This window comes from Mycolicibacterium nivoides (assembly GCF_003855255.1).
Taxonomy (GTDB): domain Bacteria; phylum Actinomycetota; class Actinomycetes; order Mycobacteriales; family Mycobacteriaceae; genus Mycobacterium; species Mycobacterium nivoides.
Genome location: NZ_CP034072.1, coordinates 5297705 through 5408694 on the forward strand (window position 1 = coordinate 5297705; position 110990 = coordinate 5408694).

The 110990-nt window shown below is 66.7% G+C and carries 125 protein-coding genes (1 of these 125 cut by a window edge); 44 read left to right on the top strand and 81 right to left on the bottom strand.

Translation table 11 applies throughout. From position 1 onward, the window contains the following. Both EH231_RS34445 and EH231_RS25905 read left to right on the top strand, forming a co-directional pair. The coding region (locus EH231_RS34445) for a DUF732 domain-containing protein (RefSeq protein ID WP_241177808.1) at positions 1-198 on the top strand (198 nt) is incomplete at its 5' end. Between the two features lie 16 nt (positions 199-214). Beyond that, the gene (locus tag EH231_RS25905) at positions 215-703 is read left to right on the top strand and encodes a DUF5078 domain-containing protein (RefSeq protein WP_164481016.1); all 489 of its coding nucleotides are present in this window, start codon (positions 215-217) and stop codon (positions 701-703) included. A 24-nt stretch (positions 704-727) separates the two neighbouring features. Here the strand turns inward: EH231_RS25905 and EH231_RS25910 are convergent, their stop codons facing one another. The 3 genes from EH231_RS25910 to EH231_RS34450 are packed head-to-tail and all read right to left on the bottom strand — an operon-like array spanning position 728 to position 2985. After that, complete coding sequence (locus tag EH231_RS25910; RefSeq protein ID WP_090424380.1) at positions 728-1855, bottom strand: NAD(P)H-dependent flavin oxidoreductase; 1128 nt, start codon at positions 1853-1855, stop codon at positions 728-730. A 59-nt stretch (positions 1856-1914) separates the two neighbouring features. Next, positions 1915-2691 (bottom strand): S-methyl-5'-thioadenosine phosphorylase, encoded by a 777-nt coding sequence (locus tag EH231_RS25915; RefSeq protein WP_124713586.1) that lies wholly within the window; start codon positions 2689-2691, stop codon positions 1915-1917. Positions 2692-2697: 6 nt separating this feature from the next. Then, positions 2698-2985: a hypothetical protein gene (locus tag EH231_RS34450; protein WP_234941109.1), complete on the bottom strand. Its 288-nt coding sequence runs from the start codon at positions 2983-2985 to the stop codon at positions 2698-2700. 59 nt (positions 2986-3044) lie between these two features. Between EH231_RS34450 and EH231_RS25925 the strand changes: the two genes are divergently transcribed. The 4 genes from EH231_RS25925 to EH231_RS25940 all read left to right on the top strand — a co-directional run bounded on the left by EH231_RS25925 (position 3045) and on the right by EH231_RS25940 (position 7167). Continuing rightward, complete coding sequence (locus tag EH231_RS25925; protein WP_124713587.1) at positions 3045-3917, top strand: 1,4-dihydroxy-2-naphthoate polyprenyltransferase; 873 nt, start codon at positions 3045-3047, stop codon at positions 3915-3917. A gap of 214 nt (positions 3918-4131) precedes the next feature. Further along, positions 4132-4947 (top strand): type IV toxin-antitoxin system AbiEi family antitoxin domain-containing protein, encoded by an 816-nt coding sequence (locus tag EH231_RS25930; RefSeq protein ID WP_234927533.1) that lies wholly within the window; start codon positions 4132-4134, stop codon positions 4945-4947. 132 nt (positions 4948-5079) lie between these two features. Continuing rightward, on the top strand, positions 5080-6429 hold the full coding sequence (locus tag EH231_RS25935) for an MFS transporter (RefSeq protein ID WP_124713589.1): 1350 nt from the start codon (positions 5080-5082) through the stop codon (positions 6427-6429). A gap of 84 nt (positions 6430-6513) precedes the next feature. After that, positions 6514-7167 (top strand): response regulator, encoded by a 654-nt coding sequence (locus EH231_RS25940; RefSeq protein WP_090424377.1) that lies wholly within the window; start codon positions 6514-6516, stop codon positions 7165-7167. A 56-nt stretch (positions 7168-7223) separates the two neighbouring features. Here the strand turns inward: EH231_RS25940 and EH231_RS25945 are convergent, their stop codons facing one another. Further along, positions 7224-7943, bottom strand: a complete 720-nt coding sequence (locus tag EH231_RS25945; RefSeq protein ID WP_124713590.1) for an SDR family NAD(P)-dependent oxidoreductase — start codon at positions 7941-7943, stop codon at positions 7224-7226. Between the two features lie 51 nt (positions 7944-7994). Here EH231_RS25945 and EH231_RS25950 point away from each other — a divergent pair, with 51 nt between their 5' ends. Beyond that, a complete protein-coding gene (locus tag EH231_RS25950; protein WP_090424375.1) occupies positions 7995-8555 on the top strand; it encodes a MarR family winged helix-turn-helix transcriptional regulator in 561 nt (186 codons plus the stop codon). A gap of 49 nt (positions 8556-8604) precedes the next feature. Here EH231_RS25950 and EH231_RS25955 read toward each other — a convergent pair whose 3' ends face one another. After that, positions 8605-8967 (bottom strand): LytR/AlgR family response regulator transcription factor, encoded by a 363-nt coding sequence (locus tag EH231_RS25955; RefSeq protein WP_124713591.1) that lies wholly within the window; start codon positions 8965-8967, stop codon positions 8605-8607. A gap of 125 nt (positions 8968-9092) precedes the next feature. Between EH231_RS25955 and EH231_RS25960 the strand changes: the two genes are divergently transcribed. Further along, entirely contained in the window at positions 9093-10658 is a 1566-nt protein-coding gene (locus EH231_RS25960; RefSeq protein ID WP_234927417.1) for a GAF domain-containing sensor histidine kinase, read from the top strand. Here EH231_RS25960 and EH231_RS25965 read toward each other — a convergent pair. Together EH231_RS25965 and EH231_RS25970 are read right to left on the bottom strand one after the other, a co-directional pair. After that, on the bottom strand, positions 10652-10882 hold the full coding sequence (locus tag EH231_RS25965; RefSeq protein ID WP_090424373.1) for a hypothetical protein: 231 nt from the start codon (positions 10880-10882) through the stop codon (positions 10652-10654). The genes EH231_RS25960 and EH231_RS25965 overlap by 7 nt on opposite strands. A gap of 148 nt (positions 10883-11030) precedes the next feature. Then, positions 11031-11312 (bottom strand): DUF4229 domain-containing protein, encoded by a 282-nt coding sequence (locus tag EH231_RS25970; RefSeq protein ID WP_090424372.1) that lies wholly within the window; start codon positions 11310-11312, stop codon positions 11031-11033. A gap of 75 nt (positions 11313-11387) precedes the next feature. Between EH231_RS25970 and EH231_RS33985 the strand changes: the two genes are divergently transcribed. Next, positions 11388-11549 (top strand): hypothetical protein, encoded by a 162-nt coding sequence (locus EH231_RS33985; RefSeq protein ID WP_090424371.1) that lies wholly within the window; start codon positions 11388-11390, stop codon positions 11547-11549. A 6-nt stretch (positions 11550-11555) separates the two neighbouring features. Here the strand turns inward: EH231_RS33985 and EH231_RS25975 are convergent, their stop codons facing one another. The 8 genes from EH231_RS25975 to EH231_RS26010 all read right to left on the bottom strand — a co-directional run bounded on the left by EH231_RS25975 (position 11556) and on the right by EH231_RS26010 (position 19478). Beyond that, entirely contained in the window at positions 11556-12830 is a 1275-nt protein-coding gene (locus EH231_RS25975) for a MinD/ParA family ATP-binding protein (protein WP_241178199.1), read from the bottom strand. A 280-nt stretch (positions 12831-13110) separates the two neighbouring features. After that, positions 13111-14085: a c-type cytochrome biogenesis protein CcsB gene (gene ccsB, locus EH231_RS25980; RefSeq protein ID WP_090424370.1), complete on the bottom strand. Its 975-nt coding sequence runs from the start codon at positions 14083-14085 to the stop codon at positions 13111-13113. After that, a complete protein-coding gene (gene resB / locus EH231_RS25985) occupies positions 14082-15692 on the bottom strand; it encodes a cytochrome c biogenesis protein ResB (protein WP_124713592.1) in 1611 nt (536 codons plus the stop codon). The genes ccsB and resB overlap by 4 nt, the downstream gene beginning before the upstream one ends. Next, positions 15689-16480: a cytochrome c biogenesis CcdA family protein gene (locus EH231_RS25990; RefSeq protein WP_090424368.1), complete on the bottom strand. Its 792-nt coding sequence runs from the start codon at positions 16478-16480 to the stop codon at positions 15689-15691. Before EH231_RS25990 ends, resB begins: the two co-directional genes overlap by 4 nt. Continuing rightward, positions 16477-17085 (bottom strand): TlpA disulfide reductase family protein, encoded by a 609-nt coding sequence (locus EH231_RS25995; RefSeq protein WP_124713593.1) that lies wholly within the window; start codon positions 17083-17085, stop codon positions 16477-16479. Before EH231_RS25995 ends, EH231_RS25990 begins: the two co-directional genes overlap by 4 nt. After that, a complete protein-coding gene (locus EH231_RS26000) occupies positions 17086-17673 on the bottom strand; it encodes a histidine phosphatase family protein (RefSeq protein WP_090424845.1) in 588 nt (195 codons plus the stop codon). It abuts the gene before it with no gap. A 23-nt stretch (positions 17674-17696) separates the two neighbouring features. Next, entirely contained in the window at positions 17697-19034 is a 1338-nt protein-coding gene (gene hemL, locus EH231_RS26005) for a glutamate-1-semialdehyde 2,1-aminomutase (RefSeq protein WP_164481017.1), read from the bottom strand. A 57-nt stretch (positions 19035-19091) separates the two neighbouring features. Then, positions 19092-19478 carry a nitroreductase/quinone reductase family protein gene (locus tag EH231_RS26010; RefSeq protein ID WP_124713594.1) on the bottom strand — a complete coding sequence of 129 codons (387 nt, stop codon included), beginning with the start codon at positions 19476-19478 and terminating at the stop codon, positions 19092-19094. Positions 19479-19501: 23 nt separating this feature from the next. Here EH231_RS26010 and EH231_RS26015 point away from each other — a divergent pair, with 23 nt between their 5' ends. Beyond that, positions 19502-19882, top strand: coding sequence for a nitroreductase family deazaflavin-dependent oxidoreductase (locus tag EH231_RS26015; RefSeq protein WP_090424844.1), 381 nt, complete (start codon positions 19502-19504; stop codon positions 19880-19882). On the opposite strand, the gene EH231_RS33990 is transcribed toward EH231_RS26015, so the two are convergent. Then, the gene (locus EH231_RS33990) at positions 19869-20012 is read right to left on the bottom strand and encodes a hypothetical protein (RefSeq protein ID WP_164481018.1); all 144 of its coding nucleotides are present in this window, start codon (positions 20010-20012) and stop codon (positions 19869-19871) included. The two genes, EH231_RS26015 and EH231_RS33990, sit on opposite strands and share 14 nt — an antisense overlap. A gap of 257 nt (positions 20013-20269) precedes the next feature. Here EH231_RS33990 and EH231_RS26020 point away from each other — a divergent pair, with 257 nt between their 5' ends. Further along, positions 20270-20551, top strand: coding sequence for a WhiB family transcriptional regulator (locus EH231_RS26020; RefSeq protein ID WP_234941107.1), 282 nt, complete (start codon positions 20270-20272; stop codon positions 20549-20551). 116 nt (positions 20552-20667) lie between these two features. Further along, on the top strand, positions 20668-21438 hold the full coding sequence (gene mddA, locus EH231_RS26025) for a methanethiol S-methyltransferase (RefSeq protein WP_124713596.1): 771 nt from the start codon (positions 20668-20670) through the stop codon (positions 21436-21438). Between the two features lie 60 nt (positions 21439-21498). Here the strand turns inward: mddA and EH231_RS26030 are convergent, their stop codons facing one another. Then, positions 21499-22629, bottom strand: coding sequence for a hypothetical protein (locus EH231_RS26030; RefSeq protein ID WP_124713597.1), 1131 nt, complete (start codon positions 22627-22629; stop codon positions 21499-21501). Between the two features lie 387 nt (positions 22630-23016). Between EH231_RS26030 and EH231_RS34645 the strand changes: the two genes are divergently transcribed. Further along, positions 23017-23151: a hypothetical protein gene (locus EH231_RS34645; protein ID WP_090424360.1), complete on the top strand. Its 135-nt coding sequence runs from the start codon at positions 23017-23019 to the stop codon at positions 23149-23151. A 208-nt stretch (positions 23152-23359) separates the two neighbouring features. Here the strand turns inward: EH231_RS34645 and EH231_RS26035 are convergent, their stop codons facing one another. The 4 genes from EH231_RS26035 to EH231_RS26050 form a co-directional block, all read right to left on the bottom strand. After that, on the bottom strand, positions 23360-23803 hold the full coding sequence (locus tag EH231_RS26035; protein WP_124714378.1) for a pyridoxamine 5'-phosphate oxidase family protein: 444 nt from the start codon (positions 23801-23803) through the stop codon (positions 23360-23362). A gap of 93 nt (positions 23804-23896) precedes the next feature. Further along, entirely contained in the window at positions 23897-24091 is a 195-nt protein-coding gene (locus EH231_RS26040; protein ID WP_124713598.1) for a hypothetical protein, read from the bottom strand. Positions 24092-24155: 64 nt separating this feature from the next. After that, positions 24156-24749, bottom strand: coding sequence for a TetR/AcrR family transcriptional regulator (locus EH231_RS26045; RefSeq protein WP_090424358.1), 594 nt, complete (start codon positions 24747-24749; stop codon positions 24156-24158). Beyond that, positions 24736-25590 (bottom strand): oxygenase MpaB family protein, encoded by an 855-nt coding sequence (locus EH231_RS26050; RefSeq protein WP_090424357.1) that lies wholly within the window; start codon positions 25588-25590, stop codon positions 24736-24738. The genes EH231_RS26045 and EH231_RS26050 overlap by 14 nt, the downstream gene beginning before the upstream one ends. Positions 25591-25735: 145 nt before the next feature. Here EH231_RS26050 and EH231_RS26055 point away from each other — a divergent pair, with 145 nt between their 5' ends. Next, positions 25736-26584 (top strand): alpha/beta hydrolase, encoded by an 849-nt coding sequence (locus EH231_RS26055; protein WP_124713599.1) that lies wholly within the window; start codon positions 25736-25738, stop codon positions 26582-26584. A 16-nt stretch (positions 26585-26600) separates the two neighbouring features. Here EH231_RS26055 and EH231_RS26060 read toward each other — a convergent pair whose 3' ends face one another. From EH231_RS26060 to EH231_RS26105, 10 genes are all read right to left on the bottom strand, one after another. Further along, on the bottom strand, positions 26601-27365 hold the full coding sequence (locus tag EH231_RS26060) for an APH(3'') family aminoglycoside O-phosphotransferase (RefSeq protein WP_090424355.1): 765 nt from the start codon (positions 27363-27365) through the stop codon (positions 26601-26603). 4 nt (positions 27366-27369) lie between these two features. Next, positions 27370-27597 (bottom strand): hypothetical protein, encoded by a 228-nt coding sequence (locus tag EH231_RS26065; RefSeq protein WP_124713600.1) that lies wholly within the window; start codon positions 27595-27597, stop codon positions 27370-27372. Then, entirely contained in the window at positions 27594-28079 is a 486-nt protein-coding gene (locus EH231_RS26070; protein ID WP_090424353.1) for a transport-regulating membrane protein Mce1N, read from the bottom strand. The genes EH231_RS26065 and EH231_RS26070 overlap by 4 nt, the downstream gene beginning before the upstream one ends. Then, the gene (locus tag EH231_RS26075) at positions 28069-28452 is read right to left on the bottom strand and encodes a hypothetical protein (RefSeq protein WP_124713601.1); all 384 of its coding nucleotides are present in this window, start codon (positions 28450-28452) and stop codon (positions 28069-28071) included. The genes EH231_RS26070 and EH231_RS26075 overlap by 11 nt, the downstream gene beginning before the upstream one ends. A gap of 20 nt (positions 28453-28472) precedes the next feature. Continuing rightward, positions 28473-28907: a hypothetical protein gene (locus tag EH231_RS26080; protein ID WP_090424351.1), complete on the bottom strand. Its 435-nt coding sequence runs from the start codon at positions 28905-28907 to the stop codon at positions 28473-28475. Continuing rightward, positions 28904-29884: a porphobilinogen synthase gene (gene hemB / locus EH231_RS26085; RefSeq protein ID WP_090424350.1), complete on the bottom strand. Its 981-nt coding sequence runs from the start codon at positions 29882-29884 to the stop codon at positions 28904-28906. Before hemB ends, EH231_RS26080 begins: the two co-directional genes overlap by 4 nt. A 92-nt stretch (positions 29885-29976) precedes the next feature. After that, positions 29977-31665 (bottom strand): bifunctional uroporphyrinogen-III C-methyltransferase/uroporphyrinogen-III synthase, encoded by a 1689-nt coding sequence (locus EH231_RS26090; RefSeq protein ID WP_090424349.1) that lies wholly within the window; start codon positions 31663-31665, stop codon positions 29977-29979. Then, positions 31662-32597 carry a hydroxymethylbilane synthase gene (gene hemC / locus EH231_RS26095; RefSeq protein ID WP_164481019.1) on the bottom strand — a complete coding sequence of 312 codons (936 nt, stop codon included), beginning with the start codon at positions 32595-32597 and terminating at the stop codon, positions 31662-31664. Before hemC ends, EH231_RS26090 begins: the two co-directional genes overlap by 4 nt. Positions 32598-32621: 24 nt before the next feature. Continuing rightward, positions 32622-33977: a glutamyl-tRNA reductase gene (locus tag EH231_RS26100; protein WP_090424347.1), complete on the bottom strand. Its 1356-nt coding sequence runs from the start codon at positions 33975-33977 to the stop codon at positions 32622-32624. Between the two features lie 52 nt (positions 33978-34029). Then, positions 34030-34314 (bottom strand): glutaredoxin family protein, encoded by a 285-nt coding sequence (locus EH231_RS26105; RefSeq protein ID WP_234927412.1) that lies wholly within the window; start codon positions 34312-34314, stop codon positions 34030-34032. A 38-nt stretch (positions 34315-34352) separates the two neighbouring features. Between EH231_RS26105 and EH231_RS26110 the strand changes: the two genes are divergently transcribed. Then, on the top strand, positions 34353-35252 hold the full coding sequence (locus EH231_RS26110) for an HAD family hydrolase (RefSeq protein ID WP_090424346.1): 900 nt from the start codon (positions 34353-34355) through the stop codon (positions 35250-35252). A gap of 108 nt (positions 35253-35360) precedes the next feature. Then, positions 35361-35894 carry an FAS1-like dehydratase domain-containing protein gene (locus tag EH231_RS26115; RefSeq protein WP_090424345.1) on the top strand — a complete coding sequence of 178 codons (534 nt, stop codon included), beginning with the start codon at positions 35361-35363 and terminating at the stop codon, positions 35892-35894. Between the two features lie 81 nt (positions 35895-35975). On the opposite strand, the gene EH231_RS26120 is transcribed toward EH231_RS26115, so the two are convergent. From EH231_RS26120 to EH231_RS26160, 9 genes are all read right to left on the bottom strand, one after another. After that, positions 35976-37043: a lysophospholipid acyltransferase family protein gene (locus tag EH231_RS26120; protein ID WP_090424344.1), complete on the bottom strand. Its 1068-nt coding sequence runs from the start codon at positions 37041-37043 to the stop codon at positions 35976-35978. Between the two features lie 35 nt (positions 37044-37078). Then, positions 37079-38215 carry an SDR family oxidoreductase gene (locus EH231_RS26125; RefSeq protein WP_164481020.1) on the bottom strand — a complete coding sequence of 379 codons (1137 nt, stop codon included), beginning with the start codon at positions 38213-38215 and terminating at the stop codon, positions 37079-37081. A gap of 29 nt (positions 38216-38244) precedes the next feature. Continuing rightward, positions 38245-38346, bottom strand: coding sequence for a 30S ribosomal protein bS22 (locus EH231_RS26130; protein WP_003402602.1), 102 nt, complete (start codon positions 38344-38346; stop codon positions 38245-38247). Between the two features lie 116 nt (positions 38347-38462). Then, positions 38463-38690 carry a cell division/environmental response transcriptional regulator gene (locus EH231_RS26135; protein WP_029110679.1) on the bottom strand — a complete coding sequence of 76 codons (228 nt, stop codon included), beginning with the start codon at positions 38688-38690 and terminating at the stop codon, positions 38463-38465. A 138-nt stretch (positions 38691-38828) separates the two neighbouring features. Beyond that, a complete protein-coding gene (gene proC, locus EH231_RS26140) occupies positions 38829-39689 on the bottom strand; it encodes a pyrroline-5-carboxylate reductase (protein WP_090424841.1) in 861 nt (286 codons plus the stop codon). Positions 39690-39742: 53 nt separating this feature from the next. Continuing rightward, positions 39743-40555, bottom strand: coding sequence for a thioesterase family protein (locus EH231_RS26145; RefSeq protein ID WP_124713603.1), 813 nt, complete (start codon positions 40553-40555; stop codon positions 39743-39745). A 35-nt stretch (positions 40556-40590) separates the two neighbouring features. Then, positions 40591-41436, bottom strand: a complete 846-nt coding sequence (locus EH231_RS26150; protein ID WP_124713604.1) for a sugar phosphate isomerase/epimerase family protein — start codon at positions 41434-41436, stop codon at positions 40591-40593. Between the two features lie 48 nt (positions 41437-41484). After that, on the bottom strand, positions 41485-42630 hold the full coding sequence (locus tag EH231_RS26155) for an Rv0497 family membrane protein (RefSeq protein WP_124713605.1): 1146 nt from the start codon (positions 42628-42630) through the stop codon (positions 41485-41487). A gap of 30 nt (positions 42631-42660) precedes the next feature. Then, the gene (locus EH231_RS26160; protein WP_038565358.1) at positions 42661-43632 is read right to left on the bottom strand and encodes a Ppx/GppA family phosphatase; all 972 of its coding nucleotides are present in this window, start codon (positions 43630-43632) and stop codon (positions 42661-42663) included. 149 nt (positions 43633-43781) lie between these two features. On the opposite strand from EH231_RS26160, the gene EH231_RS26165 reads away from it, so the two are divergent. Further along, positions 43782-44603: a DUF3109 family protein gene (locus tag EH231_RS26165; protein ID WP_090424338.1), complete on the top strand. Its 822-nt coding sequence runs from the start codon at positions 43782-43784 to the stop codon at positions 44601-44603. Here EH231_RS26165 and regX read toward each other — a convergent pair. The 6 genes from regX to EH231_RS26195 form a co-directional block, all read right to left on the bottom strand. Then, positions 44585-45271 (bottom strand): two-component sensory transduction protein RegX, encoded by a 687-nt coding sequence (gene regX, locus EH231_RS26170; protein ID WP_090424337.1) that lies wholly within the window; start codon positions 45269-45271, stop codon positions 44585-44587. The genes EH231_RS26165 and regX overlap by 19 nt on opposite strands. 8 nt (positions 45272-45279) lie before the next feature. Next, positions 45280-46467, bottom strand: coding sequence for a sensor histidine kinase (locus EH231_RS26175; RefSeq protein ID WP_164481022.1), 1188 nt, complete (start codon positions 46465-46467; stop codon positions 45280-45282). Between the two features lie 143 nt (positions 46468-46610). Next, positions 46611-47354: a phosphoglyceromutase gene (locus EH231_RS26180; RefSeq protein WP_124713606.1), complete on the bottom strand. Its 744-nt coding sequence runs from the start codon at positions 47352-47354 to the stop codon at positions 46611-46613. Between the two features lie 50 nt (positions 47355-47404). Next, on the bottom strand, positions 47405-47905 hold the full coding sequence (locus EH231_RS26185; protein ID WP_090424335.1) for a type III secretion system chaperone family protein: 501 nt from the start codon (positions 47903-47905) through the stop codon (positions 47405-47407). Positions 47906-47907: 2 nt separating this feature from the next. Next, positions 47908-49209, bottom strand: coding sequence for a D-inositol-3-phosphate glycosyltransferase (gene mshA / locus EH231_RS26190; protein ID WP_124713607.1), 1302 nt, complete (start codon positions 49207-49209; stop codon positions 47908-47910). Between the two features lie 10 nt (positions 49210-49219). Continuing rightward, the gene (locus tag EH231_RS26195) at positions 49220-50566 is read right to left on the bottom strand and encodes an ROK family protein (RefSeq protein WP_164481023.1); all 1347 of its coding nucleotides are present in this window, start codon (positions 50564-50566) and stop codon (positions 49220-49222) included. A gap of 190 nt (positions 50567-50756) precedes the next feature. Here EH231_RS26195 and EH231_RS26205 point away from each other — a divergent pair, with 190 nt between their 5' ends. After that, positions 50757-51503, top strand: coding sequence for an SDR family oxidoreductase (locus EH231_RS26205; protein WP_090424333.1), 747 nt, complete (start codon positions 50757-50759; stop codon positions 51501-51503). 70 nt (positions 51504-51573) lie between these two features. On the opposite strand, the gene EH231_RS26210 is transcribed toward EH231_RS26205, so the two are convergent. Both EH231_RS26210 and EH231_RS26215 read right to left on the bottom strand, forming a co-directional pair. Beyond that, entirely contained in the window at positions 51574-52902 is a 1329-nt protein-coding gene (locus tag EH231_RS26210; RefSeq protein ID WP_090424332.1) for a L,D-transpeptidase, read from the bottom strand. 6 nt (positions 52903-52908) lie between these two features. Then, entirely contained in the window at positions 52909-54003 is a 1095-nt protein-coding gene (locus EH231_RS26215) for a UDP-N-acetylmuramate dehydrogenase (RefSeq protein ID WP_124713608.1), read from the bottom strand. A gap of 26 nt (positions 54004-54029) precedes the next feature. Here EH231_RS26215 and EH231_RS26220 point away from each other — a divergent pair, with 26 nt between their 5' ends. Genes EH231_RS26220 through EH231_RS26240 form a run of 5 tightly spaced genes read left to right on the top strand, consistent with a single transcriptional unit; the run spans position 54030 to position 57561 of the window. Then, a complete protein-coding gene (locus EH231_RS26220) occupies positions 54030-54536 on the top strand; it encodes a DUF2505 domain-containing protein (protein ID WP_124713609.1) in 507 nt (168 codons plus the stop codon). Between the two features lie 23 nt (positions 54537-54559). Then, positions 54560-55072, top strand: coding sequence for a DUF2505 domain-containing protein (locus tag EH231_RS26225; RefSeq protein ID WP_090424329.1), 513 nt, complete (start codon positions 54560-54562; stop codon positions 55070-55072). Continuing rightward, positions 55047-55853, top strand: coding sequence for a class I SAM-dependent methyltransferase (locus EH231_RS26230; RefSeq protein WP_124713610.1), 807 nt, complete (start codon positions 55047-55049; stop codon positions 55851-55853). Before EH231_RS26225 ends, EH231_RS26230 begins: the two co-directional genes overlap by 26 nt. A 5-nt stretch (positions 55854-55858) precedes the next feature. Beyond that, positions 55859-56674, top strand: a complete 816-nt coding sequence (locus EH231_RS26235; RefSeq protein WP_090424327.1) for a carbon-nitrogen hydrolase family protein — start codon at positions 55859-55861, stop codon at positions 56672-56674. Further along, a complete protein-coding gene (locus EH231_RS26240; RefSeq protein ID WP_090424326.1) occupies positions 56671-57561 on the top strand; it encodes an LmeA family phospholipid-binding protein in 891 nt (296 codons plus the stop codon). Before EH231_RS26235 ends, EH231_RS26240 begins: the two co-directional genes overlap by 4 nt. 15 nt (positions 57562-57576) lie before the next feature. On the opposite strand, the gene deoC is transcribed toward EH231_RS26240, so the two are convergent. The 6 genes from deoC to EH231_RS26270 form a co-directional block, all read right to left on the bottom strand. Next, positions 57577-58257, bottom strand: coding sequence for a deoxyribose-phosphate aldolase (deoC, locus tag EH231_RS26245; RefSeq protein ID WP_124713611.1), 681 nt, complete (start codon positions 58255-58257; stop codon positions 57577-57579). After that, positions 58257-58679: a DUF2599 domain-containing protein gene (locus tag EH231_RS26250; RefSeq protein ID WP_090424324.1), complete on the bottom strand. Its 423-nt coding sequence runs from the start codon at positions 58677-58679 to the stop codon at positions 58257-58259. The genes deoC and EH231_RS26250 overlap by 1 nt, the downstream gene beginning before the upstream one ends. Positions 58680-58683: 4 nt before the next feature. After that, entirely contained in the window at positions 58684-58968 is a 285-nt protein-coding gene (locus EH231_RS26255) for a DUF2516 family protein (protein WP_090424323.1), read from the bottom strand. A gap of 81 nt (positions 58969-59049) precedes the next feature. Then, the gene (locus tag EH231_RS26260) at positions 59050-59703 is read right to left on the bottom strand and encodes a heparin-binding hemagglutinin (protein ID WP_090424322.1); all 654 of its coding nucleotides are present in this window, start codon (positions 59701-59703) and stop codon (positions 59050-59052) included. 61 nt (positions 59704-59764) lie between these two features. Next, positions 59765-60160 carry a helix-turn-helix domain-containing protein gene (locus EH231_RS26265; RefSeq protein WP_044515636.1) on the bottom strand — a complete coding sequence of 132 codons (396 nt, stop codon included), beginning with the start codon at positions 60158-60160 and terminating at the stop codon, positions 59765-59767. Positions 60161-60250: 90 nt separating this feature from the next. Beyond that, positions 60251-61579: a DUF445 domain-containing protein gene (locus tag EH231_RS26270; RefSeq protein ID WP_164481024.1), complete on the bottom strand. Its 1329-nt coding sequence runs from the start codon at positions 61577-61579 to the stop codon at positions 60251-60253. A gap of 106 nt (positions 61580-61685) precedes the next feature. Between EH231_RS26270 and EH231_RS26275 the strand changes: the two genes are divergently transcribed. The 3 genes from EH231_RS26275 to EH231_RS26285 all read left to right on the top strand — a co-directional run bounded on the left by EH231_RS26275 (position 61686) and on the right by EH231_RS26285 (position 64242). Then, positions 61686-62390: a TetR/AcrR family transcriptional regulator gene (locus EH231_RS26275; protein ID WP_044515633.1), complete on the top strand. Its 705-nt coding sequence runs from the start codon at positions 61686-61688 to the stop codon at positions 62388-62390. Between the two features lie 4 nt (positions 62391-62394). Beyond that, positions 62395-63261 (top strand): polyphosphate kinase 2 family protein, encoded by an 867-nt coding sequence (locus EH231_RS26280; RefSeq protein ID WP_164481025.1) that lies wholly within the window; start codon positions 62395-62397, stop codon positions 63259-63261. A gap of 117 nt (positions 63262-63378) precedes the next feature. Then, positions 63379-64242, top strand: a complete 864-nt coding sequence (locus tag EH231_RS26285; RefSeq protein ID WP_124713612.1) for an endonuclease domain-containing protein — start codon at positions 63379-63381, stop codon at positions 64240-64242. Between the two features lie 58 nt (positions 64243-64300). Here the strand turns inward: EH231_RS26285 and EH231_RS26290 are convergent, their stop codons facing one another. The 4 genes from EH231_RS26290 to EH231_RS26305 all read right to left on the bottom strand — a co-directional run bounded on the left by EH231_RS26290 (position 64301) and on the right by EH231_RS26305 (position 68677). Next, complete coding sequence (locus tag EH231_RS26290; RefSeq protein WP_090424318.1) at positions 64301-65176, bottom strand: cyclopropane mycolic acid synthase family methyltransferase; 876 nt, start codon at positions 65174-65176, stop codon at positions 64301-64303. Between the two features lie 152 nt (positions 65177-65328). Further along, complete coding sequence (locus EH231_RS26295; protein WP_084621827.1) at positions 65329-66189, bottom strand: 3-hydroxybutyryl-CoA dehydrogenase; 861 nt, start codon at positions 66187-66189, stop codon at positions 65329-65331. Positions 66190-66290: 101 nt separating this feature from the next. Then, a complete protein-coding gene (gene aceA / locus EH231_RS26300) occupies positions 66291-67577 on the bottom strand; it encodes an isocitrate lyase (protein ID WP_090424317.1) in 1287 nt (428 codons plus the stop codon). A 278-nt stretch (positions 67578-67855) separates the two neighbouring features. Next, a complete protein-coding gene (locus tag EH231_RS26305) occupies positions 67856-68677 on the bottom strand; it encodes an acyl-[acyl-carrier-protein] thioesterase (RefSeq protein ID WP_124713613.1) in 822 nt (273 codons plus the stop codon). Positions 68678-68795: 118 nt separating this feature from the next. On the opposite strand from EH231_RS26305, the gene ramB reads away from it, so the two are divergent. Together ramB and EH231_RS26315 are read left to right on the top strand one after the other, a co-directional pair. Then, positions 68796-70211, top strand: a complete 1416-nt coding sequence (gene ramB, locus EH231_RS26310) for an acetate metabolism transcriptional regulator RamB (protein WP_090424316.1) — start codon at positions 68796-68798, stop codon at positions 70209-70211. A 71-nt stretch (positions 70212-70282) separates the two neighbouring features. Beyond that, positions 70283-70834 (top strand): carboxymuconolactone decarboxylase family protein, encoded by a 552-nt coding sequence (locus EH231_RS26315; RefSeq protein WP_090424837.1) that lies wholly within the window; start codon positions 70283-70285, stop codon positions 70832-70834. Positions 70835-70843: 9 nt separating this feature from the next. Here the strand turns inward: EH231_RS26315 and EH231_RS26320 are convergent, their stop codons facing one another. From EH231_RS26320 to EH231_RS26345, 6 genes are all read right to left on the bottom strand, one after another. Beyond that, positions 70844-72193, bottom strand: coding sequence for an MFS transporter (locus EH231_RS26320; RefSeq protein WP_090424315.1), 1350 nt, complete (start codon positions 72191-72193; stop codon positions 70844-70846). A 134-nt stretch (positions 72194-72327) separates the two neighbouring features. Then, a complete protein-coding gene (locus EH231_RS26325) occupies positions 72328-72597 on the bottom strand; it encodes a flagellar basal body-associated FliL family protein (RefSeq protein WP_090424314.1) in 270 nt (89 codons plus the stop codon). Next, positions 72594-73994 (bottom strand): dihydrolipoyl dehydrogenase, encoded by a 1401-nt coding sequence (gene lpdA / locus EH231_RS26330; RefSeq protein ID WP_090424313.1) that lies wholly within the window; start codon positions 73992-73994, stop codon positions 72594-72596. The genes EH231_RS26325 and lpdA overlap by 4 nt, the downstream gene beginning before the upstream one ends. A 30-nt stretch (positions 73995-74024) precedes the next feature. Continuing rightward, the gene (locus tag EH231_RS26335) at positions 74025-74534 is read right to left on the bottom strand and encodes a hypothetical protein (protein WP_241177810.1); all 510 of its coding nucleotides are present in this window, start codon (positions 74532-74534) and stop codon (positions 74025-74027) included. After that, positions 74527-74805: a putative holin gene (locus tag EH231_RS26340; RefSeq protein WP_090424312.1), complete on the bottom strand. Its 279-nt coding sequence runs from the start codon at positions 74803-74805 to the stop codon at positions 74527-74529. Before EH231_RS26340 ends, EH231_RS26335 begins: the two co-directional genes overlap by 8 nt. Positions 74806-74840: 35 nt before the next feature. After that, positions 74841-75338 (bottom strand): DUF779 domain-containing protein, encoded by a 498-nt coding sequence (locus EH231_RS26345; protein ID WP_090424311.1) that lies wholly within the window; start codon positions 75336-75338, stop codon positions 74841-74843. A gap of 69 nt (positions 75339-75407) precedes the next feature. Here EH231_RS26345 and EH231_RS26350 point away from each other — a divergent pair, with 69 nt between their 5' ends. Further along, a complete protein-coding gene (locus EH231_RS26350; protein WP_164481026.1) occupies positions 75408-77402 on the top strand; it encodes a prolyl oligopeptidase family serine peptidase in 1995 nt (664 codons plus the stop codon). On the opposite strand, the gene EH231_RS26355 is transcribed toward EH231_RS26350, so the two are convergent. The 7 genes from EH231_RS26355 to EH231_RS26385 all read right to left on the bottom strand — a co-directional run bounded on the left by EH231_RS26355 (position 77399) and on the right by EH231_RS26385 (position 83462). Further along, positions 77399-78448, bottom strand: coding sequence for an NAD(P)H-dependent amine dehydrogenase family protein (locus tag EH231_RS26355; RefSeq protein WP_090424309.1), 1050 nt, complete (start codon positions 78446-78448; stop codon positions 77399-77401). The two genes, EH231_RS26350 and EH231_RS26355, sit on opposite strands and share 4 nt — an antisense overlap. A 119-nt stretch (positions 78449-78567) precedes the next feature. Then, positions 78568-79413: a hypothetical protein gene (locus EH231_RS26360; protein ID WP_090424308.1), complete on the bottom strand. Its 846-nt coding sequence runs from the start codon at positions 79411-79413 to the stop codon at positions 78568-78570. A gap of 36 nt (positions 79414-79449) precedes the next feature. Beyond that, the gene (gene ppk2 / locus EH231_RS26365) at positions 79450-80307 is read right to left on the bottom strand and encodes a polyphosphate kinase 2 (RefSeq protein WP_090424307.1); all 858 of its coding nucleotides are present in this window, start codon (positions 80305-80307) and stop codon (positions 79450-79452) included. A 63-nt stretch (positions 80308-80370) separates the two neighbouring features. Continuing rightward, on the bottom strand, positions 80371-81900 hold the full coding sequence (locus EH231_RS26370; protein ID WP_090424306.1) for an aldehyde dehydrogenase family protein: 1530 nt from the start codon (positions 81898-81900) through the stop codon (positions 80371-80373). 134 nt (positions 81901-82034) lie between these two features. After that, a complete protein-coding gene (locus tag EH231_RS26375; protein WP_124713614.1) occupies positions 82035-82238 on the bottom strand; it encodes a hypothetical protein in 204 nt (67 codons plus the stop codon). Positions 82239-82374: 136 nt separating this feature from the next. Then, positions 82375-82947: a phosphatase PAP2 family protein gene (locus tag EH231_RS26380; RefSeq protein ID WP_090424304.1), complete on the bottom strand. Its 573-nt coding sequence runs from the start codon at positions 82945-82947 to the stop codon at positions 82375-82377. After that, a complete protein-coding gene (locus tag EH231_RS26385) occupies positions 82944-83462 on the bottom strand; it encodes a mycothiol transferase (RefSeq protein WP_090424835.1) in 519 nt (172 codons plus the stop codon). Before EH231_RS26385 ends, EH231_RS26380 begins: the two co-directional genes overlap by 4 nt. A 55-nt stretch (positions 83463-83517) precedes the next feature. Here EH231_RS26385 and EH231_RS26390 point away from each other — a divergent pair, with 55 nt between their 5' ends. Continuing rightward, on the top strand, positions 83518-85029 hold the full coding sequence (locus EH231_RS26390) for a serine/threonine-protein kinase (protein WP_124713615.1): 1512 nt from the start codon (positions 83518-83520) through the stop codon (positions 85027-85029). Next, a complete protein-coding gene (locus EH231_RS26395; RefSeq protein ID WP_124713616.1) occupies positions 85029-85520 on the top strand; it encodes a hypothetical protein in 492 nt (163 codons plus the stop codon). Before EH231_RS26390 ends, EH231_RS26395 begins: the two co-directional genes overlap by 1 nt. A gap of 3 nt (positions 85521-85523) precedes the next feature. Here EH231_RS26395 and EH231_RS26400 read toward each other — a convergent pair whose 3' ends face one another. Continuing rightward, positions 85524-85910, bottom strand: coding sequence for a VOC family protein (locus EH231_RS26400; RefSeq protein WP_090424301.1), 387 nt, complete (start codon positions 85908-85910; stop codon positions 85524-85526). Positions 85911-86008: 98 nt separating this feature from the next. On the opposite strand from EH231_RS26400, the gene EH231_RS26405 reads away from it, so the two are divergent. Beyond that, positions 86009-87730, top strand: a complete 1722-nt coding sequence (locus tag EH231_RS26405; protein WP_090424300.1) for an N-acyl-D-amino-acid deacylase family protein — start codon at positions 86009-86011, stop codon at positions 87728-87730. 43 nt (positions 87731-87773) lie between these two features. Then, positions 87774-88154 carry a pyridoxamine 5'-phosphate oxidase family protein gene (locus tag EH231_RS26410; RefSeq protein WP_124713617.1) on the top strand — a complete coding sequence of 127 codons (381 nt, stop codon included), beginning with the start codon at positions 87774-87776 and terminating at the stop codon, positions 88152-88154. Between the two features lie 76 nt (positions 88155-88230). On the opposite strand, the gene EH231_RS26415 is transcribed toward EH231_RS26410, so the two are convergent. The 5 genes from EH231_RS26415 to EH231_RS26440 form a co-directional block, all read right to left on the bottom strand. Continuing rightward, a complete protein-coding gene (locus EH231_RS26415; protein WP_124713618.1) occupies positions 88231-89064 on the bottom strand; it encodes an endonuclease domain-containing protein in 834 nt (277 codons plus the stop codon). Positions 89065-89205: 141 nt separating this feature from the next. After that, positions 89206-90828, bottom strand: coding sequence for a chaperonin GroEL (groL, locus tag EH231_RS26420; protein WP_090424298.1), 1623 nt, complete (start codon positions 90826-90828; stop codon positions 89206-89208). 238 nt (positions 90829-91066) lie between these two features. Next, positions 91067-91861, bottom strand: a complete 795-nt coding sequence (locus tag EH231_RS26430; protein ID WP_124713619.1) for a polysaccharide deacetylase family protein — start codon at positions 91859-91861, stop codon at positions 91067-91069. A gap of 77 nt (positions 91862-91938) precedes the next feature. Further along, positions 91939-92778: an LLM class F420-dependent oxidoreductase gene (locus tag EH231_RS26435; protein ID WP_090424296.1), complete on the bottom strand. Its 840-nt coding sequence runs from the start codon at positions 92776-92778 to the stop codon at positions 91939-91941. A gap of 34 nt (positions 92779-92812) precedes the next feature. Next, positions 92813-93364 (bottom strand): TetR/AcrR family transcriptional regulator, encoded by a 552-nt coding sequence (locus EH231_RS26440; protein WP_090424295.1) that lies wholly within the window; start codon positions 93362-93364, stop codon positions 92813-92815. A 116-nt stretch (positions 93365-93480) separates the two neighbouring features. Between EH231_RS26440 and EH231_RS26445 the strand changes: the two genes are divergently transcribed. From EH231_RS26445 to EH231_RS26465, 5 genes are all read left to right on the top strand, one after another. After that, positions 93481-94404 (top strand): SDR family NAD(P)-dependent oxidoreductase, encoded by a 924-nt coding sequence (locus EH231_RS26445; RefSeq protein ID WP_124713620.1) that lies wholly within the window; start codon positions 93481-93483, stop codon positions 94402-94404. Between the two features lie 34 nt (positions 94405-94438). Continuing rightward, positions 94439-94945, top strand: a complete 507-nt coding sequence (locus EH231_RS26450) for a cupin domain-containing protein (protein ID WP_090424293.1) — start codon at positions 94439-94441, stop codon at positions 94943-94945. Positions 94946-95029: 84 nt separating this feature from the next. Next, positions 95030-96736: a DEAD/DEAH box helicase gene (locus EH231_RS26455; RefSeq protein ID WP_090424292.1), complete on the top strand. Its 1707-nt coding sequence runs from the start codon at positions 95030-95032 to the stop codon at positions 96734-96736. Positions 96737-96854: 118 nt separating this feature from the next. Then, a complete protein-coding gene (locus EH231_RS26460; protein WP_124713621.1) occupies positions 96855-99092 on the top strand; it encodes a DUF1214 domain-containing protein in 2238 nt (745 codons plus the stop codon). A gap of 39 nt (positions 99093-99131) precedes the next feature. Further along, on the top strand, positions 99132-100529 hold the full coding sequence (locus EH231_RS26465) for a DUF2252 domain-containing protein (RefSeq protein ID WP_124713622.1): 1398 nt from the start codon (positions 99132-99134) through the stop codon (positions 100527-100529). Positions 100530-100537: 8 nt separating this feature from the next. Here the strand turns inward: EH231_RS26465 and EH231_RS26470 are convergent, their stop codons facing one another. Genes EH231_RS26470 through EH231_RS26480 form a run of 3 tightly spaced genes read right to left on the bottom strand, consistent with a single transcriptional unit; the run spans position 100538 to position 103725 of the window. Next, positions 100538-101353, bottom strand: coding sequence for an HAD-IIA family hydrolase (locus tag EH231_RS26470; RefSeq protein WP_090424289.1), 816 nt, complete (start codon positions 101351-101353; stop codon positions 100538-100540). Positions 101354-101378: 25 nt separating this feature from the next. After that, the gene (locus tag EH231_RS26475; protein ID WP_164481027.1) at positions 101379-102608 is read right to left on the bottom strand and encodes an amidohydrolase family protein; all 1230 of its coding nucleotides are present in this window, start codon (positions 102606-102608) and stop codon (positions 101379-101381) included. 40 nt (positions 102609-102648) lie between these two features. Next, a complete protein-coding gene (locus EH231_RS26480; protein WP_164481028.1) occupies positions 102649-103725 on the bottom strand; it encodes a diaminopropionate ammonia-lyase in 1077 nt (358 codons plus the stop codon). Between the two features lie 177 nt (positions 103726-103902). Between EH231_RS26480 and EH231_RS26485 the strand changes: the two genes are divergently transcribed. From EH231_RS26485 to EH231_RS26495, 3 genes are all read left to right on the top strand, one after another. Next, positions 103903-104550: a GntR family transcriptional regulator gene (locus tag EH231_RS26485; protein ID WP_124713625.1), complete on the top strand. Its 648-nt coding sequence runs from the start codon at positions 103903-103905 to the stop codon at positions 104548-104550. A gap of 92 nt (positions 104551-104642) precedes the next feature. Next, positions 104643-105686: a histidinol-phosphate transaminase gene (hisC, locus tag EH231_RS26490; protein WP_241177811.1), complete on the top strand. Its 1044-nt coding sequence runs from the start codon at positions 104643-104645 to the stop codon at positions 105684-105686. 70 nt (positions 105687-105756) lie between these two features. Then, positions 105757-106875 carry a pyridoxal phosphate-dependent aminotransferase gene (locus EH231_RS26495; RefSeq protein WP_205868394.1) on the top strand — a complete coding sequence of 373 codons (1119 nt, stop codon included), beginning with the start codon at positions 105757-105759 and terminating at the stop codon, positions 106873-106875. Positions 106876-106899: 24 nt separating this feature from the next. Here EH231_RS26495 and EH231_RS26500 read toward each other — a convergent pair whose 3' ends face one another. Beyond that, entirely contained in the window at positions 106900-107952 is a 1053-nt protein-coding gene (locus tag EH231_RS26500) for an alpha/beta hydrolase family protein (RefSeq protein WP_164481030.1), read from the bottom strand. Between EH231_RS26500 and EH231_RS26505 the strand changes: the two genes are divergently transcribed. The 3 genes in view from EH231_RS26505 to EH231_RS26515 are tightly spaced (at most 2 nt apart) and all read left to right on the top strand, a layout consistent with a single transcriptional unit that may run on beyond the window. After that, entirely contained in the window at positions 107912-109678 is a 1767-nt protein-coding gene (locus EH231_RS26505; protein ID WP_164481031.1) for a peptide ABC transporter substrate-binding protein, read from the top strand. The two genes, EH231_RS26500 and EH231_RS26505, sit on opposite strands and share 41 nt — an antisense overlap. 2 nt (positions 109679-109680) lie before the next feature. After that, entirely contained in the window at positions 109681-110604 is a 924-nt protein-coding gene (locus EH231_RS26510; RefSeq protein ID WP_124713630.1) for an ABC transporter permease, read from the top strand. Beyond that, on the top strand, positions 110597-110990 hold the 5' portion of the coding sequence (locus EH231_RS26515; RefSeq protein ID WP_124713631.1) for an ABC transporter permease. It continues 494 nt past the right edge of the window; only the first 394 of its 888 coding nucleotides appear in the window; its start codon is at positions 110597-110599; its stop codon lies beyond the right edge, outside the window. Before EH231_RS26510 ends, EH231_RS26515 begins: the two co-directional genes overlap by 8 nt.

Consider the following 110990-nt stretch of genomic DNA (forward strand, 5'->3'; position numbering starts at 1 on the left):
TACAACGCCTGGATCGGCAAGATCATGTGCAAGCGATTGCACAACGGCGTCGACCACAATGCCCAGGACTCGGTCGGTTTCGTGAAAAAGCAACTGGCCAAGGACAGCACCGACGCTCAGTCGTGGCAGTTCCTGGGCACCGCCATCAATTACTACTGCCCCGATCAGCGCTTCGTCTACGAACAAGCCGCGCACTGAACGACTTTGGAGCGAGATGTTGAACCGCAAGAGTGTCAGTAACCTGATCCGCACCGGGGTGGCCGCCTGCGCGATCGCCGGCAGCCTGGCCGGGGCGGGCATCGCCACCGGCCTAGGGGTCGGCACCGCCTCCGCCGACGCCACCGACGACTACCCGATCCCCAACCGGATCCTGCGGACCCCCTGCACGGCCGAGCAGATCATGGCAGCGGCACGCGACGTCGAGCCGGTGTACTACGAGCGCTACATGATCGACTACAACAACAAGCCGGTCGCCGATCAGCAGGGCGCCCAGGACCGGATCCACTGGTTCTTCTCCATGGACTACGCCGGTCGCCGCCAGTACTCCGAGAACACGGCCACCAACGCGTTCTTCGAGAACATGTCCTGGCGCTGGCCCAACTGGGCCAAGCTGTTCTTCAACAACAAGGGCGTCGCGGCCAACACCACCGACGTCTGCCAGAACTACCCGCCCAACGACATGTCCGTCTGGGACTGGCACTGACGACGGGCGCAGGACGGTCCTGACTCAGTCCGGCAGTGAGTTGCTCAACCGCTCGGTGGCGGCGAGGTAGTCCTCGATGAACTCGCGCACCACCTCGCGGGCCGGCTTGACCTTGTTCATCAAACCCACGCCCTGCCCGACGAAGTAGGTGGCCAGTGCTTGCGCGCCCGGATGCCCCTGGGCGGCAAGCACATCCACGCGACGGATGATCGGCTCGGCCAGCATGTTCTGCAGCGGCAGCGGCAGGGTCTGGTGGCCTCCGGGATTCGGCTGCCAGGCGTCAGTCCATTCCGACTTGAGCTGGCGGGCCGGCTTGCCGGTCCGCCCGGTCGAGCGCACGGTGTCCCGCGAGGTGGCCGCCAGCATCTTCTGCACGGTGTGCGGTGCGGTCTCGGCCTCTTCGGTGGTCAGCCACACCGAGCCCGTCCAGGCACCGGCCGCACCCATCGCGACGGCAGCGGCCATCTGCCGGCCGGTGACGATGCCGCCGGCCGCCAGCACCGGGATGTCGCTGCCGGCAGCCTCGAGCGCTTCGATCACCTCGGGGATGAGCACCATCGTCGTCACCTCACCGCAGTGCCCACCGGCCTCGGTCCCCTGCGCGACGATCAGGTCCACCCCGGCCTGCACCTGTTTGACGGCGTGCTCGCGGGCACCCACCAGAGCCGCGACCGGGACGCCGCGCTCGCGGCCGGCGTCGATCATGTAATCCGGCGGCACCCCGAGCGCATTCGCGATCAGCTTGATCGGATGACTCATCGCGACGTCCAGCAACTCGCGGCCGGTGTCACCGGACAACGAGGACCCGCCCAGACGCTGCTTGGCCTCGGGCTCGATGCCGTGATCGGCCAGCAGTCGCGCGACGAACTCGCGATATTCGGCGGGGATGCGATCTGTGAGCTGCCCCCGCGACAGGTTCTCGCCCTTACCTTCGAACTTCGCCGGCACGATGATGTCGGCGCCGTAGGGCTTGCCGCCGACCTGCTCGTCGATCCAGGACAGCTCCTGGTCCAGCTGCTCGGGCGTGTAGGCCGTGGCGCCCAGCACGCCGAAGCCGCCGGCGTTGGTCACCGCGGCCACCACGTCACGGCAGTGACTGAAGGCGAAGAGCGGAAAGTCGATACCGAACTGCTCACAGATCGCGGGTTTCACCCCGTCAGTATTGGCACCCCTACTTGACGGGTGTCAAGAGGGTGCCCGATCTGAGGCCGTCATGGCAGTTCGAACGGCAACTTCACCCCGTCGTGGGCCAGACAGTGCGTGCAGGCGCGCTCAGTGTCGACGGCTTCCAGGGCCTCGTGCACGAGCTTCTTGAACGGCACCAGGTTGCGCTCGAATTCGGCGAAGACATCCACCGTCGTCACCCCGGAACCAGCCTCGATACCGGCATCCAGATCGGTCACCAAAGCGATTGCCGCATAACACATCTCAAGCTCGCGAGCCAGAACCGCCTCGGGGTAGCCGGTCATGTTGACCAGAGTGAAACCCTGGTCGGCGAACCACCGGCTCTCGGCCCTGGTGGAAAACCTCGGCCCCTGGATCACCACCATGGTGCCGCCGTCGACCACCCCGGGCAGCCCGGCCGCAGTCGCCCGCAATGCCGGGCAGTAGGGATCGGCGAAACCGACATGGATGCCGCCGGAATCGAAGTACGTGTCGGCACGCGCGCGGGTGCGGTCCACCAACTGATCCGGAACCACGATCGAACCCGGCCCCAGCTGCGCGGTCAGACTGCCCACCGCGCACGGACCGAAGATCCGCCGCACCCCCAGCGTGCGCAGCGCCCACATGTTGGCCCGGTACGGCACCGTGTGCGGCGAGAACTCGTGGCCGGTCCCGTGCCGGGGCAGAAAGGCCACCTCGTGCCCGCCCACGGCCCCGACCGTGATCGGTGCGCTGGGCGCACCGTACGGGGTGTCCACGGTGACGGTGCGGGCCTCGGGCCCGAAGAACGAATAGAAACCGCTACCGCCGATGACGCCGAGCATGCAGTGCTATTCGGCCTCGTCGGGTTTCTTGACGGGGTCGACCGGGCCATCGTCGAGATCCGTGTCGACGGCCGCGCCGAGGTCGTCGTCGAAGTCGTCGAAATCCTCATTCGCCTTGCGGGCGCCGTCGGCGATCTCGAAGACATCGGTGGCCAGGCCACCGATGGCGGTCGCGACGTCCTTGACGGCCGTGGTGATGATCGAGGTGACCTGCCCGACCGTGGAGGCCACTGCCTCGACGGATTCCTGCAGCACGTCCTTGCCGATCTCGGTCTTGCTGAGCTGCTCCTTCATGAGGCTCAGTGTAAGAGTCCGCGCGGGGTGGCACCGGGTCAGCTCATACGATGGCCGTCGTGGCCAGTTTCGCGCAATGGATCGAAGGCGCCCGTCCCCGCACCCTGCCCAACGCTGTCGCCCCGGTGCTCGCCGGTACCGGCGCCGCCGCCTGGGTGGGCTCCGCCGTGTGGTGGAAAGCGTTGCTGGCGCTGGCCGTATCACTCGCACTGATCATCGGGGTGAACTACGCCAACGACTACTCCGACGGCATCCGCGGCACCGACGACGTGCGGTCCGGCCCGCTGCGCCTGGTGGGTTCCAAGCTGGCCTCCCCGCGGGCGGTGCTGACCGCGGCGCTGGTGAGCCTGGCCGTCGGCGCGGTGGCCGGGCTGGCGCTGGCGGCGGTGAGCGCGCCGTGGCTGATCGCGGTCGGCGCCGTGTGCATCGCCGGGGCCTGGCTGTACACCGGCGGCAAGAAGCCCTACGGCTACCTCGGCCTGGGCGAGGTAGCCGTGTTCGTCTTCTTCGGCCTGGTCGCGGTGCTGGGCACGCAGTACACCCAGGCCCTGCGCATCGACTGGGTCGGCCTGGTCGCCGCGGTGGCGATAGGCTCGCTGTCGTCGGCCGTGCTGGTGGCCAACAATCTGCGTGACATCCCCACCGACAGCCAGTCCGGGAAGATCACCCTCGCGGTGCGCCTCGGCGATGCACGTACCCGGCTGCTGTATCAACTGCTGGTCGGCGTGGCCCTGCTGCTGCCCTTGGTGCTGATCCTGGCCACTCCGTGGTGCGCGGTGGGCCTGGCCGCGGTCGCGCCGGCGGTGCGGGCACTGCGGCCGGTGCGCAACGGCAGTACCGGCGCCCAGCTCATCCCGGTTCTGCGCGATACCGGGCTGACCATGCTGGTGTGGGCGGTTGCGGTGTCCGCAGCCCTGTTCCTGGCGGCCTGATTCCTCCCCCGCGAGCAGACGTGAAAGTACCCTCCAGACATCGTTTTCGGGTACTTCCGCGTCTGCTCGGCAGCGGCGACCGCAAGGTTATCCACAGGTCGTAATCGGCACCTTCCTCTCGGAGACGCCGGCAGCCACGATCGTGAACGTGAGCGTCGAAGCGATCTTTGCCGCCAACGGCGGAGTTGCCACCGCTGCACAGTTGACCACCGTGATGACTCGCAAGATGGTCGCGTCGCTGGTGCGGTCGGGCGCAATCGTGCGCGTACGACGAGGTGTTTATGCCCCAAGCCGACCCGATATCGCCGGCCGACTGGCCGCCCTCGACCTGCTCAACGCCACCCCCATCGCCGTGTGCATGAGCACAGCTGCCGCGATGTACGGCTTCGACACCGAAAACGACGCCCGCATCCACATCCTCGATCCCGGGGTCCGTATCCGGCCCGATGCCCACGTCATGGTGCATCAACGCCTCGGCGCACCGCTGCGGCGTGTGTCCGGGCGGCTCGCGACAACACCCGCCTGGACGGCAATCGAAATCGCCCGCACGCTGCGCAGACCACGGGCACTGGCCACACTCGACGCTGCACTGCGAGTCAACGCGTGTACCGCTGCGGAGTTGGAGGCTGTGATGGCCGAACAGAAGGGGCGCCGTGGCATCGTCGCGGTACGCGACCTACTGCCCCACGCCGACGGCAGAGCCGAATCTCCGATGGAAAGCGAGATGCGCCTTGTCTTCATCGACTGGTCGGTGCCGCCTCCGGAGCTTCAGTACGAGATCGTTGACCGCAGTGGTCAAACGTGGCGCGTCGACTTCGCCTGGCCCCACGCCAAACTGGCCGCCGAATACGACAGCATCGAGTGGCACGCCAATCCTGCCGCATTCACCCATGATCGGATCAAGACGGCGCGGCTGCAGGAATGCGGCTGGACCACGATCCCGGCAGTGGTAGATGACATCCGCAAGCATCCCGAGCACTTGGTCCGCCAAGTGCTGTGGCGGTTGAACTATCCCGCACTTGTCGGCTGACCGCCGAGCTTCCCGGACAATTCCCGGCGAGCAGACGCTCAGGTACCCGACACGCGCGATATTGGGGTACCGCAGCGTCTGCTCGCCGGGAAGACTGTGGGCACTGCAACGCCGACCACCTGGGGGATGCGCATGACCATTTCGACCGAGGCGCATCAGCCCGCACCGTCGGGCCGCGCCGAAACCCGGCGGGCCATCTGGAACACCATCCGGGGTTCGTCGGGCAACCTCGTCGAGTGGTACGACGTCTACGTCTACACGGTGTTCGCCACGTACTTCGAAGCCCAGTTCTTCGACAAGGCCGACAAGAACGCGACGGTCTACGTGTACGCGATCTTCGCGGTCACGTTCCTCACCCGCCCGATCGGATCGTGGTTCTTCGGCCGGTTCGCCGACCGGCGCGGCCGCCGTGCCGCGCTGACCTTCAGCGTCTCGCTGATGGCGCTGTGCTCACTGGTGATCGCAGTCGTGCCGTCGCGCGAAACCATCGGTGTCGCAGCGCCGATCATCCTCATCCTGTGCCGGCTGGTGCAGGGCTTCGCGACCGGCGGTGAGTACGGCACCTCGGCGACCTACATGTCCGAGGCCGCCACCCGGGAACGGCGCGGCTTCTTCTCCTCGTTCCAGTACGTGACACTGGTCGGCGGTCACGTCCTGGCGCAGTTCACCCTGCTGATCATCCTCACCACGCTCAGCACCGAGCAGGTCCACGAATTCGGTTGGCGCATCGGCTTCGCCATCGGCGGCGTGGCCGCGGTCGTGGTGTTCTGGCTGCGCCGCACCATGGACGAATCGCTGTCCGCCGAACAACTCGAAGCGATCCGCGAAGGCAAGGACAAGAGCTCGGGCTCGTTGAGCGAACTGCTCACCCGCTACTGGAGGCCACTGCTGCTGTGCTTCCTGATCACCATGGGCGGCACCCTGGCGTTCTACGCCTACAGCGTCAACGCCCCGGCGATCGTCAAGACCACCTACAAGGACCAGGCGATGACCGCCACCTGGATCAACCTGATCGGGCTGATCTTCCTGATGGCGATCCAACCCATCGGCGGGATGATCAGCGACAAGATGGGCCGCAAGCCGCTGCTGCTGTGGTTCGGCATCGGCGGGGTGATCTACACCTACTTCCTGTTCACCTATCTGCCCCAGACACATTCACCGCTGATGTCCTTCCTGCTGGTCGCCGTCGCATACGTGATCCTGACCGGATACACCTCGATCAACGCCCTGGTGAAATCCGAGCTCTTCCCCTCGCACGTGCGCGCTCTCGGGGTGGGAATCGGCTACGCACTGGCCAATTCGATGTTCGGCGGCACCGCACCGGTGATCTACCAGGCACTCAAGGACCGGGATCTGGTGCCGTGGTTCATCGCCTACGTCACGGTGTGCATCGCCCTGTCCCTGCTGGTGTATCTGTTCTTCCTCAAGAACAAGGCCGAAACCTACCTGGACCAGGAGAAGGGTTCGGCTTTCATCCGGTAGCGCCAGCGCCGACGGAACGGGGACCCAACCGGTACGTTCAGCGGTGGCCCCCATTACCGGATATGCCGGGCCGGAAGGAACGTGATGAGTGCGCTGCGGGTGGTCGTCGCCGACGATGACGTGCTTCTGCGTGAGGGATTGGCCAGCCTGCTCGACCGGTCCGGATTCGACGTCGTCGGGCAGGCCGCCGACGCAACGGAATTGCTTGCCCTGGTTCGGGATCAGGCACCGCAATTGGCCGTGGTCGACATCCGGATGCCACCCACTCACACCACCGAGGGCCTGGACGCCGCGAAGGTGATCCGTACCGAGTCCCCCGAGACCGGCATCCTGGTGCTGTCCGCACACGTCGACGTCGAGCACGCGACCGAGCTGCTCGCCAGCGGTCACGGCATCGGCTACCTGCTCAAGACCCGGGTGACCGACGTCAACGATTTCGTCGAGACCCTGCAACGGATCGCCAAGGGAGCCTCGGTGGTCGACCCGGCGCTGGTGTCCGAGTTGGTCTCCGCCCGCCGCCGCGACGACCCGCTGGCCGCCCTCAGCGCCCGCGAGCGCGAAGTCCTGATGCTGATGGCCGAGGGCCGGTCCAACGCCGGCATCGCCCGCCGGCTCTGGGTCACCGAGGGCACCGTGGAAAAACACGTCCGCAGCATCCTGACCAAACTGAACCTCCCCGAGACCGGCGACGACCACCGCCGGGTCCGCGCCGTCATCACCTATTTGGAAGCGCGGTAGCCGTTGCGGATCAGCACGTCGCTGACAACGACAGAAAGCGTCGGACCTCCGGCGGCCTAACGAGTCGTCCATTCGCCTCCATTGACGGCGATGGTCTGTCCAGTGATCTGGCGTGCACCGGGCGAGGCGAGAAACCGCACGGTGGCGGCAATATCGGCGGGCGTCCCCGCACGATTGGTCATCGCTGCTTCGACCAGAGAATCTCTGCGTTCGTCGGTGAGCTTGTCTCGGAAGAACTCCGTATCAGCGATGTAGCCAGGTGAGACGATATTGGCGGTGATGCCTCGGTCACCGATCTGTCGAGCCAGGTCGACGTTCCACGACGCGACGGCCGCTTTGGCGGCTCCGTATGAGCCAGCACCTTTGTCCGCGGCGATGGAACCGATGGTGATCACGGCCGAACCACGCGGCATCGCAGGCAGCAGCGCCGTCGTCATCAGCACCGCGGTCATCAGGTTGCTGTCCAAGTTCTGGCGCCACGCATCGGCAATGTCACCTAGATGACGGGGCTCCTCCCTGTCGAAATCGGTGTTGCCGCCCGCATTGTTGACCAGCACGTCGACGGCACCGATCTCCCGCGCCACCGCAGCAGTCTGTTCGGGGTCGGTCCCGTCAACTGTGACTGCCCGGACCGACCCCCCGATCTCGTCCACTGCCTTCTTGAGTACATCCGCACGACGGCCTGTGATTACTACATTGCAAGCTTCCGAGGCGAATTGTGCGGCGACCTCACGGCCGATCCCAGTGCCCCCACCGGTCACCACGACAGTGCGCATTCCAGTACCTCCTGTTATGTTTAGACCTAAACGAGAGTAACAGGAGGGCCGGTGACCGACGCAACGTCAAGTGACTCCATCGACGCGATCGCCGAGGCGTGGAAGCGTGAATTACCGGGCGTCCCAGTGCAATCCATCGGAATCGTGACCCGGGTATGGCACATCGCGAAGCTACTCGGCGATGACCGGGCGCGGCTGTTGCGCTCCCGTCATGCCGACATGGCCACCCTCGACCTGTTGTCCACGTTGCGTCGCCATGGCAGGCCCTATCGGATGACGACCCGCGAGTTGGCGGCCGCTTCGCTCATCACCGCGGGGGCGATCACCCAACGCGTGGACCGGGCAGAGGCACAAGGACTCGTGAAACGATCCGGTCGCCGCGATTCACGGACCGTCGACATCGAACTCACCCCGCTCGGCCACGCGACAGTCGACGATCTCGTTGCCGCGGTGCTGACGCGGGAATGCCAGTTGCTCGACGGGCTGTCCAAAGACCAGCAAGATCACCTCGAGCACACCCTGAGACTGCTTCTCCAGCATCTTTCAGGCCTGCTGGGCGTCGAACAGCGGCCCGGCCACGTCGGGCACCCCGCTACCGGAGAAGGTGCTTGACGGTCCATCGAAACGCTCCGCCATCCACCGAAGACCGGCGTCCCCAACGTCACGGCCTCGGGCAGCTGGCCAGCAACTCGCGGATCGCGTCCACCGACAACGCGTATTTCGACACGAAGCCCAGCGCCGGGCTGGCCGCGATCACCTCGACCAGATCCTGTTCGGAGTAGGTCGAGGTGAGGATCACCAGCGGCCGGTGCGCGCTGCGGTGCAACTGCTCGGCCACGTCGAACCCGCTCTCGGCACCGAGCATCACATCGAGAAGAACCACGTCGGGCCGCATTTCGTCGCACATCTTCAGGGCCTGCTCGCCGTCGGCCGCCGCGCCGACGACCTCGACCCCGCCGCCGCCCAACAGCCGGGTCGCGGCACTGCGGAATCCGGCGCTGTCATCGACGATGAGGCAGCGCACCGGGCCTCCACATCCGAGTCATGAACTCAGCGTCTCAGCCCCGCATCGCGGTTGCATTACCGCTAGCCGGAAAATCGCCGCACAGCCGGCATGAACCCTGGCGGCGTAGCGTTCGTACTGTTCAGATGACTGTCGCCCGTGCTGTCCCGACTCTCGCCGACCGGCCCTGGCGGTCGGTGCGCACCCGGCTGCTGGGGATGCTGCTGCGGCCGAAGGCGCCGCCACTGGCCGCCGGGATCGTCGTTGCCATCGTCTTCATCGCCGCCGAGACCCTGGTCGTCACCCAGTTGCGCCGGACGGCACCCGAAAGCTCGTTCGGCGCGGTGTTCCTACTCGGGGTCCTGGTGGTCTCGGCCGGCTGGGGAATATGGCTCGCGGTGGCCACGTCCTTGGTCAGCGCCGTGGTCTACGTGCATTTCCACATGGAGACCAACGGCGCGCTGCTGCCGGTCCACGACCAGGACATCACCGCCATCCTGGTCTTCCTGCCGGTCGCGCTGCTGACCAATCTGCTGGTCGGGCAGGCCCGGCTGCGGGCCGCCGATGCCGCGGCGCTGGCGGGACAGCAGGCGGCGCTGCGCCACGTGGCCACCCTGGTGGCCCGCGGATCGCATCCCGACGAGGTCTACCCGGTGGCCGTCGCGGAGTTGGCCGGCGGGCTGGGCATGGACCACGTCGGGCTGCTGCTCTATCAGGACGACGGGACCGCGGCGGTGCTGGCCTCGCGCGACCCACACGGTGCGACCAAGCTGCACATCGGCGAACGATTGCCGCTGGAGCGCGGGTCGCTGCTGACCGCGATTGCCGAGACCGCCGAACCGGCCCGCATCGAGGACTACGCCAGGGAGACCGGCGTCACCGCGTCGCGCATTCGGGGCATCGGGATTCGCTCGGCGGTCGGCGCCCCCATCACCGTCGACGGTCGGGTTCGCGGCCTGTTGGTGGTCGGCTCGGCCCGGCCGGGTGCCTTCGACCCGGGAACCGAAGCCCGGGTCGGCGACTTCGCGGACCTGGTCGCCACCGCGATCGCCAACTCCGAAACCCGTGCCGCCCTGACCGCCTCGCGGGCCCGGATCGTGACGGCCGCCGACCAGGCCCGGCGGCAGTTCGAACGCGACCTGCACGACGGCGCCCAGCAGCGGGTCGTCTCACTGAGCCTGGCGCTGCGGGCCACCCAGGCATCGATACCGGCCGATCGGACAGAACTGATCGATCAACTCGACAGCCTCGTGGCGGGGCTGTCCGCGCTGTCGACCGAACTGCAAGAGCTTTCCCGCGGAATGCATCCGGCCGTGCTGTCCCGGAGCGGACTGGGCGCCGCGATCCGCTCCCTGGCCCGCCGCTCACCGATCCCGGTCGACGTCGAGGTCGACCTGAACGACCCGATCCCCGAATCGGTGGGTGTGGCCGCGTACTACGTGCTCGCCGAGGCTTTGACCAACGCGGCCAAGCATTCCGGGGCCACGGCCGTGGAAGTGACGGCCTCCGTCAGCGACCACACCCTGCACCTCTCGGTGCGCGACGACGGTGTCGGCGGTGCCGTCACCGGGGCCGGGTCCGGATTGATCGGTCTGGCCGACCGCGCCGAGGCACTGTCCGGTCAGCTCAGTGTCACCAGCCCACCGGGAACCGGGACCACCATCCGCGCCTCGATCCCGCTCAATTGCGGTCAGCCGCAGCCTCGTCAGTGATGGAACAGCAGCCCGTACGGCCCGAAGAACGGGTACTGGGCCTGGTAGTCCACAGCCGGCGGGGTCGCGACGATCTGCGCATTGCCGTCGGATCGGCACACGGTCGAGGTCGCCCCGGCGGTGGTACAGGTCTGTGCGGCGGGGTCTGCCTGGGCGACGGGTGCCAGCGCTATTGCGGCGGCGGACGCGGTCAGGAGCATCAAAAAACGTATCGAGTTACTCATGGTGGCGGTACTCCTTTGTCAGCCAACTCAATTCGAGTACCTCAAGCGTCGCCGACAGTGGCGCCGAAAACGACGGCGCTGACCCCCAACTCCTGTTACCGGCTATCCCCCACAAAACTGATCACGTTCTGGGAGTAAAGATTTGCTGCTACTTGGATTTCGGCGGCTCGTCGCCGCGCAACCGCGCCTGCAGCTGCTCGCGATCCTTGCGCCGCCGCTCGTCGACCACCGCGATGGAGGCCGTCGCCCGCTCACGCAACGGCCGGAACAGCCAGATCCCCAGCGGCAGTGCGATCACGATCGCGAACAGCAACGCCACCACCACCGGGAAATCCCCGGTCACCAGATACCCCAGACCGTAGATCGCCGCAGTCAGCACAGCGACCAGCACAAGCCGGGCAATGAGGTAAACCACGACGTCGGTGACCATGCGGGAGGTCGAACCACTTCCTGACACGCTCCGAGCCTACCGACGGCGCGTATATTCGGATAAAGGAGGTTTCGAGTGGCGTATCTACTCCTGCTCATTGCCGCAGCAAGCCTGGTGTACATCGGCTGGCGGCTGGCGCGGGTTTCCGGCAGTCAATCCAAGACCCGCGTGATCGGTCCCGATGACGACCCGGAGTTCCTGCGCCGGCTCGGGCACGGCGACAATCCCCGCGGCTAACCCGCGTCAGGCGCGCGAGTTCGTCGACCGGCGTGCCCCGGCGAAGTCGGATGCCACTACCGCCGCCAGCTCGATCAGCGCCTCACGGGTACCGGGCTTGAGACGATCCAGGCTGATCTCGGCACCTTCCTCCAGATGCGGATCGAACGGCACCAGCCGCACCGCACGGCACCGCCGCGAGAAGTGGTCCACCACCTTGGACAGATCGACCTTGCCCGAGCGTGGCCGCACCGCGTTGATCACCGCGATGGAATTGCGCACCAGATCCTGATGGCCGTGGGCGTCGAGCCAGTCCAGCGTGGCCGACGCGCTGCGCGCCCCGTCCACCGAACCCGAGCTGATCACGACCAGCACGTCGGCCTTGGACAGCACCGCCGACATCGCCGAGTGCATCAACCCCGTCCCACAGTCGGTGAGCACGAGGCTGTAGAACCGCTCCAGCACCTCCAGCGCGCGCAGATAGTCGTCGGAGCTGAATGCCTCCGACACCGCCGGGTCGCTCTCGGAGGCCAGCACCTCCAGCCGGCTCGGCCCCTGTGAGGTGTAGGCCCGCACGTCGCTGTAGCGCTCGATGCCTTCGGCGTCCCGCAGCAGGTGCCGCACCGTCGCAGCCGTCTCCAACGGCACCTTCTGGCTCAGCGTGCCCCGGTCGGGGTTGGCATCCACCGCGACCACCCGATCTCCGCGGATCGAGGCGAACGTGGCGCCAAGCGTCGCGGTGATGGTGGTCTTGCCCACGCCGCCCTTCAGGGACATCAACGCGATCCGGTAGCAGCCCTGCAGCGGCTGGCTGACCTCGCCGACCAGGTTGTTGCGGTGCGTGGTCTTGGGGCTCTCACCGACGTTGACCTGCTTGAACGACGCGACGTAGAGGGCCTTGCGCCAGCCCGAGGTGGGCGGGTTCTTGCGTTGGCCCAACAGTGCGGCGGTGGAGAGGTCCCGGTAGGGCGTCGCGAAGTCTGCAGCGGCGGGCCGCTCAGTAGATCCAGCGGCGGGCCGCTCAGTAGATCCAGCGGCGGGCCCGACAGGTCCAGCGGCGGGTCCGACAGGTCCACCGGCGGGCCGCTCGAAGATTCCCGCTGCCGGCGCCGGGAAGTTCGCGGCGACCGGCCCCGGAAAGTGGCCGGGCACCGGCGGTGCGGTGATCACCGGGATGCCTTGCGGCGGCGTCGGTGCGGTCCACTCCGCGGGCAGCGGCGTGGAAACACCGGGCTCGGTGGGGTTGCTGAATCGCTGCTGACCGCGGAAGCCTGGCACCGGAGCGAACACCGACGGGACCAGCGGAGGCTCGGCGACCGGGGGTGGCGCGAGTGCCGGGGAAGCCGGGGGCGGTGCGTCGGCGGCAGGTGCTGCCGGGCGGGCCACGGTCGGCTCGTCGAGCGCGGTGTCTGTTGACGGTTCACTGTTGTCCTGTGGGGCGGACTCTTGCGTTTCGGACGGCTCGGACACTGACTCAGGCACTGGCTCGGACACGAATTCCCCTCTTTTCCACACGCTTCCGACCGGACCGCGGCTGCGCCACAACCTCAGAGCGCGCGGTCACTCACCAACCCGACGGTGCCTAGCCGACCCCCGCATACGAATGCAGACCCACGGTCACCAGATTGATGAAGAACAAGTTGAACACCATCGCGACGAAACCCACGACGTTGATCCAGGCCGCCTTGCGGTCCCGCCAACCCGCGGTAGAGCGCGCATGCAGGTACGCCGCGTACACCACCCACGCGATGAACGACACCGTCTCCTTGGGGTCCCAGCCCCAGTACCGGCCCCAGGCCTCCTCGGCCCAGATGGCACCGAAGATCACGCCGAAGCCGAAGATCGGGAACGCGAAGATCGTGGTGCGGTAGGCAATCCGGTCCAGGGTCTGCGCGTCGGGCAGCCGGGCGATGATCCGCGCGACGGTCCCTTCGCGGCCCGGCTCGCCCAGCGGCGACATCTTCAGCAGGAACAGGATGCTGGCCACACCGGCCACCAGGAACACCCCGGAGCCGAGGCTGACCACCGAGACGTGGATGGGCAGCCAGTAGGACTGCAGCGCGGGCATCACCGGGGCGGCATTGGAGTACAGCCAGCGTCCCGACACCGTCAGCAGGATCAGCACCGGAACCAGCACGAACACCCACAGCGCGCGGTACTGCGGCTTGCGCAACACCACGGCCGCCGCGATCAGACCGCAGAAACTGGTCAGGTTGATGAACTCGTACATGTTGCCCCACGGCACCCGTGAGGTGGCCAGACCGCGCAACACGATGCAGATGAACAGCATGCCGATGCCGACGTAGGTCAGCGCCAGCCCGGTCTTGCCGACCCGCTCGTCGAACGGCCGCCGGGGTTCCTCGGCGACGACGCCCGGGGTGGCGCTGTCGGCGCCGACGGTGGCGCCGACCAGTTCACGGGTTTCGACACGACGTCCGCGGCTGTAAGCCAGTTCGACGGCGAGCAGGATCAGCGCGCCGACCAGAATCACCACCGACGACGTGAACGCCCAGTCGGAGTACCTGGCCAGTCCGATGTCGATGTGCTCGGTATTCACTGCTCCGCCTTCTCTTCTTCCGCCGGCGCGTCGTCGTACCCCTCCAACAGCCGCGCGGTCAGCTTTTCGAACTCATCGCCCCAACCGGAGTTGTCGGTACGGGCCAGCCCGCCCAGCTCGACGTTCACCGTACCCGCAGTAGCGGGTTGGATCCGAACCCAGATCCGGCGCCGCCGCACCACCAACGACACCAGCAACCCGGCCATCATCGACATCGCGAACACCAGCACCCAGACCTGGGCCGGATCGTGGGAGACCTGCAGGTTGACGAACGGCACCGCGCCGTCGAACCGAACCTTGGTGCCGTCGTCGAGCCGGGTGTCCTGACCTTCGACCAGGTTGACGCGGGCTACCTTGGTCAGCTGCTTGCGATCGATCAACCGGGGATCGAGCGAGAACAGTGACTGCGGCCGGCCGGTGTCCAGGCCGGTGTCACCGCGGTAGATGTCGATGGCGACGGCCGGATCGTTGAGTGCCGGGAAGCTCGACGACAGCAGCGTGCCCTCGAGTTGCTTGGTGGGCGCGAACAGGCCCTGGATCGCGATCTGGTGCTTGCGGCGCTCGTCGGCGTCGGGATACGTGCCGGCGGGCGGGTCGATGCGGACGACACCCGAGGACAACAACGTCAGCTGTTCTTCTGGGCGCCACTGGATGGTCTGACTGCGTTGCTGACCGTCGGGGAAGGTCACCGTGAACGACGGCGCGTAGCCGTGCCCCTGCAGATACACGCGGTCGCCGCCGATGCGCAGCGGGTGGTTGACCTCGAGGCGGTACGACCGCCAGGTGTCGGCGGCCAGATCCTCACCGGACTGGTAGTCGATGTCGGCGGCGAACGACAACGCCTGCCCGGTGGGCAGATAGTGGGCATCGAAGTCGTTGACCCGCAGACAGATCGGGCTCAGCGAGGTGCCGTCGACGGTGTTGCCTGCCCGGAACGAGTCGAAGGCGGCCGGCGAGGCGGTGCAGAATCCGGGGCCGCCGTCGGCGATGACGATGACGTTGCCCTCGTACCCGAACAGCTTGCCCGCTGCCACCGCCGCCAGCAGGCCGAGCAGCGAGAAGTGGAAGACGATGTTGCCGAACTCCCGCAGATAGCCCTTCTCCGCGGATATCTCGGTGCCGGCGTCGGTCTGCCGGGTGACCTTGCGCCAGCCCTTCAGTCGCCGCGTCACGGTCTGGGCGATCTCGTCGGCGTCGGCGTTCACCTGCTCGGCATGGTGTTTGGGCAGCCGGCCCAGGTTGCGCGGCGCCGACACCGGCACTGCCCGCAGGTTGCGGAAATGCTCGATCATCCGGGGTGTCAGACAGCCCACCAGCGAGATGAACAGCAGCACGTAGATGGCGGTGAACCAGAAGCTGGAGAACACGTCGAAGGCCTGCACGCGGTCCAGCCACGGCCCGAGAGTGGGATGGGCGACCAGGTACTCGTCGACCTTGGACTCGTTGAGGCTGCGTTGCGGCAGCAACGCACCCGGGATCGCGGCGAGCGCCAGCAGGAACAGCAGCACCAGCGCGGTGCCCATCGAGGTCAGGGTCCGCCAGGTGTTGCGCACCAGCGCGATCAGACGTGAGAACACTCCAGGGCGCCGAGTTTCGGCGTCGGTCATATCGGCAGCCTCACGTCACTGACGAACGCGTCGCGCACCCACGACACGAAGTCGTTCCACAGACCCGTCACGAGTGCGGTGCCCACCAGGATCAGCAGCACACCGCCGAGAATCTGAATGGTCCGGGTGTGCCTGCGCAACCAGCCCAGCCCGGTCACCGCCCGCGCCGAACCCAGTGCCAGCAGCACGAACGGGATGCCCAGGCCCAGGCAGTAGGCCAGCACCAGCACCACCCCGCGGGCCACGGTGGCGCCGTCGGTGGCCGAGGCCACCGCGATCACCCCGGTCAGCGTCGGGCCCAGGCACGGCGTCCAGCCCAGCGCGAACACCGCGCCCAGCAATGGGGCGCCGGCCATCGTGGACCACTGCCGGGGCGCGAACCGGGCCTGGCGTTGCAGCGCCGGGATGAAGCCGACGAACACCAGGCCCATCACGATCGTCACGACACCGCCGATACGTTGCAGCAGAACCTGATTGGCGATCAAAGTGGTGGTCATCCCCAGCACCGCGACGGCACCGAGCAGAAACACCACGGTGAAACCCGCGACGAACAGCGCGGCCGCACCGGCCACCCGCAGCCGCGCGGTCCGGGTCGCCTGTTTCGTCAATCCGGCCTCGGCGGCCACCGGGGCTTCCTGAACCCCGACGACGGCGGCCAGATAGGACAGATAGCCCGGCACCAGCGGCACCACGCACGGCGAGGCGAACGACACCAGCCCGGCCAGCACACTGATCCCCAGCGCCAGCAGCACCGGCCCGGCCGCGGCGATCTCGGCGAACCCGGTCATTTCTGCGGTCCCGGTTCGGCCGCCAACCGCTCCACGACCGGTTGCAGATCCTCGGCCAGCAGCTCACGCAGGAACACCGCGGCCACCCGGTGCTGACGGTCCAGCACCACGGTCGACGGGATCACCGTGGTCGGGTATTTCCCGCCGAACGCGATCATCGTCCGCATCGCCGGGTCGTAGATGGACGGGAAGGTGACCTTGCGGTCGGTGACGAAATCGACTGCGGCATCACGGTTGTTGTCCCGCACGTCGATGCCGAGGAACTGAACGCCGTCGCGACGGGTCGCTTCGTACACCTTCTGCAACTGACCGATCTCGGCCCGGCACGGGCCACACCACTGGCCCCACACATTGATCACCACGACCTTGCCGGCGAAATCTTCCAGCGAGATGGTCTTGCTCGGGTCGACGAGGTCGGGACCGCTCAATTTGCCTGGGGTGCCGCGCTTTTCGGGCGGGTCGTAGAAGATGTCGGTCTTGCCGCCGGGTGCGACGAACTCGAAGGTGCCACCCTGGGCCACCGCGTCGTCACCCGTCGAGCATCCGGTGAGCAGCACCAGCCCTGCCAGCACCGCCGCACTCACCCGGGCGACCAACGACCTCATTCAGATTCCCCAGGGCTCCGTGTAGCCCCACCGGATCAGCTTGTCGCCGTCGAAAGTGAACGACGTGATCGAAGACAGGTTGCACAGCCGGCTGTGCGGCAACGGCAGGTGGGCCAGCTTGCGTCCGGTCATCGCCCGGCGCAGCGTCTCGACCGGAAGCTGGTGGCTGACGCAGACCGCCTCGTGCCCGGCCGCCTTCTCCCGGGCGCGGTGCATGGCCGCCATCATCCTCGGCGCGATCTCGTCGTAGGGCTCACCCCAGGACGGTTTCATCGGGTTGCGCAGCCGCGGCCAGTTCCTCGGGTCACGCAGCGCACCGTCCCCCGGGGCCACCCGCTCCCCCTCGAACATGTTCCACGATTCGATCAGATCGCCGTCCGTGGCGATCGGCAGCCCATGGCTTTCTGCGATCGGCGTGGCCGTTTCCTGAGCCCGCTCCAACGGTGAGGCCACCACGTAGACGATGTCCTTGCCGGCCAGCCAGTCGGCAGCAGCCTGCGCCTGGGCCCGCCCGCGGTCGGACAGGTGGTAGCCGGGCAACCGGCCGTAGAGCACCTTCTCCGGATTGAACACCTCGCCGTGGCGCATCACGTGCACGGTCGTTCTGGTGGTCACTGCTTGGCCTCCGCTGCGGCACGGGCCGCACCGGGCAGCGCATCGGCGATGCGGGAGAACGCCTCGTCATCCAAAGCCGCTGAGACGAACCAGGTTTCGAAGGCACTACACGGCGGGTACACCCCGGCCTCGAGCAGCGCGTGGAAGAACGGCGGGAAGCGCCAGGTTTCGGTGGCCTTGGCCGCGGCGAAGTCGTTGACCTGCTCGTCGGTGAAGAACACGCTGAGCATGTTGCCCGCGCGCTGCACGCGGTGGACCACGCCGGCGTCGGTGAGCGCACCGCTGAGCAGACCGGCCAACCGGTCGGCATTGGCATCCAGCCGGGCGTAGGCGGCGGCGTCGGCGTTGCGCAACGTGGCCAGCCCGGCGGCCATCGCCACCGGGTTACCGGAGAGGGTCCCGGCCTGATAGACCGGCCCCAGCGGGGCCAACCGCCCCATCACCTCGGCACTGCCGCCGAAGGCCGCGGCCGGCAGGCCGCCGCTCATCACCTTTCCGAAGGTGAACAGGTCGGCGGCGACAGGATCGAGCCCGTACCAGCCGGCCCGGCTCACCCGGAAGCCCGTCATGACCTCGTCGAGGATCAGCAGCGCGCCGTGGGCCGCGGTGATCCGGCGCAGCGCCGCGTTGAAACCGGGCAACGGGGCGACCGTGCCCATGTTGCCCGGGCTGGCCTCGCTGATGACGCAGGCGATCTCATCCCCGAACCGGCCGAAGATCTCTTCCACCGCGGCGACGTTGTTGTACGGCAGCACGATGGTGTCGGCGGCCGCCGCACCGGTGACACCGGGCGAGGACGGCAGACCCAGGGTGGCCACACCCGAGCCGGCGTCGGCCAGCAGCGCGTCACTATGACCGTGATAGCAGCCGGAGAACTTGATGATCTTGGCGCGGCCGGTGTAGCCGCGGGCCAGCCGGATCGCGCTCATGGTGGCCTCGGTGCCCGAGTTGACCAGCCGCAGCCGCTCGACGGGGGCGACCCGGTCGATGATCTCGGCGGCCAGTTCGGTCTCCGACGGGGTCGGGGCGCCGAAGCTCAGTCCGTCGACCGCCGCCTTCTGCACGGCCTCCACGACCGCGGGGTGCGCGTGGCCGAGCAGCATCGGGCCCCATGAGCAGACCAGGTCGACGTAGCGGTTGTCATCCGCATCGGTCAGCCAGTAGCCCTTGGCCGAGGTGATGAACCGGGGGGTGCCGCCGACCGAGCTGAAGGCACGCACCGGGGAGTTCACTCCACCGGGGATAACTGCGCAGGCATCGGCGAACAGCTGGGCCGATCGCTGAGGCTCGGATATCCGGTGCTCCTCGCGTCCGCCTTGTTGCTCAACACGCATGGCCACCAGTGTCCCAGTCGGCGCAACTGCGTCAACTACAGGGTGTAGTGGTCGCGGTCACCCAGCCGGCGTCAGCGCGAACACCGGATGGTCCGCGTCGTCGGGCAGGTCGCGGAAGTAGCCCTTCGCCACCTTGCCGGCCAGCGGCCGGTAGGCCGCGATGATGGGCGCCCGCTGCTCCACCGGAACCTCGGCCGCGAGGTAGCTGGACTTGCCCAGCGTGACGCGCGGATTGGCCCGGATGTTGCGCACCCATTCGGACTCACCACGGGTGGAGACCAGGTATCGGACGCCGTCGACCACAGGAACCACGACGGGGATCTGCTGTGACTGTTTGCTGACCCGGGTGGTGACGGTCAGGGTCTCGCTGTGGCCGATGCCGGTGGCCATCGCGATCCGGTTGAACACTGCCCGAACAAACCAAGGGGGCTTGAGGTAGGCCATAACTCACGAGTTTGATGGTGACCATGCAGTTACCGCAATCGCTGGCCCGGTTCAACCGCCATGTGACCAACCCCATCCAGCGTCTGTGGGCGGGCTGGGCGCCGACGTTCGGAATCCTGGAACACGTCGGCCGGAAATCCGGCAAGACCTACCGGACGCCGTTGAGCGTCTTCAGCACCGACGACGGCGTGGCCATCATGCTGACCTACGGTCCGGATCGGGACTGGCTGAAGAACATCACCTCAGCTGGTCACGCGCGGATTCGCCGCCACGGTAAGACCATCGAGGTCAGTGGGCCGCGGGTGGTGTCCAAGGCCGAAGCGGCCGAGCACGTGACCGGCGCGATGCGTCGCCCGTTCGCGCGACTGCCCTTCGAACAGGCCGTGCTACTCAAAAAGGTCTAGTGGTCACCAGCGGGACCGGGGACGCCTGCGAATCCAGTCGCCGGTTCTGGCGGATCACCACCCGGCGTAAGCCCAGCAATATCGCGGCCGGCGCCGCCATCAGCGCGATGATCTGGAACATCTCACTCATCGCGGGTACCGCCTCGGGCGCCCAGGCGGAATCAGTACGACGGCGGCGGCGGGAAGTTCGGTCGGTGCTTGGTCTCGCATATCTGCCGGTCTACGCCGGTCCCAGGCACTCGGCGTCGATCTCAACGGTTTCTTGACGGCCGACGATCGAATCCTTACATGCCGCGTGATCGTGCACGTCAAGAGACTGTGCAGAATCTCGTTGCACCCGTAAAGAAGTCGTGAACGATCCGGCCGGCGGGCCTGCGAGCCGCTGGGATGGCATGCATGGCACATGACGACGCGGACAGATGGCACTGGCAACTGCACGCGAGGTGTCGAGGCATGGACGCTTCGGTGTTCTTCTCCCCCGAAGGAGAACGCGGGCGCGCTCGATCGAATCGCGAACAACGGGCCAAAGCGCTGTGCCGGGATTGCCCGGTACTCACGCAATGCCGAACGCATGCGCTCACGATCGCCGAACCGTTCGGCGTCTGGGGCGGGCTGTCGGAGGCGGACCGATACGGCCTGATAGATCCGAAACGGACTGCAACCGGCTGATTCAGCAAACTGGCGAACCCTTGTTCACCTGGGAATTCAAGGTCTACCGTAGATAAGTCACTACTGCGGTCGGCAGCAGGGCGCGGCATCTGTCCAATCGGTGGCAGGAGGTCACCATGAAGCGCCTGTTCATCATCGGTTACGGGATCGCGAGCTATCTGGCCTTCCTCGTCGCCTTCCTCTACGCGATCGCCTTCGTCGGCAACTTCGCGGTGCCGCGCACGATCGATTCCGGTATCGCCGCACCGACCAGTGAGGCGGTGCTCGTCAACGTGCTGCTGCTGTCGGTGTTCGCCGTTCAGCACAGCGTGATGGCCCGAATCTGGTTCAAACGCTTGTGGACGCGGATCGTTCCGCAAGTCATCGAGCGAAGCACCTATGTGCTCTTGTCGAGCCTGGCACTGTTCCTGCTGTACTGGCAGTGGCGCACCATGCCCGCAGTGGTGTGGAACGTGGAATCCACTGCGGGACGGGTGATTCTGTGGGTGTTGTTCTGGGCCGGCTGGGCAACCGTTCTCGCCTCGACGTTCATGATCAACCATTTCGACCTGTTCGGGCTGCGGCAGGTGTGGCTGAACTGGCGCGGCCGGCCGTACAGCGAGCTGGGCTTCCGCACCGTGATGTTCTACCGGGTGATCCGGCACCCGATCATGGCCGGGTTCATCGTGGCGTTCTGGGCCACCCCGACGATGACCGCGGGCCATCTGCTGTTCGCGGCTGTCAGCACCGCCTACATCCTGGTGGCGATCCAGCTCGAAGAACACGACATGATGGCGATGATGGGCGATCAGTACCGCGACTACAGGCACCGCGTCGGGATGCTGGCCCCGGGTCTGCACCTCGGCCACGACAGCCCCACCCCGAAAGTCAGGCATCGGGCGGCGTAGCGGACACCCCGTGGAGGCCGGGTGTGGCGAGCGGCTCCGCCGAACCACACCCGGCAACCGCTACTCTTCGCCGCCACCTGCACTCCCCGAGGACTCGTTGTCCCCGGGAGCCTTGGCCGGTTTGTTCAGTTCCGACTTCACCTTCTTCACAAAGGATTTCACCGACGCTGGCGCCGGCGACTCAGTCTTGGCCGGGGCCGGCGTATCGGTACCATCGGTCTCCGCACCGCCGGAGCTCGCCACGGTCTGCCCTGGCCGAACCTTGTTGCCCTTGCCGAAGATCGAGCGCAGATTCGGACGGGCATGCGTGGTCGACGCCGGGGAGTCGACCGTCGCCGCCACCCGGGACGTGAGCGCGACATCCTGATCGTCGCCTGCACCGGCATCGGTGGGAGTAACGGATTCGACACGCCGCTCCAGTGCCAGATTCGTTGTCGCGGGCTGGGTTTGGAGCGCGGTCTTGACCGCCTGCCGGGTGTCGTGGACAACCGCCCCAGTGGCATTGGCCAGATCGATCGTGCGCATGGCGACGTCTTTCACCCCGTGCTGGAGCGCGTTGATGGTGGCGCCCGGGTCAAGAGTGGTCGCCGCATTCAGCACCTCACCAATCGAGAAAACCGCCTGGTCGATGAGCGGCTTCACATAGCTGATGCCGAGGTAGATCGGTATCGAGATCGCACTCTCCACCACCACGGGGACCAACGCCTGGGCTACGGCCAGCGGGCGTTGCAGCAGGTACTCCACCGACGGGACCGACTGGATCACGTACTGGATGATCGACGTTCCGATCGCATTGAGAATCTCGATGGATGCCTGCGCGGGGTCACCGTGCACGATTGCGTCGGCCGCCGCCGAGAGACCGGCAGGAAGCCCGGTGACGACGTCCACGGCGGTCTTGATGCCGTCGACCACGATCGCTCCTGTCGCGTTGACCGTGGCGATCTGGTTCATCAGAAGCTGATTGAGAATCGGGGCCGGGTCACTGAGTTCAGCGGCGATGAGTCCGGCGATGACTTCCTGCGAGAACTGGAAAACCGGGGCGAACACCTCGGCCGGGTTCTCCACCGCGGCTGCGAGTTGCACACCGCCGGAATGGATTTGCGGTGGCGGGTTGACCGAGGCCGTGGCGATGACGCCGGCCCCGACGAGGGCGATTCCGGCACTGAGATAGGGCCGAACACCTGCGTGCATGTGATCCCTTTCATCCGAGTTGGCATTCCGGACGGGGCTCGACGCACCGCACGCAGCCAACGTCGAGAGAACGTACCGACGCAGCTATAACGTGTTTCACTTTCTTCAGAAGTGGGGCAATTCTCATTTGCGCGAGCAACTTTTAGCAATGAGAATGATGGCTATCTAGCTGGCATTTCTTCAATATAGCTACTTACCGTAGCGTAAATACTCGTCGCGACTACTTGCTAGTAGTATTCACAAACTGCATCCCGGCGCGGCGCGGCACCACACCCCCCCAGCCGACGCTCGCGGCCCGCGGACGACCGAAAAATTGCCGGCTGGCTTTTATTTTTTTCTGATGTATGGTCGGGCCCAGTGATTGTTTGCGAATAAAAAGGAGCAACGATGGCTGATAAATCCCAAGGTCGTCTGCCCAAAAAACCGGCGATGACCATCAAGGAACGGCGAGCGGCAAAGCGTACCAAGGCCGCCGAGGCCGCAGAGACCATTCCCAAGAGGAAGCGGCCGGACCGCGTTTAGCAGTCCGAGCTGTAGGTTTATCGGACCCTACGTTCATCACGCCGTACCCGCAGAGGCGCATTCGCGGCGAATTCAACCAATATTTTGCGACGCTGAAACTAACACGCGATTCGCATTTTCAATTTCGCGATCGCCGTGGATGAATTGTGCAGAATAATGGTCGGCCGGAGCGTGACAATATAAATGAGCGACAGGAACTGGCGGGCATTCAGGTCCGCCAGTTCAACACTTCACCAGATCCCGCTGTCATGACCGTGCCCGGCATCACTCGCAGCCGATAGGGGGTCAGCCTCAGCGCCGCGAATTGATCCGAGGTCGGCCCGGCATTCCATTGCGGAATGATGTACGGGTCGTAGCCCACCGGGGCGGGCCCGTTGGCGAAGCGGTCCCAGACCTGCGTGCAGGTCTCGTCATCGGTGTACCACTCCACCAGGCAGTCCGCGGCGCAGGTGTCGTGATTGGTGGTCCAGTAACTGACCGAGACATACGGATGCACCGCAAGGTGGGCGCGCTTGACCGCGGTGGGAACGGTGGCGACCCAGCCGAACAGATCGGTACCGTCCCACTCCCAGATCGGATGCAGGATGCGACTGCGGGGCTGACCGTCGGCGTCGACGGTGGCCACTGAGGCCCACACGATCTCGTGGGCCATGGTCACGAAGGCAGGGGCGATCCGGTCCAGCGGGGTAGCAGTCACATCAGCCACAGTAGGCAAGGGATGTCCTGCGACGGCGCAGGTTCGCGGTTACGGCTCCGGGTCCGCGTCACCGTAGATGGGGTTGCCGTCCTCGTCGATCCAGTCGTTGACGGCGGTGCCCGACACCGTGCCATGACTGCCCGGCAGGGTGACGGTGGGGCGGGTGTCGTCATAGGACCTCAGGACGCGCTTGGCTTCTCTGCGGTTCTCTTCGCTGACGGGTGGCGGATTCTCGGTGCTCATACCTGTGGCTGCCCGAAAGTGTGAGCCACCAAACACTTAGACCCGGGGGGTGCGCCGGAGCGGATCAGGCCGAGACGGTACGAAGCGAGGCCGGCAGGCTGGGCAGGAAATGCCGGGTGGCGAAGGCCCGGAGATCCTCGGGGGTGTCGAGGGGTTCGACGCTGGGCAGCAACAGCACCATCCCCGCATAGCGCAGGATGGTGTCCGCGAGGTCGTTGACCGCCTGCTCACCGATCCGCTCGGCGAACCCGGCCGGGAAGATCACCTTGAGCGCCGCAGCCATCCGCTCGATCGCCGCGCCGTAGTGGGTGTGCAGCATCTCCATCACCAGAGCCGGTTCATCGGCGATCATCTGGTTGAGCACGTGGTGGCGACGGAACTTCAGGATCGACAGCGTGAACGCCTCAACATAGTAGTTCGATTGCGGCCCTGCGTTTTTCAGCTCGTTGGCAATGTCGGAGAACAACGCGACGTTCTCCCGCTCGATCACCGCCGCGACCAGCTCGTCGCGGTTGGCGAACCTGCGGTAGATCGTGGTGCGACTGACCCCGGCCCGGCGCGCGACGTCGTCGAGCGCGACCCGGCGCAGGCCGTGCCGCTCGAACTCGACGAGGGCCGCGTCCAGGATCGTCGCGGTTACCGAATCAGCTCCGGGCATAGCCCGTTTGTGCAAACTTGTTGTAGCGCACGCTCATCGGTAGATGATCCCACACCCAGTTCACCGGGCGGGTGCGCCAGAACGCCGCAAACCGCTGGTAGTTACGTTCCTTGCGATCACTCCACGGCAGGTTCAGCAGGGCGCGGGCACGTGGCGGCATCCCGCCGGTGGTGATGAACGCGGCGACCGGATTGAACACCGGCGCGATCAGCTTCCAGGCCAGCGGCGACACTGCCTTGGGCCGCGGGAATCCCTTGGTGACGTATCCGACGCCGTACTGCGCAGTCTTGTGGGCGACGACGATCTCGTTCATCATCCGGTCCCAGTACTGTTCGAACTCGGCATATGTGGCCGGCATCGCGCGGTCGCTGACGCCGTAGCGCCGGTACCAGGTCTTGGACTCCAGGTAGATCTGTTCCTTCTCGGCGTCGCTGAGTCGCTTGACGAAGGTGTCGGCGAAATACAGCACCTGCTCGACGAAGGTGGCGTGCGCCCAGAAGTACGTCTCGGGGTCCAGGGCGTGATAGCGCGCGCCGTCGGGCATCTCACCCTTGATGTCGCGGTGGAAGTCACGCACCTGCTGTCCGCGGTTGTCGCCGTCGGTGCCGTAGACGGTCATGAAGATCGGAGGCAACGACCGCTTGACCCGGGCAGCGGTGTCGGAGAAGAACACCGAATGGTCCAGCACACCCTGGCCCAGCTCGGCCAGCATGTTCTGGAGGACAGCGGGCCGCGGCCCGATCAGGTACATCCGGTTGTCGCCGAAGTACTTCCAGACCAGCGATTGCGGCCCCAGTGGCAGGGCGTCGGTCTGCTGCGGCTGTTCGGCCAATTCCGTCATGGACACAGTGTTACAGATTTCGCACTTTGTACCAAGGTGGATGTGACCAGGGTCACCGAAGCGTGTGAGCGGCGTTATCGGGCTGTTGCCGGACCGTGTCGCGTGCTGAGACCCATAACGCACTCGGGGTTGGAATGATGCGCAGGTGAACTCGCTGACCCGCCGCGACGCGCTGCGTCTAGGTGTCACCGGCGCGGGTGCCGCGGGACTGATGGCATTGGGCAGCCTGCTCGATCCGCCGATGCCCCGTGCGTCTCCTGGCCCCAACCAACCGGCCTCCGCGGGCGACTCGTCACCGACCCGCGATTCGGGGTCGTTCATCTCCGCGGCCCGCGGCGGCGTCGAAACCAATTGGATCATCGCCCGCCCGCCGGGCCAGCACGGCCCACTACGTCCGGTGATCGCCCTGCACGGGATGGACAACGACGCCGCCGGGGTGATGAGCCTGGGCATCCCTGAAGCGCTGGCCCAGCTGACCGCGGCCGGCCGACCGCCGTTCGCAGTGGTCAGTGTGGATGGTGGCAACTCGTTCTGGCGCCGTCGAGCCTCTGGTGGAGACTCCGGGGCGATGGTGCTCAACGAACTGATCCCGATGTTGGCCACCAAGGGCATCGACACCTCGCGAGTGGCCTTCATGGGCTGGTCGATGGGCGGTTACGGCGCCATGCTGTTGGGTGCCAGACTGGGCGCCGCGCGTACCGCGGCGGTCTGCGCGATCAGCCCGGCGCTGTACCTCACGTACTGGGGCGCGCCGCCCGACGCCTTCGACAGCCTCGAAGACTGGCAGCAGAACTCAGCGCTGAGACTGCTACCGGCGCTGGGGTCGATCCCGCTGCGCATCGACTGCGGCACCGGGGACGGGTTTTACGCCGCAACCAGAATGTTCGTCAACCAACTGCCCAGGACCCCGGCCGTCGGCTTCTACCCCGGCGGCCACGATCAGGACTTCTGGCGCGCGCACCTGTCCGACGAGCTGGCCTGGCTCGATTCCTGAACCGCGCCTTGGGCTCTCACCCCCAGGTGAGCGGATCCAATGCCAGGTAGAACCGCAGCCGGTCTTCATCTATCGCCGCCGGATAGCCCGCGGCCAGACCTGCCGATGCGTCCTCGGCGAAGCCGGGAAAGGTGTCGGCGGTGTTGGCGAGCACCAACGCGAGGTCGGCGTGCCGGTCGGCGAGACCCAGGCGGCCCAGGTCGATGAAGCCCTCGACGGCGAGCCGGTCGGGGTCGATCAGGATGTTGGGCAGGCACAGGTCGCCGTGACACACCACGCGATCGACGGCCTCCTGGCGGCGGCGCGGGGCGGCCTCCCGTTCGACGCGCATCAGCAGCTCGGCGGGCGGGACGTCCCGGTCCTCGTCGCGCAGAAAGTCGGGGTTCACCGCGCCCGCGGCGACGACGGACCGGGCCCGGGACAGCATGTCGTCGAGGTCGCGCCGGTAGGGACAGTCGTCGATCGGGATGCCGTGCAGGTCGCGGACGGCCCGCACGACCGAGGGCCACGCCGTCCGTAGGTCCGCTTCCGCGAGCTGATCGGCCGCGACGCCACCGACGGCACTGGTGACCAGGAACGCGCCATCGTCCTCGGTGGCGCCCCAGTCGATCACCGCGGGTGCCGGCACGCCGCGATCGTGCGCCCAGGACACCCGGTCGCGCTCGGCAGCCAGATCGGTCACGGCCGTGGGGCCGACCACCTTGGCGTACCGGGAACCGTCCGCGCTACGGAACACCCCGGCGCCGGATTCACCGCGTGTTACGGGATGCCAGTCGGTCACGGGATCAGCGGCGCAACCGGGCAACGCCGAGCACGGTCAGCACGCCGGCCAGACCCGCGAGCACCAGCGCCAGCACCAGCAGCGGCGCCGAATAGCTGACCGCGGTGGTGGGCGGCTCACCGTCGAGCACAGGCGCCACCTCGATCGTCGTTGCCGCGGCGATCCAGCTCAGTACACAGCCCACCGCCGCGACAGCGGCCACCACCAGCTCCAACACGGCCCTGCGTTTCACGGAGTGCGCTCCTCGACCAGGGGCGTCAGCGCTTCCCGCAGCTTCCGGTGCTTGCGCGCCCAGGCCTGGGCGGTACGCGCGCCGGTGAGCTTGAGCCCGATCCCGGTGCGGCCCCGCGGCACGCCGGACAGTTCCCCGAGGGCACGGGCGGACTGCCATTTCGGCGCCTCCGAACCCGAGGCCTCGGGGTAGATCAGCACGATCTCATCGATCTTCAGGATCTCGGCGCCCTGGCGCAGGGCGTCGGCGGTCAACTCGACCGAGGTGTGGATGCGGGCGGCCTTGATCTGGATGGCCACGAACCCCGACACCAGCACCAGGAACAGGATCGGAATCCAGAGGTCGTACCCGTATCCGCCGGTCATCTGAAGAATCGCCATGCCGACGCCGGCGAACGGCCCCAACAGGAGCCAGGCCCAGCTGGCGCCCTGCTCGTAGAACAGCACCTCGGAGGCAACTTTGTTCACTGGTTCACTCTCCATCGTCGCCCCTCCGCCCCGGCACTGCGCTGAGGCCCGTACCCGCGATCAGCAGGAGTAACGCCAACAGCGTCAGGATGTGGACCGGGGCCAGGCTGAACGCCGCGATCAACGCGATCACCACAACGATTGCCATGGACAGCGCGATCGCGGCCCGGCGGTACCGGGCATCGCCGGAGCGACTGCGGCCGGCCAGGAACGCCATCCCGGCGCCGGCCAGGGCCGTGAGCACGCCCACGCTGCGGAACAGTGCGCTCTCGGCGCTCGGCCAGGACGCCGAGGCCGCGATCAGGCCGCCGACGATCAACAACACGGCGCCGACCAGCCAGCAACTGAACGCGATGGTCGCGCGCCGCGACGCTGATGATGAAGGCATTGTCGCCAAAGCCTAGCGAATCAGCGGGTGAAGAAACCGTCGGCGTCCTTGCGGTACAGCAGGTACAGCCCGCCGGCGATCAACACCGATCCGACGATCGCGGTGACCGCGTACCCCACCGCCGCCGCGTCTTGGCGTTCGCCGGTCAGCAGGCCGCTGATCGCGTGCAGGACCGTGACGATTCCCCCACTGGTCAGCAGGGTTCTGGCCCAGCGATATCCCTGGCGCATCAGCACCAGGAATGCCGCCACGATCGAGGACAGCACCACCAGGAACATCACCGAGAAGACGACAGTCACCGACCGTTGTACGCCGCCGCCGGACCCGGTGAGGGCGTCGATCAGGTACCCGATCACCATGAGCACGAGCGCGGCGGTCCACAACCAGAACCCGGTGTCGACGTCCTCGGGACGCCCGGTCGGGCTCTTCTGCTGCTCGGTCACCTGTCCGGTCACGCGAGCCAGCCGGCCACATCGGCCGCCCAGTAGGTCAGCACGATGTCGGCGCCGGCCCGCCGGATTCCGGTCAGCGACTCCAGCGCGGCCGCCTGCAGGTCGATCCACCCGTTGGCCGCGGCGGCACAGATCATCGAGTACTCACCTGAAATCTGGTATGCCGCAACGGGTACCGGTGAAATATCGGCGGCGGCGCGCACCACGTCCAGGTAGCTCATCGCGGGCTTGACCATCACGATGTCGGCACCCTCGTCGATGTCGAGCTCGACCTCGTGCACGGCTTCCCGGATGTTGCCCGGATCCTGTTGATAGGTGCGCCGATCCCCCACCAGACTGGACGACACCGCTTCACGGAACGGGCCGTAGAACGCCGAGGCGAACTTGGCCGCGTAAGCCAGGATGGCCACGTCGGTGTGCCCGGCCGCGTCCAGTCCGTCACGGATGGCGGCCACCTGGCCATCCATCATGCCGCTGGGGCCCACCACGTGTGCGCCCGATTCCGCTTGTGCCACAGCAAGTTCCACGTACCGCAGGTTGGTCGCGTCGTTGTCGACCCGGCCTGCGGCGTCCAGCACACCACAGTGCCCGTGGTCGGTGAACTCATCGAGGCAGGTGTCGGCCATCAGTACGGTGGCGTCGCCGAGGTCCTTGGCCAGATCCCGCAGCGCCACGTTGAGGATGCCGTCCGGATCGATGCCCACGGCACCGGTCGGATCCTTGTCCTCGTCGCGAGGCACGCCGAAGAGCATCAGCCCACCCACGCCGGCTGCCACGGCATCGGCGGCCGCCTGACGCAACGAATCCCGGGTGTGTTGCACCACGCCGGGCATCGAGGAGATCGGGCGAGGTTCGTCGATACCGTCGGCGACGAACATCGGCAGCACGAGATGGCGTGGTTCCAAAGAGGTTTGGGCCACCAGCCGACGCATCGCCGGCGTGGACCGCAGCCGACGTGGACGATGCCTCGGGTAACCCATGGCAAAGACTCCTTCTGCGCGTCTCCGCGAAACTGTATTCCAGAAGGAAGAGTTCGACAGCGGCCCTGCTGGAATACCGTTTCGGCGGGTGTTTACCTGCGGCGGCTCTTCTTGCGCGGCGGGGGCAGTGCCCCTTCGGCGCGCAAGCGGGCAGCGTGCTCGGCGAGCGCGTCGACCAGGGGTCCCACCGCGGCCGACTCGGGCTGGACGTCCACCCGCAGGCCGAATTCCGCAGCGGTCTCAGCGGTCTTCGGTCCGATGCAGGCCACGATGGTCCGGGCGTGCGGCTTGCCGGCGATACCGACCAGGTTGCGCACCGTCGAGCTCGAGGTGAAGCAGACCGCGTCGAAACCGCCGGTCTTGATCATCTCGCGGGTCTGCGCCGGCGGCGGAGCCGCACGCACGGTGCGGTAGGCGGTCACGTCCTCGATCTCCCAGCCGCGCTCGCGCAGGCCCTCGGCCAGTGTCTCGGTGGCGATGTCGGCACGCGGCAGCAGCACGCGGTTCACCGGATCGAATACCTCGTCGAACGGCGGGAACTCGTCGAGCAGGCCGAGGGAGGACTGCTCCCCCGACGGCACCAGCTCGGGATTGATGCCGAACGCCCGCACCTTGTCGGCGGTGGCCTGTCCGACACACGCGATCTTCACGCCCGAGAACGCCCGGGCGTCCAGGCCGAACTCGTTGAACTTCTCCCACACCGCACGCACGGCGTTGGTCGAGGTGAACACCACCCACTGGAACCGGCCGTCGACCAGACCCTTGACCGCGCGCTCCATCTGCGCGGGGCTGCGCGGCGGCTCGACGGCGATGGTCGGCACCTCGATCGGCAGGGCACCGTGGCCCACCAACCGGTCGCTCATCTCGCCGGCCTGGTCCTTGGTGCGGGGCACCAGCACGGTCCAGCCGTACAGGGCGCGGCTCTCCCACCAGTTCAGCTTGGCCCGGTTGGCCACGGTCTTGCCGATGGTGACGACCAGCGGCCCGACCAGCGGCCCCGCCAGCTCGCTTCCGGCCGGCTTCTCCAGCACGCCCTTGTCGGTCAGCCCACCGAGGGTGGCCTCCACCGAACGCTGCTGGCAGGTGGTGCCGCTCGCGGTCACTACCGCGGGGGTGCCCTCGGCCAGACCGAACTCGATCAGGGTGCGCGCGGCGTCCGGCAGGTGCGACGCGGTCGCGTGCAGGATCAGCGGGCCAGGCGCGGCGGCCAGGGCCGCCCAGTCCACGTCACCGCGGACATCGGCCACGGTGTGCGACGAACCCAGCGGCAGGCCGGCGTAGGTGGGCACCGCGCTGGTGGCGGGCAGCCCGGGGACGATCTCGAAGTTCACGTGGGCCTTGGCCAGCGCGCCGATCTCGGTGATGACGGCGTCCACCGACAGCGGGTCACCCGAGACCAGGCGCACCACGTCGTAGCCGTGGCGGGCCTCGGCGACCAGCGTCTTGGCCACCTCGGCAGGATCGCCGAGAGCGGGCCGGACCTCGGGCCCACCGGCGATGACGGCGGCTTGCGCGGCGTCGGGGGTTCCGGAGGCCCCAGGACTTCCGGCATCCGCGGCGGCGTCGGCCTTGGCCGGCTCAGCCGGGGCCGGACCGGACGCCGGCGGCAGTTCGGTGCCTATCAAGGCCAGCACGGCCTCGGGGACGTCGGGATCGGTGAACACCAACTCGGCGTGCGCCAGCACGGTTTGTGCCCGTGCCGTCAGCAGCCCCGGATCACCCGGGCCTGAGCCCACAAATGTGATGCGGCCGGGCTTCGCCTTGCGACCTCGCATGGTCATTCTTCACTCCCGCGCTCTACCAACAGCTCGCGTGCACCCAGCTCGAAAAGCTCCGCGGCCACCGAGACACCCAAGTCAGCGGCCCGATCGGGAGTTCCGATGCCGGACGCACGAATCACGTCGGATCCGTCCAGCGTCGCTACGCAGCCGCGCAACGACAGCTCCTCGAAGACATTGCCGTCCTCATCGATCGACTCGACCACTTCTGCGATCGCGCCTACCGGTGCGGAACAGCCCGCCTCCAGTTCGGCGAGCAGGATCCGTTCGGCGGTGACCGCGGCGCGCGTGTCGGTGTCATCCAACTCCGACAGCACCGAAATCAGCTCGGTGTCGCCGGCGCGGCATTCCACCGCGAGCGCACCCTGAGCCGGCGCTGGCAACATCTGCACCGGCTCGAGCGACTCGGTGACTGCATCGAGGCGTCCGATACGGGCGAGACCCGCGCGGGCGACCACGATGGCGTCGAGATCACCGCTCGTAACCCTGTTCAACCTGGTATCTAGGTTGCCTCGTAGGGGGCGGATTTCCAAACCGAGACCCAGTGCTCTAAGCTGCGCGGCCCGTCGCGCACTCGATGTGCCGATCACGGAACCTGCCGGCAACTCACCGAGCACCATTCCGTCGCGTGCCACCAGCGCGTCACGGGGGTCCTCACGCGGCGGGACGGCGGCGATCACGAACCGGTCGTCACGAGCGGTGGGCAAATCTTTGTAGGAGTGCACGGCCATGTCCACCCGGCCGTCGTGGATCGCCTCCCGGAGCGCCGCGGTGAAGACCCCGACGCCGATTTCGGCGATGGGGCCCTGGTTGCGGTCACCCTCGGTCGAAATGATCACCAGCTCGCAGGCGTGGCCGGCGGCCAGCAAAGCGTCCCTGATGGTGCCGGCCTGCGTGGTCGCCAGCAGGCTACCCCGGGTGCCGATCCGGATCACCGTATCGCGCGTTTCTACCAAGACCTACTCAGACTTATCGAGATCTGTTGTCATGAAGGGCAATTCGCTGGCCGCCACAGCTTCGACGGCCTGCGGATCGAGTTCGAACAGCTCACGCAGGGCCTCTGCGTAGCTGTCCCCGCCAGGAGCGCTGGCGAGTTGTTTCACCCGCACCGTGGGCGCGTGCAAAAGCTTGTCGACGACTCGGCGGACCGTCTTGGCCACCTCGTCGCGGTGGGTCGCCTCCAACTCGGGCAGCCGGTTGTCCAGGCGCAGCAGCTCGGCCTCGACCACGTCGGCGGCCCGCTGGCGCAGCGCGGTGACGGTCGGGGTGACCTCGGCCATCCGCTGACCGGCCAGGTAGTTGGCAACCTCGGTGGCAACGATCGTGCGGGCCGCGTCGGCGTCGGTGGCCGCGGCCCGCGCCGACGGTTCCCGCTGGATCCGGTCCATGTCGACCACCCAGACACCGGGCAGCCCGGCGACCGCTGGATCCACGTCGCGCGGCATACCGAGATCGCAGATCACCAGCTGCCGGTCGCCGTCGGCGGCGTTGCGCTGCGCGAGTGCGTGGTGCACGTCTGCCAGGGAGACCACGGGGCGTACCGCGCCGGTGCTGCTGACCACAACGTCGACGTCGGCCAGGGCCTCGGCAAGATGGTCCAGGGAGAAGGCCTGCGCCTGGACACCCTGCTCGGTGAGGTTCGCGGCGAGACGCTGGGCCCGCGGCAGCGAGCGGTTCACCACATGGACCCGCTCAATTCCGGCCCGTACCAGGTGTGCGCCGGCCAGGGCCCCCATCGAGCCCGCGCCGATCACGGCCGCGGTGCGGCCGGCAAGGCCGCCGCTGAGCTTGGTCTCGGCCATGCCGAGGGCGACCGACACCACGGATGCGCCGGCGGCGTCGATCCCGGTCTCGGAGTGCACCCGCTTGCCGACGTTCAGGGCGCGCTGAGCCAGCTCGTGCAGCGTGCGCCCGACGGTCTGGTGTTCCTCGGCGGACGCATAAGCGCGACGCACCTGCCCCAGCACCTGGGCTTCACCGATGACGGCCGAGTCCAGGCCGCTGGTCACCGCGAACAGATGCTCGACGGCGGCCTCGGCGTAGCGCACGTAGGCGTATTTGGTGAGATCGTTCAGCGACATGCCGGAGTGGTCGGAGAGCACCTGCCCGATGATCGACAGGCCTCCGTGGAAGGCCTCGACCACGGCGTATATCTCGACGCGGTTGCAGGTGGACAGGACCATTGCCTCGGTGACCAACGAGGATCGAAGCACCTCGTCGATGATCTTGGCCTGATCCGACTCATCAGTGCTCAACTGCTCGAGAACTGACACCGGCGCGCTGCGGTGCGAAACCCCGAATAGCAGCACACTCACGGCTTGATCACCACGTCACCAAGGTAATCGTTTCCCGCCCGCCCACCAAATTTCATCTGGCGGGGATGTCAGCCCGAAGCGCCTGCTCGTCGACATCCCAGTAGCTGTGTTCGGTCCCGTTCAGCAAAATCACCGGCAACAGGTCGCCGTACCGGGCCCGCAGCGAGGCGTCACCGGCCGCGACGGCCTCATCCACGTCCGTGGTCACCAGCTCGAAGTCCAGTTCCTCGCGCAGTGCGGCCAGCTGCTGGGCCGCCCGTTCGCACATGCTGCACCCGGCCCGGGTCAGCAACGTCACAGCGGCTCGACCGCCGGTACCCGCCTGCTCGCGCTCCACACCGCCAGTATCCCGGCGCCGTGACCTAGGGTGAATTCGTGTCCGAATCCGGTAGTGCCGATGCGCTCGAACAGGAGCTTGCCGCCGAGGCGAGCGCCGAACTCGCTGTCACCGAGCTCGAGTCCGACACCGACGACGACACCGCCGGGGCGCCGGCGCCGCCGCCCGATCTGACGGCCGCGGCGTTCTTCGACGTCGACAACACCCTGGTGCACGGATCGTCGCTGGTGCACTTCGCCCGTGGCCTGGCCGCCCGCAAGTACTTCACCTATCGCGACATCCTCGGCATCGCCTACGCGCAGGCCAAGTTCCAGTTCACCGGCAAGGAGAACAGCGACGATGTCGCCGAGGGCAAGCAGAAGGCCCTGGCGTTCATCGAAGGCCGTTCCACCGCCGAGCTCGTCGAACTCGGCGAGGAGATCTACGACGAGATCATCGCCGACAAGATCTGGCCGGGAACCCGGGCGCTGGCCCAGATGCACCTGGACGCCGGGCAGCAGGTGTGGCTGGTCACCGCGACGCCATATGAGCTGGCCGCCACGATCGCCCGGCGGCTGGGCCTGACCGGTGCGCTGGGCACGGTCGCCGAGTCGGTCGACGGGGTGTTCACCGGCCGGCTGGTCGGCGACATCCTGCACGGCACCGGCAAGGCCCACGCGGTGCGGTCGCTGGCCATCCGGGAAGGGCTCAACCTGCGCCGGTGCACCGCCTATTCGGACAGCTTCAACGACGTGCCGATGTTGTCACTGGTCGGTACCGCGGTGGCGATCAACCCCGACGCCGCGCTGCGCGATGTGGCCAGGGAACGGGGCTGGGAGATCCGCGATTTCCGCACCGCACGCAAGGCGGCGCGCATCGGCGTGCCGTCGGCCCTGGCCCTCGGTGCACTGGGCGGCGCGCTCGCGGCTGCGGCCTCCCGCCGCCACGACACTCGCTGAGCAGGCCACCCTCGCTGATAAACTGCCGCGGCGGGTCGCGTCATGTGGCCCCGCAGTCATGCACGTTTGTGCGCACCCGCGCACCGCATACCGAACAGCGCAGGGAACATGAGCATCGCCGCAAACATCATCGGGACTCACTACCGGTATCCCGACTACTTCGAGGTCGGCCGGGAGAAGGTCCGCGAGTTCGCCCGCGCGGTCAAAGACGAGCATCCGGCGCTCTATGACGCCGAGGCCGCCAAGGAGTACGGCCACAACTCGGTCGTCGCGTCGGTGACGTTCCTGGCAGTGGCCGGCCGACGGGTCCAGCTGGAGCTGTTCGACAAGTTCGACATCCCGATCAACCTGGAGCGCGTGTTGCACCGCGACCAGAAGCTGATCTTCCACCGGCCGATCCTGGTCGGCGACAAGCTGTGGTTCGACTCGTACCTGGACTCGGTCATCGAGTCGCACGGCACCGTGATCGCCGAGGTCCGGGCCGAGGTCACCGACGACGACGGCAACCCGGTTGCCACCAGCATCGTCACCATGCTGGGCGAGGCCGCCATCGACGAGGCCGACGAGATCAGTTCACAGATCGCTGCGGCACGCGATGCCGCGATCGCCAAGATGGTTGCTGGGCAAAAGTCCGGCGCCTGATTTTTCTTTGCGCGAGCAGACATAAAACTGCCCATTTCCATGTGGAAATGGGCAGTTTTGTGTCTGGTCGCGGTGAAAAGTTCAGCCGAAGAACATGTTTCGACGGCCCGCCAGCAGCTGATAGAGCGTGTGCTGGATGGTCTCGCGAACCTGATCGGTGAGTTCGAACGTGATCATCGGATCGTCGGCGGCGCTCTCGTCGTAGTCGGTCGTCTCGATCGGCTCGCCGAACTGGATGTGCCACTTCGACGGCAACGGCACCAGCCCGAGCGGGCCGGCCAACGGGAACAGCGGCGTCACCGGGAAGTACGGCAGACCGAGCAGCCTGGCCAGCAGCTTGACGTCGGCCATCATCGGGTAGATCTCCTCGGAGCCGACGATCGAGCACGGCACGATCGGGGCCTGCGCCCGCAGAGCTGCCGAAACGAAGCCTCCGCGGCCGAACCGCTGCAACTTGTAGCGGTCTTTGAAGTTCTTGCCCAGCCCCTTGAAGCCCTCCGGGAACACGGCGGTGAGCTCACCGTTGGCGAGCAGCCGGTGCGCATCGGTGGCGCAGGCCACGGTGTGCCCGGCCTTGCGCGCGGCCTGTCCGACCATCGGTAGATCGAAGACCAGATCGGCGGCCAGCAGACGCAGATCACGGTGCAGGGGGTGGTGATCGTGCACGGCCACCTGAGTCATCAGCCCGTCGAAGGGCAGCACCCCGGCGTGGTTGGCCACCACAAGCGCCGCGCCGCTCTCGGGCAGGTTCTCGATGCCCGACACCTCAACCCGGAACCAGGACCTGAAAAATGTTCTCAGCAAAGGCAAGAAGATTGCGTTGGTGATGTGCGGGTCGAACCCGAACTCGTCCACCGAGTAGGCACCGGCCATCCGGGTGCGGATGAATTCCGAGACCGCCGCAATGCCCTTGACGAGTTCGCTGGGACCGTCGTCAGCGGCCGACTGGCCCGAGACGTTGCTGCGCCGCTGATCGATCTCCCGAACCACCGCGGCGATCTGCTCGGCCGAGGCCCGGCTACCCGGGTCGGCCAGGACAGAGGGATGTCGGCGGGCGCTGTCAGACCGGGCCGCAGCCCGGCGCGCAGCAGAGGAACGACTCGAGTTCCCATGTAGCGGAATAACTTTCGCTTTGGATTCACCCGCCACGTCGATACCTTCTCCCACCCCGGATAGAGCCAGTTCTAATATCCCAAACGCTGCGCCATCCCCACGGCGCGACTCTCCATTGAGCGTACCCATCGCGGATCGAGTATCGGTGTCAATCCACGACCACGGACGTAATCGTCGAACGCCTCGGCGGTCGTCCACTTGGGACTGTAGCCCAGATCCCTGTGCATACGCGTGGTGTCCATGACCCGGCCGTAGCTCAGATAGTTCATCTGATCGCGGTCGATTTCGGTGTAACGCGTTGCGCGACTGAGTGAATTGATCGCCGACAACGCCCCGCGCGGGACCGGGAGCCGGAGGCGACCCGACCTCCGGATCGCCTGGCTCATCATGATGATGCCCGAGGCGCCGATGTTGAACGTGCCTGGCCTGCCGGCCACCGTTGCCCGCTCGAGGGCGCCGAGGGCGTCCTGTTCGTGGAGCAACTGCAGCCGTGCGTCGTGCCCGACCACCGACGGGACCACCGGCCCGGCCAGATACCGCGACAGCGCGGTGTCCATCGCCGGCCCGATCATGTTGGCCAGCCGAAGGATGGTCAGGCCGATGTCCGGACGGCGCCGGGCCAGGCCGCGCGCGTAGCCCTCGATGTCCATGCTGTCGCGGGCGAACCCGTCACCCGGAGGACGGCGAGCACTGCTCTCCTCGCTGAACATCACCGGGTCACGCGGGCTCGCGCCGTAGACCTCCGAGGTGGACTTGAGTACCACCCGACGGACCGACGGCGCCTTCTGGCAGGCCGCGAACAGCTGGATCGCGCCCATCACGTTGAGTTCCTTCAACGTGGCCCGGCCTCCGGACCTCGGCGCGTAGGACGCCGCCGCGGCATGCACGACGGTGTCCACATTCCCGTTTCGGATCACCTTAGCGATAAACGGGTTGCGGATGTCGGCACGGACGAATTCGGCCCGCCCCATCCGACGCATGAGGTCCTTGCTCGGCACCACCGCATCTACGGCGATGACATGCTCGATCAACGGGTTCTGCGCCAGCCTGGCGGTCAGATAACCACCCAGGAACCGGCACGCACCCGTGACCAGGACCACTTTCGGATAGGGGGGCGCGTCGGCGGATTGCGATCCACCGGACGAATCCGCGCCAGAGGGCCCGGGGACTCCCGTCGGGCGTCCCCCCGAACGACCATCAGAATCCATCGGCTCAGCCTAGCGGCTGGGGCGGAAAGCTACTTGCCGAGCTTTCTACGCTGCACCCGAGTACGGCGAAGCAGCTTGCGGTGCTTCTTCTTCGACATACGCTTGCGCCGCTTCTTGATGACTGAGCCCATAAACCCTGGTGTCTCCGCTACTTAGCCGATGGTTGACCCGGTTACTTTACCCGGGCCGACCACCGAAACGGAAAACGCCAGCCTGCTCAACCCGCCCAGCCCGCTACGGCGTGTGCCTAGCCGGCGTCGAAGTACGAGGACTCCAGCAGATCGTGGACTGCCTTGGCGTGGACCCGGAACGATCGGCCCACACGAACAGCAGGCAGTTCACCGTTGTGCACCAACCGGTACACCGTCATCTTCGAGACCCTCATCAAGTTCGCCACTTCGGCGACCGTCAGAAATTGAGCTCGAGGCTGACCGTCGCCAGCATCCCGCGCCGATGGCCCGTTCATAGACGTCATCGCAACCCAATCAATCAGGCACAGGCAGTTCCAGCGGCTTCCCCACCGCTGGCACCGACCCGCGCATACAAAGGGAGAATAGCGTGGCGGGTGGGGTTACTGCGACGGGTGTGGGCTAATCAGTTGGAATTAATCTAATTACTCAGATGTAATTCCGAGCTGCTCAGAGCGCGTTTTCGCGGCCTGAACGGCGTTGGAGACCGCGGCCCGCAGTCCCCCGCGCTCGAGTTCCCGCAGCCCAGCGGCGGTGGTCCCGGCCGGCGAGGTCACCATCGCCCGCAATTGGGCCGGTGTGGTGTCCAGCGCGGCGCCTCCGGCCGCGTTCACCTCATCGAGGCGTTCCAGCAGCATCGCGGCCGAACCGGCCATCGTCTGGACCGCCAGATCGGTGGCCACCGCACGCGACAGCCCCGATTCCACGCCCGCATCCACCAGGGCCTCGACCATCAGGAAGAAGTACGCGGGCCCCGAGCCGGAAACCGCGGTCACCGCGTCCAGCTGCGATTCGCTGACGGTGATCACGCCGCCGACCGCATCGAAGATCGCCGAGACGTCCTTGAGCTGGTCGGCAGTGGCGAACCGGCCCGGCGCCAGTGCGCTCACCCCGCCGCCGACCACGATCGGGGAGTTGGGCATGACGCGGATCACCGGCGACCCGGCCGGAAGCTTGTTCTCGTAGTACGACGTGGCCACACCCGCCGCGATGGAGACGAACACCTGCTCTGCGGTGTCGCTGTCGGCGCGGACCGCCGCATCGGCGATCTCGTCGATCACTTTCTCGACGTCGGCCGGTTTCACCGCGATGACCACGTAGGTGGCGCTCTGGGCGGCGGCGGCGACCGAGGTCACCTGCACCGAGTACTTCTCCGACAGGAACTTGGCCCGGTCACCGAACTTCTCCGCGACCACCATGTCCTTGACTTGCCTGCCAGCCCGTAACAGCCCCGACAGCAGCGCCTCGCCCATGCTTCCGCCGCCGATTATCGCGATTCTCGACATGGGCGACAGCATTGCACGACTGGTGACCCCCGACGGTATCGACGCCTCCGGCGTCAGCTCGGCGCGGGGACCATCGCCAACTGCCGCGACTGCACGATGATCCGGCCCTCGCAGTCGACCACGATGTGGTCCTCGTCGAACCAGTCCTGGCCGATCTGAACCGAGGTGCACATCACCCGCAGCCAGCCATCGGCCGGCAATGCCCGCAGATAGGCCGTCAGCTGGACCGTGGGCGCCCAACCGGTGCGTTCCACGGCAAAGGTCACCGGAGCCGACACATCGCCGCACAGAAGCGCGAACAGGACGTCGGGAGCGACGCCCTTGGGTCGCACCCAGTACTCGAAGACGGGCGGCCCACCGTCGGTACGCGGTCCCATCGTGTGCAGCGCCGGCCGGATATCGCAGCCGTGCGCCAGGTGCACGACATGCTCCATCGGATGCCCGGGTCCGATGGGTTCCAGCCCGGGCGGCGGTTCCGGCGTCATCAACGGCACCACCGGGTTGAACGACAGCAGCGGCGGCACGTGATGCTCGGGTTCGCCCAGGGTCACCGACACCGTGACCGCGACGCGGTCCCCCTGCCGGAGTTCCACGTCCACCAGGCCGATCCGGCGGCCGCGCTTGCGCACCGTGGTGACCACCTGCATCGCACCGGGATCGGGTGCCCACAGGTAGTTGCCCGACACCGCCAGGGGCTGCGCGGAGGTCCCCAGCTCGGCACGGGCGGCGTTGGCGCACAGCGCGAGCATCGCGCCGCCGTGCACCTTGGGCCCGATCGTCCAATGCTCGTTGAGCTCACCGTGATAGACACCGTCGCCGGCCGGCGTCAGTGCCATGGCATCGGTGAACAGGGTGGAGCCAGTCATGTGCGGTCCTCTGCGGGGGGTTCGGCGGGATCGGTTCAGCGCAACAGGTGCGTGCGGGCGAACTGCAACGACTCGGTCAGCAGTTCCTCGCGCTCGGCGGCCGTCTTGGCCGCCGAGGTGGTGACCTCCAGGACGACGTGACCGGAGAAGTCGCTCGCCGCGAGCATCTGGCACACCTCGGCGGTGGGCTGGCTGCCGCGGCCGGGAACCAGGTGTTCGTCGGTGGAGGCCCCGTTACCGTCGCACAGGTGGAGGTGGACGAGGCCCTCGCCCATCCGCCGGGCCATGTCCAAGGCGTCGGTGCCCGCCGTCGCGGTATGGCTCAGATCGAGCGTGTAGTGCGCGTGGTTGCCGTCCAGCGGGTCGTAGGACGGTGCGAACGCCGAGATGCCGGGGCCGGGCCCGCCGCCGCGTTTGCGCATCCGCTCGATGGACGTGCCGCTCGCCCCGAAGAACCGGTCGGCCCGGAACGGGAACATGTTCTCCACCGCCACCAGGACCTCGCTGTCGGCCTCCAGCCGGGCGACCTGGTCGCTGAATCCCTCGGCGTAGCGGCGCTGCCAGCGGAACGGCGGATGCACGACGACGGTCTGCGCGCCCAGCTGTTCGGCGGCGCGCACGCTGCGCTCCAACTTCGGGATCGGGTTGGCGCCCCACACTCGCTGCGAGATCAGCAGACAGGGTGCGTGCACCGACAACACCGGCACGCCGTAGCGAGAGGACAACGCGGCTACGGCTTCCACGGACTGGCTGACCGACTCCGCCCACACCATCAGCTCGACGCCGTCGTAGCCGAGGCGGGCGGCGTACTCGAACGCGGCCTCTGTCCTCAGCGGGTAGACCGAAGCGGTGGACAGGCCGATCTTGATGGCTGGGCGCACGACCCAATTGTGTACTGAGGCTGTTTCGCTCCTCGCGTGCGTGGCGGCCTAACTGGCCTGCAGCAGAGCCAACGGTCCGAAGGTGACCAGCGCGCCGACCGCCACCGCGGTCAGTGTGCTGCCGATGTCCTCGGTCTTGCGAACCACGCGCACGCCACCGGCCAGGCCGAGGATCACCAGTACGCCGAGCACCAGCGCGACGATGGTGTTCCACTTCCACAGCTGGTCGAAGGCGATGAACAGACCCGCACCGAAGGCCACCGCGATCACGCACTGGCCGACGATCCACAACGCGCGGACCAGCGGGGAGCTGGGCTGCTGTTCCTCGTCGAATTCGTCGTGCTCGTCGAAGGCGTCGGCCTCGCGGGTGTCCTCGGACAGGTCTTCGTCGAGCTCGTCGAGGTCGTCGACACCGCCGCGGCCACGGGGGCGACGGGCCATGTCGTCGGCGACGGACTCGCCGCCGAACAGCGGGCCGAGCGAGGAGTAGGAACCTTCCCCGTACTCGTCGTCGTAGTCGTCGTACGCGGTGTCGTCGGTGTCCGCGCCGTGGATGTCCTGGACCTCGTGGACGTCGGCTTCGACCAGCGCGTCGGCGGGCTCCTCCGCGGCGCCCTCGTCGAGGTCGTAGAGGGGATCAGGGCTCATCCGCTCGGCGCCGGTGCCCGAAGGCTGGTAATCGCGCGCCGGGCGCTTGTACGGCGCGCGACGCGGGCGCGGCCGGAATTCGACCGGTTCCGGATCGGCATCGCGCGCAGCCAGGTGCGCGTCGTAGTCGTCCTCGGCGTCGGTGCGCACGTCCTCGGGTTCGGCCGGCCGGGGGGCCGGCTTGACCCGTTGGGGCCGCGGGCCGCCGTTGCGTCCCCCGTTGCGGACCCGCGACTCGTCGCGCGGTTGCGGTTGCTCTCGCGACTCACGGGGTTCGCGCGGCTCGTCCACGATGGGGGCCACGACGGCGGTGTCGACCAGCGGGTCTGGGGCGGGAACCGGTTCATCGAGCGGTTCGAGCTCGATGTCGTCGGTGATGATCGGGATCTCGCCGGTGAGTTCGGCGACGGTCACCGCGTCACTGTTACCGCGACGGCGCCGACGGCGACCGCCGACCGGGGGTGCCCCGATGGTCCCGTTCTTCGCCAGCAGCTCCGCTACCGAGATCGGTCGGGTGCCGGGTGGGGTGTTCTCTGGTCCTGTCATACCTATGTTGCCTTTGGGGCTAGCTTTTCCTTAACGTCCGGCATCCCGCGCCGACGTCTCTACCAAGGCTGTGCCGTCGGCCTCGCTGTCGAGTTTCCGCAGAATCAACCCCTCCCGCAACGCCCAGGGGCAAATGTCGACGGAATCGATCTCCAGTGCTCGCATACTAGCTTCAGCTACCAAAGCACCGGCCACGATCTGTGGTGCCCGCTCGGCACTCACCCCTTCCAGTTCGGCACGGTCAGCCGCTGTCATCCTAGAGATGAAAGCTATGAGCTGTCTTAATCCAGCAGCGGTGAGGGTCCGCTTGACCCGTGGGCCTGCGCCCGAGGGCGCCGCACCGGTGAGTCGGGCCAGCGACCGGAAGGTCTTCGACGTCGCCACCGCCAGGTCCGGGTTCCCCGATCGGCGCATGGTGGCACCGGCGTCGGCGAGTTCGGTGGCCAGCCAGTCCCGCAGCATGGCGACCCGGCGCCGCCCAGGTGGGTCTTCGGCCAGCCATTCCCTGGTCAGCCGGCCGGCACCCAGTGGCAGCGAGAGCGCCACCTCGGGCTCCTCGTCGACCCCGCTGGACAGTTCCAGCGAGCCGCCGCCGATGTCGATGTTGATGATGCGGCCCGCACTCCAGCCGTACCAGCGGCGCACCGCCAGGAAGGTCAGCCGGGATTCGTCGACGCCGCTGAGCACACCGAGGGACACCCCGGTCTCGGCCCGCACCCTGGCCAGCACTTCCTCGGAGTTGGTGGCATCGCGCACCGCCGAGGTGGCAAACGCCATCAATTCGGCGCATCCCGAGCTGGTGGCGATCTTGGCGAACTCGTCGACGGTGGCCACCAGGCTGTCGGCGCCCTTTCGGGTCAGCTTGCCCGAGTTGTCGATGGCCTCGGCGAGCCGCAGGGCCGCCTTGGTGGAGCTCATCGGGGTCGGGTGTCCGCCACGGCGCGCATCCACCACGAGGAGATGAACCGTGTTACTACCGACATCGAGCACGCCTAACCGCACTGCACCAACCTAACCGCAGTCGAGAGGCGCTTCGTGGCCGGACCTCCCGGAACCCGCGGGACGCGCACGCCCGGGTTGTGCCGCATCCCACCACGCCTCACAGCCCGGTTGGGAAATGCGTTCAGGCATATGGGAGTACCGTTTGCGCCGTGACAGAGGTGCATCCCGGCGAAGTCGAACTGGACTTTGCCCGCGAATGGGTGGAGTTCTATGACCCGGAGGACGCGACGCATCTGATCGCGGCCGATATGACGTGGTTGTTGTCCCGTTGGACGTGTGTGTTCGGCACACCGGCCTGCAAGGGCACCGTCGAGGGCCGCCCGGACGACGGCTGCTGCTCGCATGGCGCGTTCCTTTCTGATGACGACGACCGGGCCCGGCTCGACGACGCGGTCAAACAGCTGACCGACGAGGACTGGCAGTTCCGGGAGAAGGGCCTCGGCCGCAAGGGCTACCTGGAAGACGACGAGTACGACGGCAAGCCCAACCTCCGCACCCGGAAGTACAAGGGGGCGTGCATCTTTCTGAACCGGCCGGACTTCCCCGGCGGAATCGGGTGCGCACTGCACAGCAAGGCCCTGAAACTCGGTGTCGAGCCGCTCACGATGAAGCCCGACGTGTGCTGGCAGCTGCCGATCCGGCGGAGCCAGGAATGGATCACCCGGCCCGACGACACCCAGGTCCTGCGGACCGTCATCACCGAATACGACCGGCGCGGCTGGGGCGAGGGCGGTGCGGACCTGCACTGGTACTGCACCGGTGATCCCAACGCCCATGTCGGCGCCCGCCCGGTGTTCGAGTCCTACGCCCCCGAACTCACCGAGGTGCTCGGCGAGAAGGCCTACGCCGAGCTGGCCGCGATGTGCCGGCGGCGCAGCGCCCTCGGGCTGGTCGCCGTGCATCCGGCGACCCGCGTCGCCGAGAATCGAGCGACCCCGGCCTCCAACGGGGTTCAGCCCTCCAGCTTGTAACCGAGGCCGCGCACGGTGACCAGGTGCACCGGGTTGGCCGGATCCGCCTCGATCTTGGAGCGCAGCCGCTTGACATGCACGTCAAGGGTTTTGGTGTCACCCACATAGTCGGCGCCCCACACCCGGTCGATGAGCTGGCCCCGGGTCAGCACCCGGCCGCTGTTGCGCATCAGGTACTCCAGGAGGTCGAACTCCTTGAGCGGCAACGTGATCTGCTCCCCGTTGACGCTCACGACGTGCCGTTCGACGTCCATCCGCACCGGGCCGGCCTCGAGCACGCCGTCGCCGATCGCACCGTCGTCGGTGTCCGCGCCGCGGCGCAGCACGGCCCGGATCCGCGCGATCAGCTCGCGGGCCGAATACGGCTTGGTGACATAGTCATCGGCGCCCAACTCGAGGCCGACGACCTTGTCGATCTCGCTGTCGCGTGCGGTGACCATGATCACCGGCACGCTGGAGCGGGCACGCAGTTGCTTACAGACATCGGTACCGCTCATCCCCGGCAGCATCAGGTCCAGCAGGACGATATCGGCGCCGGAGCGCTCGAACTCGGCCAGTGCGGAGGGACCATCGGCCACCACGGTGGCCTCGAAGCCTTCCTTGCGGAGCAGGAATGCCAGGGGATCGGCCAGCGACTCCTCGTCCTCAACGATCAACACGCTGGTCATCGGTCTCGCTAATCCTCTCGGTCGTCTGAGTCACCTGTCGACTCATCGGTTTCGGGATAGGCCGGGATCGACAACGTGAATGTCGACCCGGTGCCCGGCTGACTCCACAGCCGGATGGTTCCGTTGTGGTTGGCGGCCACATGTTTGACGATCGCCAGGCCCAGTCCGGTGCCCCCGGTGGCTCGGGAACGGGCCTTGTCGACCCGGAAGAACCGCTCGAAGACCCGTTCCTGATCGGCCTTGGCGATTCCGATACCGCGGTCGGTGACCGCGATCTCGACACTGCCGCCCCGCCGGCGCCGGCTGATGGAGATGCCGGATCCGTTGGGCGAGTAGGCAATTGCATTGGACACCAGATTGGCGATGGCCGTCACGAGCAGGGTCTGGTCCCCCAGCACCCGGTACCCGGTCGGCGCGTCGGTGGTGATCGCGATGTCGGCCTTGTCGGCGGCCACCTTGTGCCGCGACAGCGCTTCGGACACCACGGTGTCGACGTCGACGGCGCCCAGGTCGGGCAGCCGCTCGGCGCCCTGCAGCCGGGACAGCTCGATCAGCTCGCCGACCATGTCGGCCAGGCGTAGCGATTCGGCCACCATCTTGTCCGAGAAGCGGCGCACCATGTCCGGATCGTCGGCAGAGGCCTGCAGCGCTTCGGCCAGCACCCGCATGGCGCCGACCGGGGTCTTGAGCTCATGGCTGACATTGGCGACGAAATCACGCCGGGTCGCTTCCATCCTGGCGTGCTCGGACTGGTCGTCGGCGTAGACGACGGCGAAACGGCGGTCTTCGGCGGACAGCAGCCGCACCCAGCCGCGCACCGAGATACCCGACCGTCCGGGGTGTGGAAGCTTGCGCGGCGACAGGTCGACATCGATGGCCTGGCCGGTGGCGAACACCTGCTCAGCTGCCCGCCAGGCTCGGTCGTCGAGGAGCCGGTCGCGCACCACGCCGAGTTCGGAGGCCCGGTCGTTGGCGTAGACCACGTCGTTGAAGGTGTCGACGACGACGATGCCGTTGGGTGATGCGGACACGATGTGCTGCAGCATCTGCGACACCGTCAGGCCAGCCTGATCGGCCTCGCGACGCCGCCGGTTGGCCACGATGCGGGGTGCGACTACCGACGCCACACCCGCACCGACGATCAGCGCGAGCAACGACACGACCGTCGTCAGCAGTAACGCCGACACCAAGCTCACGCGAAAATCGTACGCATCCGGTGAACGTCATCCCAGCAGCGTGCGGCCAAAACGGGACAAGTCACACCGACAAACACAGGAGTTCGGCTGTCGTTAACCCCCGGTAACCTGCTGTTTGCCCGCAGGCCCGAGTGTCCAGCGAACTATTTCTTGGCGCCCTGCGCGGCGACCGCGGCGGCCCCGGCAGCGGCGGCCTCGGGGTCCAGGTACTCACCGCCGGCGACCAGCGGCTTGAGGTTGTCGTCGAGCTCGTAGCGCAGCGGGATGCCGGTCGGGATGTTCAGGCCGACGACGTCCTCGTCGGACATTCCGTCGAGGTATTTGACCAGCGCACGCAGCGAATTTCCGTGGGCGGCGATCAGCACGGTCTTGCCGGCCAACAGGTCGGGCACGATCGTGTCCTCGTAGTACGGCACGAACCGCGTCACCACGTCCTTGAGGCATTCGGTCAGCGGGCCGCCACCGATGTCCGCGTAGCGCGGGTCGGCGTCCTGGCTGAACTCGCTGCCCTTCTCGATCGGCGGCGGCGGGGTGTCGTAGCTGCGCCGCCACGCCATGAACTGCTCTTCGCCGTACTTCTCCTTGGTGGCGGCCTTGTCCAGGCCCTGCAGGGCGCCGTAGTGACGCTCGTTGAGCCGCCAGTCGCGGTGTACGGGGATCCAGTGCCGGTCGGCGGCGTCCAGGGCGAGGTTCGCGGTGGTGATCGCGCGGCGCAGCAGCGACGTGTAGACCACGTCGGGCAGCACGCCCTCCTCGACGAGCAGCTTGCCACCGCGGACCGCCTCGGTGCGGCCCTTCTCGGTGAGGTCGACGTCGACCCATCCGGTGAACAGGTTCTTCTGGTTCCAGTCGCTCTCACCGTGGCGGAGCAGGATCAGCGTCGGCATCGGTAGTTTGTCCTCCTCGCGTGCGGGAACAACGATCTTCTCACGAGCGCTCAGTCGTCGATGAGGTGCTCAAACGCTTCGAGGTTCTTCAGCGACTCACCGCGCGAAACCCGCCACTCCCATTCCTTCTGGATCGATGAGCGGAACCCCAGCTCCAGCAAGGTGTTGAAGTCGGAGTCGACGGCTTCGAGCACCTGGCCGAGCACGCGGTCGATCTCCTCGGCGGTGACCGAGTGCAGGGCCATCCGGCCGACGAGATAGATGTCGCCGACGTTGTCGAGGGTGTAGGCGACCCCGTAGAGCCTGCGGTTGCGCTTGAGCAGGAACCGGTAGACGCCTTCGAAGTTCTCGTCGGGCTTGCGGCACACGAACGCCTCGACCCGTACCGAGTGCTCGCCGATACTCAGGATGGTGTTGGTCTTGAGCTTCCGTTCCCCGGGCAGCTCGACGACGATGCCGGGCAGGCCGCCGTGCGCGCCCTCGTGCCGGTGGTAGACCAGCTCGTGCTCGTCGAGGGTGGCGGTGATGATCTGTTCGACGCTGGTGCCCATGGTTACGCCCGCACCCCCCGACGCAGCGCGAACCGCCGCCCGGAACGGCGGCCGGCCCTGCGGTGCCGGGATCGGTAGTCGCTCATCGCATGGGCGTAGCTGCTCAGCAGGGCATCGACGGTGTGCCCCCAGGAGAACTGCGCGGCGTGGGCCGTGGCGGCCACGCTCAGCGGACCCGGATCGCGCTGCAGCACGCTGTCGATCGCGGCGGCCCAGTCGTCGACGTCGTGGCCTTCGACGAGCGCTCCGCTGACACCGTCGGCCACCGCGACCGGCAGACCGCCGACCGCGGCTGCCACCACCGGGGTACCGCAGGCCTGGGCCTCGATGGCGACCAGGCCGAAGGATTCGGAGTAACTGGGCACGGCGACCAGATCGGCGGCGCGGTACACGTTGACCAGCTCTTCACGGGACTGCGGGGGCAGGAACGTCACGCGGTCGGTGATACCCAGCTCGTCGGCCAGCCGAATCAGGGTGTCGGGCTCGGCCAGGCCGCTGCCGGAGGGTCCGCCGGCGACCAGCACCCGCACCCCGGGCAGTTTCGCGGCGGCGCGCAACAGCACGTCAGGCGCCTTGAGCGGCTGGATCCGGCCCACGAACGCGACCACCTGCTCGTCGGGCGCGATCCCCAGGATCGCCCGGGCGGCGTCGCGATCCCCCGGCGTGAAGGCATCCAGGTCGACCCCCGGATGCACCACATCGATCCGCTCCGGATCGGCATGATGCAGTGAAACCAGTTGCTGTGCTTCATGTTCGGTGTTGACGATGAGACGGTCGGCCTCGTCGACCACCTGCTGCTCCCCCACCGCGCGCAACGGCGGCTCGGGTGAATCACCGGCGGCCAGCGCGGCGTTCTTCACCGCGGCCAGGGTGTGCGCGGTGTGCACCAGCGGCACCGCCCAGCGGTCCCGGGCCAGCCAGCCGACCTGGCCCGACAGCCAGTAGTGCGAGTGAACGACGTCGTAATAGCCGGGCTCGTGGGTCGCCTCGGCGCGCAACACCCCCGCGGTGAACGCACACAACTGGGTGGGCAGGTCGTATTTGTCCAGGCCCTCGAACGGGCCGGCCACCACGTTGCGCACCAGCACGCCCGGCGCCACCGGCACCACAGGGGCGTCCGACGACGAGGTCGCCCTGGTGAAAACCTCCACCTCGACACCGCGACGGGCCAGCTGCAACGCCGTCTGCAGCACGTAGACATTCATCCCGCCGGCGTCACCGGTGCCCGGCTGCGCCAGCGGCGAAGTATGTACGGATAACACCGCAACGCGGCGGGGAATCTCGAGGTCCGAGGCTAGACGCACACAGACATGTCTACACCGCGGCGGATCGGCGGGTTTGAGCGCGCCGCATGGCACCGATCGGATCGGCGTACAGACCGCCCAGCGAAACGATGCCCGCACTGGCCTCCTGCACCCGGTTTCCGAACGCCGTCAGCCGGATATCGCGGGGCCCCAGCACCGAACGCCGCGCGACGGCGTCCTCGACGACGGACATGCCCTCGGGGTATTCGGTGAAGGCCTGGCCGCCGAGCACCAGATCGTCGGGGTTGAGCAGATCGCGCAGGAGCGCGACGGCCTCGCCGAGCACCCGGGCCCGGTCGGCCAGCAGCTCGACCGCCTTCTCGTTGCCCTGCCGGGCCGCGCGCAGCACCGCCGACAAGGTCGAGGACGGGCCTTCGGCCGGGACGATCCGCAGCTTGCGCGCCGCGTTGAGCACCGCTTCGTCACTCACGGTGGACTCCAATTGTCCTGAGCCGCCCAGCAATTCGGACTGCGCAGGCAGGCCCGCGATGGTGCCGGGCCCACTGGCCGGTGAGTGCACGCGACCGTCGATGGACAACGCGTAGCCGACGGTCTCGCGGGCGTACACGTAGAGGCTGGTCCGGGCCGGGGAACCGACGGTTTCGGGCGACGAACGCCGTCCACCCAGCAGCAGCTCGGCACCGGCCATCGCGTCCACGTGCGAGGCCACCGAAACCGGCAACGCCAGGGCTTCGGCGAGCACCGGGCCCACCGGAGCATCGGCCCAACCGAGCCGGGGGTGATCGAGATATCCGGTGGCACTGTCGACGACGCCACCGGCGGCGACACCGACCCACAGCGGGCGGCGGCGGTGCCAGCGGCTCAAGTAACGGCGGGCGCTGGAGGCCAACGTGGCCAGCGCCGCGGACTGCGATCCCGACGGGGTCGGAGTCTCGACCACGTCCAGGGTGCGGCCGAACAGGTCGGTGGCCACGATGCTGGTGGTACGCGCACCGATGTGGATGCCGAGCGTGAGGTAGGGCTCGTGGTTGACCTCGACGGGAACACGGGGCCGACCGATGGCTCCCGAAACCGCGAGATCGGCACGCTCACGCAGGATTCCGGCTTCGAGCAGTGCGGTGACCTGGCGGTTGACGGTCGCGATGCTCAGCTGGGTGAGCTGGGCGATGGCGTCCCGGGCGATGGGGCCGCGGGTGCGGACCGCGCTGAACACCGAGGCCGAGGCGGCGTCGGGCACCTTCAGCGACGGGGCGACGATGTGCAGGAGCCGCGACTGCGGATAGCGCGAGGCGGCGGCCAGCGACCGGGCAGGCCGCGCGGGGTTGCCCGACGCGGAGGACGAGACGGAGGCGGTACTGGTGCGCTTCCGAAGGGGGGCGGCGATGGCTGTGGTCACGTGAATTGTCCTTACTGGTTGTCGGCTGGTGGGGGGAGACCACACCTGGCGACTCAGCAGGACGGGAAAACGGTGTCCGGGTTCAGTCAGGCGCGGCGGGGTGCGCAACAACAACACGCACGCCGCACGAAGCGGGACTGGAGCTTTCCGGACACACGAAGAACTTAGCACGCCATCTAATGTTGGTCAGGTGACGACATCACAGTCAGAAAAAAGGGTGGCAGTGGTTACCGGCGCCAGCGCCGGGATCGGTGCCGCGACCGCCAAATCCCTTGCCGCCCAGGGCTTTCACGTCATCTGTGCGGCCCGCCGGAAAGACCGGATCGAGGCGCTGGCCGAGCAGATCGGCGGCACCGCGATTGTGGCGGACGTCACTGACCAGGCCGCGGTCGACGCCATGGCGGCCCAGTTGGACCGGGTGGACGTGCTGGTGAACAACGCCGGCGGGGCCCGGGGGCTGGAGCCCGTTCTGGACGCTGACCTGGACCATTGGCGGTGGATGTGGGAAACCAACGTGCTGGGCACCCTCCGGGTCTCCCGGGCGCTGCTACCCAAGCTCATCGCCTCCGGCGACGGCCTGATCGTCACGGTCACCTCGATCGCGGCGTTCGAGACATACGACGGCGGCTCGGGATACACCGCGGCCAAGCACGCCCAGGGTGCGCTGCACCGCACACTGCGCGGTGAGCTGCTCGGAAAACCGGTGCGGCTCAGCGAGATTGCGCCGGGCGCGGTGGAGACCGATTTCTCGCTGGTGCGCTTCGACGGCGATCAGGAGCGCGCCGACAACGTGTACCGGGGCATCACCCCGCTGGTCGCCGAAGATGTCGCCGAGGTGATCGGGTTCGTCGCGTCGCGGCCCTCACACGTGAACCTCGACCAGATTGTGATCCGGCCGCGCGACCAGGCGCCGCACGGTCGGTTCAACCGGAAATAGCCACCCGATCAACGCAGTGGTCGTTCGGCCATACAGCAGACGACCATTGCGTTGCTCTCAGCGCAGGGTCCTAGCCCCCGGGTGTGGGCTTGGGGGGCGTGGTGGTCGTCGGCGTGCCGGACAGCGTGGGCGCGTCCGTGGGCGTCGCCGGAGCACTGGCAGGCAGGTTCGCCGGCGAATCCTCCGTGGACAGCGCCGACATGGACTTCCACTCGCTCCAGTCCACCGCCCAGTCCCAGAGGTCGCCGTCGGCGTAGGACAGGTCGATGCGGGTGCCGGTCACCTCGACAGGGTCGCCGTACATCGCGCTGTTGAAGTACTGCTGCGAGTTCTCCAGGTTCAGGTTGATGCAGCCGTTGGTGACGTTGGTGTTGCCCTGCGAACCGATGCTGTTGGGGTTGCAGTGGATGAACTCGCCGTTGTTGGAGATCCGCACCGCGAAGCGTTCGTGCACGTTGGAGTACCCGGCAGCCGGGTTGGTCATCCAGAAGTCCTCGTACTTCTCGGTGACCACATGGACGCCGCTACGCGTGACGTTGCGGTCCAGGTCGCCTTCGCCGTAGCTGCACGGGAAGTCCATGATCACCGCGCCGGAGCCGTCGAGCACCTGGATGCGGTGGCTGGACGCCTCGGCCTTGACCACCTGGCGCCGCCCGATCTCGAAGTCGAGCGTGGAGTCGGCCGCACCGTAGGCGCCGTCGCCGAAGCTGACCCCGTACAGCGGTGCCTTGACACTGACCTTCGTGCCGGCCGGGTAGTACTCCCGGGTCCGCCAGTGCACACGTGAGCCCCCGGCTTCGTCGGGCAGCCAGGCCCAGCTGCCCTCGACAGCGGGCGTGGTGGTGACCTGGAGGGCCTTTTCGATGGCCCCGCGGTACTTGTCGTCGATCGCGGCGTCGAACTGCAGGATGATCGGCGCAGCCACGCCGACGACCTGGCCGTCGGCGAGCTGGAACTGACCGTTGACCTGTTTCTGCGGGGCGACGGTGGTGAACTTGCCCTGCACGGGTGCGGCCTTGCCGTCCTTGCCCACCACGGAGCCGGCCCACGTGTAGGCGGATTCGTAGCCGAGGGGTTCGGTGACAGTGAACGCCGTGCGGTCACTGTTGAATTTGCCGGCGACCACTTTGCCGTTGGCATTGGTCAGGCTCACGCGCTGGAACGTGCCGTTCTCGACCTTTACGCCGACGGGCGCGGTCGGCAGCACATCCTCGGAATCAGCGGCAGGCTCGTAGGTCACCGTCGGCGCCGCCGGCTCCTCGGCCTGAGGCGAGGAGATGGGAGATTCTCCCGAGCACGCGGCCAGCAACCCGGCTCCCACTCCGACGGTCAACACCGTCAGGGCACGCCGCCGATTGAACAACGGCGCATCGGCCTCTATATCACCGGCAGGGCTCACGTGGATCTAGGGTACTGATAGTTCGCACCCAAACAGAATCGGCTCGGGCTGCAGAGTGATCCCGAAGCGGTCCCGAACACCCGCCTGAACCGCTCTGGCCAGGGCAATCACATCGGAAGTGTTCGCCTCGCCACGATTGGTCAAAGCCAGCGCATGTTTGGTGGAAAGCCGCGCGGGGGCCCCGTCACCGGGGTAACCCTTCCCGAAGCCGGCGTGCTCGACGAGCCAGCCTGCGGCCAGCTTGACCCCGTCAGGTGCGGGGTAGTGCGGCACCCGTCCGGCCTCCGCCGACCCGGCGTCGGCCCGGAAGATGGCCTGCACCCGCTCGAACTCGGCCTGTGACACCACCGGGTTGGTGAAGAACGACCCGACACTCCACGTGTCGTGGTCGTGTTCGTCGAGCACCATGCCTTTGCCCGCACGCAACTGCAGCACGGTCTGGCGAACTCGCATCGGTTCGGCGCGCTCCCCCGGCTCGACGCCCAGCGCGTTGGCCAGTTCGCGGTAGCGCAGCGGTGCGCTTCTGCCCGCCTCGTCGAGCGCGAACTCCACCTCGAGCACGATGACGGCATCGGAGTGTTTGAGGCTGCTGGTGCGGTACCCGAACTTGAGTTCTTCCGGTGCGGCCCAACGGTCTTCGCCCGTACGCCGGTCTAGGAGTCGCACCCGGCTGATGGTGTCGGCAACCTCCGCCCCGTAGGCGCCCACGTTCTGCACCGGGGTGGCCCCGGCCGACCCCGGTATGCCGGACAGGCATTCGAGCCCGCCCAGGCCGTGCTGCAGTGAGGCGACCACGACGTCGTCGAACACGGCGCCGGCCTCGGCGCGCAGCAGGTTGCCCTCGACCATGATGGCGGTGTTGGCCACGCGCACCACGGTGAGGTCGGGCATCGTGTCGGCCAGGTCGTCGGCCAGCACCACGTTCGATCCGCCGGCCAGCACCAGGATCGGGTCGCTCACCGCCCGCAGCACATCGATGAGCTGATCGGTGCTGGTGCAGGTCAGCACCCGGTGCGCCACGGGTCCGACCCGCAGCGTCGTCAGCGGGGCCAGCGCGACCGCCTCCGCGACCGCGACACCGGCAACATACGAACTGACCACGGGCCGTAACGGTAGCCTGACCAGCTATGCCGCGATCATTCGACATGGCCACCGACTACGAAGCCAGCGTCGAACAGGTCCACCGGGCATTCGCCGACGAACGGTATTGGCTGGCCCGGCTCGCCGATTCGGGGGCCGACGAAACCACGCTGGACGCCTTGACCGTGACCGGCGACGGCGGTATCGAGGCGATCACCACGCAGATCCTGCGCGCGGACCGGTTGCCCGGACTGGTGTCGCAGTTTCACCGCGGCGATCTGAGGATCCGACGCGAGGAGCACTGGCAGCCGATCCGGGACGGCTCGTCCCATGGCACGGTCCAGGGCTCGATCGCCGGAGCGCCGGTGTCCCTGTCCGGAACCGCGACACTCACCGCGACAGCCGGCGGATCCCGCTTGTCGGTGCACATCTCGGTCGAGGTGAGGGTGCCGCTGGTCGGCGGCAAGATCGAGAGTTTCATCGGCTCGCAGCTGACCGACCTGTTGAAAGCCGAGCAGCGCTTCACCTCGGTGTGGATCGCCGACCGCGGCTGAGCCCGGCGGTACCGTCGTTAGCCATGAGCCGGAGCCAGCAGTCCACGATGGCGTTCGACGCACCCGCCGAAACGGTCTACGCCGCGTACGCGAGCGGCGAGTACTGGCAGGCCCTGATGGACCGGTACGACGAGCTGACGCCGGGCAAGTCCGACATCACGGAATTCAGCTCCGGCGAGCGCGGGATCGAGATCGAGTTCCGGCAGGTGCTGCCACGCGCGGAGCTGCCCGCGATCCTGCGGCCGGTGATCCCGCTCGACCTGGCCATCACCCGCAGGCATTTTTTCGGCCCGTTCGACCAGAGCGGCGTGAACGGGCACTACTCAGCGTCGGTTTCACACGCCCCGGGCCGGCTCGACGGCAGCTACGTGCTGGCCAAGGCCGCGACCGGCAGCCGGCTGCACGTCGACAGCAGGTGCAAGGTGTCGATGCCCCTGCTCGGCGGCAAGCTCGAAGACATGGTCCTGCAGTCCGTCAAAGACGTGTTCACCATCGAGGGGGCGTTCACCGCTGACTGGATCTCCGAACACGTCTAGACCCGTCGGGGCCGTCACCAGAGGCACCACCGGCTACAACCGGCTGCGCCGCAGCGACCGCTGGCTGGTGCACTCGCCGCGGGTGCGCACCGCCTTGCGGGCCGCCGCCGATCCGCTGGTGGTCGACCTCGGGTACGGTGCGCTGCCGGTCACCACCCTGGAACTGGCCTCGAGGCTGCGGGCCGTGCGCACCGACGTCCGTGTCGTCGGTCTGGAGATCCATCCCGAACGGGTGACCACAGCGCGTGCGGTGGCCGGCGCCACCGATGTGCAGTTCGCGCTCGGCGGGTTCGAGTTGGCCGGCCTGCGCCCGGTGCTGGTGCGGGCGTTCAACGTGTTGCGTCAGTACCCGGTCGAGGCGGTGCCGGAGGCCTGGGCCACCATGTCGCGCCGGCTTGCGCCCGGTGGGCTGATCATCGACGGAACCTGCGACGAGCTGGGCCGCAGATGCTGCTGGGTGCTGCTGGACGAGGGCGGGCCGGTGAGCCTGACGCTGGCCTGTGACCCGTTCAGCATCGAGCGTCCCTCGGATCTGGCCGAACGGCTGCCGAAGGTGCTGATCCACCACAACATCGAAGGCCAGCCGATCCATGCGTTGCTCGGCGCTGCCGACCGGGCCTGGGCCAGCGCGGCCGGGCACGGCGTGTTCGGGCCACGGGTGCGCTGGCGGGCCATGGTGGAGCTGCTGCGCGCGGAGGGTTACCCGGTCGCGGCGCCGCGCCGGCGGATGCGGGACGGTGTGCTCACCGTCCCGTGGACGACCATCGCGCCACTAAGCTGAAGCACATGCGAATTGCCCTGGCGCAGATCGCCGCCGGCGCCGACACCTCGTCGAATCTGAAGCTGGTCGACGAGTTCACCCGGCGCGCCGCCGATGACGGCGCCCGGTTGGTGTTGTTCCCCGAGGCCACGATGTGCCGGTTCGGCGTGCCGCTGGCCCCGGTCGCCGAGGGCCTGGACGGGCCGTGGGCGACGGGGGTGCGCGAGATCGCGGCACGCGCCGGGGTGGTCGTGGTGGCCGGAATGTTCGTCCCCAGCGACGACGGGCGGGTCACCAACACCCTGATCGCGACGGGCCCCGGCGTCGACGCGCACTACCACAAGATCCACCTCTACGACGCCTTCGGTTTCACCGAATCGCGAACTGTCGCACCGGGTTTCGATCCCGTGACGATCACCGTCGACGGGATCACCGTCGGCCTGACCACCTGTTACGACGTCCGGTTCCCGGAGCTCTACGTGGAGTTGGCCCGTCGCGGCGCCCAGCTGATCACCGTGCATGCCTCGTGGGGATCGGGGCCCGGCAAGCTGGAGCAGTGGACCCTGCTGGCCCGGGCCCGAGCGCTGGACACGACCGGTTTCATCGCCGCGGTGGACCAGGCCTACCCGGGCGACGAGATCGCCAAGGTCGGGCCGACGGGTGTCGGCGGCAGCCTGGTGGCCTCCCCCACCGGCGAAGTTCTCGCCGCGGCCGGCGCCGACCCTCAGTTGCTGGTCTTCGACGCCGACCTCGATGCCGCCAACCAGGTCCGGGACACCATCGCGGTGCTGCAGAACCGCTCACAGTTCGCTCAGTTCGGTAAGGCACAATCGCTGGGGTGACCGATCCCTGGGCTCGCCCAACCGACCAGTCCCCGCCGGCGCCTACCCAGGCGCTGCCTCCGCAACCGCCGGCGGATCAGCCGGGTCAGGTCGACGGACAGACACCCGCCGCTCCCCAGCCGCAGGACTCCTCGGCACTGGCGAAGGTCAAGAAGCTGTTCTCGGATCCGCTCTCGGTGGTGCTGGTCTTCGTGATCGTGGTCGCCCTGATCGCCGCCGGGGTGCTGGGCGGCGAGTTGTACGCCCGCAGCCGTGCCGACAAGATCGTCGCCTCGATCGTGGAATGCACCGTGCAGGACGGGGCGAAGGCCTCGTTCGATCCGCTGCCGCCGTTCCTGCTGCAGCACGTGACCGGGCACTACACCAACATCAACATCGAGACCGCCGGCAACCAGATCCGCGATGCCAAGGGCATGAAGGTGAAGCTGGACATCAGGGATGTGCGGATCCAGGAGACCGCTGACGCCAGCGGCACCGTGGGCTCGCTGGTCGCCGACATCTCCTGGAGCACCGACGGCATCCGTCAGACCGTGGCCGACCTGGTGCAGCTGCCGTTCATTGGCTCGGCCATCTCGGACGTGAAGACCAACCCGTCCAACGGGACCATCGAACTCAAGGGCCTGCTCGGCACCATCACCGCCAAGCCCACGGTGGTCAACAAGGGCATCTCGATGCAGATCGTCGACCTGAGCGCGATCGGCCTGTCCTGGCCGCGGGAGACCCTGCAGCCGATCCTGGACAAGTTCACCGCCCAGCTCACCGAGAACTACCCGATGGGGATCCACGCGGACAGCGTGCAGGTCACCGACAAAGGGGTGGAGGCGAAGTTCTCCACCACGAACGCGTCGATGCCGAGGGCCGAAGAGGACCCCTGCTTCAAGCTCTAGGTTTTCCGCGCCGGCCTAACCGGTGAGGCCGTCGAGCACCGCACGGGTGCCCGACAGGCCGAGCCGGGTGGCCCCGGCGTCGAGCATCGCCACGGCCGCCTCGGCGGTCAGGATGCCGCCGCTGGCCTTGACCCCCACGCCGTCTCCCACCGCGCGGGCCATCAGTTCGACGGCCCGGATGGAGGCACCGCCGCTGGGATGGAAGCCGGTGGAGGTCTTGACGAAGTCGGCCCCGGCGCTGACGGCCACCCGGCAGACGTCCTGCAACAACTCCTCGCCTGCGAATTCCAGCAGCGCCGCGGACTCGACGATCACCTTGAGCGTGGCACTGGGTACGGCGGCCCGCACCGCGGCGATCTCGGCCGCGGTCGCGCCCAGATCCTTGGTCAGCGCGGTTCCGACGTCGATCACCATGTCGATCTCGCCGGCACCTGCCGCCACGGCCAATTGCGATTCCCGGGCCTTGATCTCGGCCAGGTGCTTGCCCGACGGGAAGCCGGACACCGCCGCCACCGCCAGTTGGGGCGGCGCCGCCGCGGCCGCGGTGGCCACCAGCGACGGCGACACGCATACCGAGAAAACGCCGAGGTCGGCGGCCTCGGCCACCAGTTTCTCGACGTCGGCCACGGTGGCCTCGGGTTTGAGCAGGGTGTGGTCGACCAGCGCCGCCACCTGGGCGCGCGTGTAGCCGCCCATCAGAACGGTTCCTCGCTGCCGCCGGGATTGCATCCGCTGGCCAGCATCACCTCGGGGGCGACCTCGGGTCGCCACGGCTCCAGGTTCCAGCTGGTCTTGCCGGGCTCGGCGAGTTCGGCGAACGTCCAGTGGCACAGGAACTGCTCATGCATCCCGGGCAGGTCGGCGTCCGGGGACTGGCTCAGCACCTCAGCCCACGCCTGATCGGCCTGGGCTGCGCTGCCGGGCTGGTGGGTCAATGCGCGGGCGGCATCGGTGGGATACACGCGCAGGCTCGACAGGTCGCCCCATTTGGCCCATTGGACGTGGTCGACGTACACGTGGTCGCCAGAGCCGGGATCGGCGGCCGCGGTGGGGGCCCAGATAAGTACCGCGCCCAGCGCGATACCCGCCGCGCCGAGCGCGGCCAGTGGTGAGCGCATCGGGTCAGCGTGACTTTCCCTGGATGTCCAGCAGTTTTGGCCGCACGTCGACGAGGTAGATCCCGGCGGCGCAGGCACAGATGGCGGCGCCGAAAGCATCGCGCAGCAGCAGGGCCAGCAGCAGGCTCACCCCGAGGATCGCCAGCCATACCGGCTTCGTGAGCTTGCCCGTCGCCGTATAGGCATCCGGGCGCTGCACGGCGGCGTGCACGAACGCATAGACGCCCACGCAGAAGACGACGACGACCAGTACAAAGACAATGACGCCCGCAAGGTTGGCAAGTTGCACCTCACCAGCCTATGCGGGCGTCATCACTGACGTCGACCGACAGGGCTCAGGTCCCCGTAGACATCACGGTCGACACCGGTACTACTTCTGGGTGACCTTCTTGGCCGGGGCGGCCGTGGTCTTCTTGGCAGCCGGAGCGGCCTTCTTGGCCGGAGCGGCCGGGGCGGCCTTCTTGGCAGCCGGAGCGGCCTTCTTGGCCGGGGCAGCAGCCTTCGCGGCGGCGGTCTCGGTGGCCTTCTCGACCTTCTTCGGCAGTTCCACGCCGACCAGCTTGGCGGCGCGCTCGCCGACCGCGCGGGTCTGCGAGGCCACGGTGCCCAGCGCATCCTGGGTCAGCTCGGTGACCTGGTCGGTGTAGCCCTCGACCCGGCTGGCGGCTTCCTCGATGGCCGGCTGGTTGCGCAGGCGCTCCAGCGCCGCCTCGCCGCGCTCGACGAGCTTGTTGTAGGTGGCGGTGGCCTGATCGGCGTAGCCCTCGGCGGCCTTGCGCAGCTCGTCAGAGGAGAGCTTGTCGCGCAGCTCGTCGAACTGGGCCGGCAGGTCTTCCTGCAGCTTGGTCAGGCGGGCGCGGCCTTCCTCGACACGAGCCTCGGCGTCGGTACGCGCACCCTCGGCACGCTCGCGCAGGCTGGCGACGATCTCGTTGACCGTGGCCAGGGCCAGGTCAGCGGCACCGACGGCGGCAAGCAGCGGGGCCTTGAGGTCTTCGATGGTGGGCTGAGTCTTCTCGGTCATGCGAATTCCTTTCTCAGGATGGGCTTTTCGTGCGAATGGTTATCGGGTAGCTGGTGAGGAGTCAGTCAGTGGTCGGCTCCTCACCTGCTTCGGCTTCGTTCTGCTGCCGGAACGATGTGTAGATATCGAGCAGCACCTGCTTCTGCCGCTCGGTGATCCCCACGTCGTTGACGATGGCGTCGCGGACCTCGCTGGGCTCGCTGGGCTCCAAGATCCCGGCGCGCACATAGAGGACTTCCGCAGACACCCGCAGCGCCTTCGCGATCTGGTTGAGCACGTCGGCGGAGGGTTTCCGCAATCCCCGTTCGATCTGGCTCAGATAGGGATTGCTGACGCCGGCCTTCTCGGCCAACTGCCGTACCGATACCTGCGCCGCCTCACGCTGGGCCCGGATGAAACTTCCGATGTCCTGCGCAGCGTTGGAGACGACAGCCGCGAGATTTTCGTCTTGCGCCATGTCATTCCCCCTCGTAGGCCGTGTATCCGTTAACGACGAAATTCACGCTACGACGGGGTGCTAACTTTTGCAAGCACTAGTTAGCGCAGGTCAGAAGAGTAGTTGGGCTATCGAATAGATGATCAGACCGGCCAGCGAGCCCACCACCGTGCCGTTGATCCGGATGAACTGCAGGTCACGGCCCACATGGAGCTCGATCCGACGGCTCGCCTCGTCCGCATCCCAGCGTTCGATGGTCTCGGTGATGATTGCTGTGATCTCGGTCCCATACTCGGCGACCAGGTGTTTTGCCCCCCGAATGATCCAACTGTCGACCTTGTCGCGTAGCTCGGAGTCGTCACGCAACGACTCACCGATGCGCATCACCGAGTCGGCGATCCGGGTCCGCAGCGCCGAGGACGGGTCGTCCACCGACTCAAGGATGATCCGCTTGGCCGCCGCCCACGCGGTCTCGGCCGCCCGGGCCACCTCGTCGCGGCCCATGAGCTGCTCCTTGACGTTCTCCGCTCGCTGAATCGTCGCCTCGTCGTGCTGCAGGTCGTCGGCGAACTCGAACAGGAACCTCGTGGCCGAACGCCGCAGCTCGTGGTCGGGGTTGCGGCGCACCTTGTCGGTGAAGTCCATCAACTCGCGGTGGATCCGGTCCCCCACCAGGTGGTCCACCCAGCGCGGCGACCAGGTCGGCGAATCGCGCTCGATGACGCGCTCGATGACCTCGCCGGAGTTCAGCGACCATTGGAACGCGCGGTCGCACAGCAGCTGGATCAGCGCTTCCTGACGGCCCTCCTGCAGCAGCGTCGACAACACCCGGCCGATCGGCGGGCCCCACTTCGGTTCGGCGATGCGCTTGACGATCATCCGGTCCAGCACGTGCTGGACGTCCTCGTCGCGCAGCATCTCCACGCCGACGCGCAGCACGGTCGACGCCTCGGCGGCCACCCGCTCGGCATGCGAACGGTCGGACAGCCACTTACCGAACCGGCCCGCCACCTGGGCATCGTGCAGCTTGTTCGCGATCACCTCGGGAGACATGAAGTTCTCCCGGACGAACGTGCCGAGACCCTCGCCCAGCTGGTCCTTCTTGCGTTTGATGATCGCGGTGTGCGGGATGGGCACCCCGAGCGGGTGCTTGAACAGGGCGGTCACCGCGAACCAGTCGGCAAGCGCGCCGACCATGCCGGCCTCGGCGGCAGCCCGCACGTAACCCACCCAACCGGCGGCGCCCCGCGATTGCGCCCAGGTGCACAACAGGAAGATCACCGTGGCGCCGACCAGGAAGCCCAGCGCAACCAGCTTCATCCTCCGCAAACCCCGCAGGCGCTCGGCGTCGGCAGCGCTGTCCGCACCGGCCAGTGTCTCGGCAAAACTTGGCCGCGGGCCCACAAGCGTGCGGGCTCCGGCGTCGGTTCGATGTGCCACCTTTCCATCTTGCGCTATCGCCGCGACTGACGGTCTGACCCACGGACCGGTATCCGCAGATTCGCCGTAGTATCAAGTGGAACTAGGGAATGGGACTACTGCGACTGTGGCACAGCAGACTCCGCCGGTGACGGTGAAGACCGATGGACGCAAGCGGCGCTGGCACCAGCACAAGGTGGAGCGGCGCAATGAGTTGGTCGACGGCACCCTCGAAGCGATCCGACGCCAGGGCAGCAACGTCAGCATGGATGAGATCGCCGCTGAGATCGGTGTGTCCAAGACTGTGCTGTACCGCTACTTCGTCGACAAGAACGACCTCACCACCGCAGTGATGATGCGGTTCGCCCAGACCACCCTGATCCCCAATATGGCTGCGGCGCTGTCCTCCAACCTCGACGGTTTCGCCCTCACCCGCGAGATCATCAAGGTGTACGTGGAAACGGTTGCGGCTGAACCGGAGATCTATCCGTTCGTGATGGCGAACAACTCGGCGAGCAAGAGCAAAGCCGTCGCCGATTCCGAGCAGATCATCGCCCGCATGCTGGCCGTCATGCTGCGCCGCCGGATGGCCCAGGTCGGCATGGACACCCGGGGCGCGGAAGCGTGGGCGTTTCACACCGTCGGCGGCGTCCAGTTGGCCACCCACTCCTGGATGTCGAATCCGCGGATGACCGCCGACGAACTGATCGACTACCTGACCATGCTGTCCTGGAACGCGCTCTGCGGCATCGTCGAAGTGGGCGGCTCACTGGAAAAGTTCAACTCACTGCCGCACCCGTCGCCGGTTTTGCCGCCACAACTGCTTGACTGAGCGGGTGAGCGACAGAGATCTGCCTGCCCTGTGGACCCACGAACCACATGACCAGCTGGCTTTCCGCCCGGGCGACGAGGTCGCGCGAATCGACACCAACAGCACGCCGGGATTCCGCGGGAACAAGAGCGATGCGCCCACCCTGCAGACCGAACGGAATCTGCGGCTCGCTTCGCTGCAGGAAATGCTCTACGCCCGCAGCAAGAGTGGCGACGACAACCGCTCGGTGCTGCTGATCCTGCAGGGCATGGACACCGCCGGCAAGGGTGGAATCGTCAAACATGTTGTGGGAGCGGCAAACCCACAGGGAATCCGGTACACCAGCTTCGGCAAGCCGACCGAGGAGGAGCGAGCCCACCACTACCTGTGGCGGATTCGCAACGCGCTCCCGCCGGCCGGACACATCGGGGTGTTCGACCGCTCGCACTACGAGGACGTTCTCATCGTCCGCGTGCACAACCTGGTGCCGCCGGACGTCTGGGGCGCGCGCTACGACGAGATCAACGCGTTCGAACGCGAATTGGTCGATGCCGGCACCACGCTCGTGAAGGTCGCCATGTTCGTCTCACTGGCCGAGCAGAAGGCGCGCCTGTCCGAACGGCTGGAGCGGCCCGACAAGTACTGGAAGTACAACCCGGCCGACATCGACGAGCGGCTGCTGTGGCCCAAGTACCAGGAGGCCTACCAGGCCATGCTGGAGAAGACGTCGACCGATTACGCGCCGTGGCACATCGTGCCGTGCGACAGGAAGTGGTACAGCCGCCTGGCCATCACCGAGTTGCTCATCGAGGCGCTCAAGGGCCTCAACATGTCGTGGCCGCCGCCGGACTTCGACGTCGAGGCGGAGAAGAAGCGGCTGGCTGACGCCTGAGTCCTCCCCGTATTGCGCCGACACTACGGTTTGTGACGGATTTCGCCGCGATTCCGTCATAACCCGTAGTCTCGGCGGGCGCGGGAACCAGCTGCGCGCACCCCACGTCGAATATCCGTGGGGCAGATCATCGTGGGCAGCGAGGCGATGGCGGCGGGGTCCGCTACCCGCCAGACATTGCGGTCCAAATATGTCATGGTGCACCAGAATGTCTATGCGCCAACAGGTTTGCTGCTGACCGCACATGACCGGGCGATGGCCGCGTGGCTGTGGTCGGGCCGCAACGCCACGCTTGCCGGGTATTCCGCCGCGGCAGTGCTGGGTAGCAAATGGCTCCCCGACGACTCGCCGGCCGAATTGGCCCGCACCCGCCAGCCCTCGCCGCCCGGGATCCTGATCCACACCGGCGTCATCGCCGACGACGAGCTTCAACTCGTCGGCGAGACGACCTGCACCAGCGTCGCCCGCACCTGCTACGACATCGGCCGACGCCAGCCGCTCGACACGGCGATCATCCGCATCGATGCCCTGCTGAACGTCACACACGTCGGCGTCGACCGGGTCGTGGATATCGCGGAGCGCTATCCCGGCGCCCGCGGTATCCGGCGACTGCGCAAGGCACTCGACCTCGCCGACGCGGGAGCCGAATCCCCGCAGGAGACGCGGCTTCGCCTGGTGCTCATCAGGGGTGGACTGCCCCGCCCTGCCACGCAGATTCCGGTTGCCGACGAGTGGGGCCGGGTACGACGGCGGATCGACATGGGTTGGCCCGATTGGATGGTCGGCGTCGAGTACGACGGAGACCAGCACTGGAGTAGCCCGGAGGACCATGAGAACGACATCGTCCGGCTGGAATTCCTGGCATCCCGCGGCTGGACGATAGTGCGGGTCAGTGCCCGTCAACTGCGGTGCCGGCAGCCTGAGATCGTCGCTCGGGTGCACAACGCCTTAAAGCACTCACGCCGAAACTACGGGTTGTGACAGATTCCAAGCGAAATCCATCAAAAACCGTAGTTTCGGCGTGAGAGGAGAAGCGAAACTACTTGACCAGCGTGAACTGGCCGATGTTGGTGATGCCACGACGGAAGAAGTCGGCGCAACCGGTCAGGTACTTCATGAACCGGTCGTACACTTCCTGGCCCTGCAGGGCGATGGCCTCGTCCTTGGCCGCCTCCAGGTTGGCCGCCCACATGTCCAGCGTGCGCGCGTAGTGCGGACGCAGCAGGTGGATGCGCTCCAGCTTGAAGCCCGAGCCGTCGGCCAGCTTCTCGATGTCCTCGACCGCAGGCAGCTGCCCACCGGGGAAGATCTCCTCACCGATGAACTTCATGAACTTCAGGTCGCTGATCGTCAGCTTGATGTTGTTCTCACGGAAGAACTGCTGGGTGTGCGCCAGGATCGTGTGCAGCAGCATCCGGCCGCCGTTGTCCGGCAAGATGCTGTAGGCGCGCTCGAAGAAGATCGGGTAGCGCTCCTGCTTGAAGGCTTCGAACGCGCCGATCGAGACGATGCGGTCGACGGGCTCGTTGAACTCCTCCCAGCCCTGCAGCCGGATCTCGATGTTGCGGTTGGTGTCGATCTTGGCCAGCCGCTTGCGGGCGTATTCCGACTGCTCCTTGCTCAGCGTGATACCGATGACGTTGACGTCGTGGTTGATCAACGCGCGCTCCAGGCAGCCGCCCCAGCCGCAGCCGATGTCGAGCAGCGTCATACCCGGCTTGAGGTCGAGCTTGCCCAGCGCGAGGTCGAACTTGGCGTTCTGCGACTCCTCGAGGTTCATGTCCTCGCGCTCGTAGTAACCGCAGGTGTAACCCATGGTCGGCCCGAGGAAGAGTGCATAGAACTCGTTCGAGATGTCGTAGATCGACTGCGACTCCTCGTAGTACGGAGCAAGATCGGACTCGACGTTAGACATGCGAAAAATTACCTCTTTGCGTTTTCTGCTGCTGACGACCGACGGTTGGGGGCCGACGCGTGTTTCTACATGCAGACTCTATAGAGCGAGCCGGCAGGCCCTACTGTGGGTAGACTAGCTAAGCCTCGGCCATAGTGCCAGCGCGGGTCGATTCAGTACTTGTAGAAGCCCTGGCCCGATTTCTTGCCCAGTTGTCCCGCCTCCACCATGCGCAGCAGAAGCGGCGGCGCGGCGTACAAAGGCTCTTTGAACTCGTCAAACATCTTGTCAGCGATGAGCTTTAGGGTGTCCAAACCGACCAGATCGGACAGCCGCAGCGGTCCCATGGGGTGGGACAGTCCGGCCACCACAGCCTTGTCGACATCGTCAATTGTGGCAAAGCCACCCTCGACCATTCGGACCGCCGCCAAGAGGTATGGAACCAGCAACGCGTTGACCACGAAACCGGACCGGTCAGCACAACGGACAACCTGTTTTCCGAGAACCGTGCTGGCGAATTCCTCGACGCGCGCAGCGGCGGCCTCGTCGGTGGTCAGGGCGCTGATCAATTCGACCAGCGGCAACACCGGAACCGGGTTGAAGAAGTGCAGACCGAGAACCCTGGCAGGATTCTGGGTAGCTGCTGCGAGTTTCATGATCGGGATGCTGGACGTGTTCGACGCCAGCACGGCGTCCGGGTCGGTGACGATGCGATCCAGGTCGGCGAAGATCTTGGTCTTGACGGCCTCGTCCTCGATCACGGCCTCGATGACCAGCTGCCGATCAGCCAGATCGGCGAGTGTGGTGGTGAACTTCAGCTTGCCCAGCGCGGCGTCCTTCTCCCCCTCGGTGATCTTGCCCGCACTGACTCCGCGCTCGAGGGACTTGGTGATCCGGTTGCGTCCGGCGGTCACGAAGGCGTCGGCGGTGTCGAACACCAGCACGTCCACGCCCGCGCGCGCGGACACCTCGGCGATCCCGCCACCCATCTGGCCGGCGCCGATCACACCTACTCGTTCAATTTGATTGCTCACTACTTCACTTTCGTCTCAATATGCGGGCACGCGACAGGCCCCGCCCAAGAATTCTGAGCGGGGCCTGCGCTGTCAACCCTGCGGGTCCAGAGGTCCCAGACTTAGTGGAACTGACCCTCTTCGGTGGAACCGGCCAGCGCGGTGGTCGAGCTGTTGGGGTCCACGGTGGTGGCAATCCGGTCGAAGTAGCCGGCGCCAACCTCGCGCTGGTGCTTGGTGGCGGTGTAACCGCGCTCCTCGGCGGCGAACTCGCGCTCCTGCAGCTCGACGTAGGCCTTCATCTGCTCGCGGGCGTAGCCGTGGGCCAGGTCGAACATCGAGTAGTTGAGGGCGTGGAAGCCGGCCAGCGTGATGAACTGGAACTTGAAGCCCATCGCGCCCAGCTCGCGCTGGAACTTGGCGATGGTGTCGTCGTCCAGGTGCTGCTTCCAGTTGAAGGACGGCGAGCAGTTGTAGGACAGCATCTGGTCCGGGAACTCGCTCTTGACGCCTTCGGCGAACTTCTTGGCCAGCTCCAGGTCCGGGGTGCCGGTCTCCATCCAGATCAGGTCGGCGTACGGCGCGTAGGCCTTGGCGCGGGCGATGCACGGCTCCAGGCCGTTCTGCACCCGGTAGAAGCCCTCGTTGGTGCGCTCGCCGGTGATGAACGGGCGGTCGCGCTCGTCCACATCGGAGGTGATCAGGGTGGCAGCCTCGGCGTCGGTGCGCGCGATGACCAGGGTGGGCACGTCGGCGACGTCAGCGGCCAGGCGGGCCGAGGTCAGGGTGCGGATGTGCTGCTGGGTGGGGATCAGCACCTTGCCACCGAGGTGGCCGCACTTCTTCTCCGAGGCCAGCTGGTCTTCCCAGTGCGAGCCGGCGACACCGGCGGCGATCATGGCCTTCTGGAGCTCGTAGACGTTGAGCGCACCACCGAAGCCGGCCTCACCGTCGGCGACGATCGGGGCGAGCCAGTTCTCGACCGAGGTGTCGCCCTCGACCTTGGCGATCTGGTCGGCGCGCAGCAGCGCGTTGTTGATGCGGCGGACGACCTGCGGCACCGAGTTGGCCGGGTAGAGGCTCTGGTCGGGGTAGGTGTGGCCGGACAGGTTGGCGTCACCGGCGACCTGCCACCCGGACAGGTAGATGGCCTTGAGGCCGGCGCGGACCTGCTGCACGGCCTGGTTACCGGTCAGCGCGCCCAGCGCGTTGACGAAGTCCATGTCGTGGAGCTGCTCCCACAGCACCTCGGCGCCGCGACGGGCGAGGGTGTTCTCCTCGACGACGGAGCCCTGCAGGGCAACCACGTCGGCCGGGGTGTAGGTACGGGTGATGCCCTTCCAGCGGGGGTTGTGATCCCAATCGTGCTGGATCTGCTCCGGTGACTTGGGGGTGCCCACGGTCGACATAGGACTGCTCCTTCGGGTTGTTTCAGTCGCCTTGCTCCGCCGCCGTGCCGTTCGCCTTGTTAATTGCTAACGCCGTGGCAGCTTCACTGATGTGCTAACCCGACGATGGCACAGCACATATCCGCAGGTCCACCCGTTTCAGTTGCCAAGTTTCGCCAAAGCGCTTAGTTAACTTGCAAAGGTTGCGAAGAAATATGATGGCTGTACCGGTTCAGAAGCTACCGACGAGTAGGCCAAAGGTGCAGGTCAGTACGCTCGTACTGTTAAACCGGGAGGGGTCAGAGCGAGAACAGTGATGCGATCGCTTTTGTCTCGTCGCCGACGGCATATGTGAGCGTTCTAACAGTGCGATCGGAGAGCTCTTCGCCGAATTTGTCGGTCGATCCGGCCGGGTGAACATGCGACAGGATCTCGAGCTTCTCGCCGAGGGCCACCGCGGCGTCGTGCTCGATGGTCACCCGCAGCGGCTTCTCCAGCAGCTCGGGATGCGAGTACAGGTAGTCCTCGACCACCGTCCAGTAGACCGAGTTGTTCATGTGATCGAACAGGTCGATGTCGGACACCCGCACCGGGTACTCGCGGATCTCGGCCGCGTCCTCACGACTGCCGGCCTTCAGGTAGGACTTCCAGCGCAGACGGGATTCGTCGGTGGTGCGGCGCAGGCCCGACAGGAAGTCGTCGGAGATCCGGGAGGGCCCCTGCGTCTCCCGGTTGATGTGGATCCAGAACGCCTCGGACTCCATCAACCCACCCTTGCGGCCGTCGATACGCACCCGCATCTCGCACCACCGGTTGGACGTCCCCGAACACCACCGCCGCATCCGCAGGATGTCGCCGCCCTCGATGGGCCGGATCAGATCGATCATCGTGCGGCGGACGATCCATGCGGGGTGGACGTCCTCGTAGCCCATCTCCCGCAGCTGATCCTGGCCGATGTCCTGAATGTGCCGGCACGCGCCGTCGAACCGCAGTCGGCCGGCGCGGTCGACGTCGGCCATCCGCAGCGGCCATTCCCGGTCGAAGACATCGGGATGGGGATCGGGCACCGGCATCATCACCTTGTTGAGCCCGGTGGTCGAATTCTGCGCGGTTCCCGTCATGGTCATCTCCAGTCGCTGTCGTCTGAGCCGATCATGCCAGGCAGCCCGACACTGTCAGTAGTGACCGAACTGCCAAGAATGCAAAGGCAGCCTTCGCACCCTTGTTAGGCTGTTTGACGTGGCAAAAACGTTCGTGGGGTCGCGGGTGCGGCAACTACGGAGCGAGCGTGGTTTCAGCCAGGCGGCGCTGGCCCAGATGCTGGAGATCTCCCCCAGTTACCTGAACCAGATCGAGCATGACGTACGCCCGCTGACCGTGGCGGTGCTGCTGCGCATCACCGAGGTGTTCGGGGTGGACGCGACGTTCTTCGCCTCCCACGACGACACCCGGCTGGTCGCCGAGATGCGCGAGGTCACGATGGACCGCGACCTCGGTGCGGACATGGACGTCGCCGAAGTCGCCGACATGGTCGCGGCATACCCGAACTTCGCCCGCGCGATGGTCAACCTGCACCGTCGTTACCGGCTGACCACCACGCAACTGGCGGCCGCCACCGAGGACCGCTATTCCGACGGCAGCGGCAGCGGTTCGATCACCATGCCGCACGAGGAAGTGCGCGACTACTTCTACCAACGGCAGAACTATCTGCACGAACTCGACACCGCCGCCGAGGATCTGACCGCCAAGATCCGCATGCACCGCGGCGATCTGGCCGGGGAGCTGGCCAACCGGATGACCACGGTGCACGGCGTCCGGATCGTGCGGCGCATCGACCTGGGCGACACCGTGCTGCACCGCTACGACCCGGCCACCAAGACCCTGGAGATGGGCAACCATCTCTCCAGCGGCCAGCAGGTCTTCAAGATGGCGGCCGAACTGGCCTTCCTGGAGTTCGGCGACCTCATCGCCAAGATGGTCGACGAGGGCATGTTCACCAGCGACGAATCCCGCACCCTGGCCCGTCTCGGGCTGGCCAACTACTTCGCCGCGGCCACGGTGCTGCCCTATCGCCAGTTCCACGATGTGACGGAGAATTTCCGCTACGACGTGGAGCGGCTGTCGGCGTTCTACTCGGTGAGCTACGAGACCATCGCGCACCGGCTGTCCACCCTGCAGCGCCCGTCGATGCGCGGTGTGCCGTTCTCCTTCGTCCGGGTCGACCGCGCGGGCAACATGTCAAAGCGCCAGTCCGCCACCGGCTTTCACTTCTCCTCATCGGGTGGCACCTGCCCGTTGTGGAACGTCTACGAGACCTTCGGCAATCCCGGCAAGATCGGCGTGCAGATCGCCCAGATGCCCGACGGCCGCAACTACATGTGGGTGGCCCGCACCGTGGAGCGACGCGCGTCGCGCTACGGGCAGCCCGGCAAGACCTTTGCCATCGGCCTCGGATGCGAACTGCGCCATGCCCATCGGCTGGTGTACTCCGAAGGGCTGGACCTCTCCGGCGAGGTGGCCACACCCATCGGCTCGGGCTGCCGCGTGTGCGAACGCGACAATTGCCCGCAACGCGCGTTCCCGGCGCTCGGCAAGGCGCTCGACCTCAACGAGCACCGCTCGACGGTGTCGCCGTACTTGGTGCGACAGCCGTAGCCGCTGATATCCCGCTGTTTCTGCGCAGTGGCCGCTCGATGAAGCCCACCACCTGTGCCAGACTCGGCTGGGTGAGTGCACTCGAGCCGGCCCGTATCGCACCCGGCGGATTCCGTGAGCTGGGCCCGGTCAACTGGGCCATCGCCAAGCTGGGCGCCAGGGCCATCCGGGCACCCCGTTTCACCTTGATGAACGTGCTGGGCCAGCACAAGCTGCTGTTCCTGGCCTGGCTGCCGTATTCCGGGTTGCTGCTCGGCCCGCTGGGCAAGTTGCCGCGTCAGGACGCCGAGCTCGTCATCCTCCGGGTAGGCCATCTGCGCGATTGCGAATACGAGTTGCAGCAGCACCGCCGGCTGGCCCGCAGCCGCGGCGTGGACGCCGAGACCCAGGCCCGCATCTTCGAGGGCCCCGACGCCGAGGGCCTGACCGACCGGCAGCGGGTTCTGGTCACCGCGACCGACGAGTTCGTCGTCACCCGGTCCATCTCGGCGGAGACCTGGGCCGCGCTCTCCGCGATTCTCACGAAGCAGCAGATCATCGAATTCTGCATGCTGGCAAGCCAATACGATGGCCTGGCCGCCACGATGACGACGCTGCGGATCCCGCTGGACTTCCCGGACTAGCAGTCGCCGCTAGCCAGACCGCACGGTTTCCCGGCCGGACGTGGTCGTGGCATTGCAGGCCTCGCTCAACGAGCGGCCGGCAGTTTCCACACCCCACGCCACGGTGACGGCCAGCCCGACGAATGAGATGACCGCCCCTGCCAGCAGCACCCAGTTGACGCCCTTGTCGAGGGCGAACGGCATCAGGTAAACGGCCACCGCCGCACCGATCCGGCTGGCCGCAGTGCCGATGCCGACGGCCGTGGCGCGCACCTCCGTCGGGAACAACTCGTTGGGGTAGACGATCTCGAGGAAGTTCGACGCCCCGGACAGCAGCGCGAAGGCGCACACGGCGGTGAAGACGATCATCACCGGCAGTCCGGGTATCAGACCCGCGATGCCCCAGATGATCCCGATACCGGCGAAGGTGTAGATCAGCAGAGCCTTGCGGCCGATCCGGTCGACCAGGAACAGCCCCGGGATGCCGCCGACCACGAACAGCGCGGCGAGGAACACCTCGGCGCCGTTACCGGTGATGCCGACCTCGCCCAGGATGTCGAAGGAGAACGAGTAGATGGACAGCAGCGGGATCACCTGACACATCCAGAACAGGCTGACGAACAGCGTCCGCTTCAGGTAGGGCGGCTTGAACACCGACCGCAACGTCGCGCGTTCCGCCGGCTCCGGCTCACCGAGATCCTCCACCCCGTAGTCGGGTCCGAAGACCTGCTTGATGGATCGGTCGGCCTCCTCGACCCGTCCCTTGCTGATCAGCCACCGCGGTGATTCCGGTGTCCCCAATCGCAGGAACAGCGTGACGAGTGCGAAGACGGCCGGGCTGGCCAGCATCCACCGCCAGGCATTGTCGCCGGCCAGGTGCGTACACACCATTGCCACGGCCGGGGCAGCGGTGGCGCCGACGGCCCACACGACGAATGTCGCGCCGAGCATGCGGCCGCGATACTTGGCGGGCAGGTATTCGGCGAGCAGTGAGGTGGCGATCGGATAGTCGGCGCCGATCGCCATGCCGATGAGGAATCTCAGCAGGATCAGTTGCCAGACCTCGGTGGCGAACATACAGCCCACCGAAAAGACCGCCAGGGCAAGCAGATCCAGGATGTACATCATGTGGCGGCCGACCTTGTCGGTCACCCAGCCGAACAGGCCGCCGCCGACGAAGATGCCGACGAGCACCGCGGCGGCGATCATCCCTTTGTCGGCCGTCGTGACGTCGAACGACGTACTCATGGTCGCCCAGGTGAACCCGATGATCGCAATGGCATAGCCGTCGATGAACGGTCCGCCCGACGAATACAGCGTCAGCTTCTTGTGGAATGCCGTCAGGGGCGCGTCATCGATCAATCCACTGCTAGATGCCATTGGGTTCCCTGTGCTGCCGATGTGGACGGGCCGCGGCCCGATCTGTTCACATCGACATTCGTCCAGGGTGTGCTGGTCTTGCAGAGGAAAATCGCTCGAAACGCGCGCCCTGCCGTTGTGCGATCACACAAAACCTACAGGTACGTAACTCCGAGCAACACGAGCGAGAACAGCACCGGGGACACCGGCAGCGCCCACAGGAACGCCGCCCACGTATGGGATTTCTGCTGGTATTTACGCCAGCCGAAGTATCCGCCCGCGGCGCCGCCGATGAGCGACAGGGCCGCGACCAGCAGCACCCAGATGTTCACCCGGGAGCCTTCGGTCGCCAACGTGATGGCGGCCAGCCACAGAATGTGGCCGACCACCAATCCGGCTATGCCGGCGACGATTTCGTTTCTCAAAAGTTGATCATGTGGCCGGCCAGACCGTGGAAGCACTCCTGCAGGGCCTCCGACAGGGTCGGGTGGGTGTGCACGTTGCGGGCCAGCTCGTTGGCCGTCAGATCCCACTTCTGCGCCAGCGTCAGCTCGGGCAGCAGCTCGGACACGTCGGGCCCGATCAGGTGTCCACCGATCAGCTCGAGGTGCTTCTTGTCGGCGATGAGCTTCACGAAGCCGGTCGGGTCGGCCAGGCCGTGGGCCTTGCCGTTGGCGGTGAACGGGAACTTGGCGACGACGACGTCGTATCCCTCAGCCTTGGCCTGCTCTTCGGTCAGGCCGAAGCTGGCCACCTGCGGCTGGCAGAACGTCGCGCGCGGCATCATCCGGTAGTCGCCCAGCGCGAGAGTCTCGGCGCCGCCGATGGTTTCGGCTGCGACGACGCCCTGGGCCTCGGCGACGTGGGCCAGCTGCAGCTTGCTGGTGACGTCACCGATGGCGTAGATGCCCGGCACGTTGGTGCGCATGTAGTCGTCGATCGCGATGGCTCCGCGGTCGGTGAGCGCCACGCCGGCGGCCTCCAGGCCGTAGCCCTCGATGTTGGGCGCGAAACCGATGGCCTGCAGCACCTTGTCGGCCTTGAGCTCTTCGGTGTTGCCGTCCTTGCTCACGGTGACGCGAACCGGACCATCAGCCCCCTCGTCCACGATGCCCTCGACCTTGGTTCCGGTGAGGATCTTGACGCCCAGCTTCTTGTACTGCTTCTCGATCTCCTTGGAGACCTCGGCGTCCTCGTTGGGCAGCGCGCGCGGCAGGAACTCGACGATGGTTACGTCGACGCCGTAGTTCTTCAGCACGTAGGCGAACTCCATGCCGATCGCGCCGGCGCCGGCGATGATGATCGAGCCGGGCAGGTCGCGCGAGAGGATCTGGGTTTCGTAGGTGACCACGTTGTCGGACAGCGCGGTGCCCGGCACCAGGCGAGTCGACGATCCGGTGGCGATGATCGCGTTGTCGAAGGTGAGGTCCTCGGTGCCGCCCTCGTTGAGCTTGACCGTCATCGACTTCGGCCCGGTGAAGGTGCCGTAGCCGTGGATCTCGGTGATCTTGTTCTTCTTCATCAGGAAGTGCACGCCGGCGACGCGGCCGTCGGCGACCTTGCGGCTGCGATCGAAGGCAGCACCGTAGTCGAAGGTGGCCTCACCGGTGATGCCGAAGGTCTTGGCTTCCTTGTTGAAGATGTGTGCGAGTTCCGCATTGCGCAGCAACGCCTTGGACGGGATACACCCGACGTTGAGGCACACACCACCCCAGTACTTGGGTTCGACAATTGCGGTGCTCAGGCCCAGTTGGGCGGCACGAATGGCCGCGACGTATCCACCGGGGCCAGCTCCGAGAACGACGACGTCAAAGTGGGTCACGACCCCACCCTAGTGGGCGGCGCAATGGTTCTAACGGGCGATCCATCCGAACACGTAGGCGCCGTAGAAAACCGCGGCGGCGGCCATCGCCGCCAGCGGCGCCGACATCAGTGCGATGGCCAGGGCGGATACCAGGGGTTTGCGCTGGGCGGTCGACGCCACCAGGGCGCCGGCCGTGGTGACGACGATGTAGACCAGTACGACGAACACCGGCCAGGTCTTGTCGGCAGATTGATACCAGTAGTAGTACAGGCCTGCCCCCGCGGCCGCGGAGACGAACCACACCCCGGCCAGCACGCCGACGAACGTCCACCACTTCACCGACAGATAGGTCCCCTCCACCACGATGGGTGGGGCCGGGGCGGGCAGCGGCGCCGAAGGCGCGTCGTCGGATGCCGTCTCGTCCGGGGTCATCTCGTCCGGGGTCATGCCTTCCGCGGACGTCGTTTGGCGCGATAACTCCTCGTCGAGGACGTCGTTCTCCCCCGTGTCGAACAATGGGGCGAAGTCCGCGGTGGAGGTGTCGACGTTCTCAGGCATGGGTTGCCACCTGGATGATCGCGAGAGCGGCGAACCAGCCGGGCGCGACGCCCAGTACGCACGCGCCGAGCGTGGTGACCCACCGCCGCCCCGAAACCAGGACGGTCAAGATCCCGAGGACACCGGGCACCCCGAGAACGAGCGCGATCACCACATCGGGCCGGACGGTGACCGTCACCAGCAATGTCGTCGCGATCCCCGCCAGCAGCCCGACCGCTACGCCGACCAACATCGCGCTGGTCAGCAGCCACGCCCGTGGCAGCGGAATCACTCTTCGACGATAACGCCGCGACCCGCGACCACTCGCTACATCCGTGCGGCGCGTCCCCCTGGGACCGGGCAGGCGTCGGCGGCTTCGTCGACGATGTGGCTGCCGGTATCGGGCGGTCGGGCACCGGCGCTGTACTGCGCGCCGGTCACCGGGGGCTGCTCGGTCAGCAGGGCGTTCTCGGCGTCTGTGAAGGCCCGGCCGCGGGACAGGAAACGCATCCCTTCGGGTGCTTCCAGGCTGAAACCGCCGCCGCGGCCTGCGACGACGTCGATCACCAACTGGGTGTGCTTCCACGCCTCGAACTGCGGGCCGGAGATCCACACGGGCACCCCGGCGACACCCACGTCGAGAACCGCCAGCAGGATGTCGCGGTCACCGACGATGAACTCGCCGTCGGGGTAGCACATCGGCGAGGAGCCGTCACAGCACCCGCCGGACTGGTGGAACATCAGCGCACCGTGGCGCTGCTGTAGCCGCGCCAGCAGATCGGCGGCAGCCGCGGTGATCAGGGCCCGCGCCGGCGCTTGACCCATCTCATCCTCGTTTCTCCCGGCCAACTGGTGTAGTTCAGCTCACAGTACGCGCGCGGTCACAATGTGGGGGTGACGAAGGACCCTTACCTGTGGCTTGAGGACATCACCGGCGACGACGCGTTGGCGTGGGTGCGGGCGCACAACGAGCCGACGATCGAGGAGTTGAGCGGCGAGCGTTTCGACGCGATGCGCTCCGAGGTGTTGGAGATCCTCGACACCGATGCGCGGATCCCGTATCCGGGCCGGCGCGGTGAGTACCTGTACAACTTCTGGCGCGACGAGGCCAACCCGCGCGGCCTGTGGCGGCGCACCACGTTGGAGAGTTACCGGACTGACAATCCGGACTGGGACGTGATCCTGGACCTGGACGAGTTGGCCCGTGTCGAGGACGAGAACTGGGTGTGGGCCGGCCCCGAGGTGATCGAGCCGGACCACACCCTGGCGATGATCAGCCTGTCCCGAGGGGGTGCCGATGCCACCGTGGTCCGCGAGTTCGACATGCGGACACGGGAATTCGTCTCCGGCGGATTCGAGCTGGCCGAAGCGAAGTCGTCGGTGTCCTGGGAGGACGAGGACACCCTGCTGGTGTGCACCGACTTCGGCGAAGGATCGATGACCGAATCCGGTTATCCGCGAATCGCCAAGCGCTGGCGTCGCGGTGAGCCGTTGGCCGACGCCGAGACGGTGTACGAGGCCGAACCGGCCGACGTGCGGGTGATCGCGTCGATCGACCGGACCCCGGGCTTCGAGCACACGCGGCTGGGCCGCTACACCGACTTTTACCACCGCATCCGGTACGAGGTGCGTGACGGCGAGCTCATCGAGCTCAAGGTACCGACCGATTCGTCACTGTCGCTGCACCGCGAGTGGCTGCTGATCTCGCTGCGAACCGACTGGCAGGTGGGTGAGGTCACTTACCCGGCGGGCGCGCTCCTTGGCACCAAGTTCGACGATTTTCTCGAGGGCACAGCAGATCTCGCGATGATCTACGAGCCGGACGAGCACAGCAGCCTGTCGAGTGTGCAGTGGACCAAAGAGAAACTGATCCTCATCACCCTGCGGGATGTCGCCAGCCACGTCGAGGTCGTCACTCCCGGGACGTGGGAGCGCAGGGACGCTCCGGACATTCCGCCGGCGACGGACACCATCGTCGTCGACATCGACCACTTCGGTGACGAGGTCTTCTACAACTCAAGCGGATTCACCACTCCCTCGCGGCTGCTGTACGGCACCGCGGGCGGCCCGCTGGTCGAGGTCAAGTCCGCCCCGGCGTTCTACGACGCCGACGGCATCGGCGTCGAGCAGTTCTTCGCCACATCCAAGGACGGCACGAAGGTCCCGTATTTCGTCGTCGGACGCCGCGATGAACCGAGCCCGACCTACCTCTACGGCTATGGGGGATTTCAGAACTCGTTGACGCCGGGCTATATCGGCGGGATCGGCCGAGCCTGGCTGGAGCGCGGCGGCACCTACGTGCAGGCCAACATCCGCGGCGGCGGCGAGTACGGCCCGGGCTGGCACAAGCAGGCCATGCGGGAGAACCGCCACCTGGTGTACGAGGATTTCGCCGCGATCGCCGCGGACCTCGTGCGCCGCGGCATCACCACCGTCGAGCAGCTCGGCGCAGGGGGCGGCAGCAACGGCGGCCTGCTTATGGGCGTGATGCTGACGCAGTACCCGGAGCTGTTCGGGGCACTGGTGTGCAGTGTGCCGCTGCTGGACATGAAGCGTTTCCACCTGCTGCTCGCGGGAGCGTCATGGGTGGCCGAGTACGGCAATCCCGACGATCCGGCGGACTGGGAGTTCATGTCGAAATATTCTCCGTACCAGAACGTTTCGGCCTCAGCGAAGTATCCGCCGATCCTGATCACCACCTCGACCCGCGATGACCGGGTGCACCCCGGCCATGCCAGGAAGATGACGGCGGCGCTGGAGGCGGCCGGACACCGGGTGCTGTACTACGAGAACATCGAGGGTGGCCACGGCGGCGCGGCCGACAACAAGCAGTCCGCGTTCAAGGCGGCCTTGACCTACGAGTTCCTCTGGCAGACCATCGGCTCCTAGCCCAGCACGCCCCGTCCGGCGATCATCGGCAGGTCCAGGAAGGTCCGGATCCCGGGGGCGGCCGCACACACCGGCGCGATGGCGTGCACCGCATGCATCGCGGTGCCCAGGCAGCCCTGCTCGGTCTCGTCTTCACCGTGGGTGGCGATCCGGGATTTGAGCTCCATCGACGGGTTGCCCTCGACGGTGACGTGCCAGCCGCGCCCGGTCGGCCACTCGGGCGCCTGATCGTCGCCGAGGCGGGTGATGTGTTCGACGGTCAGCGCGGGCCGCCCGCTGACGACTGCCGTGCAGGAAAACCGTTGCGCCGAAACGGTTCCGGCCCCGATGCGGCCGGATTTGATGTCGAACGGCTCGGCCGCGACGGCCACTTGGCGGTCGAAGACGAAGTCATCGATGGCGGCGCCGAGCCCTTCGGCCAGCAGCATCAGCGGCGCCTTGAAGGTCAGCCCGGCCAGTGCGGGATCGGCCATCGGTACCGGTTCGTCGGGACTCTTGCCGAAGCCCATGATGTCGAACATCATCTCGGGGCTGTCGTAGGTGCTGTAGTCCATGAGCTCCTGCACCAGCAGGGTGTCGATCCGCTGGAACAGTCCGGACATGGTCAACGGCAGAACCTCTGCGGCCCAACCGGGTTCGATACCTGTGGCATGAAACGAGGCTTGCCCCTGGTCGCAGGCCGCTTCCAGGTTGTCCACCACGCGCTGCCCCATGCTCAGCGGGTAGATGAGCCCGGTGACGGCGGTGGACACCACGTTCTTGCCCGAGGCCAGCAGGCGACAGATGTCGTCGACCGCGCCCATCGGGTTCATCTCGCCCTGCGGCATGTACAGGACACAGTCGGCATCGCTCGCCACGATCTCGTCCCGATCGGTGGTTGCGGCGATGCCGATGTCGCCGATGCCACAGATTTCTCCGACGTCGCGACCGGCCTTGGCGTCGCTGTAGACCAGGGCACCGACCAGCGCGAGTTCGGGGTGGGCCTCGACCGCCGCCACCGCGTGCTTGCCAACGGATCCGGTAGCCCACTGAATGACGCGCAGCATGCTGTGGACATTACTGTAAGAACGACAGTTGATCATCGGTTCCAGAGATGATGACCGACATGTTCCACGGCGCGGAGGTCTACCTGCGGCTGCGGGAACGCATCCGGGGTGGCTAACCGTCAATCGCGGCGGCGCAGCCCACCGAGCAGCGCCACGATGATCCCGAACACCACCAGCGCGCCACCGGCGGCCAGCGTGAGGTTGAGCCATTGGTGCAGGCTGTCGATCGCGTGGCCGGCCATGGCGTCGGCGATCTGGCGGATGTCCCCGCTGGTGTGGTTGAGGGCCTCGTTGAGATAGCGCCGGCCCACCTCCAGGCCCGCCCAACCGGCGGCACCTACCAGCAACGCGGAAATCCCCAGTGCAGCAATGGTTTTACCGCGGGCACGGGCGGCGGCCAGAGTCAGTAGGGCGAAAACGCCGGCCAGCACCGTCACGCCGACACTGACCCACGGGCCCCACACGGCCAGTGGACGCAGGATCCCTGGTCGCAGACTGTCCGGCGCCGACGAGGCGATGGGAACCGTAAGCGTCTGTGGCACTTCGATACCGAAGTTGGACAGGGTTTCGTGGAATGAGGCATCCGAGAGCATCGGAGCCACATCGATCACCCAGCTGCCGTTCTCGTTCCTCGACAACCGGTCGGTGAACATCCAGGTGTGCGCAAGTTGATTGGCCAGCGCGAACTGCCCGGGGAAGTCCGGGCCCGTGGTGTAGGCACCTGCCGCGGCGCGGATCCGCCGCGAGTCCACGTCCGCCCCGTTCTGCGCGGCCAGGGATTGCACCTGGGTGGTGAGTTCGCCGGCCACCGCCTGCTGTAACTGCGGATCCTCGGCCGCGGCCGCGGCGAACGCCGAGTAGCCCTGCTGGTCAATGATGTTCTTCTGCACCCACGCCGACGGCACCGCCGCAGCGAGAAGGATCGTCGTCAGCACCCACAGGAACAGCGTCATGACGAAGCGCACGCCGTCCTCCTAGTTCTGAGGCGGCGGCCAGACTGCTCAGTCCGACAGGGCACGCCCCACGATCAGCGGATCGGCGTGGCCGACCACGTCAAAATCCTTGTTGTCGTAGTCGAACTTACCGAGCACATGGCGCATGGCGTTGATGCGGGCGCGTTTCTTGTCGTTGCTCTTGACCACGGTCCAGGGCGCCATCTCGGTGTCGGTCCAGGCGAACATGTCTTCCTTGGCCGCGGTGTAGTCATCCCATTTGTCCAGCGACGCGAGGTCGGTGGGTGAGAGTTTCCACTGCCGCACCGGGTCGACCTGGCGGATGGTGAACCGGGTGCGCTGCTCGGATTGCGTGACGGAGAACCACAGCTTGGTCAGGCTGATGCCGTCGTTGACCAGCATCTGCTCGAACAACGGGGCCTGGCGGATGAATTCGGCATGCTGCTTGGGCGAGCAGTAGCCCATCACGCGCTCCACCCCGGCGCGGTTGTACCAGGAGCGGTCGAACAGCACGATCTCACCGGCGGCGGGCAGATGCTGCACGTAGCGCTGGAAGTACCACTGGGTGCGTTCTTTTTCGGTCGGCTTCTCCAGCGCGACCACCCGGGCCCCGCGGGGGTTGAGGTGCTCCATGAACCGCTTGATGGTGCCGCCCTTGCCGGCCGCGTCGCGTCCCTCGAAGACGATGACGTGCCGCAACCCGTTGCCCTGGCTCCACTTCTGCAGCTTCAGCAGCTCGATCTGCAGCAGCCGCTTCTGCTCCTCGTACTCTTGGCGCGACATGCGGTCCTCGTACGGGTAGTTCTCCCGCCAGGTGTCGACGACCTCGCCGCTGGGTTCCAGCAGCAGTTCCGGGTCGTCATCGTCGTCGTCACGGACCGTGTAGCCGGTGATGTCCAGAGTCACCGGCCGACGGTATCCACCCCGGCGAACACGAAAGTGTCGCCGGGGTGAACGGCTGGTACGTCGTTACTTGGCCTTACGGCGCGGACGAGCCAATGCCAGCTTGGTCAGCAGCTTGTTCATCCTGACGATGGCCTTCTCCGAGTTGTTGTAGTAGCTGCCGCCGGCGCCCACACTGGTGCGCGGCACCACCACGGTCTCCTGCTTGCAGAACTTGCGCACCCCGTCGATACCGCCGAAGCGGGCACCGATGCCCGATGTCTTCCAGCCGCCCATCGGCGCCGTCGTGCACATCAGATTGGAGATCACGTCGTTGACGTTGACCGCACCGCAATCGAGCTGCAGCGCAATGGCCTTGGCCCGCTCGACATCCTTGGAGAACACCGAGGCGCTCAGGCCGTAAGGGCTGTCGTTGGCCAGCCGGACGGCTTCCTCGACCGAGGACACCCGCATGATCGGCAGGGTCGGCCCGAACGTCTCCTCGGTCATGCACGCCATCGAGTGGTCGACGTCGACGAGCACGGTCGGCTCGAAGAAGCTGCCCCCGCCCTCGGGACGCTTGCCACCGGTCAGCGCCTTTGCGCCGGCGGCAAGGGCCTCGTTGACGTGCCGCTCGGTGATCGCGACCTGGCTGTCGTCGATCTGGGAACCGAAGTGGTAGCCCTCCCCGGTGCCCATCTTCAGGTTCTCGACGGCTTTGACGGTGGCGGCGACGAACTGGTCGTAGACCGGATCGAGCACATAGACCCGCTCGACGGAGACGCAGGTCTGGCCCGCGTTGAACATCGCACCCCACACCGCGGCGTTGGCGGCCAGCTCGACGTCGGCGTCCTCGAGCACGATCATCGGGTCCTTGCCTCCGAGCTCCAGGCTCACCGGGGTCAGGCGGCGCGCGGCGCGTTCCATCACCTTGGCGCCGGTCGCGCAGGAGCCGGTGAACTGGATGTAGTCGGCGTTGTCGATGACGGCCTCGGACACCGCACGGGCGCCCTGCGCCAGGGCGAACACCTCGGGGGCACCGGAATCCAGCCAGCCGCGCAGCAGTACCTCAGCAGTGAGCGGGGTGCGCTCGGACGGCTTGAGCAGCACCGCGCACCCGGCGGCCAGGGCGCCGATGGCATCCATCATCGCGTTGGCCACGGGGTAGTTCCACGGCGCGATGATCCCGACGACGGGACGCGGCCGGTAGTGCACCGAGATCTTCTTGATGGACATGATCGGCAGCGCGGCAGGTCGCGAGTCCGGCGCCATCGCCTGCTCGACGACCTTGATGTAGTACGACAGGATCATGATCAGCAGCGGGACCTCTTGCGCGGCGTCCATGGCCGACTTGCCGGTCTCGGCGATCAGGAGTTTCTCGATCTCGTCGCGGTGGTCCCCCAGCCACACCGCGTAGCGGGACAGCACCTTGGCGCGGCCTTTGGCGCCGCGTGCCTCCCACTCCCTCTGCGCTTCCCGCAGCCCTGCCGCGATACGCGGCACGTCGGCCGCGTCGGTCCAGGTCACCTGGCCGGCGACGGCACCGGTGGCGGGGTTGTGAATAGTGCCGGAACCCGTGAACTCTCCGGTCAGAGCTACATCTGGCGTCGCAGTCATGGGCCTATGTTAACCACCGTGTGTGACGCACGTCGCACCGGGGTTGACACCTGTCAAGTGCGGCGTCGCAAACCCCGCCGAGCCGCCCAGCGGGCGGCGACCCCCCAGCCGTCGCCCCCTGCGCCGCTCGTGGCTCAGTCGTCCGGATCCGACTTCTTCGGGCTGAGCTTCTTGGCCGTCTTTTCGGCGGCCTGCTTCACCTTCTTCACAACCCGGTCCACGTTCGCCTTGGCCTTGTCCGCCCGTTTCCCGGCCTTGCCCTTGGCGTCGTTGAGCTGGGCGCCGAGGGTGGTGACGTGAGGCTTGCAGCACGCAACCGTACGGGTCGGTCTGCCCACCCGAATGATCAAGTGATACTTGATAGTTAGGCCACCGCCAGAATTCAAGCTCACGGACGCTGGCGGCATCGTGATCGCGATTTGTGTGACGCAAGTTGCCGATACGCCAAAATGTCCGGACCAGACAGGTGATCGCTCAGCGAAAATCCGGAGAGGCGCTGCTCACCCGGTCGCACTGCCCACCCCGGGCGAAAACCGCGGCGGCGCACACCACCGAAGTGCCCAGCAACACTCCACCGACGGTGTCTGTGAAGTAGTGAAAAGTCATTGCCAGGCCGCACATGCCGAGCAGGATGGCGCCGGACGCGAGGACGACGGACCACAATCCCACGCCCGCCACCAGGACGAGCAGGCCTGCCACCACCACCAGGAAGGTGGTGTGTCCACTGGGGTAGGCCAGCGCACCCCCTTTCTCCCTGCCGAAGATGGGCTTGCAGACGCGCACGATGGCAATGGCCACCAGCGGACTCACCACCATGGCGAGCGCCAGCCGCTTCCGGTGCTGCCGCATGGCCACGACGATGCCGACGAGCAACCCGACAATCAGCACCGCTGGTGTGGTGATGCCAAGGAAAACCGTCGCCCGCGAACCCAAGTCGCTGCCGAGCCGCTGAAACCAGCTGTCGACCGGTTGCGGTGCGCCGCGGACCGCCCAACCGAGCAGCACCATCCCGGTGACGCCGACCAGCGGCCACCACCGGGTGATCAAGGGATGATGCCGCGCAGGTACGCCGCCTGACCGAGGTGCTGAGCGCAGTCGTCGATGATGCTGACCAACCGCGCGCTCGCCGTCACCGGCGGATCCCACCGCGTATCGACGATGCGGCCGAGGTCTTCGGAGGTCACGCCGGCGATGTAGGCCAGCGTCACCTTGTGCACGGCCAGGTAGTACCCCGCCAGCAGTTCGGCAGACGCGTGCACCTTCGCAACATCGTCGGGGGTGTGCCCGTACCCGATGTCATCGGCCGGCAGGTCGAGCCCGAACCGGTCCCTCCAGCCATCGCGGGTCCAGACCTGCTCGATCCCGGCGACGTCACACAACTGCAGGTCCTGGCAGCGGGCGCTGTGCCAGATCAGCCACGCGATGCTGTTGGCCTGCGGGGTGGGGCGATAACTCGAGACCTCCTCGGTCAGCCCGTCGGTGAGATCGTCGACATGCTCGATGAGCCGGGTGAACGAGTCGCGCAGCAATTCTCGGACGGCATCGGAATCAGCGGCAGCCATGGTCTCGACGCTACTCGCGAACCGTCCAGGCACCGCCCCGACTACGATCACGGGCATGCCGTTGAATACCGGCGACGTGTTCGCCGGGTACACGATTCAGCGTCTGCTCGGCTCAGGGGGCATGGGCGAGGTGTATCTGGCGCAGCATCCGCGCCTACCCCGCCAGGACGCACTCAAGATCATGCCGGCCTCGCTGACCGGTGACGCCCAGTATCGCGACCGGTTCAACCGCGAAGCCGACATCGCCGCCTCACTCTGGCATCCCCACATCGTCGGCCTGCACGATCGCGGCGAGCACGAGGGGCAGCTGTGGATCGCGATGGACTACGTCGACGGCACCGACGCCGCCCGGTACGTACGCGATCGGCACCCCTCCGGCATGCCCCTGCCCGAGGCTGTCGAGATCGTCACCGCGATCGCCGAAGCCCTCGACTACGCACACGAGCGCCACCTGTTACATCGCGACGTCAAGCCAGCCAACATCCTGCTGACCGGACCGGAAGTCGCTCGTCGCCGAATTCTGTTGGCCGACTTCGGTGTTGCCCGTCGGATCGACGACATCAGCGGGATCACCGCCACCAACATGGCCGTCGGCTCGATGGCCTACTCCGCCCCCGAGCAGCTCCTGGGGCAGACGATGGACGGACGGGCCGACCAATATGCCTTGGCGGCCAGTGCATTTCAGCTCCTGGCAGGGCATTCGCCCTTCCATCATTCCAATCCCGCCGTGGTCATCAGCAAGCAACTCAACGAGCTCCCGCCCAGCCTGCGCGGCAATCGTCCCGAACTGGCCTACCTGGACGAGGTCATGCTCAAGGGCATGGCCAAGGACCGCGATGGCCGCTACGCGCGGTGCGCCGATTTCGCGAAGGCGCTCGCCGACGCCCGGGCGACCGCCCCGGCTACGCGGCGCCCTCCCACGGTGCAGCCGGTGTCGCCGCGACCGGTGTCGACGGAACCCCCGCGGGTCTTCGTGGCTCCGACCTTCACGGCACCCGGGCCCCCGGTGGTCAGTGCGCCGCACCACTCCCCCACCTGGTCGGGCCCCAGCCCGATCCCTCAACCCCGCCAACCCCAGAAGCCCAGCGCCGCAAGGGGTGTGGCGCCGGGTGCGCTGGCGGTGCTGCTGGTGTGCGCCATCGTCTTCGCGATCAGCCAGTTCGTCCGGGCCGCCCCGGCTCCGGTCAGTACACCGTCGTGGCAGCCGTACGTCGACGCGGCCAAGACCTTCGCACTGCACACCGTCACCGTGAGCGCCGACACGGCCGACAGCGATCTCGAGGCGATCATGGACGGCGCCACCGATGAGTTCCGCGCCGACCTGAAGAGCCAGGCGCCGCAGATCAAACGCAAGGCCCAGGAACTGGGCGTCAAGACCGACGGGACGGTCACCGGGGCCGGCGTCGAATCGCTGTTCTCCGATGAAGCGGTCGTGCTCGTCACCGTCGACACCAAGGTCACCGTCACGAGCAATCGGGTCGGCGTGGTGTCACTGCAACGCGTGCGGGTCACCGTCGAACATGTCGACGGCGCCTACAAGGCCTCGAAGCTGGAGTTTGTGAACTGATGGGGACACGCGCACGCGGCTGGACGCTGCTGGTCGCCGGCCTCGCCGTCGGCATCATCGTCGCCATCGGCCTGGGTTCCTGGCAGCTGTCGGTCAAGAGCCGGCCGGCGCCCGCGCCCGTCGCCGACGACGACCATGCACGCGAGCAGGTCACCGAGTTCGTGGCCACCAATGTGGTCAAGGTCCTGAGCTTCACCCCCACGACCAGCAGGGGTGACATCGATGCGGTCAGCGAACTGCTGACCGGCTCGGCGGTCGACGACTACCGCAAGACGATCCGCTCGAAGCCGGACAACGTCACCCAGACCGCGACGGTCCGAAACACCGGCGTGGAGTCGCTGACTGCCGACGAGGCCATGGTGGTGGCGTTCGTCGACCAGAAGACCGAGACCGCGGGTGGCGGCGAGCCGACCAAGGACGCACTGGCGTACCGGGTCAGCCTCACCCGCGTCGACGGCGACTGGCTGATCTCGGAACTGGAGCCGCTCTAGCGGCTACTGCGCTGCGGCCCCGTGGAACACCGCCTCGACGTTGTTGCCGTCGGGATCGCGGACGAACGCGCCGAAATAGCCCGGGTGGTACTCGGGCCACAGCCGTGGCGCGTGCAGCGACTCGGCCCCCAGTTTCACCGCGGCGTCGTAGAACGCCTGGACCGCATCGGTGTCGGCCGCATGGAACGCCACATGGATCTCCCGGTTGGGCCCGCCGGCGTCGCCGGCGCTGGCGTCGGCGATCCAGAAGTCGGGCTTGCCCTCACTGCCGTAGCCGATGGCCACGCCAAAGTCCATCTGCCGGGAGTAGCCCAGGACACCCAGCACGGTGTCGTAGAACTCGCTGGCCTTGGTGAAATCGGTGCAGTTGATACCGAAGTGATCGATCACGCGCTGATCCTGGCACGGCCCACCGACAAAGCCGCGCAATGTCGCGAAATTCGGCCAACCCCATGGGCATCCACAGCTTGTAGTCGTAAGTTAGTTAGATGAGCTACGACCTGTGCATCCGCGGCGGCACCATCGTCGACGGCCTGGGTGGCGAACCCTACGTGGGCGACGTCGCGGTGCGCGACGGCGTCATCGTCGAGATCGGGTCCGTGGCCGGGACCGCCGAACGCGAGATCGATGCCACCGGGCTCTTGGTCACCCCCGGTTTCGTCGACCTGCACACGCACTACGACGGTCAGGCGATCTGGTCGGACCGGCTCAACCCATCCTCGGCACACGGGGTCACCACGGCCGTGATGGGCAACTGCGGCGTCGGGTTCGCGCCGTGCCGTCCGGACGATCACGACGTGCTGGTCGACGTCATGGCCGGTGTGGAGGACATCCCCGGGGTCGTCATGGTCGATGGTCTGCCGTGGACGTGGGAGACGTTCCCCGAGTTCCTCGACGCCCTGGGGTCCCGTCGGCTCGACATCGACGTGGCGGCGTTCCTGCCGCACTCCCCGCTGCGGGTGTATGTGATGGGGCGGCGCGGCATAGATCGAGAGCCCGCGAACACCGAAGACCTCGCGCTCATGCGCAAGCTCGCCGCCGAGGCCGTGAACTGCGGAGCACTGGGATTCGCCTCGTCGAGGCTGACGATCCACAAGACCGAGAGCGGCAGGCCGATTCCCAGTTACGACGCCGGCTATGCGGAGATCGAGGCGATCGCCCGGGGCGTGCACGACGCCGGTGGCGGCCTGATCCAGTTCGTGCCCGATCTGGTCGCGGGCGACTACGAACCGGCACTGCAGACGGTGTTCGACGTGGCCGCCGACGTGGGCTTGCCCGTCACGTTCACGCTGGCTATCGGCAATGCCGGGCCGCCGTTCTTCGAGGACGCGCTGCGCATGGTGGAGAAGGCCAACCAGAATGGCGGCAGTATTTCTGCCCAGATCTTCCCCCGTCCGATCGGACTGGTACTCGGCCTTGAGTTGTCGGGCAATCCGTTCGTCCTCTACCCGAGCTACCGCGAGATCGCCCACCTGCCGCTTGCCGAGCGAGTCGCCGAGATGCGTAAACCCGAAGTCCGCCAACGTATTCTGAGCGATTCCTCGGCCAGCGACGGACACCCGCTGATGTTCGCGGTGCAGGCCTGGGACTACATGTACCCGCTGGGTGAGCAGCCCGACTACGAGCCCGATCCGTCGAACTCGATCGGTGCCCGGGCGCGGGCCCGCGACGTCGACCCCCTCGAGGAGGCCTACGACCGCCTGCTCGACGACGACGGGCACGCCATGCTGCTGGTCACGCTGGCCAACTTCCGCGACAACTCCCTCGACACCGTCGCCGAGTTGATCCGGCGCGACGACGTCATACTCGGCCTCGGCGACGGCGGCGCGCATTACGGGATGATCTGCGACGCGAGCTTCCCCACCTACCTGCTGACGCACTGGGTACGTGACCGGGGCGCGGGGATGCTGACCGTCGCGGATGCCGTTCGGGAACTGACCTCGGTACCGGCCAGGGTCGCCGGGCTGGCCGATCGCGGTCGAATTGCGTTGGGCTACAAGGCCGATCTCAACGTCATCGACCATGCGGCACTGCGGCTGCACCGGCCGGTCGTCGCCTACGACCTGCCCGGCGGCGGGCGTCGCCTCGACCAGACCGCGGACGGCTACGTCGCGACTGTCGTGTCCGGTGAGATCATCGCCGAGAACGGTGTCCCCACGGAGGCGCGTCCCGGTCGACTCGTCCGCGGCAAACAACCTGCGCCCATGTGACAGGTCTCCCACGACGGGGCGCGTACCGAACTATCCTCACGTCATGAGCGTGAAAGTGGATCTCAACCAGCTGGCCGACAAGCTGGCGGACTACACGTTCGCCTACCTCGTCACGGTCGACGACAACTACCACGCACACACCGTCGCGGTGGAGCCACACCTGGTCAACGGAGTCATTCACGTCGGCCCGGTCGGAGGGCACACCCGTAGAAACCTCGCGTCCCACGAGCACGCGACGCTGGTATGCCCGCCACGTCAACCCGGTGGGTATTCGCTGATCGTGGACGGGCGCGGCCAAGCCGGCACCGCCGGGGACGACACGCATCAGATCGTGCCCAGCCGCGCGGTGCTGCATCGCCGGGCGGCCCAGCCCGGCCCACCCGGCAAGTGCGACAGCGACTGCATCGTCTTGTCGGAGAACTGACCCCACCGCCCCTGCCGAGCGTGGCGCTTACGCCCGCATTTTCGCGAAAATTCGTGCACAAGAGTCACACTCGTCATCAGATCGGGCAGCCGGCGGCCCGCAGCTTCGCTTGCACGCGTTCGACGATGATGTGCGGTCGGGACATCATCTCCGCGCTGACCCGCACGACGGCCCAACCGGCCTCCTCCAGCAACGCGATGCGGTCGATATCCCAGGATCGCTGCCACCGATCAGTCCAGTGCTGAACGCCGTCGTACTCGACGGCCACCTTCCACTCCCGCCACCCCAGGTCGACACGGATGTGCAGGTCACGGCACTCGATCTGGGTCTCGGGAGTCGGCAGGCCGCCACGAACGATGGTCAGCCGCAGCCTGCTTTCCTGAGGGAACTCGGCACCACCGTCGAACAGGGGCAGCACCGAACGTAATCGCGCGACACCTCGGCAGCCCGGGTGAGCATCGGCCACGGCGAGCACGTCGGCAGGTTTGATACCCGTGGCGTTGAGCAGGGCGTCCACGAGAGGCACCGCGAGTTCGGGACGGTACAGCCGGCCGAGGTCGAAGGCCGTGCGAGCCGGGGTCGTGACGTCCATCCCGGCGACCGTGCATGTCTCAGCGGGGCCGAGTGTCCACGAGTGCACGACAATTCCCGCGGGCGCACGCCGGTCAGCGCGAATGATCTCTGCGGGCCTGCTCGGGTTCAACCACTTCGTGCCGAGGATTGCCGCGGCCGACATCCCGGCCAACGTCGCGCCCGTGGACAACCAGGCTGCTTGTGCTCTGATTCGGGCAGTCAGCTCAAGATCGCGCCTGACGTAGACGTCCCGGTAGAGCGCGACGTGGTGGCGGACGAGGCTGTGGCGGGTCAACTTGCCGCGGCGCACCGCTGCACTTCCGATGAAGGGTTCCATGCTCGCAGGCTGGCGAGCCACACCGACGAGCGTGGCGCTCCTGCAGGGAATTCGGCCATCCCTGTGCATAGACGCCGCACTGGGGATACGAAAAAGCCCGGCCTGCCGAAGCAGACCGGGCCTTCCCGTAAAGAGCAGGACTTAGAAGTCCATACCGCCCATGCCACCGGTCGGGTCGGCCGCGGGGGCCGACTTCTCCGGCTTGTCGGCGACGACGGCCTCGGTGGTGAGGAACAGCGCCGCGATGGACGCCGCGTTCTGCAGCGCCGAGCGGGTGACCTTGACCGGGTCGGCAACGCCGGCGGCCAGCAGGTCCTCGTACTCACCGGTCGCGGCGTTCAGGCCGTGACCCGCGGGCAGGTTCGACACCTTCTCGGCGACGACGCCCGGCTCCAGACCACCGTTGAAGGCGATCTGCTTCAGCGGGGCCGACAGCGAGACGCGCACGATGTTGGCGCCAGTGGCCTCATCACCGGTGAGCGACAGCTCATCCAGCGACGGAGCCGACTGCAGCAGGGCCACGCCACCACCGGCGACGATGCCCTCTTCGACGGCGGCCTTCGCGTTGCGAACGGCGTCCTCGATGCGGTGCTTGCGCTCCTTGAGCTCCACCTCGGTGGCAGCTCCGGCCTTGATCACCGCAACACCGCCGGCCAGCTTGGCCAGGCGCTCCTGCAGCTTCTCGCGGTCGTAGTCGGAGTCGCTGTTCTCGATCTCGGCGCGGATCTGGGCGACACGGCCCTGGATCGCGTCGGCATCGCCGGCACCCTCGATGACGGTGGTCTCGTCCTTGGTGACGACGACCTTGCGGGCCTGGCCCAGCAGCGCGACATCGGCGGTCTCCAGCGAGAGGCCGACCTCTTCGCTGATGACCTGGCCACCGGTGAGGATGGCGATGTCCTGCAGCATGGCCTTGCGGCGGTCACCGAAGCCCGGAGCCTTGACGGCCACAGACTTGAAGGTGCCACGGATCTTGTTGACCACCAGGGTCGACAGGGCTTCGCCCTCGACGTCCTCGGCGATGATCAGCAGCGGCTTGCCGGACTGGATGACCTTCTCCAGCAGGGGCAGCAGGTCCTTGACGGTCGACACCTTGGAGCTGACCAGCAGGATGTAGGGATCCTCCAGGACGGCTTCCTGGCGCTCGGCATCGGTCACGAAGTAACCCGAGATGTAGCCCTTGTCGAAGCGCATGCCCTCGGTGAGCTCCAGCTGGAGACCGAAGGTGTTGCTCTCCTCGACGGTGATGACACCCTCGTTGCCGACCTTGTCCATGGCCTCGGCGATCAGGTCGCCGATGGACTGGTCTCCGGCGGAGATACCGGCGGTGGCAGCGATCTGCTCCTTGGTCTCCACCTCCTTGGCGCTCTTCAGCAGCGTCTCGGTGACCTTCTCGACGGCCTTCTCGATGCCGCGCTTCAGGCCGAGCGGGTTGGCGCCGGCAGCGACGTTGCGCAGACCTTCGCGAACCAGGGCCTGGGCCAGAACGGTGGCGGTGGTGGTTCCGTCGCCCGCGACGTCGTCGGTCTTCTTGGCGACCTCTTTGACCAGCTCAGCGCCGATCTTCTCGTACGGGTCCTCCAGCTCGATCTCCTTGGCGATGGACACACCATCGTTGGTGATCGTGGGGGCGCCCCACTTCTTCTCCAGGACGACGTTGCGACCCTTGGGGCCCAGCGTCACCTTTACCGCGTCGGCGAGGGCGTTCAGACCCCGCTCGAGGCCGCGACGGGCCTCTTCGTCATACGCAATTGTCTTAGCCATTGCGAAGTGATTCCTCCGGATAGGGGATCGCACGTTCATTGGTCGGGTTCAGTGCCCGCGACGGACGACTGGGTGTGCTCCCGCAGGTGCGGCCCCGGTCTCACCGTCCCGACCTAGCACTCACTGATCGAGAGTGCCAACTGCATTCTTAGCACTCGACCAGGGCGAGTGCAAGGTCGTCGGGCGCTTCCCCCGGCTTACCGCCTACGCCCGTGGCGAAACGGTGACATCGCCTGCGTCAGACCCGACCGGTCGGCGTGACGAACTGCCAGCCCGCGGCCTGCATGGCGGGGATGGCATCGGCGAATCCGGCATGCGTGCCGGACTGGGGATGGTTCATGTGGGCGATCACGATCGATCCCGGGGCCGCATTCATCACGTTGGACCGCACCGCCGCGGCGGATGCCGTCGCTCCGTTGTCCGCGTTGACGGTGAACCCCAACGGTTGCTCACCGAGTTCGTGCACGATCTCGACGGCCACGTCGTCGTAATGCGCGGTGCCCGGACGGAACCAGGTCGGGGCCCGACCGGTCAGCGCCGTCAACCGCTGGTGATTGCCCCACACCTCATTGACCACCTCATCGGCCGAACGGGTCCCGGCGATGCCATAGGCGGACCGGCCGGTCACCGACAGCGGCACATGCCGGGTGCCGTGATTCCCGATCTCGAACAACGGGTTGCCGGCCAACTGCCGCGCCCGGTCCGGATTCTTGTCGAGCCATTTCGAGTTGAGCATCAGTACCGCGGGCACGCCGTTGCGCTGCAGGGTGTCGAGCAGTGCGTCGTCGCAGGCACCGTCACAGGCGTCGAAGGTCAACGCGATCTGGCGGCCGACGGCAGCGAAGGACGTGGTGATCCCGGGCAGCGCCATACCCCACTGGGCGGGGGTGCGTCGCTTGTTGGTCATCGCGACCGACGGCGGGTCGATCGCGTTCGGGTCGGCGTGCGCGGCCGGCACCCCGGCCCGCCATGCGTAGCCGGCGGCGATCGAGCCGACGGCGGTCGCCGTCAGGAACGCGCGCCTGGTGATCACATTTGCCGACGGTAGGAGCGCTTCTTGATGACAGCCCGCCGATCAGCTGTGGGTTGGCTGCGGGCGCGGCGCGTGGGCTAGCCGGTCGTCGCCTGGTACTCCTGCACCTTTGCCGCGAAATCGTCGAGCAGCCGCAGTGACTCGTCCTTTCCGACGGACGGCAGGAACAGCCCCAGCTGACCGAAGCCGAGATCCTCAGCGGCACGCCAATAGTCGGGCTTCATGGGTGTGCCGAACATCATCAACGGCACGTCCTGCGCGCCGCCGTCGTGCATCTGTCCAATGCGTTTGGCCAACACGTCCCTCGGTAGCGGGTTGGAAATCCAGCCCGCGCCATGGCGAATCACGCGTTTGACGGTGGCATCGGAATTGCCGCCGATGTAGATGGGCGGGTGCGGTTTCCGGACCGGCTTGGGCCGGCAATAAGACGACTCGAAGTTGATGTACTTGCCGTGATACTCGGCGGGTTCGTCGGTCCACAACGCCTTGACCGCCTCGATGCTCTCGTCCAGCCGTGCGCCACGGGTTTTCGGGTCGGTGCCGTGGTCGCGCATCTCTTCGAGGTTCCAGCCGGCCCCGACTCCGAACACGAACCGTCCACCGGAGATGAGGTCGATACTCGCGGATTCCTTGGCGGCGTGGATGGGGTCGCGCTGGATGAGCAGTGCGACCCCGGTGACGAGTTCGATCGTGGAGGTCACCGCGGCCGCGGCGGCGAGCGTGACGAACGGATCGAGCGTGTTGTAGTACCACGGCGGCAGGTCGCCACCGTCCGGATACGGAGATTCCCGGCTCACCGGGATGTGGCTGTGTTCGGCGACGATCAGCGAGGTGAAGCCGCGCTCCTCGATCGCGCGGGCCAGTGATGCCGGATCAATGCTGTCGTCGTCGACGAAAGTCGCGATTCCGAACTTCATTCGGCCGACGCTACTCCCGCGCACACCCAGGGCGTCACCGCCTTCCTTTCGCCCGCAACCCGTCGAACACCACCGAGGTGACCCGCTCGGCCACATCGTCGTTGTAAGCCTGCATGGCCTGACATCCGACCAGCAGTGCCTTCACGTCCGAGACCGTGACGTCACGCCGGACCGTGCCCGCCTTCTGCCCTGCGGCCAGCAGGTCCCCGAGGACTGCCAGGTACTCGTCCTCGGCCTCGGGAACCACTGTGTTGACGTCGATGCCTGACCCGGCGAGGGCGTCGACCAGTCCGCGGTCGGCGGCGCCCCACTGCAACACCATCGACCGCAGGAACATGAACAGCGCGTCGGCGGGATCGGCCTCGGCGAGCAAGGCTCGCCCCTCGTCGACGACGCCGCGGATCCGCTCGGCGATCACCGCCTGGAACAACGCGTCCTTGGTCGGAAAGTGCCGGTAGATGGTTCCCGCGCCGACCCCGGCCCGGCGCGCGATCTCGTCGATGGGCACGGACAGTCCATCGGCGGCGAACGTTTCGTAGGCCACCTCCAGCACCCGGGCACGGTTCCGTGCCGCATCCGCACGCATTCGCCATCACCTCACAAATCCATCAGCGAGAAATCATTGACAAAGCGGGGCGCACGTTCCGTATATTCGTACACAACCGGAGTGTTCACTCCGCTTAGCCCTACTAGGAGTCTCTCATGACCAGCTGGACCACCGCCAACATTCCGAATCAAACGGGCCGCACGGCCATCGTGACCGGCGCAAACACCGGTCTCGGGCTCGAGACCGCCAAGGCCCTGGCCGCCAAGGGCGCCCACGTCGTACTCGCCGTGCGCAACCTGGACAAGGGCGCGGCCGCCGTCGAGTGGATCTCGCGGTCGGTGCCGAACGCCGACCTCGAACTACAGCGCCTCGACCTGGGGTCACTGAAATCGGTGCGGGAGGCCGCTGACGAGATCAGGGCCAAGCACGACACCATCGACCTGCTGATCAACAACGCCGGCGTGATGACCCCTCCGAAGGAGACCACCGAAGACGGGTTCGAGCTGCAGTTCGGCACCAACCACCTCGGCCACTTCGCCCTTACCGGCCTGCTTCTCGACCGCCTCCTGCCGGTTGCCGGCTCACGCATCGTGACGGTCAGCAGCATCGGCCACCGCTTCTCGCGTGGCATCCGGTTCGACGATCTGCAGTGGGAACGCAGCTACAACCGCCTCCAGGCCTACGGTCAGTCCAAGCTCGCCAATCTGCTGTTCACCTATGAACTGCAGCGCCGCCTGATCGGGCAGCACACCGCGGCACTGGCCGCGCACCCTGGCGGATCCGACACCGAACTGGCCCGCCACCTTCCCCGCGCCGCACAGCGCGCGGTCCCCCTGCTGCGTCCGCTCTTCCAGGAGGCCGCCATGGGCGCGTTGCCGACGCTGCGCGCGGCCACGGATCCAGGCGCACTCGGCGGTCAGTACTACGGCCCCGACGGGCTCGGCGAACAGAAGGGCCACCCGAAGCTGGTGACCTCCAACGAGCGGTCCTACGACATCGAGCTGCAGCGCCGGCTGTGGGCGGTGTCCGAGGAACTCACCGGCGTGACCTACCCACAGCTGCAGGACGCGCGCGCCTGACGCGATGGCCCGTCGCCGCAACTAGGCTGGCGGGGTGTCGCTCTGGGATCCCAGGAATGTGCCCCCTTATCCCCCGCCCCGCTACACCGAGAATGAGCCTGAAGTCAGCGCGCGGCTCAGACGCGGCGACGGGCCGCCCGACTACGACTCCCAGGGCCTGGTGAAATACCACTACCTGGCCAACCAGCAGCAGACCGACGGCGATTACGGTCTCTACCGCATCGACATCAGCCCGCAGGGCGGCGGGCCCGGCCCGCATTTCCACCGGACCATGTCGGAGGCGTTCTTCGTCCTGTCGGGCACCGTCGAGCTCTACGACGGAAACGACTGGGTGGACGGCAACCAGGGCGACTTCCTGTATGTTCCACCGGGCGGAATCCACGGCTTCCGCAATGTGGCCGACGCGCCGACATCGCTTTTGATGTTGTTTGCTCCGGGCGCGCCGCGCGAGGCCTATTTCGAAGGGTTCGCCCAGTTGGCCGACCTCAACGATGAGGAACGCGCCGAGTGGTTCATCAAGAACGACAACCACTTCCTCTGAGCGACACGCCCGGGGCTTTCCTGCAGAGATGCGCCAGCGTAACGCGCTGGCCTAGACTGCATTCCGACTGAGAGGAGTCCTCGGGTGCGGGCTGATGCAGCGCCCAGCACCCAGGCACTTCGGGGCTGGCAGCGCAAGGCGCTGGTGCGGTATTTGACCGCCAAGCCGCGGGACTACCTGGCGGTCGCCACCCCAGGCGCGGGTAAGACGACGTTTGCGCTGCGGATCGCGGCGGAGCTGCTCAACGACCGCACGGTCGACGCGATCACCGTGGTGGTGCCCACCGAGCACCTCAAGATCCAGTGGGCGCAGTCGGCAGCGCGAAACGGCATCGCACTCGATCCGAAGTTCAGCAATTCCAACTCGCAGACCTCCGCCGAGTACCACGGCGTCGTCGTCACCTACGCCCAGGTGGCCAGCCATCCCACCCGGCACCGCGTACGCACCGAGAACCGCAAGACCCTGGTCATCTTCGACGAGATTCACCACGGCGGCGACTCGAAGAGCTGGGGTGACGCCATGCGCGAAGCCTTTGACGACGCGACCCGGCGGCTGTCTCTCACCGGTACCCCGTTCCGCAGCGACGACAGCCCGATCCCCTTCGTGAATTACGAAACGGACGCCGCCGGTTTCCAGCAATCGAAGGCCGACCACGTGTACGGCTACTCCGATGCGCTGGCCGACGGGGTGGTCCGGCCTGTGGTGTTCCTCGCGTATTCCGGTGAGGCACGCTGGCGCGACAGCGCCGGCGAGGAGCATGCGGCCCGGCTCGGTGAGCCGCTGACCGCCGAGCAGACCGCACGGGCCTGGCGTACCGCGCTGAACCCGACCGGCGAGTGGATGCCTGCGGTCATCGCGGCGGCCGACAAGCGGTTGCAGCAGAAGCGCCAGCATGTGCCCGATGCCGGCGGCATGATCATCGCCACCAACCAGACCACCGCGCGGGCCTACGCCGACCTTCTCATCAAGATCACCGGCGAGGCGCCCACCGTGGTGCTCTCCGATGATCCCGGCGCTTCTGACCGGATCAGCCAGTACTCGGAGGGCACCAGTCGTTGGTTGGTCGCGGTCCGCATGGTGTCCGAGGGCGTCGACGTGCCGCGCCTGTCCGTCGGCGTGTACGCGACGAGTGCGTCGACGCCGCTGTTCTTCGCCCAGGCCATCGGCCGGTTCGTGCGCTCGCGCCGGGCGGGCGAGACCGCCAGCATCTTCCTGCCGTCGGTGCCCAATCTCCTTCTGCTGGCCAGCGAGATGGAAGCCCAGCGCAATCACGTGCTGGGCAAGCCGCACCGCGAGTCCGACGGACTCGACGACGAGGCGCTCGAAGCCGCCGAGAAGCGCAAGGACGAGAAAAGCGAACTCGAGAACGGCTTCGAATCCCTCGGCGCGGACGCCGAGTTGGACCAGGTCATCTTCGACGGCTCATCCTTCGGCACCGCAACCCCGGCCGGCAGCGACGAGGAAGCCGACTACCTGGGTATCCCAGGCCTGCTCGACGCCTCGCAGATGCGAGATCTGTTGCGGCGCAGGCAGGATGAGCAACTCACCAAGCGCACGGCCGAGGCCGCGGTGTCGGGCGGCCCGCCGCCGTCGCGCACCACACACGGCCAGTTGCGGGAACTGCGCCGTGAACTCAACGCTTTGGTGACCATCGCCCATCACCGCACCGGCAAGCCGCACGGCTGGATCCACAACGAGCTACGCCGCATCTGCGGCGGGCCCCCGGTGGCGGCCGCGACCACCGATCAGCTCAAGGCACGCATCGAGGCCGTGCGCGACCTGAAGGCCTGACAGCCGCCCTCACGACAAAAAAATCAGAGTCCCGCCAAACTCGCCCGAGACCGAACTGGAACTTGTTACAGTCGGCCAATTGCGTTCTGGTGCAGCCAGAACAGTTGGGGGAGAGCAAATGACGACGACGTCCGCTACCGCCGGAGGGGCACGATTCATCGGGCGGGTGGGCACTCTCGCCGTCGCCCTCGGAATCGGTGTGGCGGTTGCCAACGGCACCGCGCTCGCTTCCGCCGGGACCGGTAGCTCAGACTCGTCCGGAACGTCTTCAGGCGCGAGCAACAGTCCGAAGTCCGATGGCTCGACCCCTCAGCGAGGCCCCCGCAAACCGTCGTCCTCGGGCCCCGAGAAGCTGGCCAAACGGCTCGGCGAGGTGTCCGCCAAGGTGGAGTCCGCCCTCGACAAGTCCAAGGCCGGCCAGCGTCGATCGTCGGCAGCATCGACCGACCCGAAACCCGAAGGCAAGGACGGCAAGACGGCGGCCAAATCCACCACAGTCGCGGAGGCGGTCTCCCGTGCCATCGGCACCACAGCCGATACACCCCACAAGCGGCCGGCCACGCTTGACACCAGGTCCCAGGGCTCGGTCGAGTCCGAGACAGAGGCAGAGGCAGAGGCAGAGGCCACCACACCCCTGGAATCGCTGACCGTCGTCACCAAGACCGTGACCAATGATGTTGTGAACAAGGTAATTCCGGCGTTGACGCCCCGTATCCAGCCGCCGTCCGCCGAGGCCATACCCGAGCTGGTGGCGAACGTGACCGAGCGGCTCAAACCGCGCATCCCGGAATCTCCGGTGAGCCCGGTCCAGGATATCGGCCTGGCGGCACTGCTGGGCTGGTCGCGCCGCGATGGCCAGGCGCCGTCGATCGACCTCTTCGGCCGGTCGCGGGAGACCCAACAGGCCGAAACCAGTGTCACCACCTCTGAGGTGACGGACGAAGCCACGAGCACGCTGGCCACCGAGGATCAGCTTGAGGCCGAACAGCAGGTCAGCCAGATCGTCAACACGCCGATCGTTCAGCTGGCCAAGGTGGTCCTGATGGCGGCCTGGTACGTCGAGGCGGCCAAGAACTTCGCGACCGTCGGTGGCCCCGACTTCACTAACCTCTCTCAGCTCAACCAGGCCGCCACCGAGTTCGCCAACCAGTCGGCAACCGAGTTCCTGCTGCTGAATTCGAACGATCCGAAGCTCCTGCTCCAGGTCAACCCACCGCACAGCTGGAACGGGCAGAATGCCGGCGGCACCCGGATCTGGTACGACAACCCCGACACCGTCTATCGGTTCACGGGCATCAACGGCGCCTCCACCTACCGGATCGAGGGGAAGGTCGCGGGATACGACCCGGCCGACCCGAGCACCCACCCCACCTCCGCCAACGCCAATTTCAGTGTGCTGACAGGCATCAACGGCGTTACCGCAGCCAATCTCAGCGGCGAGGACCTCAGCATCAGGGACGACGGGACGTTCACCATCGTGGTGAGCCCGGACGCGGCGCCGGCCAACCCCGAGAAGGGCATGAACTACATCCAGGCCCCGTCCAACTCGACCATCCTGGCTACCCGAAACACTTTGGGGGACTGGAGTACCGAGACGCCCATGACGCTGACCATCGAGAAGACCGCCGGACCGCCGAGCAGTTTGTTCAGCCAGATCGGCGGGTTCGCCATCCCGGTCATCGGCCAGGCGGTCGTGGAAAACCCGGCCCTGATGAGCCTGGTGTCGGTCATCCCGGCGTTCGACAAGGTGCCATTGCTGCTTTCGTCCACCGAGACTGCCCTGCTGATGCTGGTCACCGGCATCAGCGGTGAGAACACCTACATGTCGGTGGCCACCGCCACCGGCGCGCCCAACACCTTGTCGCAGCCCGCTCACAACGCACAGTTCCTCTCCACACAGTTGCAGAGCGCCGGCTACTTCCAGCTCAAAGACGACGAGGCGATGATCATCACCGTCGATCCGGGTGACGCGGAGTACTTCGTGGTGCCGGTGACCAACGACTGGACCATCACCAACGACAACCGCAACCAGCAGACCAGCCTCAACAACAGTCAGGCCATCAAGAACGCGGACGGCACCTACACGATCGTGGTGTCCAAAAACGATCCAGGCGTGGCCAACTGGGTGTCCACCGGCGGGCTGAACCAGGGCACCATCTCCATGCGGTTCCAGGGCGTTGACCCGGATTCCACCAGCAACCCGACGGTGAAGACGCAGGTGGTGAAGATCTCGGAAGTCCAGGGGATCGTGAACGACCCGAACAACCCCAACTACAACCCCGAGCAGCTCAACTACGACCGCGACCAGCAGATCGCCGAGCGCCAGGCCGGATACGACAGGCGCTACACCGTGTAACGGGGCGCTCCCGCCCCTGGTTTCCACTACGCTGCGGCAATGGCTGGACGGCCGCTGCGGGACCGAGTTATCGAGATCGAGGACGTCTCACACGATGTCGCGCGCGGGCGGGCGCTGCGCAAAGCCGCCCCACGACGTGCGCTAGCCGAACTGATACCCAGCCGTCGCGGTGCGACGGAGATCCTGGTCGAACAGAACCAGCACCGCATCCCTGAACTGGTCCCGCTGCGGTTCGCGCGAATGCTGGTGGACCCGTTTGCCTTTTATCGCGGGTCGGCCGCGGTCATGGCGGCCGACCTCGCCGCCAGCCCCTCCAGCAGCATCGAAGTGCTCAGTTGCGGCGACGCGCATCTGTCGAACTTCGGTATCTACGCTGCCCCGGACCGCGAGTTGATCTTCGACCTCAACGATTTCGACGAGGCAGCCGCGGCACCGGCAGAGTGGGATGTCAAACGACTGATCACCAGCGCCATAATCGGTGGCCGGCATGCGGCATACCCGGAAAGGACCATCGAGCGCTTGGCCGCCCAGGCGGTCATGGCTTACCGGGCCGGTCTGCAGACCATGCTGGAAATGAACGTGCTGGACCGTTACTACCTGCGATTCGCACCGGAACAGTACCGCCACCGCGTCTCCGGGTCGCTCGGAGAGGTGATCGGCCGTACCGCGCGCCGGGCCCGGAAGCGTACTTCCGCACGGGTTTTCGCACGCATCATGTCCGAGGCACCCGATGGGACACTTCAGCTGCGGGAGGATCCCCCGGTGCTGCAGCACGTCGACATCGACCTGGAGACGACTCTCGTCGAATCACTGCAGGAGTACCTCACCAGCGTGCCTGCCGACGTCGCCGTGTTGCTGTCGCACTTCCGGGTCAGCGATGTCGCGATGCGGGTCGTCGGCGTCGGCAGCGTCGGCACCCGTTGCTTCCTGGTTATCTTGACCGGACCCGACGGCACTCCGTTGATCCTCCAGGTCAAGGAGGCCACTCGGTCGGTGCTGGAAGAGTATGGCGGCGTGGCGCAGCCGCCGGCCCTGCTCGCCGCGGTGAAAGCCTTGGGCCAGGGTGTGCGGGTGGTCGACGGCCAGCGGGTACTGCAGGCGATGTCGGATGTCTTTCTCGGGACGGCCCGCGTGGACGACCGCTACTACTACGTCCGCCAGTTCCAGGACATGAAGGGCACCATCGAAACCGAGGGCATGTCGCCGACCGAGTTCGCCGACTACGTGGCGGCCTGCGCACTGGCGCTCGCCCGTGGCCATGCACAGAGCGCCAACGCATCGATGCTGCGGGGTTATGTGGGCAACGGCGACAGGGTCAGCACCGCGGTCCTGCAATGGTGCTACGCGTACGCCGAGAAATCACGCGACGACTTCCACCAGCTGCACGCGGCCGCCAGGGCCGGCGAGATCGAGGTCGCCGACGACCCGGCGCGTTGAGCAGAGCCCTACAACTCCAGCAGTTCGGGAAGGTCGGCGACCGAGTCGATGACGTAGTTGGGCTGCATCGCGAATTCATCTGCGGCCCAACGGTCCAACGTGGCCTGACGGAACTTGCCGGTACGCACCAGCACCCCGGCCATCCCCACCACTTGCGCGGCCAGCACGTCGTTGTTGAGGTCGTCGCCGATCATGTACATCTCATCGGGGTCGACGCCGAGACGGTTCGCAGCGGCCAGGAACCCTTCCGGGGCAGGCTTGCCGACGGCCGTGGCCTTGCGGCCCGAGGTTTCCTCCATCCCGATCAGGTACATACCGGTGTCGACCCGTAGTCCGTCTGTGGTGGTCCACGAGGTGCTGCGGTGCATGGCGACGACGGGCACTCCCTGGGCCATCCAGTCGTACACCCAACTCAGTGTGAGGTGGTTGTACTCGGGCCCGGCCCCGCCGAGCAGCACCACGTCCGGGGTGTCCGGTGCGGCCGGTCCGGTGAAGTCACCGGAGTAAACGATGTCGACGCCGGGCATGTCCTCACCGATCTGCCCGCTGTTGACCAGGAAACACCGGGCGCCCGGGTAACGGTCCCGCACGTACTCGGCGGTCAGCGCCGCCGCGGTGATCACCTCGTCGGCGGCGACGTCCATGCCGGCCGCGGTCAGCAGGTCAGCTATCTGAGCGCGGGTGCGCGTGGTGGTGTTGGTCAGGTAGGAGCGGGCGATCTGATTCTCGGCCAGCACCCGCAACGTCTGCGCCGCGCCGTCGATGGGCTGCCAGGAGGTCACCAGCACACCATCGATGTCGAACAACACTCCACCGATAGCCATGCAGCGACAGTAAACGCCCGCAAATTCAGCGCAACTCGGGGCTGGCACCTTTCGCCGCAACACCGCGTACAACGCGTGCAGCCGATTCGAGCACAGTGATGTCCTGGTGCGGATCGGCCGGATACGCGACCAGATCGGCGAAGCTCCCGACGGTGAGTCTCCCCATTACCCCCGGCAGCCGTGCTGCCTCTGCAGCGGTCTGGGTCCCGGCACGTAGCGCTTCGCCCGCGGACATACCGGACTCGGTAAGGAGGCGTAGTTCGGTGGGCAACGCGTCGAAGGGTGTCCAGCGCCAGCCGGCGTCGGTACCGGCCACGATGTTGACACCCGAGTCGATAAGATCCCGCGTGTCGAGGAGGTCGTTGTGTTGCCGACGGGACCACACCTCGCGGATAGCGGCCGCGGCAGGAGCTCGATCCAGCACGTAGTGGCCCACACTGAGTGTCGATACCACTACTGCCTCATGGTCCACGAGTTCGCTCGCCACCTCGGCGCGGGTTCCGGCATCGATCCGCCGATCACCGGGAGAGCGGAATTTCGCGTGCTCGATGACACGAATGCCGGCGGCCAAAGCCTGCCGAATTGAGTTGGCAGACAAGCAATGAGCAGTCACAGGAAGGTGGGCTGTTCGACTGGCCGCGACGATTCGCTCAAGCTCGGCTGTCGTGAACGCAGCATCCCAGGGATTCGATCCCGTGGTACCGCCGCCGGATGCCATGACCTTGATCTGGGTTGCCCCGGCAGCAGCGAACTTCTCCACGAGTTTCTCCAGCGCGAACCCGCCCGAAGCTTCGCCGCCCATACGCGCGGCGTGGCCTCCCGGTGGTGTCAGCGGTGCACCGGCCGCATAGAGCCGAGCTTGATCTGACGCCGGCCGCGCCTCCCGAGCGATCTGGAAGATGAGCGGTGAGGGCCCACCACAATCGCGAGCTGCGGTCACCCCGACGCTGAGAAGTGATTCGAGTGCGTGACGTGCGTGCGCTCGGCATTCAGCGCTGTCGATGAGGCCGGCCGCCACGTCTGAATCGCCTTGGGCTGTTTCGGTGACGTGCACGTGCATGTCGATGAACGACGGACCGGCGACAAGCTCACCGAGGTCAACCGTCGGTGCCGTCGGCCACCGCGACGGAGCGCGGTCGCACCCTGGGCTGACTTCTGCGACGATGCCGTCCCGCACCAGGATCGCGGCCGGTTGCGGGCTCGGCTGATCATGGCCGAGCCGGATGCGACGGCCGACCACGATGGCATTTGCCACCGATTGAACCGCCGATTCCTTCGAACAGCGGTCCTCGGGTTCACCCGGCATGGATCGTCTCGTCGCCGTTCTGGACCGGGTCCTTCTCGCCGACGATGGTGGCGGCGTACGCATCTGGATCCGCCGCACCTTCGGTGTTCAGGATCAGGACGTGGTCGTACGCCTCACCGGCGCCGTCCTGTTGATGCCGGAAGTACGCGGTCGCGCCGGCAAGCGATGCCGCCCCGCTTTCACCTGATTCGACGCCTACGTCCGCCAATTCCCGCATGGCCGTTCGGGCATCGTCGTCGTCGACTGTTATCGCGGCATCGGTCGATCCGTGGAGTTCCCTCCAGGCCAGCAGCGATGGAACTCCGCAGTTGAGGCCCGCCATTATCGAATGGTGTGGGCCCGGGACCTCAACCTGTTTGCCTTCGCGCAGCGATCTGGCGATGCAGTCGGCCCCCTGCGGTTCGACGGTTGCCAACATCGTCCTGGGCCGGGATCGGAAATGGCGGGCCACTGCCGCGGCCAGTGCCCCCACTCCGGCCGGAGCGAAGACCGCCAATGACTCGTCATGCTGGACGCCGCCGGCATCAAGTTGCTCCTGGATCTCGGCCATGATGGTCGCGTAGCCCGCGATCACCGCTGCGGGGACATCCTCGTAACCCGGCCACGACGTGTCCGAGATCAGCACGTAGCGGGGATTTCTCCGCACCTGGTCGGCGACGAACTGCACCGTCTCGTCGTATGAGGCATACGCCACGACCACGTCGGCACCTTCGGAGCGAATGGCCTCGATCCTTGGTCTGGAGATGGTGCTGGGCACATAGACGACAGCGCCGAGGCCGAGTTCCCGCGCTATTCGAGCGACTGCCCGGCCATGGTTCCCATCGGTGGCACAGGTCAGCGTGAATTCGCGTCCGCTCACCTGTCTCCGAAGGTGGGCGAAGCTGCCTGCCGGAGGCTGTCCACACAGCGCGCTCAGCGTCATGTTCACCGCCCACGAGGCCCCGATGATCTTGAATGACGGCAGGCCGAAGCGCTCCTGTTCGTTCTTCACCCAGACGTTCTTGACGCCCATCGATTCCGCAAGCGTGGGGACATGGACCAGGTCGGTCGGGGTATAGCCGGACATCGTCTTGTGCCATCGGCGGCAATCGGGCCAGTAGTCCCCTGGTGAAGCAGTCAACGCCAGCTCGCGGATGACGGATGCCGACCGTGTTATCGGGGTTATCTCGACCACTAAATCCTCCATTGCGTACTGTATTCAGTCTACTGTTGCGGTACAGTACACACCCGAGGAGGGATTGCAATGGTCGTAGAGAGACATTTGCTCCGCGACGCCGTTCAGTCTGCGGTTCTGGACAAGTTGCTTCGTGGCGATTACCCGGTCGGCACGCGGATCAATGAAGTCCACCTGGCGGCAGAGCTCGGCGTAAGCCGCACACCACTGCGCGAGGCACTGTCGGCTCTCGCCAATGACGGCCTGATCGAAGCGCGCCCGAGCCGGGGATTCTGGTTGTCGCCATTGACCGATACGGAGGTGCGGGAGACCTACCCGATCATCTCCGCGTTGGAGCAGTTCGCGTTGCGGACGTCCGACGCCGCCCAGCTCGCCGCGATCGCACCCCGCCTGGGCGATCACGCCCGCGATATTCAGCGATCATCGGACGCTGTCGTGGCGCAGGCAGCCGATGACGAGTGGCACGACCTGCTGATGAGCGCCTGCCCGAACGGGCGACTGAAACGTCTTATCTGCGACCAGAAATTGGTGGTGCACCGCTATGAGCACGCATACCTCAGTGACCCGTCCGCCCTCGGAGAGTCAGCCGCACAGCACACCCGGATCGCCGACGCGATAGCGGCAGGCGACATCGAGAAAGCGTGCCGTGAGCTGGACCGCAACTGGCTGACCGGGATGGAGCGACTCATCGAGCGCATCAACGGCGGCGGCGCGTGACAACGATCGGGACATCGCGACGACAGATTTCCGTTCGGGACGACTTGGCGAGTTTGGCACCCTACACAGCCGCGTCTGCGCTCAACGGAGTTGTGCACCGCCTCAACAACAACGAGAGCCCTTACCCGCCGCCCACCGACGTGGTGTCGAGCATGCTCGCCGAGCTGAAACAGGCCCTCGAGAACTCGCACCGATACCCGGACACGACGGTCACCGGTTTGCGGGAGTCGTTGGCCCGCTACGTTGGCCACGGCATACGGCCCGCCCAGGTCTGGGCCGGCAACGGTTCCAACGAAGTGCTGCTGCAATTGCTCCTCGCCTACGGCGGCCCCGGACGCCGGGTCCTGGGTTTCACCCCAGACTTCGGCATGCACCGGCAGCTGGCAGCCATCACGGGAACTCAATGGCACGACGGGATGCGCGCAGACGACTTCACGTTGACCGCGCAGCACGCCCACTCCGTCATCGCACGCGTGCGTCCCGACATCATCATGGTCTCGAACCCCAACAACCCCACCGGAATGCCGCTGCCGCCCGACACCATCGAGCAGCTCGTCGATGCGGCCGGGGACTCGATCGTGGTGATCGATGAGGCATATCACGAGTTCGCCCGCACACGTTCCGTCGTGCCGCGCATCCACGAACATCAAAACCTGGTCGTCGCCCGGACGCTGTCCAAAGCCTTTGCTCTGGCCGGCGTGCGTATCGGGTACATCGTCGCAGCGGAGGCACGCATCCGCGACCTGCGGATGATGTCGTTGCCGTACCCGGTCAGCAGCCTTGCGGCGACGACCGCGAAAGTTGCGCTCGCCCACGCCCCGCGACTACTCGAGCGGATTCCGGCCATCCTCGACGAACGTGACTGGCTACGAGCGGAATTGGAGAAGCGAGGGTTCACGACGGCCGACAGTGACGCAAACTTCCTTCTGTTCACCGGCATGACTTGTGCCGGAAGCCTTTTCGAGGATCTGGCGGCCGCCAAGATCGCCGTCCGCGATGTCGGACCGGCAGGATGGCTGCGCGTCTCGATCGGCACGCCTGCAGACAACCGAGCCTTCCTGGCAGTTCTGGACCGCACCCACCCCACCTGCGCGTCCTTCACCGATTCTGAGGAGCGCAACCATGATCACCGTTAGCCGCACAGTCAGTGCTGTATCACCTTCGGCCACAATGGTGGTCGCTGCCAGGTCGGCACAACTACGGGCAATGGGACGACACGTGCTGTCCCTGGCCGCCGGCGAACCCGACTTCACGCCACCCGGCCATGTTCTCCAAGCGGCTGCTGAGGCATGCTCGGCGCGCGCGACCCATCGCTACTCCGGATCGTCCGGTTTACCGGAGTTGAGAGCGGCCATGGCTGGCGCCATGGCCGGAGCGGCCGACCCGGACGAGATCGTGGTGACCAACGGCGCCAAGCAGGCCGTATACATCGCCATGGCAGTGCTTCTCAACCCCGGCGACGAGGTCCTGATACCAACCCCGTACTGGACGACCTACCCGGAAGCCGCACGGCTGGTCGGGGCGGAACCGGTGTTCGTTCCCACCGATCCGGAAGGGAAGGTCCGCGTCGAGTCCTTGGAGGAGGCCTGGACGGACCGCAGCCGCATCGTCGTGATCGGCTCGCCGTCCAATCCGACCGGCGCGGTGTACTCCGCCGAAGAACTCGAGGCCATTGCCGAATGGGCCCTCCGCCGGGGTATCACCGTACTCAGTGACGAGGTCTACGAACACCTGATCTTCGATGGCCGCAAGTTTGCGACCATCCGCGAGGTCAGTCCCGAGATCGCCGCGGCCACGGTCACCGTGCACGCCGTCTCGAAGACTTATGGAATGACCGGCTGGCGAGTGGGTTGGCTGCACGCTCCCGGACCGATCGCCGCTGCGGCGGCAAAAGTGCAGTCGCACTTGACATCCAATGTCAGCAATATCGCCCAAGCGGCCGCGCTGGCCGCCCTCCGGGGCGGACTCGACCATGTTCCGGCCGCAGTGGCCGCCTTCACTCGTCGCCGCGACCTCATGCTGCAGGTGCTCGACGGATTGCCCGGTGTCCACACCGCCGAGCCCGCCGGCGCGTTCTACTGCTTCCCGGATGTCTCCGAGGTGCTGAGCAGAGGCGTCAACGGGCGTCAGTTCACCGACAGCATCGAGTTCGCCACCTACCTACTCGATGAACTCGGGATCGCCGTGGTGCCTGGGGAGGCCTTCGGCGCACCCGGCCATATTCGGCTCTCGTTCGCCGCCAGCGACCGCGATGTGGTGGACGCGATGTCGGGTCTCCAACGGCTGCTCGGCGGTTGGAGTGACGAGACCGGCCACACCCACTGAAAGCGGTCCCACTCACACGGACCGCTAGACCACGTCTTTCAACCAGTGCAGGATCAGGCCGGCGATCTGGTCCGAGTTGTCGTCCCACATGGACATGTGCGTGTTACCGGTGATGCCTCTGGCAGGCAGGTCGATCCAGGTGACGTCGCCGCCCGCCGCCTGTAGCCGGTCGGTGTACTCGCGTGTCGAGTTCCAGAGGTCACGCCATCCGGCGGCCGGCTCGTCGTCGATCCGGTCGCCCCAGATCACCAGGTGCGGAATGTGTTTGATCGAGCGCAGATCAGTGCCGGCCGGGACCTCCGAACCACTCGGTTCGACCGCGATGTGGGCGACCACGCGGTCCGGGTTCGCCACGACGGTGGTGAAAGCGTCCGGCCCGGATGCGCTGTGCGAGAGCAGAATGCCGCGACCGAGCCGCTCGAACAGCGCATCATAGGCGGGTAACCGGAGATCGTCCGACAGCTTGTACCGCGGAATCACCTGCCGCATCGACTGATCGAACGCGGCGACCGGGAACCTTGTTCCGGGATAGGCCATGCGCCGGCTCGGGTCCGTCTCGTACCCGCTGCCCGGCCCGATCCGGAATATGTCCCACATCTCGGTCTTGGTACGGAACAGGGGTTCGCTCGGATAGACCTCGGGATAGCGGGCCGACGACGCTCGGCCGCCACCGACCGGGTCGCACACGACCGTGTCGAATCCATCGCGCAGAAATCGCTCCTGCCAGCCCGGACGCCCGTCGGGCGTGCCTTCGTAACACGCCCCGGATAGTCCGCCGCCGGGCCAGAACACGACCGGGGCCTCGGCCCGGGGGCTGTCGAGTCTCACTTCGTGCGCGTACATCTGGCCGATCTCGATGTCACCGTTCGGATCGACGGTTGTCGCCGGAACGCCGGATGCGGTGAACATCGGCCGGGTCGCCTCACCGCGGACCGACAGCGGCCGTCCGCCGACGTGGAATCCCGACATGCTGCGGATACGCAGCGTCGCCGCCTCGCCGCCGCAGCCGGTGGCGGCCAAGGCGGACGCCCCCACCATGCCGATCCCGGCGCCTTTCAGGAGCGTACGTCGTTGCATCAGTGCCCTTTCCATCGTCGCCACCCATCACGAATGCAGTCACACAGCCGTCCACGGCAGGCGATCGAGTCCACCGAATCCCGCGAAAAGCCTTGACACGAGCCGAAATGTAGCACACTGTATTCAGAACACAGTAGCGGGAAAGAGGGCCATGCGACGACTAATCGGGCTAGTGATCGCGGCGGTCGCCATCAGTGCGACCGCATGTGGAAATGGAGATTCCGGAGACGCAGCGAGCGGCAAGATGTCTGTCGCGATACTGGAGCCTTCATCGCTGATGCCGGCGAACTATTCGGAGGTCTATGGCTCCCAAGTCGTGACGTCACTGTTCACGCCGCTGGTGACGTTCGACCCAGGAACCAACGAGACGAGACTCGGGGTCGCTTCCGAGATCAACAGTGGTGACAGCCAGCACTGGGATGTGCGTATCGCCCCCGGCTGGACGTTCCACAACGGCGAGCCGGTGACGGCTTCGTCATTCGTCGACGCGTGGAACTTCAACGCCAGCCGCGATGCGGCCCAGCTCAATTCATACGTGTTCGGCAACATTCAGGGCTACGACGAAGTCTCGTCAGGCTCAGCGACCGCGATGAGTGGTCTTCGCGTGATCGACGACAAGTCGTTCCGGATCGACCTGAAGACACCCGACTCGCAGTTCGAGATCATGCTGGGCTACCCCGCCTTCTCGCCTCTGCCGAAAGCGGCCTTCAAGGATCCGAAGGCATTTGAACGGGCGCCGATCGGCAACGGCCCGTTCAAGATGAACGGGGAATGGATCCACGACCAGGAGATCCAGCTGACCCGGTTCGACGAGTATGCCGGCACTCCGGCCAAGGCCGCGTCTCTGACCTACCGGATCTACCAGAGCTTCGACACCGCATACAACGACCTGGTCTCCGGCGGCGTCGACATCGTGCCGGGGATTCCCGCATCGAAGGTCGACGAGGCGCGACGAATCCTCGGTGGGAACTACGAGGAGTTCGGCAGCGGGCGGTTGGAGTACCTCGGATTCCCGCTCTCTTCATCGCAATTCGATTCCGCCGACGTTCGTCACGCCGTCTCGATGGCCATTGACCGGCAGACGGTCAGCAACGCCGTATTCGCGGGCACTCGCGAGCCGGCCACCGGCTACGTACCCAGCCTCGTGCCGGGGGCAGCGGCAGACGCATGCGGCCAGACATGCACGCACGACCCCGAGGCCGCCAAACGCCTCTTCGATCAAGCCGCGAACAACCGCATCCGTGATGGATTCTCGATCGCGTACAGCACCGACAGCCCCGACAACAAGCCCTGGGTGGAAGCTGTAGCCCGGCAACTGTCGGACAGTCTCGGCATTCAGGTCACGCCGAAGCCGTATCCAACCCTGGCGGTGGTGCTCGAAAAGCTGGGCAACGGTTCGGTCGACTCCGCGTTCAGAACCGCCTGGACCTTCTACTACCCCAGCATCGGCAACTATCTCGAGCCGGTCTTCGGTGCCAAATCTCCCGAGAACTTCTCCGGCTACCAAAACCCTTCCTTCGAAGAGAAATTGGTGAGCGCCAAACGCTCCGCGTCGGCAGATCAAGCGCGCGACACCTACCTCCAGGCGGAGCAGATCGTGCTCAATGACATGCCGTACGTCCCGCTGTGGACTCAGAGAGTCCCCGTCGGTAGCTCCGACCGCGTCACCGACGTGCACATGGACGCATTCCGGAGGATCCACGTCGAAGACGTCGCGTTCAACTGATCATGGTCAAGTACATCCTCGGTCGAGCCCTACAAACGCTCGGTGTGGTGTTCGGCGGCACCATGGTGATCTTCGCGCTGGCCTTCGCACTGCCGACCAATCCGGCGGCCGCACTCGCCGGTGAACGAGCCGCGGACCCGGCCTTCGTCGCTGCCATCGAGAGCCGCTACCACCTCAACGAGCCGCTGTGGCGCCAGTACCTGTACTACGTGCAAGGACTTCTGCACGGAGACTTCGGCCAGACCGTAACCGGTCAGCCGATCGCGCCCATGCTGGCCGAACGGCTCAGTGTCAGTGCACAACTCGCCGCCGTCGCGGTCCTCATCGCCTGTGTCCTGGGGATCGGTGCCGGCATGTTGGCCAGCCTGAACCGCCACCGCACCATCGACCACATCGTTCGCGCGGCCACCCTGGCCGGATTGTCCATCCCGTTCTTCGTCATCGCGTTCGTTCTCCAGCTCGTCGTCGGCGTAAAGCTCCAATGGCTTCCGGTGTCAGGTCTGGAGGCCGGATGGAAGAGCTTCCTGTTGCCCGGATTCGTACTGGCAGTGGCATCAACGGCATACATCACACGACTTACGCGGTCACAGCTCATCGAGCAGCTGGACGAGGACTACGTCCGGCTCGCCACGGCAAAAGGGCTTGGACGCTGGCGCGTCGTTCGGCATCACGCGTTGCGAAACAGCCTCATCCCGGTGGTGACGTTTGCCGGAATCGAGTTCGGAGCGCTGTTCGGCGGGGCGGTCATCGTCGAACTCATCTTCAACATCCCCGGCCTGGGACAGGCTCTCGCACGCGCGATCTACCTCGGCGACAAACCAGCGGTGGTGGGCATCGTGACCGCGATCATCTTGGTCTACGCACTGATCAACCTGGCAATAGACGCCATCTATCTCCTCCTAGACCCGAGGATTCGTCATGCATAACCTCGACCTGTCCGCTCCCCCGGTCGAAGCGCCGGCAGGTGGACACCGGCAGCGGTCCTGGACCCAGCTTCGTCAGTCCCGTCAGGCGCAGATCGGAGCATTCCTCCTTCTGCTGATGATTGCGCTGGCTGTCATGCCCGGACTGTTCGCGCCATACGGCAACAGCGATTGCACACTGAACGAATCTCTGCTGTCCCCGAGCCCACAACATCTGCTCGGAACCGACCTGCAAGGTTGCGACGTTCTCACGCAATCGATCTACGGCACCAGGGCAAGCCTCACGGTGGGGCTGCTCGTCGCTCTGTTCACCGGACTCCTCGGCGGAGCAATCGGTGCCATCGCTGGCTATGCCGGCGGCTGGATCGACACGGTCCTGACCAAGATGA

Excerpts from the sequence above, each read along its gene's own strand:
- EH231_RS26050 (WP_090424357.1), bottom strand. The coding sequence starts at position 25,590 with ATGACGGAATTGGCCGAACAGCCGCAGCAGACCGACGCCCTGCCACTG.
- EH231_RS26510 (WP_124713630.1), top strand. The coding sequence starts at position 109,681 with ATGGTCAAGTACATCCTCGGTCGAGCCCTACAAACGCTCGGTGTGGTG.
- EH231_RS26075 (WP_124713601.1), bottom strand. The coding sequence starts at position 28,452 with ATGCCTTCATCATCAGCGTCGCGGCGCGCGACCATCGCGTTCAGTTGC.
- EH231_RS26370 (WP_090424306.1), bottom strand. The coding sequence starts at position 81,900 with ATGACTGCGACGCCAGATGTAGCTCTGACCGGAGAGTTCACGGGTTCC.
- EH231_RS25990 (WP_090424368.1), bottom strand. The coding sequence starts at position 16,480 with ATGACCGGGTTCGCCGAGATCGCCGCGGCCGGGCCGGTGCTGCTGGCG.
- EH231_RS26445 (WP_124713620.1), top strand. The coding sequence starts at position 93,481 with ATGACCAGCTGGACCACCGCCAACATTCCGAATCAAACGGGCCGCACG.
- EH231_RS26185 (WP_090424335.1), bottom strand. The coding sequence starts at position 47,905 with ATGGGCACCAGCGTCGAACAGATCATCACCGCCACCCTCGACGAGCAC.
- EH231_RS26265 (WP_044515636.1), bottom strand. The coding sequence starts at position 60,160 with ATGGCGCAAGACGAAAATCTCGCGGCTGTCGTCTCCAACGCTGCGCAG.
- EH231_RS26180 (WP_124713606.1), bottom strand. The coding sequence starts at position 47,354 with ATGCCGACGCTGATCCTGCTCCGCCACGGTGAGAGCGACTGGAACCAG.
- EH231_RS26500 (WP_164481030.1), bottom strand. The coding sequence starts at position 107,952 with ATGCAACGACGTACGCTCCTGAAAGGCGCCGGGATCGGCATGGTGGGG.
- EH231_RS26390 (WP_124713615.1), top strand. The coding sequence starts at position 83,518 with ATGCCGTTGAATACCGGCGACGTGTTCGCCGGGTACACGATTCAGCGT.
- EH231_RS26040 (WP_124713598.1), bottom strand. The coding sequence starts at position 24,091 with ATGAGCACCGAGAATCCGCCACCCGTCAGCGAAGAGAACCGCAGAGAA.
- EH231_RS26320 (WP_090424315.1), bottom strand. The coding sequence starts at position 72,193 with ATGGCATCTAGCAGTGGATTGATCGATGACGCGCCCCTGACGGCATTC.
- EH231_RS26220 (WP_124713609.1), top strand. The coding sequence starts at position 54,030 with ATGCCGCGATCATTCGACATGGCCACCGACTACGAAGCCAGCGTCGAA.
- proC (WP_090424841.1), bottom strand. The coding sequence starts at position 39,689 with ATGTCGAGAATCGCGATAATCGGCGGCGGAAGCATGGGCGAGGCGCTG.
- EH231_RS26410 (WP_124713617.1), top strand. The coding sequence starts at position 87,774 with ATGAGCGTGAAAGTGGATCTCAACCAGCTGGCCGACAAGCTGGCGGAC.
- EH231_RS26130 (WP_003402602.1), bottom strand. The coding sequence starts at position 38,346 with ATGGGCTCAGTCATCAAGAAGCGGCGCAAGCGTATGTCGAAGAAGAAG.
- deoC (WP_124713611.1), bottom strand. The coding sequence starts at position 58,257 with ATGGGCGGCTACACGCGCGCCCAGGTGGCGGCGCTGGTCGACCACACC.
- EH231_RS26135 (WP_029110679.1), bottom strand. The coding sequence starts at position 38,690 with ATGACGTCTATGAACGGGCCATCGGCGCGGGATGCTGGCGACGGTCAG.
- EH231_RS26010 (WP_124713594.1), bottom strand. The coding sequence starts at position 19,478 with ATGGCCTACCTCAAGCCCCCTTGGTTTGTTCGGGCAGTGTTCAACCGG.
- EH231_RS26260 (WP_090424322.1), bottom strand. The coding sequence starts at position 59,703 with ATGACCGAGAAGACTCAGCCCACCATCGAAGACCTCAAGGCCCCGCTG.
- EH231_RS26015 (WP_090424844.1), top strand. The coding sequence starts at position 19,502 with ATGCAGTTACCGCAATCGCTGGCCCGGTTCAACCGCCATGTGACCAAC.
- EH231_RS26345 (WP_090424311.1), bottom strand. The coding sequence starts at position 75,338 with ATGGGTCAAGCGCCGGCGCGGGCCCTGATCACCGCGGCTGCCGCCGAT.
- EH231_RS26070 (WP_090424353.1), bottom strand. The coding sequence starts at position 28,079 with ATGGAGAGTGAACCAGTGAACAAAGTTGCCTCCGAGGTGCTGTTCTAC.
- EH231_RS26385 (WP_090424835.1), bottom strand. The coding sequence starts at position 83,462 with ATGGCTGCCGCTGATTCCGATGCCGTCCGAGAATTGCTGCGCGACTCG.
- EH231_RS25915 (WP_124713586.1), bottom strand. The coding sequence starts at position 2,691 with ATGCTCGGCGTCATCGGCGGTAGCGGTTTCTATTCGTTCTTCGGGCCC.
- EH231_RS26495 (WP_205868394.1), top strand. The coding sequence starts at position 105,757 with ATGGGACGACACGTGCTGTCCCTGGCCGCCGGCGAACCCGACTTCACG.
- EH231_RS26290 (WP_090424318.1), bottom strand. The coding sequence starts at position 65,176 with ATGTCTAACGTCGAGTCCGATCTTGCTCCGTACTACGAGGAGTCGCAG.
- EH231_RS26090 (WP_090424349.1), bottom strand. The coding sequence starts at position 31,665 with ATGACCATGCGAGGTCGCAAGGCGAAGCCCGGCCGCATCACATTTGTG.
- hemB (WP_090424350.1), bottom strand. The coding sequence starts at position 29,884 with ATGGGTTACCCGAGGCATCGTCCACGTCGGCTGCGGTCCACGCCGGCG.
- resB (WP_124713592.1), bottom strand. The coding sequence starts at position 15,692 with ATGACCGACGCCGAAACTCGGCGCCCTGGAGTGTTCTCACGTCTGATC.
- EH231_RS33990 (WP_164481018.1), bottom strand. The coding sequence starts at position 20,012 with ATGAGTGAGATGTTCCAGATCATCGCGCTGATGGCGGCGCCGGCCGCG.
- EH231_RS26405 (WP_090424300.1), top strand. The coding sequence starts at position 86,009 with ATGAGCTACGACCTGTGCATCCGCGGCGGCACCATCGTCGACGGCCTG.
- regX (WP_090424337.1), bottom strand. The coding sequence starts at position 45,271 with ATGACCAGCGTGTTGATCGTTGAGGACGAGGAGTCGCTGGCCGATCCC.
- EH231_RS26470 (WP_090424289.1), bottom strand. The coding sequence starts at position 101,353 with ATGGCTATCGGTGGAGTGTTGTTCGACATCGATGGTGTGCTGGTGACC.
- EH231_RS25995 (WP_124713593.1), bottom strand. The coding sequence starts at position 17,085 with ATGAGGTCGTTGGTCGCCCGGGTGAGTGCGGCGGTGCTGGCAGGGCTG.
- EH231_RS26035 (WP_124714378.1), bottom strand. The coding sequence starts at position 23,803 with ATGGCCCACGAGATCGTGTGGGCCTCAGTGGCCACCGTCGACGCCGAC.
- EH231_RS26020 (WP_234941107.1), top strand. The coding sequence starts at position 20,270 with ATGGCATGCATGGCACATGACGACGCGGACAGATGGCACTGGCAACTG.
- EH231_RS26440 (WP_090424295.1), bottom strand. The coding sequence starts at position 93,364 with ATGCGTGCGGATGCGGCACGGAACCGTGCCCGGGTGCTGGAGGTGGCC.
- EH231_RS26305 (WP_124713613.1), bottom strand. The coding sequence starts at position 68,677 with ATGACGGGAACCGCGCAGAATTCGACCACCGGGCTCAACAAGGTGATG.
- EH231_RS26115 (WP_090424345.1), top strand. The coding sequence starts at position 35,361 with ATGAGCATCGCCGCAAACATCATCGGGACTCACTACCGGTATCCCGAC.
- EH231_RS26415 (WP_124713618.1), bottom strand. The coding sequence starts at position 89,064 with ATGGAACCCTTCATCGGAAGTGCAGCGGTGCGCCGCGGCAAGTTGACC.
- EH231_RS25935 (WP_124713589.1), top strand. The coding sequence starts at position 5,080 with ATGACCATTTCGACCGAGGCGCATCAGCCCGCACCGTCGGGCCGCGCC.
- EH231_RS26460 (WP_124713621.1), top strand. The coding sequence starts at position 96,855 with ATGACGACGACGTCCGCTACCGCCGGAGGGGCACGATTCATCGGGCGG.
- EH231_RS26250 (WP_090424324.1), bottom strand. The coding sequence starts at position 58,679 with ATGCGCTCACCACTGGCCGCGCTCGGCGCGGCGGGTATCGCGCTGGGC.
- EH231_RS26395 (WP_124713616.1), top strand. The coding sequence starts at position 85,029 with ATGGGGACACGCGCACGCGGCTGGACGCTGCTGGTCGCCGGCCTCGCC.
- EH231_RS26235 (WP_090424327.1), top strand. The coding sequence starts at position 55,859 with ATGCGAATTGCCCTGGCGCAGATCGCCGCCGGCGCCGACACCTCGTCG.
- EH231_RS26435 (WP_090424296.1), bottom strand. The coding sequence starts at position 92,778 with ATGAAGTTCGGAATCGCGACTTTCGTCGACGACGACAGCATTGATCCG.
- EH231_RS26045 (WP_090424358.1), bottom strand. The coding sequence starts at position 24,749 with ATGCCCGGAGCTGATTCGGTAACCGCGACGATCCTGGACGCGGCCCTC.
- EH231_RS25940 (WP_090424377.1), top strand. The coding sequence starts at position 6,514 with ATGAGTGCGCTGCGGGTGGTCGTCGCCGACGATGACGTGCTTCTGCGT.
- EH231_RS25970 (WP_090424372.1), bottom strand. The coding sequence starts at position 11,312 with ATGGTCACCGACGTCGTGGTTTACCTCATTGCCCGGCTTGTGCTGGTC.
- EH231_RS25945 (WP_124713590.1), bottom strand. The coding sequence starts at position 7,943 with ATGCGCACTGTCGTGGTGACCGGTGGGGGCACTGGGATCGGCCGTGAG.
- EH231_RS26145 (WP_124713603.1), bottom strand. The coding sequence starts at position 40,555 with ATGACTGGCTCCACCCTGTTCACCGATGCCATGGCACTGACGCCGGCC.
- EH231_RS25960 (WP_234927417.1), top strand. The coding sequence starts at position 9,093 with ATGACTGTCGCCCGTGCTGTCCCGACTCTCGCCGACCGGCCCTGGCGG.
- EH231_RS25905 (WP_164481016.1), top strand. The coding sequence starts at position 215 with ATGTTGAACCGCAAGAGTGTCAGTAACCTGATCCGCACCGGGGTGGCC.
- groL (WP_090424298.1), bottom strand. The coding sequence starts at position 90,828 with ATGGCTAAGACAATTGCGTATGACGAAGAGGCCCGTCGCGGCCTCGAG.
- EH231_RS26030 (WP_124713597.1), bottom strand. The coding sequence starts at position 22,629 with ATGCACGCAGGTGTTCGGCCCTATCTCAGTGCCGGAATCGCCCTCGTC.
- EH231_RS26000 (WP_090424845.1), bottom strand. The coding sequence starts at position 17,673 with ATGCGCCACGGCGAGGTGTTCAATCCGGAGAAGGTGCTCTACGGCCGG.
- EH231_RS26335 (WP_241177810.1), bottom strand. The coding sequence starts at position 74,534 with ATGCCTGAGAACGTCGACACCTCCACCGCGGACTTCGCCCCATTGTTC.
- EH231_RS26485 (WP_124713625.1), top strand. The coding sequence starts at position 103,903 with ATGGTCGTAGAGAGACATTTGCTCCGCGACGCCGTTCAGTCTGCGGTT.
- EH231_RS25965 (WP_090424373.1), bottom strand. The coding sequence starts at position 10,882 with ATGAGTAACTCGATACGTTTTTTGATGCTCCTGACCGCGTCCGCCGCC.
- EH231_RS26505 (WP_164481031.1), top strand. The coding sequence starts at position 107,912 with ATGCCGATCCCGGCGCCTTTCAGGAGCGTACGTCGTTGCATCAGTGCC.
- hemL (WP_164481017.1), bottom strand. The coding sequence starts at position 19,034 with ATGCGTGTTGAGCAACAAGGCGGACGCGAGGAGCACCGGATATCCGAG.
- EH231_RS26355 (WP_090424309.1), bottom strand. The coding sequence starts at position 78,448 with ATGCTGCGCGTCATTCAGTGGGCTACCGGATCCGTTGGCAAGCACGCG.
- EH231_RS34645 (WP_090424360.1), top strand. The coding sequence starts at position 23,017 with ATGGCTGATAAATCCCAAGGTCGTCTGCCCAAAAAACCGGCGATGACC.
- EH231_RS26465 (WP_124713622.1), top strand. The coding sequence starts at position 99,132 with ATGGCTGGACGGCCGCTGCGGGACCGAGTTATCGAGATCGAGGACGTC.
- aceA (WP_090424317.1), bottom strand. The coding sequence starts at position 67,577 with ATGTCGACCGTGGGCACCCCCAAGTCACCGGAGCAGATCCAGCACGAT.
- EH231_RS26480 (WP_164481028.1), bottom strand. The coding sequence starts at position 103,725 with ATGTCCGGCTATACCCCGACCGACCTGGTCCATGTCCCCACGCTTGCG.
- EH231_RS25930 (WP_234927533.1), top strand. The coding sequence starts at position 4,132 with ATGACTCGCAAGATGGTCGCGTCGCTGGTGCGGTCGGGCGCAATCGTG.
- EH231_RS34450 (WP_234941109.1), bottom strand. The coding sequence starts at position 2,985 with ATGAAGGAGCAGCTCAGCAAGACCGAGATCGGCAAGGACGTGCTGCAG.
- mddA (WP_124713596.1), top strand. The coding sequence starts at position 20,668 with ATGAAGCGCCTGTTCATCATCGGTTACGGGATCGCGAGCTATCTGGCC.
- EH231_RS26155 (WP_124713605.1), bottom strand. The coding sequence starts at position 42,630 with ATGACAGGACCAGAGAACACCCCACCCGGCACCCGACCGATCTCGGTA.
- EH231_RS26225 (WP_090424329.1), top strand. The coding sequence starts at position 54,560 with ATGAGCCGGAGCCAGCAGTCCACGATGGCGTTCGACGCACCCGCCGAA.
- EH231_RS26125 (WP_164481020.1), bottom strand. The coding sequence starts at position 38,215 with ATGGATTCTGATGGTCGTTCGGGGGGACGCCCGACGGGAGTCCCCGGG.